Annotated in this window: 105 protein-coding genes (2 of these 105 cut by a window edge); 67 read left to right on the top strand and 38 right to left on the bottom strand. The window is 63.6% G+C overall.

Annotated features, from left to right (window positions below; all coding sequences use genetic code 11):
• The 5 genes from def to V0R62_RS07875 form a co-directional block, all read left to right on the top strand.
• Positions 1 to 316, top strand: partial view of a peptide deformylase gene (gene def / locus V0R62_RS07895; protein WP_028690050.1) — the 3' portion only. Its footprint begins 191 nt before the window's first position; the window shows 316 of its 507 coding nt (coding positions 192-507); the start codon falls outside the window, past its left edge; its stop codon occupies positions 314 to 316.
• A gap of 62 nt (positions 317 to 378) precedes the next feature.
• A complete protein-coding gene (gene fmt / locus V0R62_RS07890) occupies positions 379 to 1,311 on the top strand; it encodes a methionyl-tRNA formyltransferase (RefSeq protein WP_330103335.1) in 933 nt (310 codons plus the stop codon).
• The gene (gene rsmB, locus V0R62_RS07885) at positions 1,308 to 2,618 is read left to right on the top strand and encodes a 16S rRNA (cytosine(967)-C(5))-methyltransferase RsmB (protein ID WP_186712231.1); all 1,311 of its coding nucleotides are present in this window, start codon (positions 1,308 to 1,310) and stop codon (positions 2,616 to 2,618) included. Before fmt ends, rsmB begins: the two co-directional genes overlap by 4 nt.
• A 26-nt stretch (positions 2,619 to 2,644) precedes the next feature.
• Positions 2,645 to 4,018 carry a Trk system potassium transporter TrkA gene (gene trkA, locus V0R62_RS07880; protein WP_050707620.1) on the top strand — a complete coding sequence of 458 codons (1,374 nt, stop codon included), beginning with the start codon at positions 2,645 to 2,647 and terminating at the stop codon, positions 4,016 to 4,018.
• A gap of 11 nt (positions 4,019 to 4,029) precedes the next feature.
• Positions 4,030 to 4,338: a tetratricopeptide repeat protein gene (locus V0R62_RS07875; RefSeq protein WP_330103334.1), complete on the top strand. Its 309-nt coding sequence runs from the start codon at positions 4,030 to 4,032 to the stop codon at positions 4,336 to 4,338.
• A 120-nt stretch (positions 4,339 to 4,458) separates the two neighbouring features.
• On the opposite strand, the gene V0R62_RS07870 is transcribed toward V0R62_RS07875, so the two are convergent.
• Together V0R62_RS07870 and V0R62_RS07865 are read right to left on the bottom strand one after the other, a co-directional pair.
• The gene (locus V0R62_RS07870) at positions 4,459 to 5,346 is read right to left on the bottom strand and encodes a lysophospholipid acyltransferase (RefSeq protein ID WP_330103333.1); all 888 of its coding nucleotides are present in this window, start codon (positions 5,344 to 5,346) and stop codon (positions 4,459 to 4,461) included.
• Positions 5,347 to 5,387: 41 nt separating this feature from the next.
• On the bottom strand, positions 5,388 to 5,939 hold the full coding sequence (locus V0R62_RS07865; protein WP_330103332.1) for a DNA-3-methyladenine glycosylase I: 552 nt from the start codon (positions 5,937 to 5,939) through the stop codon (positions 5,388 to 5,390).
• Positions 5,940 to 6,022: 83 nt separating this feature from the next.
• On the opposite strand from V0R62_RS07865, the gene glyQ reads away from it, so the two are divergent.
• From glyQ to V0R62_RS07845, 4 genes are all read left to right on the top strand, one after another.
• On the top strand, positions 6,023 to 6,970 hold the full coding sequence (glyQ, locus tag V0R62_RS07860) for a glycine--tRNA ligase subunit alpha (RefSeq protein ID WP_011531473.1): 948 nt from the start codon (positions 6,023 to 6,025) through the stop codon (positions 6,968 to 6,970).
• Positions 6,967 to 9,021, top strand: coding sequence for a glycine--tRNA ligase subunit beta (gene glyS / locus V0R62_RS07855; RefSeq protein ID WP_186712236.1), 2,055 nt, complete (start codon positions 6,967 to 6,969; stop codon positions 9,019 to 9,021). The genes glyQ and glyS overlap by 4 nt, the downstream gene beginning before the upstream one ends.
• Positions 9,022 to 9,025: 4 nt before the next feature.
• Positions 9,026 to 9,553 (top strand): D-glycero-beta-D-manno-heptose 1,7-bisphosphate 7-phosphatase, encoded by a 528-nt coding sequence (gene gmhB / locus V0R62_RS07850; RefSeq protein WP_062572332.1) that lies wholly within the window; start codon positions 9,026 to 9,028, stop codon positions 9,551 to 9,553.
• 65 nt (positions 9,554 to 9,618) lie between these two features.
• Complete coding sequence (locus tag V0R62_RS07845; RefSeq protein WP_028690041.1) at positions 9,619 to 10,389, top strand: lysophospholipid acyltransferase family protein; 771 nt, start codon at positions 9,619 to 9,621, stop codon at positions 10,387 to 10,389.
• Positions 10,390 to 10,618: 229 nt separating this feature from the next.
• On the opposite strand, the gene V0R62_RS07840 is transcribed toward V0R62_RS07845, so the two are convergent.
• Both V0R62_RS07840 and V0R62_RS07835 read right to left on the bottom strand, forming a co-directional pair.
• Positions 10,619 to 12,238, bottom strand: coding sequence for an MFS transporter (locus tag V0R62_RS07840; protein ID WP_330103331.1), 1,620 nt, complete (start codon positions 12,236 to 12,238; stop codon positions 10,619 to 10,621).
• A 97-nt stretch (positions 12,239 to 12,335) separates the two neighbouring features.
• Positions 12,336 to 13,985, bottom strand: a complete 1,650-nt coding sequence (locus V0R62_RS07835; RefSeq protein WP_330103330.1) for a GMC family oxidoreductase — start codon at positions 13,983 to 13,985, stop codon at positions 12,336 to 12,338.
• A gap of 297 nt (positions 13,986 to 14,282) precedes the next feature.
• Here V0R62_RS07835 and V0R62_RS07830 point away from each other — a divergent pair, with 297 nt between their 5' ends.
• Positions 14,283 to 15,170: a LysR family transcriptional regulator gene (locus V0R62_RS07830; RefSeq protein WP_050707612.1), complete on the top strand. Its 888-nt coding sequence runs from the start codon at positions 14,283 to 14,285 to the stop codon at positions 15,168 to 15,170.
• Here the strand turns inward: V0R62_RS07830 and V0R62_RS07825 are convergent.
• From V0R62_RS07825 to V0R62_RS07815, 3 genes are read right to left on the bottom strand one after another with little or no spacing between them, the layout of a single operon-like run.
• The gene (locus V0R62_RS07825) at positions 15,159 to 15,977 is read right to left on the bottom strand and encodes a sulfite exporter TauE/SafE family protein (RefSeq protein WP_330103329.1); all 819 of its coding nucleotides are present in this window, start codon (positions 15,975 to 15,977) and stop codon (positions 15,159 to 15,161) included. The two genes, V0R62_RS07830 and V0R62_RS07825, sit on opposite strands and share 12 nt — an antisense overlap.
• Positions 15,974 to 17,254, bottom strand: coding sequence for an NAD(P)/FAD-dependent oxidoreductase (locus V0R62_RS07820; protein ID WP_330103328.1), 1,281 nt, complete (start codon positions 17,252 to 17,254; stop codon positions 15,974 to 15,976). The genes V0R62_RS07825 and V0R62_RS07820 overlap by 4 nt, the downstream gene beginning before the upstream one ends.
• Before the next feature lie 41 nt (positions 17,255 to 17,295).
• A complete protein-coding gene (locus V0R62_RS07815) occupies positions 17,296 to 18,180 on the bottom strand; it encodes an MBL fold metallo-hydrolase (protein WP_330103327.1) in 885 nt (294 codons plus the stop codon).
• Positions 18,181 to 18,427: 247 nt separating this feature from the next.
• Between V0R62_RS07815 and V0R62_RS07810 the strand changes: the two genes are divergently transcribed.
• Positions 18,428 to 19,729, top strand: a complete 1,302-nt coding sequence (locus tag V0R62_RS07810) for a sigma-54 interaction domain-containing protein (protein ID WP_330103326.1) — start codon at positions 18,428 to 18,430, stop codon at positions 19,727 to 19,729.
• A 73-nt stretch (positions 19,730 to 19,802) separates the two neighbouring features.
• Here the strand turns inward: V0R62_RS07810 and gyrB are convergent, their stop codons facing one another.
• From gyrB to dnaA, 4 genes are read right to left on the bottom strand one after another with little or no spacing between them, the layout of a single operon-like run.
• A complete protein-coding gene (gyrB, locus tag V0R62_RS07805; RefSeq protein WP_110736126.1) occupies positions 19,803 to 22,223 on the bottom strand; it encodes a DNA topoisomerase (ATP-hydrolyzing) subunit B in 2,421 nt (806 codons plus the stop codon).
• 4 nt (positions 22,224 to 22,227) lie between these two features.
• The gene (gene recF, locus V0R62_RS07800; protein WP_028690032.1) at positions 22,228 to 23,331 is read right to left on the bottom strand and encodes a DNA replication/repair protein RecF; all 1,104 of its coding nucleotides are present in this window, start codon (positions 23,329 to 23,331) and stop codon (positions 22,228 to 22,230) included.
• Between the two features lie 15 nt (positions 23,332 to 23,346).
• Entirely contained in the window at positions 23,347 to 24,450 is a 1,104-nt protein-coding gene (gene dnaN / locus V0R62_RS07795; RefSeq protein ID WP_050707605.1) for a DNA polymerase III subunit beta, read from the bottom strand.
• A gap of 40 nt (positions 24,451 to 24,490) precedes the next feature.
• Positions 24,491 to 26,017 (bottom strand): chromosomal replication initiator protein DnaA, encoded by a 1,527-nt coding sequence (gene dnaA / locus V0R62_RS07790; RefSeq protein WP_198742543.1) that lies wholly within the window; start codon positions 26,015 to 26,017, stop codon positions 24,491 to 24,493.
• Between the two features lie 581 nt (positions 26,018 to 26,598).
• On the opposite strand from dnaA, the gene rpmH reads away from it, so the two are divergent.
• The 25 genes from rpmH to hcnC all read left to right on the top strand — a co-directional run bounded on the left by rpmH (position 26,599) and on the right by hcnC (position 50,613).
• Complete coding sequence (rpmH, locus tag V0R62_RS07785; protein WP_003253163.1) at positions 26,599 to 26,733, top strand: 50S ribosomal protein L34; 135 nt, start codon at positions 26,599 to 26,601, stop codon at positions 26,731 to 26,733.
• Between the two features lie 13 nt (positions 26,734 to 26,746).
• Positions 26,747 to 27,148, top strand: a complete 402-nt coding sequence (gene rnpA / locus V0R62_RS07780; RefSeq protein ID WP_011536515.1) for a ribonuclease P protein component — start codon at positions 26,747 to 26,749, stop codon at positions 27,146 to 27,148.
• Complete coding sequence (gene yidD, locus V0R62_RS07775) at positions 27,141 to 27,386, top strand: membrane protein insertion efficiency factor YidD (protein WP_084855254.1); 246 nt, start codon at positions 27,141 to 27,143, stop codon at positions 27,384 to 27,386. Before rnpA ends, yidD begins: the two co-directional genes overlap by 8 nt.
• Positions 27,387 to 27,388: 2 nt before the next feature.
• Positions 27,389 to 29,071 (top strand): membrane protein insertase YidC, encoded by a 1,683-nt coding sequence (gene yidC, locus V0R62_RS07770; protein ID WP_050707603.1) that lies wholly within the window; start codon positions 27,389 to 27,391, stop codon positions 29,069 to 29,071.
• Between the two features lie 87 nt (positions 29,072 to 29,158).
• Positions 29,159 to 30,529: a tRNA uridine-5-carboxymethylaminomethyl(34) synthesis GTPase MnmE gene (gene mnmE / locus V0R62_RS07765; protein WP_330103325.1), complete on the top strand. Its 1,371-nt coding sequence runs from the start codon at positions 29,159 to 29,161 to the stop codon at positions 30,527 to 30,529.
• 527 nt (positions 30,530 to 31,056) lie between these two features.
• Positions 31,057 to 32,949: a tRNA uridine-5-carboxymethylaminomethyl(34) synthesis enzyme MnmG gene (gene mnmG / locus V0R62_RS07760; protein WP_330103324.1), complete on the top strand. Its 1,893-nt coding sequence runs from the start codon at positions 31,057 to 31,059 to the stop codon at positions 32,947 to 32,949.
• Positions 32,946 to 33,596, top strand: a complete 651-nt coding sequence (gene rsmG / locus V0R62_RS07755) for a 16S rRNA (guanine(527)-N(7))-methyltransferase RsmG (RefSeq protein WP_050707600.1) — start codon at positions 32,946 to 32,948, stop codon at positions 33,594 to 33,596. Before mnmG ends, rsmG begins: the two co-directional genes overlap by 4 nt.
• 18 nt (positions 33,597 to 33,614) lie before the next feature.
• Entirely contained in the window at positions 33,615 to 34,406 is a 792-nt protein-coding gene (locus V0R62_RS07750; protein WP_028690024.1) for a ParA family protein, read from the top strand.
• A 9-nt stretch (positions 34,407 to 34,415) separates the two neighbouring features.
• Positions 34,416 to 35,288 (top strand): ParB/RepB/Spo0J family partition protein, encoded by an 873-nt coding sequence (locus tag V0R62_RS07745; protein ID WP_011536508.1) that lies wholly within the window; start codon positions 34,416 to 34,418, stop codon positions 35,286 to 35,288.
• Between the two features lie 149 nt (positions 35,289 to 35,437).
• Positions 35,438 to 35,845, top strand: coding sequence for a F0F1 ATP synthase subunit I (locus tag V0R62_RS07740; protein WP_011536507.1), 408 nt, complete (start codon positions 35,438 to 35,440; stop codon positions 35,843 to 35,845).
• A 16-nt stretch (positions 35,846 to 35,861) separates the two neighbouring features.
• A complete protein-coding gene (atpB, locus tag V0R62_RS07735) occupies positions 35,862 to 36,731 on the top strand; it encodes a F0F1 ATP synthase subunit A (RefSeq protein WP_046857652.1) in 870 nt (289 codons plus the stop codon).
• Positions 36,732 to 36,875: 144 nt separating this feature from the next.
• The gene (atpE, locus tag V0R62_RS07730; protein WP_003097235.1) at positions 36,876 to 37,133 is read left to right on the top strand and encodes a F0F1 ATP synthase subunit C; all 258 of its coding nucleotides are present in this window, start codon (positions 36,876 to 36,878) and stop codon (positions 37,131 to 37,133) included.
• 57 nt (positions 37,134 to 37,190) lie between these two features.
• Entirely contained in the window at positions 37,191 to 37,661 is a 471-nt protein-coding gene (locus V0R62_RS07725; protein WP_023383136.1) for a F0F1 ATP synthase subunit B, read from the top strand.
• Between the two features lie 12 nt (positions 37,662 to 37,673).
• Positions 37,674 to 38,210, top strand: a complete 537-nt coding sequence (locus V0R62_RS07720; protein WP_023628561.1) for a F0F1 ATP synthase subunit delta — start codon at positions 37,674 to 37,676, stop codon at positions 38,208 to 38,210.
• A gap of 21 nt (positions 38,211 to 38,231) precedes the next feature.
• A complete protein-coding gene (atpA, locus tag V0R62_RS07715; RefSeq protein WP_050707597.1) occupies positions 38,232 to 39,776 on the top strand; it encodes a F0F1 ATP synthase subunit alpha in 1,545 nt (514 codons plus the stop codon).
• A 48-nt stretch (positions 39,777 to 39,824) separates the two neighbouring features.
• Entirely contained in the window at positions 39,825 to 40,685 is an 861-nt protein-coding gene (gene atpG, locus V0R62_RS07710; RefSeq protein WP_028690020.1) for a F0F1 ATP synthase subunit gamma, read from the top strand.
• A 27-nt stretch (positions 40,686 to 40,712) separates the two neighbouring features.
• Positions 40,713 to 42,089, top strand: coding sequence for a F0F1 ATP synthase subunit beta (gene atpD / locus V0R62_RS07705; RefSeq protein ID WP_028690019.1), 1,377 nt, complete (start codon positions 40,713 to 40,715; stop codon positions 42,087 to 42,089).
• A gap of 44 nt (positions 42,090 to 42,133) precedes the next feature.
• A complete protein-coding gene (locus V0R62_RS07700; protein WP_028690018.1) occupies positions 42,134 to 42,553 on the top strand; it encodes a F0F1 ATP synthase subunit epsilon in 420 nt (139 codons plus the stop codon).
• A 121-nt stretch (positions 42,554 to 42,674) separates the two neighbouring features.
• Positions 42,675 to 44,042, top strand: coding sequence for a bifunctional UDP-N-acetylglucosamine diphosphorylase/glucosamine-1-phosphate N-acetyltransferase GlmU (gene glmU / locus V0R62_RS07695; RefSeq protein ID WP_330103323.1), 1,368 nt, complete (start codon positions 42,675 to 42,677; stop codon positions 44,040 to 44,042).
• A gap of 308 nt (positions 44,043 to 44,350) precedes the next feature.
• Positions 44,351 to 45,118 (top strand): DeoR/GlpR family DNA-binding transcription regulator, encoded by a 768-nt coding sequence (locus tag V0R62_RS07690; RefSeq protein WP_050707595.1) that lies wholly within the window; start codon positions 44,351 to 44,353, stop codon positions 45,116 to 45,118.
• 12 nt (positions 45,119 to 45,130) lie between these two features.
• On the top strand, positions 45,131 to 46,966 hold the full coding sequence (glmS, locus tag V0R62_RS07685) for a glutamine--fructose-6-phosphate transaminase (isomerizing) (RefSeq protein ID WP_330103322.1): 1,836 nt from the start codon (positions 45,131 to 45,133) through the stop codon (positions 46,964 to 46,966).
• Positions 46,967 to 47,045: 79 nt separating this feature from the next.
• Complete coding sequence (locus V0R62_RS07680) at positions 47,046 to 47,516, top strand: hypothetical protein (RefSeq protein ID WP_330103321.1); 471 nt, start codon at positions 47,046 to 47,048, stop codon at positions 47,514 to 47,516.
• 138 nt (positions 47,517 to 47,654) lie between these two features.
• Complete coding sequence (gene hcnA / locus V0R62_RS07675; protein ID WP_050707591.1) at positions 47,655 to 47,969, top strand: cyanide-forming glycine dehydrogenase subunit HcnA; 315 nt, start codon at positions 47,655 to 47,657, stop codon at positions 47,967 to 47,969.
• Positions 47,966 to 49,360 (top strand): cyanide-forming glycine dehydrogenase subunit HcnB, encoded by a 1,395-nt coding sequence (gene hcnB, locus V0R62_RS07670; RefSeq protein ID WP_330103320.1) that lies wholly within the window; start codon positions 47,966 to 47,968, stop codon positions 49,358 to 49,360. The genes hcnA and hcnB overlap by 4 nt, the downstream gene beginning before the upstream one ends.
• A 2-nt stretch (positions 49,361 to 49,362) precedes the next feature.
• Positions 49,363 to 50,613 (top strand): cyanide-forming glycine dehydrogenase subunit HcnC, encoded by a 1,251-nt coding sequence (gene hcnC, locus V0R62_RS07665; protein WP_096049068.1) that lies wholly within the window; start codon positions 49,363 to 49,365, stop codon positions 50,611 to 50,613.
• A 62-nt stretch (positions 50,614 to 50,675) separates the two neighbouring features.
• Here the strand turns inward: hcnC and lpdA are convergent, their stop codons facing one another.
• Positions 50,676 to 52,076 (bottom strand): dihydrolipoyl dehydrogenase, encoded by a 1,401-nt coding sequence (lpdA, locus tag V0R62_RS07660; protein ID WP_330103319.1) that lies wholly within the window; start codon positions 52,074 to 52,076, stop codon positions 50,676 to 50,678.
• Between the two features lie 216 nt (positions 52,077 to 52,292).
• Between lpdA and cfaB the strand changes: the two genes are divergently transcribed.
• Positions 52,293 to 53,477, top strand: a complete 1,185-nt coding sequence (gene cfaB / locus V0R62_RS07655; RefSeq protein WP_330103318.1) for a C17 cyclopropane fatty acid synthase CfaB — start codon at positions 52,293 to 52,295, stop codon at positions 53,475 to 53,477.
• Positions 53,478 to 53,512: 35 nt separating this feature from the next.
• On the opposite strand, the gene cls is transcribed toward cfaB, so the two are convergent.
• Positions 53,513 to 54,952: a cardiolipin synthase gene (gene cls / locus V0R62_RS07650; protein ID WP_186712256.1), complete on the bottom strand. Its 1,440-nt coding sequence runs from the start codon at positions 54,950 to 54,952 to the stop codon at positions 53,513 to 53,515.
• 129 nt (positions 54,953 to 55,081) lie between these two features.
• Here cls and V0R62_RS07645 point away from each other — a divergent pair, with 129 nt between their 5' ends.
• The gene (locus V0R62_RS07645) at positions 55,082 to 55,609 is read left to right on the top strand and encodes a DUF3617 domain-containing protein (protein WP_186732157.1); all 528 of its coding nucleotides are present in this window, start codon (positions 55,082 to 55,084) and stop codon (positions 55,607 to 55,609) included.
• Between the two features lie 4 nt (positions 55,610 to 55,613).
• Here V0R62_RS07645 and folE2 read toward each other — a convergent pair whose 3' ends face one another.
• Together folE2 and V0R62_RS07635 are read right to left on the bottom strand one after the other, a co-directional pair.
• A complete protein-coding gene (folE2, locus tag V0R62_RS07640; RefSeq protein ID WP_330103317.1) occupies positions 55,614 to 56,495 on the bottom strand; it encodes a GTP cyclohydrolase FolE2 in 882 nt (293 codons plus the stop codon).
• Between the two features lie 24 nt (positions 56,496 to 56,519).
• Entirely contained in the window at positions 56,520 to 56,897 is a 378-nt protein-coding gene (locus V0R62_RS07635) for a glutamine synthetase (RefSeq protein WP_186732159.1), read from the bottom strand.
• Positions 56,898 to 57,007: 110 nt separating this feature from the next.
• Between V0R62_RS07635 and zigA the strand changes: the two genes are divergently transcribed.
• From zigA to V0R62_RS07620, 3 genes are read left to right on the top strand one after another with little or no spacing between them, the layout of a single operon-like run.
• Positions 57,008 to 58,216, top strand: coding sequence for a zinc metallochaperone GTPase ZigA (zigA, locus tag V0R62_RS07630; protein ID WP_330103316.1), 1,209 nt, complete (start codon positions 57,008 to 57,010; stop codon positions 58,214 to 58,216).
• Complete coding sequence (locus V0R62_RS07625) at positions 58,213 to 58,830, top strand: DUF1826 domain-containing protein (protein ID WP_330103315.1); 618 nt, start codon at positions 58,213 to 58,215, stop codon at positions 58,828 to 58,830. Before zigA ends, V0R62_RS07625 begins: the two co-directional genes overlap by 4 nt.
• Positions 58,831 to 58,882: 52 nt before the next feature.
• Positions 58,883 to 59,857: a CobW family GTP-binding protein gene (locus V0R62_RS07620; RefSeq protein WP_330103314.1), complete on the top strand. Its 975-nt coding sequence runs from the start codon at positions 58,883 to 58,885 to the stop codon at positions 59,855 to 59,857.
• Here V0R62_RS07620 and V0R62_RS07615 read toward each other — a convergent pair whose 3' ends face one another.
• Positions 59,858 to 60,250, bottom strand: a complete 393-nt coding sequence (locus V0R62_RS07615) for a DUF3301 domain-containing protein (protein ID WP_050707579.1) — start codon at positions 60,248 to 60,250, stop codon at positions 59,858 to 59,860. It lies immediately after the preceding gene.
• Positions 60,251 to 60,370: 120 nt separating this feature from the next.
• Between V0R62_RS07615 and pdxY the strand changes: the two genes are divergently transcribed.
• Positions 60,371 to 61,243, top strand: coding sequence for a pyridoxal kinase PdxY (gene pdxY / locus V0R62_RS07610; protein ID WP_330103313.1), 873 nt, complete (start codon positions 60,371 to 60,373; stop codon positions 61,241 to 61,243).
• Here the strand turns inward: pdxY and V0R62_RS07605 are convergent.
• Entirely contained in the window at positions 61,240 to 61,725 is a 486-nt protein-coding gene (locus V0R62_RS07605) for an acyl-CoA thioesterase (RefSeq protein ID WP_023629682.1), read from the bottom strand. The genes pdxY and V0R62_RS07605 overlap by 4 nt on opposite strands.
• A 326-nt stretch (positions 61,726 to 62,051) precedes the next feature.
• On the opposite strand from V0R62_RS07605, the gene V0R62_RS07600 reads away from it, so the two are divergent.
• On the top strand, positions 62,052 to 63,812 hold the full coding sequence (locus V0R62_RS07600) for a cation:proton antiporter (protein ID WP_186712263.1): 1,761 nt from the start codon (positions 62,052 to 62,054) through the stop codon (positions 63,810 to 63,812).
• 143 nt (positions 63,813 to 63,955) lie between these two features.
• On the opposite strand, the gene V0R62_RS07595 is transcribed toward V0R62_RS07600, so the two are convergent.
• From V0R62_RS07595 to uvrD, 3 genes are all read right to left on the bottom strand, one after another.
• Entirely contained in the window at positions 63,956 to 64,363 is a 408-nt protein-coding gene (locus tag V0R62_RS07595; RefSeq protein ID WP_028689999.1) for an SMI1/KNR4 family protein, read from the bottom strand.
• A gap of 113 nt (positions 64,364 to 64,476) precedes the next feature.
• Positions 64,477 to 65,325 carry a Tim44 domain-containing protein gene (locus V0R62_RS07590; RefSeq protein ID WP_062360080.1) on the bottom strand — a complete coding sequence of 283 codons (849 nt, stop codon included), beginning with the start codon at positions 65,323 to 65,325 and terminating at the stop codon, positions 64,477 to 64,479.
• 325 nt (positions 65,326 to 65,650) lie between these two features.
• Positions 65,651 to 67,834 carry a DNA helicase II gene (uvrD, locus tag V0R62_RS07585; RefSeq protein ID WP_050707575.1) on the bottom strand — a complete coding sequence of 728 codons (2,184 nt, stop codon included), beginning with the start codon at positions 67,832 to 67,834 and terminating at the stop codon, positions 65,651 to 65,653.
• A gap of 239 nt (positions 67,835 to 68,073) precedes the next feature.
• Between uvrD and V0R62_RS07580 the strand changes: the two genes are divergently transcribed.
• Complete coding sequence (locus V0R62_RS07580) at positions 68,074 to 70,950, top strand: putative bifunctional diguanylate cyclase/phosphodiesterase (protein WP_330103312.1); 2,877 nt, start codon at positions 68,074 to 68,076, stop codon at positions 70,948 to 70,950.
• 71 nt (positions 70,951 to 71,021) lie between these two features.
• Here the strand turns inward: V0R62_RS07580 and zwf are convergent, their stop codons facing one another.
• Positions 71,022 to 72,464: a glucose-6-phosphate dehydrogenase gene (gene zwf, locus V0R62_RS07575; protein ID WP_330103311.1), complete on the bottom strand. Its 1,443-nt coding sequence runs from the start codon at positions 72,462 to 72,464 to the stop codon at positions 71,022 to 71,024.
• Positions 72,465 to 72,567: 103 nt separating this feature from the next.
• Between zwf and hexR the strand changes: the two genes are divergently transcribed.
• Both hexR and V0R62_RS07565 read left to right on the top strand, forming a co-directional pair.
• Positions 72,568 to 73,434, top strand: coding sequence for a transcriptional regulator HexR (gene hexR / locus V0R62_RS07570; RefSeq protein ID WP_023630201.1), 867 nt, complete (start codon positions 72,568 to 72,570; stop codon positions 73,432 to 73,434).
• A 99-nt stretch (positions 73,435 to 73,533) separates the two neighbouring features.
• Positions 73,534 to 73,752 carry a PA3496 family putative envelope integrity protein gene (locus tag V0R62_RS07565; protein ID WP_330103310.1) on the top strand — a complete coding sequence of 73 codons (219 nt, stop codon included), beginning with the start codon at positions 73,534 to 73,536 and terminating at the stop codon, positions 73,750 to 73,752.
• On the opposite strand, the gene V0R62_RS07560 is transcribed toward V0R62_RS07565, so the two are convergent.
• Complete coding sequence (locus tag V0R62_RS07560) at positions 73,694 to 74,641, bottom strand: LysR family transcriptional regulator (RefSeq protein ID WP_330103361.1); 948 nt, start codon at positions 74,639 to 74,641, stop codon at positions 73,694 to 73,696. The two genes, V0R62_RS07565 and V0R62_RS07560, sit on opposite strands and share 59 nt — an antisense overlap.
• Positions 74,642 to 74,845: 204 nt before the next feature.
• On the opposite strand from V0R62_RS07560, the gene V0R62_RS07555 reads away from it, so the two are divergent.
• Together V0R62_RS07555 and oadA are read left to right on the top strand one after the other, a co-directional pair.
• Positions 74,846 to 76,261 (top strand): acetyl-CoA carboxylase biotin carboxylase subunit, encoded by a 1,416-nt coding sequence (locus V0R62_RS07555; protein WP_050707570.1) that lies wholly within the window; start codon positions 74,846 to 74,848, stop codon positions 76,259 to 76,261.
• Between the two features lie 11 nt (positions 76,262 to 76,272).
• Entirely contained in the window at positions 76,273 to 78,081 is a 1,809-nt protein-coding gene (oadA, locus tag V0R62_RS07550; protein ID WP_186712269.1) for a sodium-extruding oxaloacetate decarboxylase subunit alpha, read from the top strand.
• Positions 78,082 to 78,247: 166 nt separating this feature from the next.
• On the opposite strand, the gene V0R62_RS07545 is transcribed toward oadA, so the two are convergent.
• The 3 genes from V0R62_RS07545 to V0R62_RS07535 are packed head-to-tail and all read right to left on the bottom strand — an operon-like array spanning position 78,248 to position 80,014.
• Positions 78,248 to 78,919: a GNAT family N-acetyltransferase gene (locus V0R62_RS07545; protein ID WP_330103309.1), complete on the bottom strand. Its 672-nt coding sequence runs from the start codon at positions 78,917 to 78,919 to the stop codon at positions 78,248 to 78,250.
• A gap of 7 nt (positions 78,920 to 78,926) precedes the next feature.
• Complete coding sequence (locus V0R62_RS07540; protein ID WP_330103308.1) at positions 78,927 to 79,373, bottom strand: GNAT family N-acetyltransferase; 447 nt, start codon at positions 79,371 to 79,373, stop codon at positions 78,927 to 78,929.
• 11 nt (positions 79,374 to 79,384) lie between these two features.
• Complete coding sequence (locus tag V0R62_RS07535) at positions 79,385 to 80,014, bottom strand: FMN-binding negative transcriptional regulator (protein ID WP_330103307.1); 630 nt, start codon at positions 80,012 to 80,014, stop codon at positions 79,385 to 79,387.
• Between the two features lie 90 nt (positions 80,015 to 80,104).
• Between V0R62_RS07535 and pdxR the strand changes: the two genes are divergently transcribed.
• Positions 80,105 to 81,631: a MocR-like pyridoxine biosynthesis transcription factor PdxR gene (pdxR, locus tag V0R62_RS07530; RefSeq protein ID WP_330103306.1), complete on the top strand. Its 1,527-nt coding sequence runs from the start codon at positions 80,105 to 80,107 to the stop codon at positions 81,629 to 81,631.
• Between the two features lie 87 nt (positions 81,632 to 81,718).
• Here the strand turns inward: pdxR and V0R62_RS07525 are convergent, their stop codons facing one another.
• From V0R62_RS07525 to aspA, 4 genes are all read right to left on the bottom strand, one after another.
• Complete coding sequence (locus V0R62_RS07525) at positions 81,719 to 82,822, bottom strand: extracellular solute-binding protein (protein WP_330103305.1); 1,104 nt, start codon at positions 82,820 to 82,822, stop codon at positions 81,719 to 81,721.
• A 2-nt stretch (positions 82,823 to 82,824) separates the two neighbouring features.
• Positions 82,825 to 83,865: a histone deacetylase family protein gene (locus tag V0R62_RS07520; protein ID WP_050707563.1), complete on the bottom strand. Its 1,041-nt coding sequence runs from the start codon at positions 83,863 to 83,865 to the stop codon at positions 82,825 to 82,827.
• A 128-nt stretch (positions 83,866 to 83,993) separates the two neighbouring features.
• Positions 83,994 to 84,986: an AraC family transcriptional regulator gene (locus tag V0R62_RS07515; protein WP_330103304.1), complete on the bottom strand. Its 993-nt coding sequence runs from the start codon at positions 84,984 to 84,986 to the stop codon at positions 83,994 to 83,996.
• 296 nt (positions 84,987 to 85,282) lie between these two features.
• Positions 85,283 to 86,707, bottom strand: a complete 1,425-nt coding sequence (gene aspA / locus V0R62_RS07510; RefSeq protein WP_050707561.1) for an aspartate ammonia-lyase — start codon at positions 86,705 to 86,707, stop codon at positions 85,283 to 85,285.
• Between the two features lie 181 nt (positions 86,708 to 86,888).
• On the opposite strand from aspA, the gene V0R62_RS07505 reads away from it, so the two are divergent.
• The 5 genes from V0R62_RS07505 (at position 86,889) to V0R62_RS07485 (ending at position 90,500) form a co-directional block, all read left to right on the top strand.
• Positions 86,889 to 87,818 carry a LysR substrate-binding domain-containing protein gene (locus V0R62_RS07505; RefSeq protein ID WP_050707560.1) on the top strand — a complete coding sequence of 310 codons (930 nt, stop codon included), beginning with the start codon at positions 86,889 to 86,891 and terminating at the stop codon, positions 87,816 to 87,818.
• Between the two features lie 171 nt (positions 87,819 to 87,989).
• A complete protein-coding gene (gene purE / locus V0R62_RS07500; protein ID WP_050707559.1) occupies positions 87,990 to 88,481 on the top strand; it encodes a 5-(carboxyamino)imidazole ribonucleotide mutase in 492 nt (163 codons plus the stop codon).
• A 10-nt stretch (positions 88,482 to 88,491) separates the two neighbouring features.
• The gene (locus V0R62_RS07495) at positions 88,492 to 89,574 is read left to right on the top strand and encodes a 5-(carboxyamino)imidazole ribonucleotide synthase (RefSeq protein ID WP_186712279.1); all 1,083 of its coding nucleotides are present in this window, start codon (positions 88,492 to 88,494) and stop codon (positions 89,572 to 89,574) included.
• Positions 89,575 to 89,670: 96 nt separating this feature from the next.
• Positions 89,671 to 89,916, top strand: coding sequence for a GlsB/YeaQ/YmgE family stress response membrane protein (locus tag V0R62_RS07490; RefSeq protein ID WP_050707557.1), 246 nt, complete (start codon positions 89,671 to 89,673; stop codon positions 89,914 to 89,916).
• 50 nt (positions 89,917 to 89,966) lie between these two features.
• Positions 89,967 to 90,500 (top strand): DUF3299 domain-containing protein, encoded by a 534-nt coding sequence (locus tag V0R62_RS07485; RefSeq protein ID WP_186732178.1) that lies wholly within the window; start codon positions 89,967 to 89,969, stop codon positions 90,498 to 90,500.
• A gap of 100 nt (positions 90,501 to 90,600) precedes the next feature.
• On the opposite strand, the gene V0R62_RS07480 is transcribed toward V0R62_RS07485, so the two are convergent.
• Positions 90,601 to 91,500 carry a D-hexose-6-phosphate mutarotase gene (locus V0R62_RS07480; RefSeq protein ID WP_330103303.1) on the bottom strand — a complete coding sequence of 300 codons (900 nt, stop codon included), beginning with the start codon at positions 91,498 to 91,500 and terminating at the stop codon, positions 90,601 to 90,603.
• Between the two features lie 73 nt (positions 91,501 to 91,573).
• Complete coding sequence (locus V0R62_RS07475) at positions 91,574 to 91,972, bottom strand: acyl-CoA thioesterase (RefSeq protein WP_003253317.1); 399 nt, start codon at positions 91,970 to 91,972, stop codon at positions 91,574 to 91,576.
• Between the two features lie 362 nt (positions 91,973 to 92,334).
• Between V0R62_RS07475 and V0R62_RS07470 the strand changes: the two genes are divergently transcribed.
• From V0R62_RS07470 to V0R62_RS07435, 8 genes are all read left to right on the top strand, one after another.
• Positions 92,335 to 93,624 carry an MFS transporter gene (locus V0R62_RS07470; RefSeq protein ID WP_267813517.1) on the top strand — a complete coding sequence of 430 codons (1,290 nt, stop codon included), beginning with the start codon at positions 92,335 to 92,337 and terminating at the stop codon, positions 93,622 to 93,624.
• A gap of 304 nt (positions 93,625 to 93,928) precedes the next feature.
• Positions 93,929 to 94,927: a phosphate ABC transporter substrate-binding protein PstS gene (locus V0R62_RS07465; RefSeq protein WP_062575623.1), complete on the top strand. Its 999-nt coding sequence runs from the start codon at positions 93,929 to 93,931 to the stop codon at positions 94,925 to 94,927.
• A gap of 142 nt (positions 94,928 to 95,069) precedes the next feature.
• Positions 95,070 to 97,358, top strand: a complete 2,289-nt coding sequence (locus V0R62_RS07460) for an ABC transporter permease subunit (protein ID WP_330103302.1) — start codon at positions 95,070 to 95,072, stop codon at positions 97,356 to 97,358.
• 17 nt (positions 97,359 to 97,375) lie between these two features.
• A complete protein-coding gene (gene pstA / locus V0R62_RS07455; protein WP_050707551.1) occupies positions 97,376 to 99,046 on the top strand; it encodes a phosphate ABC transporter permease PstA in 1,671 nt (556 codons plus the stop codon).
• Between the two features lie 72 nt (positions 99,047 to 99,118).
• Positions 99,119 to 99,952, top strand: a complete 834-nt coding sequence (gene pstB, locus V0R62_RS07450) for a phosphate ABC transporter ATP-binding protein PstB (RefSeq protein WP_110736314.1) — start codon at positions 99,119 to 99,121, stop codon at positions 99,950 to 99,952.
• 161 nt (positions 99,953 to 100,113) lie between these two features.
• A complete protein-coding gene (gene phoU, locus V0R62_RS07445; RefSeq protein ID WP_023630537.1) occupies positions 100,114 to 100,884 on the top strand; it encodes a phosphate signaling complex protein PhoU in 771 nt (256 codons plus the stop codon).
• A 163-nt stretch (positions 100,885 to 101,047) separates the two neighbouring features.
• Complete coding sequence (locus V0R62_RS07440) at positions 101,048 to 101,959, top strand: response regulator (protein WP_330103301.1); 912 nt, start codon at positions 101,048 to 101,050, stop codon at positions 101,957 to 101,959.
• A gap of 167 nt (positions 101,960 to 102,126) precedes the next feature.
• Positions 102,127 to 103,026: a M23 family metallopeptidase gene (locus V0R62_RS07435; RefSeq protein WP_330103300.1), complete on the top strand. Its 900-nt coding sequence runs from the start codon at positions 102,127 to 102,129 to the stop codon at positions 103,024 to 103,026.
• Positions 103,027 to 103,122: 96 nt separating this feature from the next.
• Here the strand turns inward: V0R62_RS07435 and V0R62_RS07430 are convergent, their stop codons facing one another.
• From V0R62_RS07430 to phoB, 3 genes are all read right to left on the bottom strand, one after another.
• Complete coding sequence (locus V0R62_RS07430) at positions 103,123 to 104,463, bottom strand: hemolysin family protein (RefSeq protein WP_028689967.1); 1,341 nt, start codon at positions 104,461 to 104,463, stop codon at positions 103,123 to 103,125.
• Between the two features lie 184 nt (positions 104,464 to 104,647).
• The gene (phoR, locus tag V0R62_RS07425; protein ID WP_330103360.1) at positions 104,648 to 105,919 is read right to left on the bottom strand and encodes a phosphate regulon sensor histidine kinase PhoR; all 1,272 of its coding nucleotides are present in this window, start codon (positions 105,917 to 105,919) and stop codon (positions 104,648 to 104,650) included.
• A 72-nt stretch (positions 105,920 to 105,991) separates the two neighbouring features.
• Positions 105,992 to 106,681: a phosphate regulon transcriptional regulator PhoB gene (phoB, locus tag V0R62_RS07420; RefSeq protein WP_003253341.1), complete on the bottom strand. Its 690-nt coding sequence runs from the start codon at positions 106,679 to 106,681 to the stop codon at positions 105,992 to 105,994.
• A gap of 174 nt (positions 106,682 to 106,855) precedes the next feature.
• Here phoB and V0R62_RS07415 point away from each other — a divergent pair, with 174 nt between their 5' ends.
• Positions 106,856 to 107,224 (top strand): COG4315 family predicted lipoprotein, encoded by a 369-nt coding sequence (locus V0R62_RS07415; protein WP_330103299.1) that lies wholly within the window; start codon positions 106,856 to 106,858, stop codon positions 107,222 to 107,224.
• Between the two features lie 108 nt (positions 107,225 to 107,332).
• On the opposite strand, the gene ubiA is transcribed toward V0R62_RS07415, so the two are convergent.
• Positions 107,333 to 108,223 carry a 4-hydroxybenzoate octaprenyltransferase gene (ubiA, locus tag V0R62_RS07410; RefSeq protein ID WP_330103298.1) on the bottom strand — a complete coding sequence of 297 codons (891 nt, stop codon included), beginning with the start codon at positions 108,221 to 108,223 and terminating at the stop codon, positions 107,333 to 107,335.
• Positions 108,223 to 108,780, bottom strand: coding sequence for a chorismate--pyruvate lyase family protein (locus V0R62_RS07405; RefSeq protein ID WP_186712288.1), 558 nt, complete (start codon positions 108,778 to 108,780; stop codon positions 108,223 to 108,225). The genes ubiA and V0R62_RS07405 overlap by 1 nt, the downstream gene beginning before the upstream one ends.
• Before the next feature lie 248 nt (positions 108,781 to 109,028).
• Here V0R62_RS07405 and V0R62_RS07400 point away from each other — a divergent pair, with 248 nt between their 5' ends.
• The 4 genes from V0R62_RS07400 (at position 109,029) to V0R62_RS07385 (ending at position 111,372) form a co-directional block, all read left to right on the top strand.
• On the top strand, positions 109,029 to 109,196 hold the full coding sequence (locus V0R62_RS07400) for a rubredoxin (protein WP_028689962.1): 168 nt from the start codon (positions 109,029 to 109,031) through the stop codon (positions 109,194 to 109,196).
• A 33-nt stretch (positions 109,197 to 109,229) separates the two neighbouring features.
• Positions 109,230 to 110,378: an NAD(P)/FAD-dependent oxidoreductase gene (locus tag V0R62_RS07395; RefSeq protein ID WP_330103297.1), complete on the top strand. Its 1,149-nt coding sequence runs from the start codon at positions 109,230 to 109,232 to the stop codon at positions 110,376 to 110,378.
• 188 nt (positions 110,379 to 110,566) lie between these two features.
• Positions 110,567 to 110,863, top strand: coding sequence for an HU family DNA-binding protein (locus V0R62_RS07390; RefSeq protein WP_050707543.1), 297 nt, complete (start codon positions 110,567 to 110,569; stop codon positions 110,861 to 110,863).
• A 134-nt stretch (positions 110,864 to 110,997) separates the two neighbouring features.
• Complete coding sequence (locus V0R62_RS07385) at positions 110,998 to 111,372, top strand: hypothetical protein (RefSeq protein ID WP_050707542.1); 375 nt, start codon at positions 110,998 to 111,000, stop codon at positions 111,370 to 111,372.
• A 149-nt stretch (positions 111,373 to 111,521) separates the two neighbouring features.
• Here the strand turns inward: V0R62_RS07385 and V0R62_RS07380 are convergent, their stop codons facing one another.
• Positions 111,522 to 112,931: an aminoacyl-tRNA deacylase and HDOD domain-containing protein gene (locus V0R62_RS07380; protein ID WP_330103296.1), complete on the bottom strand. Its 1,410-nt coding sequence runs from the start codon at positions 112,929 to 112,931 to the stop codon at positions 111,522 to 111,524.
• 77 nt (positions 112,932 to 113,008) lie between these two features.
• Positions 113,009 to 113,280, bottom strand: the end of a protein-coding gene (gene recG / locus V0R62_RS07375; RefSeq protein WP_330103295.1) for an ATP-dependent DNA helicase RecG. It continues 1,807 nt past the right edge of the window; 272 of the gene's 2,079 nt are visible here — the last part of the coding sequence; its start codon lies off the right edge, out of view; the stop codon is at positions 113,009 to 113,011.

Genomic DNA, 113,280 nt, shown 5'->3' with positions numbered 1-113,280 from the left:
CGAAGACCGCAGCGAACCGCGCGTCTTCATCAACCCCACGGTCGAGGAGCTGACCCACGACATGGGCCAGTACCAGGAAGGCTGCCTGTCGGTGCCCGGCTTCTACGAGAACGTCGATCGCCCGCTGCGCGTGCGGGTCAAGGCCCAGGACCGCGACGGCAAGCCCTACGAACTGGAATGCGAAGGCCTGCTGGCCGTGTGCGTGCAGCACGAGTTCGATCACCTCAACGGCAAGCTGTTCGTCGACTACCTGTCCCAGCTCAAACGCGACCGGATCAAGAAGAAGCTGGAAAAGCAGCACCGCCAGCAAGCCTGATCCCCACCTTCCAGAAGGCTTGCTCCGGCAAGCCTTTTTCTTTTTGAAGAAGCGAGAACTCCATGCGCATCGTCTTCGCAGGCACTCCAGAGTTTGCCGCCGAACACCTCAAGGCCCTGCTCGACAGCCCGTACGAGATCGTGGCCGTCTACACCCAGCCCGACCGCCCTGCTGGCCGTGGCCAGAAGCTCATGCCGAGCGCAGTAAAGGCACTGGCAGTGGCCCATGACATCCCGGTGTACCAGCCGCAGACCCTGCGCAACGCCGAGGCGCAAGCCGAACTCGCCGCACTCAAGCCGGACCTGATGGTGGTGGTCGCCTACGGCCTTATCCTGCCGCAGGTAGTGCTGGATATCCCGCGCCTGGGCTGCATCAACAGCCACGCCTCCCTGCTACCACGCTGGCGCGGAGCGGCACCGATCCAGCGCGCAGTGGAAGCCGGCGACGCCGAGAGCGGTGTGACCGTGATGCGCATGGAAGCCGGCCTGGATACCGGCCCAATGCTGCTCAAGGTGGTCACCCCGATCAGCGCCGAGGACACCGGTGGCACCCTGCATGACCGCCTCGCGGAAATGGGCCCGCCAGCTGTAGTCCAGGCAATCGCCGGCTTGGCAGAAGGTTCGCTGCAAGGTGAAGTGCAGGACGATGCCCTGGCCACCTACGCCCACAAGCTGAACAAGGACGAAGCCCGCATCGACTGGAGCCGCCCGGCCGTCGAGCTGGAGCGCCTGATCCGTGCCTTCAACCCCTGGCCGGTGTGCCACAGCACCCTCGACGGCGAAAGCGTGAAGGTGCTGGCCGCCAACTTGTCCACAGGCAAGGGCGCCCCCGGTGAAATCCTCTCCGCCAGCAAGGACGGCCTGGTCGTCGCCTGCGGTGATGGCGCCCTGAGCCTGACCCGCCTGCAACTGCCCGGCGGCAAGGCCCTGGCCTTCAGCGACCTGTTCAACAGCCGCCGCGAGAAGTTCGCCAGTGGCAAGGTGCTCGGCCAATGAACCCACGCCTGGCCGCCGCCCGTGCCCTTGCCGCCGTGCTTAGTGGCAAGGCCTCGCTGAACAGCTCGCTGCCGGCGCAACTGGACAAGGTCGAGGAGCGCGACCGCGGCCTGACCCAGGACCTGGCCTTCGGCACCGCCCGCTGGCAACCGCGCCTGGACCTGCTGGCCGCGCAACTGCTGCAGAAGCCGTTCAAGGCCGCCGACGCCGATGTGCAGGCGCTGCTGCTGGTCGGCCTGTACCAGTTGTTCTACACGCGCATCCCGGCCCACGCCGCCATCGGCGAGACCGTGGGTTGCGCCGACAAGCTCAAGAAGCCGTGGGCCAAGGGCCTGCTCAATGCCGTGTTGCGCCGCGCCCAGCGTGAAGGCGAGGAGCTGCTCGCCGGCATGGAGCGCGACCCGGTGGTGCGTACCGCCCACCCGCGCTGGCTGCAGAAGTCGCTGAAAGCCTTCTGGCCGGAACAATGGGAAGCCATCTGCGCCGCCAACAACGCCCACCCGCCGATGATCCTGCGGATCAACCGCCGCCATCACAGCCGCGATGCCTACCTGGCGCTGCTGGCCGAGGCCGGCATCCAGGCCAGCGCCTGCCAGTACAGCCGTGACGGCATCGTCCTGGCCGAGGCCTGCGACGTGCGTGGCCTGCCGGGCTTCGCCGACGGCTGGGTGAGCGTGCAGGACGAAGCCGCGCAGCTGTCCGCCGACCTGCTCGAACTGGCCCCCGGCCAGCGCGTGCTCGACGCCTGCTGCGCCCCGGGCGGCAAGACCTGCCACCTGCTGGAAGCCGAGCCAGGCCTGGCCCACATGGTCGCCATCGACCTGGAAGCCAAGCGCCTGGCCCGCGTGCGCGAGAACCTCGACCGCCTCAAGCTCGATGCCGAGCTGATCGCCTGCGACGCCCGCGACACCGCCAGCTGGTGGGACGGCAAGCCGTTCCAGCGCATCCTGCTCGATGCGCCCTGCTCGGCCACCGGCGTGATCCGCCGCCACCCCGACATCAAGCTGACCCGCCAGGCCGAGGACATCCCGGCCCTGGCCGCGCTGCAAGGCGAGCTGCTAGACGCCCTGTGGCCGACCCTGGAAGTGGGCGGCATGCTGCTCTACGCCACCTGCTCGAGCCTGCCGACCGAGAACACCGAAGTGATCGACGCCTTCCTCGCCCGCACCCCCGGCGCCCGCGAGCTGGACCTGGCCACCGAGGCCGGCCTGCGCCAGCCCCATGGCCGCCAGTTGCTGGCCCAGGAAGGCGGCCACGACGGTTTCTACTATGCCAAGCTGATCAAGATTGCCGCCTCGCGCGGGTAAAGAACAAAAAGGGTAGGGAGTAGCGGATGAAGATCATCATCCTCGGCGCAGGCCAGGTAGGCGGTACGCTGGCAGAGCACCTGGCCAGCGAAGCCAACGACATCACCGTGGTCGACACCGACAGCGAGCGCCTGCGCGATCTGGGCGATCGCCTGGACATCCGCACCGTGCAGGGCCGCGCCTCGCTGCCGACGGTGCTACGCCAGGCCGGCGCTGACGACGCCGACATGCTGGTGGCGGTGACCAACAGCGACGAAACCAACATGGTCGCCTGCCAGGTAGCCTATTCGCTGTTCCACACCCCGACCAAGATCGCCCGGGTGCGCGAGTCGGCCTACCTGACCCGCGAAGAGCTGTTCGACAACGACCACATCCCGGTGGACGTGCTGATCAGCCCCGAACAGGTGGTGACCAACTACATCAAGCGCCTGATCGAGCACCCGGGCTCGCTGCAGGTGATCGACTTCGCCGAGGGCAAGGCCCAGCTGGTGGCGGTCAGGGCTTACTACGGCGGCCCGCTGGTGGGCCAGCAACTGCGCCAGATCCGCGCCCACATGCCCAACGTCGACACCCGCGTGGCGGCGATCTTCCGCCGCGACCGGCCGATCACGCCCCAGGGCGACACGGTGATCGAGGCCGACGACGAGGTGTTCTTCATCGCCGCGAAGAAGGACATCCGCGCGGTGATGGGCGAGCTGCGGCGCATCGACGAGACCAACAAGCGCGTGGTCATCGCCGGCGGCGGGCAGATCGGCGAACGCCTGGCCGAGGCCATCGAGAGCCGCTACCAGGTAAAGATCATCGAGATGAACCCGGCGCGCTGCCGCTACCTCTCCGACACCCTCGAGAGCACCGTGGTGCTGCAGGGCAGCGCCTCCGACCGCGACCTGATGCTCGAAGAGAACATCGCCGACGCCGACATCTTCCTGGCCCTGACCAACGACGACGAAGCCAACATCATGTCGTCGCTGCTGGCCAAGCGCCTGGGCTCGCGCAAGGTGATGACCATCATCAACAACCCGGCCTACGTCGACCTGGTCCAGGGCGGCGAGATCGACATCGCCATCAGCCCGCAGCTGGCCACCATCGGCACCTTGCTGGCCCACGTGCGCCGCGGCGATATCGTCAGCGTGCACTCGCTGCGCCGAGGCGCGGCCGAGGCCATCGAGGCGGTGGCCCATGGCGATTCAAAGTCGAGCAAGGTAGTGGGCAAGGCCATCGAGGACATCTCGCTGCCGCCGGGCACCACCATCGGCGCGATCATCCGCGACGAGGAGGTACTGATCGCCCACGACGACACGGTGATCGAATCGGGCGACCATGTGATCCTGTTCGTTGTGGATAAAAAGCATATTCGGGACGTGGAGAAGCTGTTCCACGTGGGCCTGAGTTTCTTCTAGGAGGGAAGGGCATGCGCGAATCGCTGGAGAAGATGCTGGCCAAGGGTGTGGATAACCCGTTGCTGCGGTTCGGGCTGGGCAAGGCCTGGCTGGACGAGGGCAATGGGGTTGAAGCGGCGGTGCACCTGGCGGCTTGTGTGAAGCAGGATCCGAAGTACTCGGCGGCGTGGAAGCTGCTGGGGAAGGCGTATCAGTTGAGCGGGGATCTGGACGGCGCGCGCACGGCCTGGGAAGAGGGGATCGTTGCGGCGCAGGCCCATGGTGACAAGCAGGCCGAAAAAGAGATGACGGTTTTTCTCAAAAAACTGAATAAGGTCTGAAATAGCTGGGGCTGCTTTGCAGCCCTTTCGCGGCACAAGGCCGCTCCTACAGAGGATCGCGGTCGCCTGTGTAGGAGCGGCCTTGTGCCGCGAAAGGGGCGCAAAGCGCCCCCAACAATCTCAATACCAGCGCGCCTCACCCGCCGGGCGCTTCTTGAAGCGCTTCATGCTCCACATGTACTGGCTCGGATACTCGCGCACATAACGCTCGACCACCTTGCTCATGGCCGCCGCCGCTACCGTCACATCCTCGCTGTACATCTCTTCCGGCGCCGCCTCCAGGAACACCTTGAAGCCCGAGCCATCCGGCAGCCGCAGGGCATGCAGGAACACCCCGACCGCCTTGCCGCCGGCCAGCATGTTCGGCACGAACTTGCTGGTCAGCGCCTGGGTCCCGAGGAACGGCACGAACACACCCGCCGACTCGGCCGGCTCCGGATCGGCCGGAATCCCCACCTGCCCACCCCGACGCACTTCCTTGATCACGCTGAGAATGCCTTCCTTGGTCGAAGGCGCCACGCGGTTGCCCATCTGCACACGCTGCTCACGCAACAAGTCATCCACCGCCTTCAGCTTCGGCGGGCGGTAGAAGATGATCGGTTTGCACTGGTTGCAGTAGAAGTGGTTGAGCACTTCCCAGTTGCCCAGGTGGCTGGTGATACCCACCACGCCCTTGCCCGAGGCCAGGGCCTGCTCCAGCACTTCCAGGCCGTGCACTTCCTTGACCAGCTCCAGCGAGCGCTGCGGCGGCCAGATCCAGGCGCAGGCGCTCTCGACGAACGACTTGCCGATGTCCTTCAACGCACGGCCAACCAGCTGCTCGCGCTCGACCGGGTCCATCTCCGGGAAACACTTGGCCAGGTTGATGCGCACCACATTGCGCGAGCCATTGGGGATTTTCCACATCAGCCAGCCGATACCGGCGCCGACGCGCTGCACAGCGCCCCAGGGCAGCTTGGCAAACAGGCGCAACACCCCGACCATCAGGGCGCCCTTGAACTTTTCCACAGGCGAATTCCTTATTTCAGCAAGGCGCGCATTGTACCCCGTCAGCGCACCAGCGCGGCGTAGCGATCGCAGTCGGTGGTGTGGTCCATGACCATGCCGGTGGCCTGCATGAAGGCGTAGCAGATGGTCGGTCCGACAAAGGTGAAACCGGCCTTCTGCAGGGCCTTGCTCATGGCCTTGGCCTCGTCGGTGACCGCCGGCACATCGCCGCGCCCCTGGAAATGGTTGATCTTCGGCTCACCGCCGACGAACGACCACAGCCACTGCGCCGGGTTATCCACAGCCAGCCAGGCCAGGGCGTTGCGGCGCACGGCCTTGAGCTTGAGGCGGTTGCGGATGATGCCAGCATCCAGCATCAGCTCCTCGATGCGCTCGTCGCTCAGGCGCGCCAGTTTCACCGGGTCGAAGCCCTCCAGCACCTGGCGATAGCGCTCGCGTTTCTTCAATACCGTGATCCACGACAACCCCGCCTGGAACCCTTCGAGCAAAAGCATCTCGAAGAGCAACGCCGGATCGCGCTGCGGCGTTCCCCACTCGTGGTCGTGATAGGCCTGATACAACGGATCGTCGGAACACCAAAAGCAGCGTGGCATAAGGCTCCAATAACGTAGAGGGCGAGGCGAATCGGGTATACTCCCGCTCTTTACATCCGCATCCCCAGATACAGGTGAATTTCGTGAGCCAGCCTACGCCAGCCGTGCGTACCTTCCAAGACCTGATCCTCGCCCTGCAGAACTACTGGGCCGAGCAAGGTTGTGTGGTGCTTCAGCCCTACGATATGGAAGTAGGCGCCGGCACTTTCCACACCGCTACCTTCCTGCGCGCCGTCGGCCCGGAGACCTGGAACGCCGCCTACGTGCAGCCCAGCCGTCGCCCTGCCGACGGGCGGTATGGCGAAAACCCCAACCGCCTGCAGCACTACTACCAGTTCCAGGTGGTACTCAAGCCGAACCCGGCCAACTTCCAGGAGCTGTACCTCGGCTCGCTGAAAGCCATCGGCCTGGATCCGCTGGTTCACGACATCCGCTTCGTCGAAGACAACTGGGAATCGCCGACCCTCGGCGCCTGGGGCCTGGGTTGGGAAATCTGGCTGAACGGCATGGAGGTGACCCAGTTCACCTACTTCCAGCAGGTCGGCGGCATCGAGTGCTACCCGGTCACCGGTGAGATCACCTACGGCCTGGAGCGCCTGGCCATGTACCTGCAGGGCGTGGACTCGGTCTACGACCTGGTATGGGCCGACGGCCCGTTCGGCAAGGTCACCTACGGCGACGTGTTCCACCAGAACGAAGTGGAACAGTCGACCTACAACTTCGAGCACGCCAACGTCGAGAAGCTGTTCGAACTGTTCGACTTCTACGAAAGCGAAGCGAACCGCCTGATCAAGCTGGACCTGCCGTTGCCGACCTACGAAATGGTCCTGAAGGCCTCGCACACCTTCAACCTGCTGGACGCCCGCCGCGCCATCTCGGTGACCGAGCGCCAGCGCTACATCCTGCGCGTACGTACCCTGGCCCGGGACGTGGCGCAAAGCTATCTGCAAGCCCGCGCACGCCTGGGCTTCCCGATGGCCTCTCCTGAACTGCGTGACGAAGTGTTGGCTAAGCTGGAGGCTGCACAATGAGTGCTCAAGATTTCCTGGTTGAACTGGGCACCGAAGAGCTGCCACCGAAGGCCCTCGCCAGCTTGGGCGACGCGTTCCTCGCCGGCATCGAGAAAGGCCTGCAGGCCGCCGGCCTGAACTACACCGGCAAGCAGGTCTACGCCGCGCCACGCCGCCTGGCCGTGCTGATCCGCCAGCTGGACGTGCAGCAGCCGGACCGCAGCATCAACATCGACGGCCCGCCCGTGCAGGCCGCGTTCAATGCCGAAGGCCAGCCGACCCAGGCCGCCCTGGGCTTCGCCAAGAAGTGCGGCGTGGAGCTGTCGGACATCGACCAGAGCGGCCCCAAGCTGCGCTTCTCCCAGCACATTCCGGGCAAGGCCACCGCCAGCCTGCTGCCGACCATCGTCGAGGATTCGCTCAACGACCTGCCGATCCCCAAGCGCATGCACTGGGGCGCCAGCCGTGAAGAGTTCGTGCGCCCGACCCAGTGGCTGGTGATGCTGCTGGGCGATCAGGTGGTCGACTGCACCATCCTGGCCCAGAAGGCCGGCCGTGAATCCCGTGGCCACCGCTTCCACCACCCGGAAAACGTACTCATCACCACCCCGGCCAACTACGTCGAGGACCTGCGCAAGGCCCACGTGCTGGCCGACTTCGCCGAGCGTCGCGAGCTGATCAGCAAGCGTACCGCCGAGCTTGCCATGCAGCAGGAAGGCACTGCCATCGTGCCGCCGGCGCTGCTGGACGAAGTGACCGCCCTGGTCGAGTGGCCGGTGCCGCTGGTGTGCTCGTTCGAGGAGCGTTTCCTCGAGGTGCCACAGGAAGCCCTGATCACCACCATGCAGGACAACCAGAAGTACTTCTGCCTGCTGGACAGCGAAGGCAAGCTGCTGCCGCGCTTCATCACCGTGGCCAACGTCGAGAGCCGCGATCCGAAGCAGATCGTCGAAGGTAACGAGAAGGTCGTGCGCCCGCGCCTGACCGACGCCGAGTTCTTCTTCAAGCAGGACAAGAAGCAGCCGCTGGAAAGCTTCAACGAGCGCCTGAAGAACGTGGTGTTCCAGGCTCAGCTGGGCACCGTGTTCGACAAGGCCGAGCGCGTTTCCAAGCTGGCCGCCTTCATTGCCCCGTACATCGGTGGCAGCGCCGCCAACGCTGGCCGTGCCGGCCTGCTGTCCAAGTGCGACCTGGCTTCGGAAATGGTCGGCGAATTCCCTGAAATGCAGGGCATCGCCGGCTACTACTACGCCCTCAACGATGGCGAGCCGCAAGACGTCGCCCTGGCGCTGAACGAGCAGTACATGCCGCGCGGCGCCGGCGCCGAGCTGCCGCAGACCCTCACCGGTGCCGCCGTGGCTATCGCCGACAAGCTCGACACTCTGGTCGGCATCTTCGGCATCGGCATGCTGCCCACCGGCAGCAAGGACCCGTACGCCCTGCGTCGTGCCGCCCTGGGCGTGCTGCGCATCCTGATCGAGAAGCAGCTGGACCTGGACCTGGCCGTCGCGGTCGAGTTCGCGGTCAAGCAGTTCGGTGCCAAGGTCAAGGCCGCCGGCCTGTCCGAGCAGGTGCTGGAGTTCGTTTTCGACCGCCTGCGCGCGCGCTACGAGGACGAAGGCATCGACGTCTCCACCTACCTGTCGGTGCGTGCCCTGAAGCCGGGCTCGGCGCTGGACTTCGACCAACGCGTACAGGCCGTGCAGGCCTTCCGCAAGCTACCGGAAGCCGAAGCCCTGGCCGCGGCGAACAAGCGCGTGTCGAACCTGCTGGGCAAGGCCGAAGGCGCCATCGCCGACCAGGTCGAACCGAAGTACTTCGACAACGCCAACGAGTTCTCCCTGTACTCGGCCATCCAGCAGGCCGACCAGGCCGTGCAGCCGATGGCGGCCGCGCGTCAGTACAGCGAGGCCCTGGCCCGCCTGGCCGCCCTGCGTGACCCGGTCGACGCCTTCTTCGAGGCGGTGATGGTCAACGCCGAGGACGCCAAGGTACGCGCCAACCGTTATGCCCTGCTCAGCCGCCTGCGCGGTCTGTTCCTGGGCGTGGCCGATATCTCGCTGCTGGGGTGAGTCGTTGAAACTGCTGATTCTTGATCGAGACGGAGTGATCAACCACGACTCCGACGCCTACATCAAGTCGCTGGAGGAGTGGATCCCCATTCCCGGCTCGATCGAGGCCATCGCGCAGTTGAGCAAGGCGGGCTGGACGGTGGCGGTTGCCACCAACCAGTCCGGCATTGCCCGCGGCTACTACCCGCTGGAAACCCTCGAGGCCATGCATGCACGCCTGCGCGCGCTGGTGGCCGAGCAGGGCGGCGAGGTCGGCCTGATCGTGCATTGTCCGCACGGCCCGGACGAGGGCTGCGACTGCCGCAAGCCCAAGCCCGGCATGCTGCGGACCATTGCCGAGCACTACCAGGTGCCGCTGGCCGGCGTATGGTTCGTCGGTGACAGCAAAGGTGACCTGGAGGCGGCCCTGGCCGTCGATGCACAACCCGTGTTGGTAAAAACCGGCAAGGGCGAAAGGACCCTGGAAAAAGGCGTCCCGCAAACTACACTGATTTTCGACGATCTGGCAGCCATCGCCAGAGAACTTATTTAAATGAGTGCGCCAGGAACGGCGCACTTTTCATTAGGCGGGCACGCCCCGCAACGGTACATGCCACTATGTCGATCCTGCAGGCGATCAGAATCTTTCTTTTTTACCTGCTGTTGGGCACCAGTTCGCTGCTGTGGTGCTCGCTGAGCTTCTTCGTCGCGCCTTTCCTGCCGTTCCCCAAGCGCTACAAGTTCATCAACGTGTATTGGTGCCGCTGTGCGTTGTTCCTGGTGAGGACGATCCTGCGGATCGACTACAAGGTCACCGGCGCCGAGAACGTGCCTGACGTACCTTGCGTGATCCTGTCAAACCACCAGAGCACCTGGGAGACGTTCTTCCTGTCGGCGTACTTCTCGCCGCTGAGCCAGGTGCTCAAGCGCGAACTGCTGTACGTGCCGTTCTTCGGCTGGGCCATGGCCATGCTGCGACCGATTGCCATCGACCGGAAGAACCCCAAGGAGGCCCTGCGCCAGGTTGCCAGCCAGGGCGACGAGCTGCTCAAGCAGGGCACCTGGGTGTTGATCTTCCCTGAAGGCACCCGCGTGCCGCATGGGCAGATGGGCAAGTTTTCCCGCGGCGGCACCGCGCTGGCGGTGAATGCCGGCCTGCCGGTACTGCCGATCGCCCACAACGCCGGCAAGTTCTGGCCGCGTGAAGGCTGGGGCAAGCGCCCGGGCACCATCGAGGTGGTGATTGGCGAGCCGATGTACCCGGAGGGGACAGGCCCGCGTGCTATCGCCGAGCTCAACGACCGTGCCCAGGCATGGAACGAGGCGGCCCAACGCGCCATGGGTTCACTGCCGCCAGCGGCGGAAAAACCCGAGCAGCAGCCTGCCTGACGATCTGTGGATAACTTGTTAGCAATTTTTGGATTAAGCGTCTTTAAACATAGCTAAGTGATTGAATTAGCTATTTATTTCCATGTATGACGTTTTTTCGAAAATCGTGCATAAGTTTTTTCCCGCGATAAAAAAACCGGCTTTTACGCCGGTTTTTTTGTGCATGGGTTTCCCTTCTAGCTAGTTGACGCGATACCTGTAGAAAGGGCCGCAGAGCGGCCCCAGTGCCTCACACCTTGTCGATATCCACATCCCGAGTCTCTTTCAGGCAGAAGATCCCCACCACCAGGCTCACCCCGGTGATCAGCACCGGGTACCAAAGCCCATAGAAGATATCCCCGGTATACACCACCAACGCGAACGACACCGTCGGCAGGAAGCCGCCGAACCAACCGTTGCCGATGTGGTAGGGCAGGGACATCGAGGTGTAGCGGATGCGCGTCGGGAACAGCTCGACCATCACCGCCGCCAGCGGCCCGTAGGTCATGGTGGCGATCAGGATCATGGCAACGATCAGCACCACCACCATCACCTGGTTCACATGCGCGGGATCCGCCTTGGCCGGGTAGCCGGCGCTATCGATGGCACTGCGCATGGCCGTCTCGTCGAAGCCATTGATGGTCTTGTCGCCGATGCTGACGATCACCTCGCTGCCAGCGACATTCACCGAACTGTAAGGCAGGCCCTGCTTGACCAGGAACGTCTTGACCTTGTCGCACGGGCTGTCGAAGCGTGCCTTGCCCACCGGATCGAACTGGAAGGTGCAGCCCTTGGGATCGGCGGTGACGACGATCGGTGCCTGGCGACTGGCAGCGTCGATCTGCGGATTGGCGTAATGGCTCAGGGCCTTGAACAGCGGGAAGTACAACACAGTCGCCAGCAACAGCCCGAGCATCAGGATCGGCTTGCGCCCGACCCGGTCCGACAGCCAGCCGAAGAACACGAAGAACGGCGCACCGATCACCACGCTGATGATCAGCAGGGTGTTGGCCTGGGCCGGATCCATCTTGAGCATCTGGGTCATGAAGAACAGCACGTAGAACTGCGCGGTGTAGAAGGTCACCGCCTGCCCGGCATTGATGCTGAACAACGCGGTGAGCACCACCTTGAGGTTGTGCCACGAGGTGAACGACTCGCGGATCGGCGACTTGCTGACCTTGCCCTGGGCCTTCATTTTCACGAAGGCCGGCGACTCGTGCATGCTCATGCGGATCCAGGTGGAAATCGCCAGCAGCACGATCGACAGCAGGAACGGCAGGCGCCAGCCCCAGGTTTCGAACTGGTCGCCACTGATGTAGCGGCTGGCCAGGACCACGAGCAACGACAGCAGCAGGCCGAGGGTGGCAGTGGACTGGATGAAGCCGGTATGGAAACCGCGCTTGCCGGGTGGCGCGTGTTCGGCGACATAGGTGGCCGCGCCGCCGTATTCACCGCCCAGCGCCAAGCCCTGGAGCATGCGCAGCACCACCAGGATGATCGGCGCGGCGATGCCGATGCTGGCGTAGGTGGGCAACAGGCCCACGGCGAAGGTCGACAGGCCCATCAGCACGATGGTCACCAGGAAGGTGTACTTGCGCCCGATCATGTCGCCCAGCCGGCCGAACACCAGCGCGCCGAACGGGCGCACCAGGAAGCCAGCGGCAAAGGCCATCAGGGCGAAGATAAAGGCGGTGGTGTCGTTGACGCCAGCGAAGAACTGCTTGCTGATGACCGCGGCCAGCGCGCCATAGAGAAAAAAGTCATACCACTCGAATACCGTCCCGAGGGATGACGCGAAAATGATCTTGCGCTCTTCACGACGGCTTGGGCTGCTCGCCGCCGCCCCCTGTTCCTGGATGTAATCCGACATCGTTGCTGTCCTCGGCCCGCGGGCCACAGTGATTATTCTTGTTGTTCCACTGCCGGCGACTTGCGATCACAAGCCACCGCTGTTGCAAACACCCGGGTCAGGGCGTCGGTATCGCGCTGGCGTCGCTGAGGTTGGTCTGGGTATTGGCTCCCTTGAGGATCAGTTGTGCCGCTTTTTCGGCAATCATCAACGTGGGTGAACAGGTATTGCCGGAGACGATCTGCGGCATGATCGAGGCGTCGGCCACGCGCAGGCCTGGGATGCCATGAACGCGCAGCTGGCTATCCACGACGTCCAGCGCGCCGCTTCCCATACGGCAGGTGCCCACCGGGTGGAAGATGGTGGTGCCGATCTGGCCGGCGGCCTGGTGCAGGTCGTCCTCGCTCTGCAAGGCGGGGCCTGGCAAATACTCGCGAGGATCGAAGGCCGCCAGGGCAGGGGCCTGGACGATGCGCCGGGTGAGGCGGATGGCCTCGGCGGCGACGCGCAGGTCCTCGGGGTCGCTCAGGTAGTTGGGGTCGATCACCGGCGCGGCATTCATGTCCGCCGAGCGGATGTCGATCCGTCCACGGCTCGCCGGGCGCAGGTTGCACACCGAGGCAGTGAAGGCCGGGAAGCGATGCAGCGGTTCGCCGAAACGGTCCAGCGACAACGGCTGCACGTGGTACTGCAGGTTGGCGCTTGCCTGCTCGGGGCCTGAACGGGCGAAGGCGCCCAGCTGGCTCGGCGCCATGGCCAACGGGCCACTGCGGTCGTAGGCGTAGCGCAGGCCCATGCCCAGCTTGCCCCACAGGCTGTTGGCCATCTGGTTGAGGGTGCGGGTGTTGCGGACTTGGTAGATCAGGCGCAGTTGCAGGTGATCCTGCAGGTTGCCGCCGACCCCGGGCATCTCATGGCGAACCCCGATACCCAAGCCTTCGAGCAGCTTGCGTGGGCCGATGCCGGAGCGTTGCAGAATGCCGGGCGAGCCCACGGAGCCCGCGCACAGGATGATCTCGCGGCGAGCGGCGAACGCGTGCCAGGCGCCTTGCCACAAGGCCTTCACCGCCCGGGCGCGGGTGTTGTCGAGCAGCACCTGGTCGACCTGTACGCCCGTCAACACTGTCAGGTTGGCGCGCTTGAGGATGGGCCTGAGAAACGCCTTGGCCGAGTTCCAGCGCACGCCGCTGCGCTGATTGACCTGAAAGTATCCACAGCCGGCGTTGTCGCCCGTGTTGAAGTCGTCGACCTTGGCGATGCCACTCTGCTCGGCGGCATCGCGGAAGGCATCGAGGATCGGCCAGCTGTAGCGCTGCTGCTCGACCCGCCACTCCCCCCCGGCGCCGTGGCTGTCACTGGCACCGGCGAAGTGGTTCTCGCTGGCCTTGAACAAGGGCAGCACATCCTTCCACGCCCAGCCGTCGTTGCCTTGCTCGGCCCAGCGGTCATAGTCGGCGGCCTGGCCACGCATGTAGATCATGCCGTTGATCGACGAGCAGCCGCCCAGCACCTTGCCCCGTGGATAACCCAGGCTGCGACCGTTCAGGCCGGGCTGGGCCTCGGTCTTCAGGCACCAGTCGGTGCGTGGATTGCCGATGCAGTAGAGGTAACCGACGGGGATGTGAATCCAGGGATAGTTGTCGCGGCCACCCGCCTCGAGCAGCAATACGCGGCACGAAGGGTCGGCGGACAAGCGGTTGGCCAGCAGGCAACCGGCGGGACCGGCACCCACGACCACATAGTCGTAGACAGGATCGGCTGATGGCATGTGCAACCTCGCGCCTGATTATTATTCTTGTCCCGATCCATCTTATTGATTAATTTCGCTGAGGAAACACGAGATTTCGCGCAGCCGTTGTGCGTTTTAGCACAGCGCCAATGCCCAGCACGAATCCCTGTGTAGGAGCGGCCTTGTGCCGCGATGGGCCGCATAGCGGCCCTGATAATGCAAACGCGGTGTACCTGAAATACCGCATGCATGAGTTGGGGCCGCTATGCGGCCCATCGCGGCACAAGGCCGCTCCTACACAGGGATCTGCGGCATCCGAAAGGCAAAAGGATCAGCATGTTCGACTGGAACGATCTGCGGTTTTTCCTCGAGTTGCAGCGCAGCGGCCGCCTGCTTACCGCCGCCAAGCGCCTCAACACCACCCACAGCACCGTGGCCCGGCATATCGAGAGCATCGAAAAGCACCTGGGTACCGCGCTGTTCGTCCAGCACGCTCAGGGCTACGAACTCACGCCTTCCGGCCAGGCCCTGCTCAAGCACGCCGAAGCCATGGAGAACGTCGCCCTGCTGGCGCAGGAAGAAATCACCCAGGCCATCACGCCACTGGGCAAGATCCGCCTTGGGGTGACCGAAGGCATCGGCATCATGTTCTTCACCCCGCGCATGAAGGCCTTGTTCCAGCGCTACCCGGGGCTCGAAGTGGAGCTGGTGGCGGTGCCGCGGTTCGTCAGCATCCTCAACCGCGAAGCCGAGATCAGCATCCACCTGGAACGTCCCAACGCCGACCTGCTGATCACCCGCAAGCTCACCGACTACCGCCTTGCCCTGTATGCCAGCCAGGACTACCTGGACCGCGCGCCACCGCTGCACAGCCGCGAAGACCTGGCCCGGCACAGCTGGATCGGCTATGTCGACGACCTGCTGTTCAGCCAGGAGCTGCTGTTCCTCAACAGTTTCTGCCGGGCACCCAACGTGGTTTTCCGCAGCACCAGCGTGATCGCCCAGCAGCATGCCGCCCAGGCCGGTCTGGGCATCGCCGTGCTGCCCAACTACATGGCCCGCCACGATCCGAAGCTGGTGCGTGTGCTGCCCAGCGAGACCATCCAGCGCAGCTACTGGATCTGCACCCGCCGCGAGCTGCACAAGTCGGTACGCCTGCGAGTGGTGTGGGACTACCTACTGGCACTGTGCGCCGCCGAGCAGGACGAGTTGCTAGCCGAGTAGCGCCTTGCCAGCCAACAGTACCGCAGCGCCACAGCCCACCACGGCGAACAGCTGCTGCAGGCGCGGGCCAGCCAGCTTGCTCGCCAACGGCCGCGCCAGCAGCAGGCCCAGCACCGCCCCCACGGCAAACGGCGCCCCGACCCACCAGTGCATCACCCCCGCCACGCTGGCGCTGACCACGCTGCCGGTGGACACCAGGGCGATCACCGCCAGCGAGGTGGCGACGATGCTTTTCATGTTCAGGTTGGTATAGCGGTTCAGCGCCGGGATGATCACGAATCCACCACCGACCCCCAACAGGCCGGATAGCAACCCCGACAGCATCCCGGTGAACGCCAGTGCCCGGGCGCAGGGCAGGGTCCAGCGCAAGCGCCCCTGCAGCGGGTTGAGCACGCAGGGCATGATCTCCCGCTCCCCACAGGGCGACTCGCCACGCAGTTCACGCGCCGCCTTGCGCCAGATCCGCAGGCAGGCGTACACCAGCACCCCGGCGAACACCAAGGCCAACGGCGTGTTGGGCAAACGATGGGCGAGCATCAGGCCGAACGGCGCGCAGGCAATCCCGATCACCGCGATGAACGCGGCCGCCCGGTAGCGCACCAATCCCTGGCGCAGGCCGAGCACCGCACCGACCGACGCCGCCAGCCCTACGGCCAGCAGGCCGATCGGCGCCGCCTCGACCATGCTCAGTCCCAGGCCGAACACCAGCAGCGGCACCGCCAGGATGCCACCGCCGGCGCCGGTCAGGGCCAGCACCGCGCCAATGACCGCGCCGAGCCCGGCGCCCAGCAGTTGGTGTTCGATCACTGCTGCGCCTCGACCACCAGAGGTTGCGGCCGGGCCAGCCACTCGCGACCCTTGAGCATGGCCTTCCAGTACAGCGGCGGCAGGATCTGCGCCTTGAGCAACCAGGCCAGGCGGGTTGGCTTTCGGCCATCGAGCAGCCAGCGCGGGAAGCTCGGCGCCACCTTGCCGCCATAGGTGAACTCGGCCAGGACGATCTTGCCGCGCTCGACCGTCAACGGGCAGGAGCCGTAGCCATCGTACTGGGCCAGGGTCGACAGGCGACCGAGTGCCACCAGCACATTGTTGGCCACCACCGGTGCCTGCTTGCGGGCGGCGGCAGCGGTCTTGGCGTTGCTGGTATTGACCACGTCACCCAGCGCATGGACATTGCCGAACTGGCGATGACGCAAGGTATGCGGGTCGACATCCACCCAGCCCGCCGCATCGGCCAGCGGGCTCTGACGGATGAAGTCAGGCGCCACCTGGGGCGGCACCACATGCAGCATGTCGAAGGCCTCGACCCGGGTCTCGGTGCTGCCGTCGGGGAGGGTACGAATGAACGTGGCGAGCTTGTTCGGACCATCCACCGCCGTCAGACGATGCTGGTAGTTCAGGTCCACGCCGTACTTGTCGATGTAGCTCATCAGTGCTGGCACATAGTCCGGTACGCCGAACAGCACCGCCCCGGCATTGAAGAAGCTGGCCCTGACATTGCCCAGGTGCCCGTTGCGCAACCAGTGATCGCAGGACAGGTACAACGCCTTCTGCGGCGCCCCGGCGCATTTGATCGGCATCGGCGGCTGGGTGAAGAGGGCGCGCCCCTGCTTGAGGTTCTGTACCAGTTGCCAGGTGTAGGGCGCCAGGTCGTAGCGGTAGTTGGAGGTGACACCGTTGCGTCCGAGGGTCTCGCTCAAACCCTCGATGGCGTTCCAATCGAGTTTCAATCCCGGGCAGACCACCAGTTGCTCATAGCTGACCGCACGCCCGTCCTCGAGCACCACCAGTTGCCCCTGAGGGTCGAAGCCCTCCACCCGTGCCTTGATCCAGCGCACGCCACGGGGCAGGGTGGCCGCCATGGTCTGGGCGGTGCTCGGCGCCTTGAAAACACCGGCACCGACCATGGTCCAGCCAGGCTGGTAGTAGTGCACGTCGGCGGGGTCGATCAGGGCAATGTCCAGCGACGGGTCACGGGCGATCAAGCTGGAGGCGGTGGCGATACCGGCGGCACCGGCGCCGACGATCACCACCTTGTGGTGGTCGGCACGGGAGGAATCGACAGGGGACAGCAAGGCAGGCATGGCGGTGTTCCTTGGAAATCTCATTATGGGTACGGCGTGGCTTACAGCTTGTTCAGCGGGATCTTCAGGTAGCTCACACCGTTGGCTTCAGGTTCGGGGAATTGCCCGCTGCGCATGTTGATCTGCACCGACGGCAGGATCAGCACGGGCATGTCGAGGGTCTTGTCACGGGCTTCGCGCATCTGCACGAAGCTGTCTTCGCTGACCCCTTCATGGATATGGATGTTGTCGGCGCGTTGCTCGGCCACGGTGGTGACGAAGCGCAGCTCACGGCCACCGGGCAGGTAGTCGTGGCACATGAACAGCCGGGTCTTGTCGGGGAAGGCGAGCAGGCGACGGATCGACTGGTACAGGGTTCGCGCGCTGGCGCCCGGAAAGTCGCAACGGGCGGTGCCATAGTCGGGGGTGAACAAGGTGTCGCCGACGAACACGGCGGTCTCGCCCGCATCCTCGACCATGTAGCTCATGCACGCCGGGGTATGTCCTGGGGTGTGTAGGGCACGGGCATGCAGGTTGCCGATGCGAAATCCCTCTTCATCTTCGAACAGGACGTCGAACTGGCTGCCGTCGCGGGCAAAACCCGGCTCGGCGTTGAACAAGGTGCCGAAGACTTTCTGTACCTGGGTGATCTGCGCACCGATCGCGATGCTGCCGCCAAGCCGCTCCTTGAGGTAGGCCGCCGCCGACAGATGGTCGGCGTGCACATGGGTGTCCAGAATCCATTGCACCTTGGCGCCCAGCGCCTCGACGCAGGCGATCAGCTTGTCCGCCGAATCGGTGCAGGTGCGCCCGGACTTGGGGTCGTAGTCCAGCACGCTGTCGATCAGCGCGCATTGGCGGGTCTCGCCATCCATGACCAGGTAGCTGATGGTCCAGGTCGCCTTGTCGAAGAATTCTTCAACGTGAAGGTTGTTGCCGATGATCATTGCACTCTCCAGTTATCCACCGGGCCTCCTTGAAGGCATAGGCAGTGAAGGGTGCTTTATCAAGATACATGCCAGCCTTTCAGATAGGACGCCTTCCCCTGTAGGAGCGGCCTCGTGCCGCGATGGGCTGCGCAGCAGCCCCTATACGAGCAATCCGAAGGTGACAGTTCCTGGCAGTCGACTGTCAGCCGATGGCAGTGTTTGGCAGTCCTTGCTACCCTCGCCAGGTCCTTCATCTGGTGCTGTCATGCTAGCCGCTTCCCATCCCGCGATCCTCGCGCTGGTGTCCTATCTCGAACACGATGTGCTGCCCAGTATCGTGCTGGATACTGACTACAACATCCTGGCTGCCAACGCGGCGTACCGTCGCCAGTTCGGCAACGAGGAGCACGCGCCGATCGGTGAAAAATGCCACCGGGTCTCGCACCACTATGCCGTGCCTTGCGACCAGGCCGGGGAACATTGCCCGCTGCGCAAGTCGCTGGACAGCAAGGTGCCCGAGCGCGTGCTGCACATCCATCACACCCCGCGGGGGCCGGAACATGTGGATGTGGAGCTGCGCCCAATCCTCGATGACGAGGGCAGGGTGGTGGCCTTCGTCGAACGCCTGACCAGCGTCACCCTGGCATCGGCACAACCTCAACAACAAGGACTGGTTGGCCGGGCACCAGCCTTCAAGTCCGCCGTGGCCAGTTTGCAGCGCGCAGCCCCCGCGCAGATTCCAGTGTTGCTCCAGGGCGAATCGGGCACAGGCAAGGAGCTGTTCGCCCGCGCCTTGCACCTGGGCAGCCCACGAGCCAATGGCCCCCTGGTGGTGGTGGACTGCACCGGGCTGACCGAGTCGTTGTTCGAGAGTGAACTGTTCGGCTATGAGAAGGGCGCCTTCACTGGAGCGACTCAACGCAAGATCGGCCTGGCCGAAGCCGCTCACGGTGGCACCCTGTTCCTCGATGAGATCGGTGAGGTACCGCTGGCCATGCAGGTGAAACTGCTGCGCCTGATCGAGTCCGGCAGCTTCCGCCCGGTCGGCAGCACGCGCACGGTCCATTCGGACTTTCGCCTGGTCTCGGCCACGCACAAGCCATTGAAAGAGATGGCTGCCGAGGGGACGTTCCGCGAAGACCTGTATTACCGCATCAGCGGATTCCCGATTCGCCTGCCGTCACTACGCGAGCGAGTCGAGGATTTACCGTTGCTCTGTGAGAGCCTGCTGCAACGCATGGCCGGCAAACAGTCGCCAAAGCTTACGCCTGAGGCGCTCGAGCAGCTGAACCTGCACACCTTCCCCGGCAACATCCGTGAACTCAGGAACATTCTGGAACGCGCCCGGCTGTTCACGGATGACGGTCTGATCCGCCCTGAGCATTTTCCAGAAGATATGTACCCGGCCGCAAAGCCGGCAGGTTCACGGGGACGGGGCAGGAACGAGATGGCCGACCTGGCCCATGCCTTGGAAACCTTTAATGGCTCCCGTAGCGAGTTGGCCGATCATCTTGGGATGAGCGAACGCACGTTGTACCGCCGGCTGAAGGCTCTGGGAATTTCATAGTTCCACGTGGAACATTTGCGTAGGCAAAAAAAAGCCAATCCCTAAGGATTGGCTTTTTTGTACTGTCCGCTAATCAGAAGTCCAGGTTGGACACCGACAACGCGTTGCTTTCGATGAAGTCGCGACGCGGCTCGACTGCATCCCCCATCAGGGTGTTGAACAGCTGGTCGGCGGCAATCGCGTCCTCGATAGTAACCTTGAGCATGCGGCGCACGGTCGGGTCCATGGTGGTTTCCCACAGCTGGTCCGGGTTCATCTCACCCAGCCCTTTGTATCGCTGGATGGTGTGGCGCTTGGTGCTCTCGTTCATCAGCCAGTCGAGGGCTTCCTTGAACTCGGTGACCGCCTTGCGACGTTCGCCACGCTGAACATAGGCGCCGTCGCCCAGCAAGGTACCCAGCTTTTCACCCAGGGCAACGACTGTCTTGTAGTCATTGCTACCGAAGAAATCACGGTTGAAGGTGACATAGCTGGCCAAACCATGGGAGGTCGTTTCAACGACAGGCAGCCAGAGGTTGCGCTCCTTGTCCTCGTGCAAGTCAGCCTTGTAAGCCAGACCAGAACGCTGGCTATTATCCAGACGCTGCTGGAACGCCTTCAGCCAAACATCCATCTGCGCCTTATCGGCCAGTTGCTCCAGGGAAACCTTTGGTAGGTAGATGAAGTGCTCGGTCAGCTCTTCCGGGTACAGGCGCGACAGACGCTTGAGGGTCTTCATCACGGCGCGGAATTCGTTGACCAGCGCCTCAAGCTGTACGCCGGAAACGGCTGGCGCGGACTCGTCCAGGTGCAGGCTGGCATCTTCCAGGGCCGACTGGGTCATGTACTCTTCCATGGCCTCGTCGTCCTTGATGTACTGCTCCTGCTTGCCTTTCTTCACCTTGTACAGCGGCGGCTGGGCGATATAGATGTAGCCACGCTCGACCAGCTCCGGCAGCTGACGGAAGAAGAAGGTCAGCAGCAGGGTACGGATGTGCGAACCGTCGACGTCAGCATCGGTCATGATGATGATGTTGTGATAACGCAGCTTGTCGATGTTGTACTCTTCGCGGCCGATGCCACAACCCAGTGCGGTGATCAGCGTGCCGACCTCCTGGGAAGAGATCATCTTGTCGAAGCGCGCTTTCTCGACGTTGAGGATCTTGCCCTTGAGCGGCAGGATCGCCTGGGTACGACGGTTACGGCCTTGCTTGGCCGAACCACCTGCGGAGTCACCCTCCACCAGGTACAGTTCGGAAAGGGCAGGGTCCTTCTCCTGGCAGTCGGCCAGTTTGCCCGGCAGGCCGGCGATGTCCAGCGCGCCTTTGCGGCGAGTCATCTCACGGGCTTTACGCGCCGCTTCACGGGCACGGGCAGCGTCGATCATCTTGCCGACCACCGCCTTGGCTTCGTTGGGGTTCTCCAACAGGAAGTCGGCGAAGTACTTGTTCATCTCCTGTTCCACGGCGGTCTTCACCTCCGAGGACACCAGCTTGTCCTTGGTCTGCGAGCTGAACTTCGGATCCGGCACCTTGACCGAGATGATCGCGGTCAGGCCTTCACGGGCGTCGTCACCGGTGGTGGCGACCTTGTTCTTCTTCGCCAGGCCTTCCTGCTCGATGTAGCTGTTCAGGCTACGGGTCAGCGAGGAACGGAAGCCGACCAGGTGGGTACCACCGTCGCGCTGGGGAATGTTGTTGGTGAAGCACAGCAGGTTTTCGTTGAAGCTGTCGTTCCACTGCAGGGCGACTTCGACACCCACGCCATCGTCACGCTGGACGTTGAAGTGGAAGACCTGGGAGTTGACCGGGGTCTTGTTGGTGTTCAGGTATTCAACGAATGCACGCAGGCCGCCTTCGTACTTGAAGAACTCTTCCTTGCCGCTGCGCTCATCCTTCAGCAGGATGCCAACGCCCGAGTTCAGGAACGAAAGCTCGCGGATACGCTTGGCGAGAATGTCCCAGCTGAAGTGGATGTTCTTGAAGGTTTCAGCCGAAGGCTTGAAGTGAATGTGGGTACCGGTGGTTTCGCTTTCACCGACGACCGCCATCGGCGCCTGGGGCACACCATGGACATAGGTCTGTTCCCAGATCTTGCCGCTACGACGAACGGTGAGCACCAGTTGCTCGGACAGGGCGTTCACCACCGACACACCTACGCCGTGCAGACCGCCGGATACCTTGTAGGAGTTGTCGTCGAACTTACCGCCGGCGTGCAACACGGTCATGATGACCTCGGCCGCGGAAACGCCTTCTTCTTTATGCACGTCGACCGGAATACCGCGGCCGTTGTCACGGACGCTGATGGATTCGTCCGGGTGAATGATGACGGTGATGTCATCGCAGTGCCCGGCCAGGGCTTCGTCGATCGAGTTGTCGACCACCTCGAATACCATGTGGTGCAGGCCGCTGCCGTCATCGGTGTCGCCAATGTACATGCCGGGACGCTTGCGTACGGCATCCAGCCCTTTCAGCACCTTGATGCTGGAGGAGTCGTACGTTTGATTTTCGCTCATGCCTTCACTCCCGATGGTCGTGGGTCTGGGTGATACGGCCTTGTTCCACGTGGAACAAGGCGACTGGCGTTTCCGTCTGCCAGCCTTCCCTCAGAAATTCGTGGTCTACACAGGTGATGAACACCTGGCAGTTCAATTCTTCAAGCAAGCGGCACAGGGCGCGGCGGTGCTGCTCGTCCAACTCGGACGGCAGGTCATCCACCAGATAAATACACTGACCGCGACGAACCTGGCTGACCAGGTGTCCCTGGGCGATGCGCAAGGCACAGACCACCAGCTTCTGTTGCCCTCGCGAGAGGATGTCGGCCGCGTTGTTCGCGCCCAATCGCAGGCGCAGATCGGCACGTTGTGGCCCGGCCTGGGTATGGCCCATCTGCTGATCGCGAAGGAGAGAGGTTGCGAGGACTTCGTTGAGTTCCCGGTCCTTGTCCCAGCCTCGGTAGTAGCTCAGGGTCAGCCCGTCCAGTTCGACCAGCTCGCTCAGGGTACGCTCGAAGACAGGCTTCAAGGCCTTGATGTAGTTGCGACGGTATTCATCTATTTCCGCACTGGCGAGACATAACTCCCGATCCCAGGCGGCTTGCGAAACGGCATCAAGTGTACCATGCCGCAGCCATGAGTTCCGCTGCCGCAGGGCCTTCTGCAGGCGCTGCCAGGTCGCCATGAAGCGGGGTTCCACGTGGAACACGCCCCAATCGAGGAACTGCCGGCGTACCTTGGGCGCACCTTCGAGCAGGCGAAAACTGTCCGGGTTGATCAGTTGCAGGGGCAGCATCTCGGCCAGTTGCGCGGCGCTGCGCGCATTCTGTCCGTCGATACGGATGGTGAAATCACCCTGACGCTCCCGAGAAACACCCAGGTTGCTAGTACCGCCTTCAGCCAGTTCGACCTGACCGAACACGGTGCAGGTCGGCTGCTCGTACTGAATCACCGGGTTCAACCGGGTGCTTCGGAACGAGCGGGCGAGCCCCAGCAGGTGCACGGCTTCGAGCACGCTGGTCTTGCCGCTGCCGTTGGCGCCGTAAAGGATGTTGATGCGGGGGGAGGGTGAGAGGGTCACCGGGTGCAGGTTGCGCACCGCGGTGACCGAGAGACGTCGAAGAGACATGTCGCCTGCTATGGATTACAGACGCATCGGCATGACAACGTAGGACGAGTCGTCATTGCCGGCTTCCTGCAGCAGGGCGCTGCTGTTGGAGTCGGACAGAATCAGGCGAACCTGTTCGGTGGTCATGACGCCCAGCACATCCAGCAGGTAGCTGACGTTGAAACCGATCTCCAGCGAGCTGCCGTTGTAGTCGACGCTGATTTCTTCTTCCGCTTCTTCCTGCTCCGGGTTGTTGGCCTGGATCTTCAGCTGGCCGGCGGCCAGTTGCAGACGGATGCCGCGGTACTTCTCGTTGGACAGGATCGCGGTACGGCTGAATGCCTCGCGCAGCGCCTGGCGATCACCGATCACCAGCTTGTCGCCGCCCTTGGGCAGGACGCGCTCGTAGTCCGGGAACTTGCCGTCGACCAGCTTCGAGGTGAAGGTGAACTCACCAGTGGTGGCGCGAATGTGATGCTGGCCCAGGACGATGCTGACCATGCCTTCCGGATCGGTGAGCAGACGCGCCAGCTCGAGGATACCCTTGCGCGGCACGATGACCTGGTGACGCTCAGCCTGGCCGATCGGTGCCTGCATGGCGCACAGCGCCAGACGGTGGCCATCGGTGGCGACGGCGCGCAGGGTGTCGGTGGACACTTCCAGCAGCATGCCGTTGAGGTAGTAGCGCACATCCTGCTGGGCCATGGCGAAGCTGGTGCGCTCGATCAGGCGGCGCAGCTTGCTCTGTTCCAGGTTGCAGGTCAGCGAGCCCGGGCCTTCTTCCACAGTCGGGAAGTCATTGGCCGGCAGGGTGGACAGGGTGAAACGGCTGCGGCCGGCCTTGACCAGCAGCTTCTGCTCGTCGACCTTGATGTCGATCAGCACATCGCTGGGCAGGCTCTTGCAGATGTCCATCAGCTTGCGCGCCGGAACGGTGATCTCGCCCGGCTCCGCAGGCTCTTCCAGCTGGACGCGGCCAACCAGTTCGACTTCCAGGTCGGTACCGGTCAACGACAGCTGCTGGCCTTGCACGACCAGCAGGACGTTGGACAGGACCGGCAAGGTCTGGCGGCGCTCGACGACGCCTGCGACCAGTTGCAGGGGTTTCAACAGGGCTTCGCGTTGAATGGTGAAATGCATGGTCTAGTCCCTTGCCTTCAATTAGCTGCGCAGACGGCCATCAGGTCGTCAGCGTGCGCAGCAGGTTCTTGTAGTCCTCGCGGATGTCCGCGTCGGATTCCTTCAATTCGTTGATCTTGCGGCAGGCGTGCAGCACGGTGGTGTGGTCGCGGCCGCCGAACATGTCGCCGATCTCCGGCAGACTGTGGTTGGTCAGCTCTTTCGACAACGCCATGGCTACCTGGCGAGGACGCGCCACGGAGCGCGAACGTCGCTTGGACAGCAGATCGGAGATCTTGATCTTGTAGTACTCGGCCACGGTGCGCTGGATGTTATCCACACTGACCAGCTTGTCCTGCAGCGCCAGCAGATCCTTGAGCGACTCACGGATCAGCTCGATGGTGATGTCGCGGCCCATGAAGTGCGAGTGGGCAATCACCCGCTTCAGGGCGCCTTCGAGCTCACGCACGTTGGAGCGGATACGCTGGGCGATGAAGAACGCGGCATCGTGCGGCAGCTCGACCTTGGCCTGGTCGGCCTTCTTCATCAGGATCGCCACGCGGGTTTCCAGCTCCGGCGGCTCGACGGCCACCGTCAGGCCCCAGCCGAAGCGGGACTTCAGGCGCTCTTCCAGGCCTTCGATTTCCTTCGGGTAGCGGTCGCTGGTGAGGATCACCTGCTGGCCACCCTCGAGCAGGGCGTTGAAGGTGTGGAAAAACTCTTCCTGGGAACGCTCCTTGCGGGCGAAGAACTGGATGTCGTCGATCAGCAACGCATCGACCGAACGGTAGAAGCGTTTGAATTCGTTGATCGCGTTCAGCTGCAGCGCCTTGACCATGTCGGCGACGAAACGCTCCGAATGCAGGTAGACCACCTTGGCGTTCGGGTTCTTCTTCAGCAGGTGGTTACCCACAGCGTGCATCAAGTGCGTCTTACCCAGGCCGACGCCACCATAAAGGAACAGTGGGTTGTAGCCGTGCTTGGGGTTGTCGGCAACCTGCCAGGCCGCAGCGCGAGCCAGTTGGTTCGACTTGCCTTCGACGAAGGTTTCGAAGGTGAAGGTGCGGTTTAGGTAGCTGGTGTGCTTCAGGGCACCCTCGACCTGCACCGTGCGCTGCTCGGTGCGACCGCTGGCAACCGGAGCGGTCGCGATCTCGGCCATGCTGTCGAAGCTGTCACGCGAAGAGGGTTCCTCGACTTCGGCAACCTGTGCCGGCTCCACCACGGGTGCGCTGACAGGCTCGAGTACGGGCGCTGGCTGCTGCACCTGCGCCTGTTGCGCAAGGGTTGCCGCGACGGCGGCACTGACAGGGGCGTTGGGTGCAGCACGGGCTGCGGAACTGCGACGGCTGCCTATTAATAAGGAAAGGGCAGGTGCGATACCGCTGCCCTGTTCACCCAGCAGTTCGAGCAGGCGGCCAAGGTACTTTTCATTGACCCAGTCGAGCACGAAGCGGTTGGGCGCATAGACGCGCAACTCGTCGCCTTCGGCTTCGACCTGTAGCGGACGGATCCAGGTGTTGAATTGCTGGGCAGGCAGCTCATCGCGCAGAAGCTCCACGCACTGCTGCCAAAGTTCCACTGACACGGATATCCCCTGAGTTGAAAGCCGGATGAGGCAAAAACAAACCGCCATTGTACCGGGCGGGCGGTCAGTTATCCACACGTGACGCCACCCACTATCAGGGTAAATCCGCCAAAAAACGACTTGAACACCCTCCACGTACTGTTGATAAGCCCTGTGGATAACGGCACTTGTGGGCTATGCACAACCCTGGGTTCAGATCTGTGGATAAATCATCTGTGGATAAACCACCTGTTCCCGCACAGGTTTTCCTCATGTGGGACACAGACAGAACACCCCTTACCGACAAGGTTGTGATTTTCTGTACATACCGTGAATCGTGGCCTGTAGTAGGTTATCCACAGAAGGTTATCCACCTAAGCTCTATAAGTTCTTCAGAAAAGCTTTTTATATGCCTCTTCTGTTTTTTTGATTTGCCCGCTTTCAGGTTAGCCAGGTCGACATGACGCCCATCGACCTGGCTCGACCTTCCATAAGGAAAGGCTGGTTGGAAATTGACCTATCGGCTTGCTTTCTCTAGAATCGCCGATCTCTTAAAAAGGGGGCCCTTCCGGCCCGTTGTCGACCAACCCAGGTAACACGCCATGAAACGTACTTTCCAACCAAGCACCATCAAGCGCGCCCGCACCCACGGTTTCCGTGCCCGTATGGCTACCAAGAACGGCCGTGCTGTTCTGTCGCGTCGCCGTGCCAAAGGCCGTAAGCGTCTGGCCATTTGATTTTTCGGCACAGGTGGTGAGTCAGGACTTCAGTCGGGACAAGCGACTGCTTACACCCCGGCATTTCAAAGCGGTCTTCGACTCCCCAACCGGCAAGGTTCCAGGGAAAAACCTGCTTATCCTTGCCCGCGAGAACGGCCTCGATCATCCACGCCTCGGCCTGGTGATCGGCAAGAAGAGCGTCAAGCTCGCCGTTCAACGCAATCGCCTGAAACGCCTGATGCGCGATTCGTTCCGGTTGAACCAGCAGATGTTGGCTGGACTGGATATCGTGATCGTTGCACGCAAGGGGTTGGGCGAAGTGGAAAACCCAGAATTGCACCAACACTTTGGCAAGCTCTGGAAGCGACTGGTCCGCAGTCGGCCCTCTCCAGCGGTCGCCGATTCCGCAGGGGTAGACAGTCACAATGCGTAAACTGGCCCTCGTTCCGATCCAGTTCTACCGTTACGCCATCAGTCCACTGATGGCCAGTCACTGTCGTTTCTATCCCAGCTGTTCCTGTTACGCCTATGAAGCCATCGAAAATCATGGCCTCATGCGTGGTGGGTGGCTGGCCGTTCGTCGCCTGGGGCGTTGTCATCCGTGGAACGACGGCGGTTTCGATCCCGTTCCACCTGCTCCTTCCTCCCGAACTTCTTCGATAGCCGAGTAATCATGGATATTAAACGCACGATCCTGATCGTCGCCCTGGCAATCGTGTCCTATGTCATGGTCCTCAAATGGAACCAGGACTATGGCCAGGCTGCCCTGCCGACTCAGAATGCTGCTGCCAGCAATGCTGCCCCGGCCCTGCCGGACACCGTGCCGGCCGGCAACTCCGGTGCAAGCGCCGATGTGCCGAGCGCCAATGCTGAATCCAGCCCTGCTGAACTGGCGCCGGTCGCGGTCAGCAAGGACCTGATCCGGATCAAGACCGATGTCCTGGACCTGGCTATCGACCCGGTCGGTGGTGACATCGTCCAGCTGAACCTGCCGAAGTACCCACGTCGCCAGGACCATCCGGACATTCCGTTCCAGCTGTTCGACAACGGCAGCGAGCGTGTGTACCTGGCCCAGAGCGGCCTGACCGGCACCAACGGCCCGGACGCCCGCTCCACTGGTCGCCCGCTGTACGCCGCCGAACAGAAGAGCTTCCAGCTTGCCGACGGTCAGGACCAACTGTCCGTCGACCTGAAGTTCAGCGAGAACGGCGTCAACTACATCAAGCGCTTCAGCTTCAAGCGCGGTGAGTACGACCTGACCGTCAGCTACCTGATCGACAACCAGAGCGGCCAGGCCTGGAGCGGCAACATGTTTGCCCAGCTCAAGCGCGACGCCAGCTCCGATCCGTCGTCGAGCACTGCCACCGGTACGGCCACCTACCTGGGCGCCGCCCTGTGGACAGCTTCCGAGCCGTACAAGAAAGTGTCGATGAAAGACATCGACAAGGGCAATTTGAAAGAAAATGTAACCGGCGGCTGGGTCGCCTGGCTGCAGCACTACTTCGTGACCGCCTGGATCCCGAGCAAGTCGGACAACAACGCCGTCCAGACCCGCAAGGACAGCCAGGGCAACTACATCATCGGCTTCACCGGCCCTGCGCTTGACGTCCCTGCCGGCGGCAAAGTCGAAACCAGCGCCATGCTGTATGCCGGTCCGAAGATCCAGTCCAAGCTCAAGGAACTGTCCCCAGGCCTGGAACTGACCGTTGACTACGGCTTCCTGTGGTTCATCGCCCAGCCGATCTTCTGGCTGCTGCAACATATCCACAGCCTGCTCGGCAACTGGGGCTGGTCGATTATCGTCCTGACCATGCTGATCAAAGGCCTGTTCTTCCCGCTGTCGGCCGCCAGCTACCGCTCGATGGCGCGCATGCGTGCCGTGGCGCCGAAACTGGCGCAGCTCAAGGAACGCTTCGGTGACGATCGCCAGAAGATGTCCCAGGCGATGATGGAGCTGTACAAGAAAGAGAAGATCAACCCGCTGGGCGGCTGCCTGCCGATCCTGGTGCAGATGCCGGTGTTCCTGGCCCTGTACTGGGTACTGCTGGAAAGCGTAGAGATGCGCCAGGCCCCGTGGATGCTGTGGATCACCGACCTGTCGATCAAGGATCCGTTCTTCATCCTGCCGATCATCATGGGCGCCACCATGTTCATCCAGCAGCGTCTGAACCCGACCCCGCCGGATCCGATGCAGGCCAAGGTGATGAAAATGATGCCGATCATCTTCACCTTCTTCTTCCTGTGGTTCCCGGCCGGTCTGGTGCTGTACTGGGTTGTGAACAACTGCCTGTCGATCGCACAGCAGTGGTACATCACCCGCAGTATCGAGGCAGCGACCAAGAAAGCTGCCGCTTGACGGGCAAGCCTGTTTGCCTGTGAATAAAAACGCCCCCTAGTGGGGCGTTTTTGCTATCTGACGAATTCGTTGTAGAGGCTTTCGAGCATGAACACTGTGCGTGAAACCATCGCCGCTATCGCTACCGCCCAGGGCCGCGGCGGGGTCGGCATCGTCCGCTTGTCCGGGCCACTGGCCAGCCAGGCCGGGCAGGCCTTTACCGGCCGCACGCTGACCCCGCGCCATGCCCACTATGGCCCGTTCCGTGATGCCGATGGCCTGGTCCTGGACGAAGGTATCGCGCTGTTCTTCCCCGGGCCGAACTCCTTCACCGGCGAAGACGTGCTGGAGCTGCAGGGCCACGGGGGGCCGGTGGTCATGGACATGCTGCTGCAGCGTTGCCTGCAACTGGGCTGCCGGTTGGCACGTCCGGGCGAGTTCAGCGAGCGTGCGTTCCTCAACGACAAGCTCGACCTGGCCCAGGCCGAAGCCATCGCTGACCTGATCGAAGCCAGCTCCACGCAAGCTGCCCGTAATGCCCTGCGTTCTCTGCAGGGAGCGTTCTCCAAGCGCGTGCATGGGCTGACCGAGGCGCTGATTGCCTTGCGCATCTACGTCGAGGCCGCAATCGACTTCCCCGAAGAAGAAATCGACTTCCTCGCCGACGGCCATGTGTTGCGCATGCTCGATGATGTGCGCAGCGAGTTGTCCACAGTGCAGCGTGAAGCCGGGCAGGGCGCCTTGTTGCGTGACGGCATGACCGTGGTCATCGCTGGCCGGCCGAACGCCGGCAAATCGAGCCTGCTCAACCAGCTGGCCGGACGCGAGGCTGCGATCGTCACCGATATCGCCGGCACTACCCGGGACATCCTGCGCGAACATATCCACATCGATGGCATGCCGTTGCATGTGGTCGATACCGCCGGTCTGCGCGATACCGATGACCATGTGGAAAAGATCGGGGTGCAAAGGGCGCTCAAGGCTATCGGCGAGGCCGATCGAGTGCTGCTGGTCGTCGACTCGACCGCACCGGAAGCCAGTGACCCCTTTGCGCTGTGGCCGGAGTTCCTGGACCAACGGCCAGATGTGGCAAAAGTCACACTCATCCGTAACAAGGCCGACTTGAGCGGTGAGCATGTCGGCATGGAGCAGAGTGACGATGGGCACGTAACCATTACCCTGAGTGCCCGCGAAGACGATATGGGGCTGGATCTGCTGCGTGACCACCTCAAGGCCTGCATGGGGTATGAACAGACTGCGGAGAGCAGCTTCAGCGCCCGTCGCCGGCACCTGGAAGCGCTGCGCCATGCCAGCGAGCACCTGGAGCATGGTCGGGCACAGCTGACCCTGGCGGGCGCCGGAGAGCTGCTGGCAGAGGATCTGCGCCAGGCACAGCAAGCGTTGGGTGAAATCACCGGGGCGTTCAGTTCGGACGACCTGCTTGGCAGGATTTTCTCGAGCTTCTGCATCGGTAAATAGTCCACTGCCCTTCGATACCAAGGCCGCTCCTGTCTGGAGCGGCTTTTTTTTGCCTGTGATTCGGGTAGGGCGAGCGCCGGCTTGGCCTGCGGTATCTGTAGGCCCGCTGCCAAGACGTCATCCACAGATGAGATCTCAGGCTCAGGAGCTCTGTGGAAAACTCGGCATCAGCTCCGTTGATAACTGGCCTTTTTTTCTGAGGACAAACCCTCCTGTGGGTAAGCGACACTTTAATCCACAGGTTACACGCCGTTATCCAGAACCCCCAGGCCTACTACGCCACAGGGTTATGATTCCGTAAAAGCTACGCAGTTAAAGGGCTTAGGTCACTTATCCACATGTGGATAGCTGCCTAAACATAAACATAAAAACAAAGCTTTTTTAAATTTTTCCTCTTTGTTTTCTTTTGCCTGCCACTCATCCACAGCCTGCTCATTTTTTGCTCAGAAGGTTTCTTTGAAGGGCGGTAAGTCCCTATACTTGTCCGCTTACCTTCTCTATTCGCAAAAACAGGCACGAGGTGCGTGGTGGATTTCCCTTCCCGTTTTGAAGTGATCGTCATCGGCGGCGGCCATGCCGGTACCGAGGCTGCGCTTGCGTCCGCACGCATGGGTGTGAAAACCCTGCTGCTGACCCACAACGTGGAAACCCTCGGTCATATGAGTTGCAACCCGGCTATCGGCGGCATCGGCAAGAGCCACCTGGTCAAGGAAATCGATGCGCTCGGCGGCGCCATGGCGTTGGCCACCGACAAGAGCGGCATCCAGTTCCGCATCCTGAACAACCGCAAGGGGCCGGCCGTACGCGCCACCCGTGCGCAGGCCGACCGCGCCATCTACAAGGCGGTGGTGCGCGAAATCCTGGAAAACCAGCCGAACCTGTGGATATTCCAGCAGTCGTGCGATGACCTGATCGTCGAGCAGGACCAGGTCAAGGGCGTTGTCACGCAAATGGGTCTGCGCTTCTTCGCCGATTCCGTGGTCCTGACCAGCGGCACCTTCCTCGGCGGACTTATCCACATCGGTCTGCAGAACTACTCCGGTGGTCGCGCCGGCGATCCGCCCGCCAACGCCCTGGCCCAGCGCATGCGTGAACTGCCGTTGCGCGTCGGCCGGCTGAAGACCGGCACGCCACCGCGCATCGATGGCCGTTCCGTGGACTTCTCGGTGATGACCGAGCAGCCGGGCGACACGCCGATCCCGGTGATGTCGTTCATGGGCAATGCCCAGATGCATCCGCGCCAGGTCAGCTGCTGGATCACCCACACCAACGCCCGCACCCACGAGATCATCGCCTCGAACCTCGACCGTTCGCCGATGTACTCGGGCGTGATCGAAGGCATCGGCCCGCGCTACTGCCCGTCGATCGAGGACAAGATCCATCGCTTCGCCGACAAGGAAAGCCACCAGGTGTTCATCGAGCCGGAAGGCCTGACCACCCACGAGCTGTATCCCAACGGTATTTCCACCTCGCTGCCGTTCGACGTGCAGTTGGAGATCGTCCGCTCGATCCGCGGCATGGAAAACGCCCACATCGTCCGCCCGGGCTACGCCATCGAGTACGACTACTTCGACCCGCGCGACCTGAAGTACAGCCTCGAGACCAAGGTCATCGGCGGCCTGTTCTTCGCCGGCCAGATCAACGGCACCACCGGTTACGAAGAGGCCGGCGCCCAGGGCCTGCTGGCCGGGACCAACGCTGCTCTGCGTGCCCAGGGCCGTGAAAGCTGGTGTCCGCGCCGCGACGAGGCCTACATCGGCGTGCTGGTTGACGACCTGATCACCTTGGGGACCCAGGAGCCGTATCGCATGTTCACCTCGCGCGCCGAATACCGGCTGATCCTGCGCGAAGACAACGCCGACCTGCGCCTGACCGAGAAAGGCCGCGAATTGGGCCTGGTCGACGACCAGCGCTGGGCTGCGTTCTGCGCCAAGCGCGAAGGTATCGAGCGTGAGGAACAACGCCTGAAGAGCACCTGGGTCCGCCCGGGCACGCCGCAGGGCCAGGCCATTGTGGATAAGTTCGGCACGCCGCTGGCCCACGAATACAGCCTGCTCAACCTGCTTGCCCGTCCGGAAGTCGACTACGCTGGCTTGATCGAGGCGACCGGCGGTGAAGTGATCGATCCACAGGTCGCCGAACAGGTCGAGATCAAGACCAAGTACGCCGGCTACATCGACCGCCAACAGGAAGAGATCGCCCGTCTGCGCGCCAGCGAGGACACGCGCCTGCCTGTGGATATCGACTACACCACGATTTCCGGCCTGTCCAAGGAGATCCAGGGCAAGCTCGGGCAGACCCGCCCGGAGACCCTGGGCCAGGCTTCGCGCATTCCGGGTGTTACCCCGGCGGCGATTTCCCTGTTGCTGATTCACTTGAAAAAACGCGGCGCAGGCCGCGAATTGGAGCAAAGCGCTTGAGTTCCCCGGTCACCCCGCAACACGCCGAAGAGTTGTCCACAGGTGCGCGCCAGCTCGGTGTCGAGCTGAGCGCGCAGCAGCACGAATCGCTGCTGGGCTACCTGGCCCTGTTGATCAAATGGAACAAGGCCTACAACCTGACCGCGGTGCGCGACCCGGACGAGATGGTCTCGCGCCACCTGCTCGACAGCCTGAGTGTCATGCCGTTTATCCACAATGACACCCAGCGCTGGCTGGATGTCGGCAGCGGCGGCGGCATGCCGGGCATTCCGCTGGCCATCCTGCATCCGCACAAGCAGGTGACGGTGCTGGACAGCAACGGCAAGAAGACCCGCTTCCTGACCCAGGTGAAGATGGAACTGAAACTGGACAACCTCACGGTTATCCACAGCCGGGTGGAAGAGGTCCAGCCCGAGCAGCCGTTCTGCGGGATCATTTCCCGGGCCTTCAGCAGCATGGAGAATTTCACCAACTGGACCCGCCACCTGGGTGACGCCCGCACGCAATGGCTTGCAATGAAGGGGCTGCATCCTGCCGACGAACTGGTAGCATTGCCCGCAGACTTCACAGTGGAAAGCGAGCAGGCCCTGACCGTTCCAGGTTGCCAGGGCCAGCGCCATCTGCTGATACTGCGCCGCAAGGCATGACTGGGAACACACGCAACAATGGCTAAGGTATTCGCAATCGCGAACCAGAAGGGTGGTGTGGGCAAGACCACCACCTGCATCAATCTCGCCGCATCGCTGGCCGCGACCAAGCGTCGCGTGCTGCTGATCGACCTCGATCCACAGGGCAACGCCACCATGGGCAGCGGTGTGGATAAACACGAGCTCGAGCACTCGGTGTACGACCTGCTGATCGGGGAATGCGACCTGGCCCAGGCCATGCACTATTCCGAGCACGGCAACTTCCAGTTGCTGCCGGCCAACCGCGACCTCACCGCCGCGGAAGTCGTGCTGCTCGAGATGCAGATGAAGGAGAGCCGCCTGCGCAACGCGCTGGCGCCGATCCGCGAGAACTACGACTACATCCTCATCGACTGCCCGCCGTCGCTGTCGATGCTGACGCTCAACGCCCTGGTCGCCTCCGATGGCGTGATCATCCCCATGCAGTGCGAGTACTACGCGCTGGAAGGTCTCAGCGACCTTGTGGATAACATCAAGCGCATCGCCGCCCGGCTGAACCCGGAGCTGAAGATCGAAGGCCTGCTGCGGACCATGTACGACCCGCGCCTGAGCCTGAACAACGATGTTTCGGCGCAGCTCAAGGAACACTTCGGCGATCAGCTGTACGACACGGTGATCCCGCGCAACATCCGCCTGGCCGAGGCGCCGAGCTTCGGCATGCCGGCGCTGGCCTACGACAAGCAATCCCGCGGCGCGCTCGCCTATCTGGCGCTGGCCGGGGAACTGGTTCGCCGTCAGCGCCGTCCATCACGCACTGCACAAACAACTTAAGGAATCCGCATGGCCATCAAGAAACGCGGTCTCGGACGTGGGTTGGATGCACTGCTCAGTGGTCCTTCCGTCAGCGCGCTCGAGGCGCAGGCAGTGAAGATCGACCAGAAGGAACTGCAACAGCTGCCGGTCGAGCTGATCCAGCGCGGCAAGTACCAGCCGCGCCGTGACATGGATCCCGAGGCGCTGGAGGAACTGGCGCACTCGATCCGCACCCACGGCGTCATGCAACCGATCGTGGTGCGCCCGATCGGCGACAACCGCTACGAGATCATCGCCGGTGAGCGCCGCTGGCGCGCCACCCAGCAGGCCGGCCTGGACACCGTTCCGGCCATGGTCCGCGAAGTGCCCGACGAAGCCGCCATTGCCATGGCGCTGATCGAGAACATCCAGCGCGAGGACCTCAACCCGCTGGAAGAGGCCCTGGCCCTGCAGCGCCTGCAGCAGGAGTTCGAGCTGACCCAGCAGCAGGTGGCGGACGCCGTCGGCAAGTCGCGGGTGACCGTGGCCAACCTGTTGCGCCTGATCTCGCTGCCCGAGGCGATCAAGACCATGCTTGCCCACGGCGACCTGGAGATGGGCCATGCCCGCGCCTTGCTCGGCCTCGAGGAAGATCGCCAGGAAGAAGGGGCGCGTCATGTTGTCGCACGCGGGCTCACCGTGCGCCAGACCGAGGCACTGGTGCGCCAGTGGCTCAATGGCAAACCTGAGCCGGTCGAGGCGAGCAAACCTGATCCGGACATTGCCCGTCTCGAACAGCGTCTGGCAGAGCGCCTGGGCTCGGCGGTACAAATTCGCCATGGCAACAAGGGCAAAGGCCAGTTGGTTATTCGCTACAACTCCCTTGACGAGTTGCAGGGCGTGCTTGCTCACATCCGCTGAAACAATTCCTGTTGTAGCGCGCAGTCGGAAATCACTACCGAAGAGTTGAATAGGGGTTAATCCACCCCTATACTCTGCGCGCATTTTGTCGGCACAAATTATGCCAAGTCATTGCTGACTAGGCGGTCGACTTTCGAGGAGCAGTTGTGATGGAAATACGCACGCCAAACCGCCTGCCTTTCCATCGCTGGGCGGTTTTTCCGGTACTGCTGGCTCAATTTGTCGTCCTGCTGCTGGCAACCTTGGTGTTGTGGCAGTGGAAAGGGGTGGTCAGTGGATATTCAGGCCTCTGCGGAGGATTGATTGCCTGGCTGCCCAATGTGTATTTCGCCTGGAAGGCTTTTCGCTTCAGCGGAGCCCGGGCGGCGCAGGCCATCGTCAAGTCGTTCTACGCGGGCGAGGCAGGCAAGATGATTTTGACGGCAGTGCTGTTTGCACTGACCTTCGCAGGAGTGAAGCCATTGGCGCCGTTGGCAGTATTCGGCGTCTTCGTGCTGACCCTTTTGGTCAGCTGGTTCGCGCCCCTGCTGATGAATAAAAGACTTTCGAGACCTTAGGGCGTTTGAGGCAACCATGGCAGAAGAAACCGCTTCGGGTTATATCCAGCACCACTTGCAGAACCTGACCTACGGTCAACTACCAGACGGCAGCTGGGGCTTCGCCCATTCGGCTGCAGAAGCCAAGGCAATGGGCTTCTGGGCGTTCCACGTGGACACCCTGGGCTGGTCCGTCGCGCTGGGTCTGATCTTCCTGTTCATCTTCCGCATGGCGGCCAAGAAGGCGACTTCCGGCCAACCTGGCGGTCTGCAGAACTTCGTTGAAGTGCTGGTCGACTTCGTCAACGGCAGCGTGAAGGACTCCTTCCACGGCCGTAGCCCGGTGATCGCCCCGCTGGCACTGACCATTTTCGTCTGGGTGTTCATGATGAACGCCATCGACCTGGTACCGGTCGACTGGATTCCGAAAGCGGCGGCCTGGATCTCCGGTGATCCGCACCTTGTCTTCCGTGCGGTGCCAACCACCGACCCGAACGCGACCCTGGCCATGGCCTTCTGCGTGTTCGCCCTGATCATCTTCTACAGCATCAAGGTCAAGGGCCTGGGCGGCTTCATCGGTGAGCTGACCCTGCACCCGTTCGGCAGCAAGAACATCTTCGTGCAGATCCTGCTGATCCCGGTCAACTTCCTGCTCGAGTTCGTCACCCTGATCGCCAAGCCGATCTCGCTGGCACTGCGTCTGTTCGGCAACATGTACGCCGGCGAGTTGGTGTTCATCCTGATCGCCGTGATGTTCGGCTCCGGCCTGCTGTGGCTCAGCGGCCTGGGTGTGGTGCTGCAGTGGGCGTGGGCTGTGTTCCACATCCTGATCATCACCCTGCAAGCTTTCATCTTCATGATGCTGACCATCGTCTACCTGTCGATGGCTCACGAAGATAACCATTAAGACCGCCTGGCGTGTCTGATAGCCTTCCCCGCCCGCTTGGGGGGAGGGCTTAAAAAGTCCGCAAGGGCATGCTGTACCAAACGATTTGTTTTACCGCTTCAAACTAAAAACCTAACCAATACGACGTAAAAGTCGGGAGGAAAGATGGAAACTGTAGTTGGTCTGACCGCTATCGCTGTTGCTCTGCTGATCGGCCTGGGTGCTCTGGGTACCGCCATTGGTTTCGGCCTGCTGGGCGGCAAGTTCCTGGAAGGCGCTGCTCGCCAGCCAGAAATGGTTCCGATGCTGCAGGTCAAAATGTTCATCGTTGCCGGTCTGCTCGACGCCGTAACCATGATCGGTGTTGGTATCGCTCTGTTCTTCACCTTCGCGAACCCCTTCGTTGGTCAGATCGCCGGCTAATCACTCGTTCCTACGAGTTGATTGGTGTGATGGACAAAGACCGAGCGAGGTGTTGGCGTGAACATTAATGCAACCCTGATTGGCCAATCCGTTGCTTTTCTGATTTTTGTACTCTTCTGCATGAAGTACGTATGGCCTCCGGTCATCACTGCCCTGCAAGAGCGCCAAAAGAAGATTGCCGACGGCTTGGACGCTGCCAACCGCGCAGCTCGCGACCTGGAGCTGGCCCAAGAGAAAGCGGGTCAGCAACTGCGTGAAGCGAAGGCACAGGCAGCCGAAATCATTGAGCAAAGCAAGAAACGCGCTGCTCAGCTTGTCGAGGAAGCCCGTGAACAGGCTCGCGTCGAAGCTGACCGTGTGAAGGCTCAGGCTCAAGCCGAGATCGAACAGGAACTGAACAGCGTCAAAGACGCCCTGCGTGCCCAAGTGGGTGCCCTGGCCGTTGGCGGTGCTGAAAAGATCCTTGGCGCCACAATCGATCAAAACGCGCATGCGGAGCTGGTTAACAAACTGGCCGCTGAAATTTAAGCGAGGGCGATCATGGCAGAACTGACCACGTTGGCCCGACCTTACGCTAAGGCTGCCTTCGAGCATGCCCAGGCCCATCAGCAACTGGCCAATTGGTCAGCCATGCTCGGCCTGGCTGCTGCGGTGTCGCAAGACGACACCATGCAGCGCCTGCTCAAGGCCCCGCAACTGACTAGCGCAGAAAAGGCCGCCGCATTCATTGAAGTGTGCGGTGACAAGTTTGACGCCAAGGCACAGAATTTCATTCATGTTGCCGCGGAAAACGAACGTCTCCTGCTTCTGCCGGAGATTTCGACTCTGTTCGACCTGTACAAGGCCGAGCAAGAGAAATCCGTGGACGTGGAAGTCACCAGTGCTTTTGCGTTGAACCAAGAACAGCAAGACAAACTCGCCAAGGTTCTCAGTGCACGGTTAGGCCAGGAAGTGCGCCTGCACGCGTCGGAGGATGCCAGCCTGATTGGCGGCGTCGTCATCCGCGCTGGCGACCTGGTAATCGACGGTTCGGTTCGCGGCAAGATCGCGAAACTGGCCGAAGCCTTGAAATCTTGAGTTTGAAGGGGCAGCAGAGCAATGCAGCAACTCAATCCTTCCGAAATTAGTGAAATCATCAAGGGCCGCATCGACAACCTCGATGTTGGCTCCCAAGCCCGTAACGAAGGTACCGTCGTTTCGGTTTCCGACGGCATCGTGCGGATCCACGGTCTGGCCGACGTCATGTACGGCGAAATGATCGAGTTCCCTGGCAGCGTATTCGGCATGGCCCTGAACCTGGAGCAAGACTCCGTAGGTGCAGTGATCCTGGGTGCCTATGACACCCTCGCCGAAGGCATGAGCGCCAAGTGCACCGGCCGCATCCTGGAAGTTCCGGTTGGTAAGGAACTGCTGGGTCGCGTCGTCGACGCACTGGGTAACCCGATCGACGGCAAAGGTCCACTGGGCAACACCCAGACCGACGCGGTCGAGAAAGTAGCTCCAGGCGTGATCTGGCGTAAGTCGGTAGACCAGCCTGTACAGACTGGCTACAAGTCCGTCGACGCCATGATCCCTGTCGGCCGTGGCCAGCGCGAGCTGATCATCGGTGACCGTCAGATCGGCAAGACCGCCATGGCCATCGACGCCATCATCAACCAGAAAGACTCCGGTATTTTCTGTGTTTATGTTGCAGTCGGCCAGAAGCGTTCCACCGTTGCCAACATCGTTCGCAAGCTGGAAGAAGCTGGCGCCCTGGCCAACACCATCGTGGTCGTTGCCAGCGCCTCGGAATCCGCCGCACTGCAGTTCCTGGCCCCGTACGCCGGCTGCACCATGGGCGAGTTCTTCCGTGACCGCGGTGAAGACGCCCTGATCGTTTACGATGACCTGTCCAAGCAGGCCGTTGCCTACCGTCAGATCTCCCTGCTGCTGCGCCGTCCACCAGGACGTGAAGCGTACCCAGGCGACGTGTTCTATCTCCACTCCCGTCTGCTGGAGCGTGCATCGCGCGTTTCCGAAGAGTACGTCGAGAAGTTCACCAACGGTGCCGTAACCGGCAAGACTGGCTCGCTGACCGCTCTGCCGATCATCGAAACCCAGGCTGGCGACGTTTCCGCGTTCGTTCCGACCAACGTGATCTCGATCACCGACGGTCAGATCTTCCTGGAATCGGCCATGTTCAACGCAGGCATCCGTCCTGCCGTTAACGCCGGTGTGTCGGTATCCCGTGTTGGTGGTGCCGCCCAGACCAAGATCATCAAGAAGCTGTCCGGTGGTATCCGTACCGCCCTGGCCCAGTACCGTGAACTGGCGGCCTTCGCCCAGTTCGCTTCGGACCTGGACGAGGCTACCCGCAAGCAGCTGGAGCATGGTCAGCGCGTTACCGAGCTGATGAAGCAGAAGCAGTACGCGCCAATGTCGATCGCCGACATGGCCCTGTCGCTGTACGCCGCTGAGCGTGGTTTCCTGACCGACGTAGAAGTCGCCAAGGTCGGTAGCTTCGAGCAAGCTCTGATCGCCTACTTCAACCGTGATCACGCCGAACTGATGGCGAAGATCAACGTGAAGGGTGACTTCAACGACGAAATCGACGCTGGCATGAAAGCCGGTATCGAGAAGTTCAAGGCCACCCAGACCTGGTAAGCCGCAGCGGGGGCTCCGGCCCCCGCTTGCTAACCTGATAGGTGATACATGGCAGGCGCAAAAGAGATTCGCAGTAAGATTGCGAGCATCAAAAGCACGCAAAAAATTACCAGCGCCATGGAGAAAGTGGCGGTCAGCAAAATGCGCAAGGCACAAATGCGCATGGCTGCTAGCCGTCCTTACGCGGAGCGTATCCGCCAGGTGATCGGTCATCTGGCCAACGCCAACCCGGAATACCGCCACCCGTTCATGATCGAGCGCCCTGTAAAGCGCGCCGGTTATATCGTGGTGAGCAGTGACCGTGGTCTGTGCGGTGGCTTGAACACCAACCTGTTCAAGGCCCTGGTCAAGGACATGAACGAAAACCGCGAACAGGGCGTTGAAATCGACCTGTGCGTGATCGGCAGCAAGGGTGCGACTTTCTTCCGCATCTTTGGCGGCAACGTCGTAGCCGCGATCAGCCACCTGGGCGAAGAGCCATCGATCAATGATCTGATCGGCTCCGTCAAGGTGATGCTGGACGCCTACCTGGACGGCCGCATCGATCGCCTCTCGGTGGTTTCGAACAAGTTCATCAACACCATGACCCAAAAACCGACGGTCGAGCAATTGGTACCGTTGGTGGCAACCCCGGATCAGGAACTCAAGCACCACTGGGACTACCTGTACGAACCCGACGCAAAAGAGCTGCTGGACGGCTTGATGGTGCGTTACGTGGAGTCGCAGGTCTACCAGGCGGTGGTCGAGAACAACGCTGCTGAACAAGCGGCCCGGATGATCGCCATGAAGAACGCCACAGACAACGCCGGTGATTTGATCAAAGAGCTTCAGTTGATCTACAACAAGGCGCGTCAGGCTGCGATCACCCAGGAGATCTCGGAAATCGTCGGCGGCGCTGCCGCGGTTTAACGGTTCAAAAATTCAGAGGATCCAGCTATGAGTAGCGGACGTATCGTTCAAATCATCGGCGCCGTCATCGACGTGGAATTCCCACGTGATGCCGTGCCGAGTGTTTACAACGCGCTGAAAGTACAAGGCGCGGAAACCACCCTGGAAGTTCAGCAGCAGCTGGGCGACGGCGTGGTTCGTACCATTGCGATGGGCTCGACCGAAGGTCTGAAGCGCGGTCTGGATGTCGTCGACACCAAGGCTGCCATCTCGGTACCTGTCGGCAAGGCAACCCTGGGCCGTATCATGGACGTCCTGGGCAACCCGATCGACGAAGCTGGTCCAATCGGCGAAGAAGAGCGTCGCGGTATCCACCAGCCAGCGCCTTCGTTCTCTGACCAGGCTGGCGGCAACGACCTGCTGGAAACCGGTATCAAGGTTATCGACCTGGTCTGCCCGTTCGCCAAGGGTGGTAAGGTTGGTCTGTTCGGTGGTGCCGGCGTCGGCAAGACCGTTAACATGATGGAACTGATCCGTAACATCGCCATGGAACACAGCGGTTACTCCGTGTTCGCTGGTGTGGGTGAGCGTACTCGTGAGGGTAACGACTTCTACCACGAGATGAAGGACTCCAACGTTCTCGACAAGGTAGCGCTGGTCTACGGTCAGATGAACGAGCCACCAGGAAACCGTCTGCGCGTAGCGCTGACCGGCCTGACCATGGCTGAGAAGTTCCGTGACGAAGGTAACGACGTTCTGCTGTTCGTCGACAACATCTATCGTTACACCCTGGCCGGTACCGAAGTATCCGCACTGCTGGGCCGTATGCCTTCGGCAGTAGGTTACCAGCCGACCCTGGCCGAAGAGATGGGCGTTCTGCAAGAGCGTATCACTTCGACCAAAGAAGGTTCGATCACCTCCGTACAGGCCGTATACGTACCTGCGGACGACCTGACCGACCCGTCGCCAGCGACCACCTTCGCCCACTTGGACGCCACCGTCGTTCTGTCCCGTGACATCGCTTCCCTGGGTATCTACCCAGCGGTTGACCCACTGGACTCGACTTCGCGCCAGCTGGACCCGAACGTGATCGGCACCGAGCACTACGAGACCGCTCGTGGCGTTCAGTATGTTCTGCAGCGCTACAAAGAGCTGAAGGACATCATCGCGATCCTGGGTATGGACGAACTGTCCGAAGCCGACAAGCAACTGGTTGCCCGCGCTCGTAAGATCCAGCGCTTCCTGTCGCAGCCGTTCTTCGTGGCCGAAGTCTTCACCGGCTCGCCAGGCAAGTACGTTTCGCTCAAGGACACCATCGCTGGCTTCAGCGGTATCCTCAAAGGTGACTACGACCACCTGCCAGAACAAGCGTTCTACATGGTCGGCAGCATCGACGAAGCGATCGAGAAAGCCAAGAAACTGTAATCCCGGCGCCCCGCAAGGGGCGCTAATCAGGTTGAGGCAAGCAGATGGCTATGACAGTCCATTGCGACATCGTCAGCGCGGAAGGAGAGATCTTCTCCGGCCTGGTCGAGATGGTAGTAGCGCACGGCAACCTGGGCGATCTGGGTATCGCTCCAGGCCACGCGCCGCTGATCACCAATCTCAAGCCTGGTCCGATCACGCTGACCAAGCAGGGTGGCACTCAAGAGGTGTACTACATCTCCGGTGGCTTCCTCGAAGTGCAGCCGAACATGGTCAAGGTTCTTGCCGACACCGTGCAGCGCGCTGCCGACCTGGACGAAGCTCAGGCTCAGGAAGCCCTCAAGGCTGCCGAGAACGCGCTGAACACTAAAGGCTCGGACTTCGACTACGGCGCTGCTGCCGCACGTCTGGCCGAGGCTGCAGCTCAGCTGCGTACTGTCCAGCAATTGCGCAAAGGCAAGTAATCCGGCCTTGGCCGCTTACCGCCGTTGCGATTGAGTTAAAGGGTAGCCTCGGCTACCCTTTTTCTTTTTCTGAATTCCCCTTCGGTCACGTCCCTGACCGCCCAGGATTGGTAGCCAGTCAATGTCCCTCGATATCGTCATTCTCGCCGCAGGCCAAGGCACCCGCATGCGCTCCGCGCTGCCGAAGGTCCTGCACCCGGTCGCCGGCAACTCCATGCTCGGCCACGTTATCCACAGCGCACGCCAGTTGCAGCCCAAAGGTATTCACGTGGTTATTGGCCATGGCGCGGAGCTGGTTCGTGAGCGCCTGGCAGCCGACGATCTGAACTTCGTCATGCAGGACAAGCAACTGGGCACCGGCCATGCCGTGGCCCAGGCGTTGCCGGCGATCACCGCCGATACCGTGCTGGTGCTCTACGGCGACGTGCCGCTGATCGAGGTGGAAACCCTGCAGCGCCTGCTGGCCAAGGTCAGCGAGCAGCAGCTGGGGCTGCTCACCGTGACCTTGCAGGACCCGACCGGTTACGGGCGCATCGTGCGAGACGCAGCGGGTAACGTGACCGCGATCGTCGAGCACAAGGACGCCAGCGAAGCACAGAAGGCAATCAAGGAAGGCAACACCGGCATCCTCGCCATGCCTGCCGCACGCCTGGCCGACTGGATGGGCCGGTTGTCCAACAACAATGCCCAGGGCGAGTACTACCTCACCGACGTGATCGCCATGGCCGTGACCGATGGTCTGGTGGTCGCCACCGAGCAGCCCCATGACCCGATGGAAGTGCAGGGCGCCAACGACCGCCGCCAGCTGGCGGAGCTCGAGCGTCACTATCAACTGCGTGAAGGCCGCCGCCTGATGGCCCAGGGCGTCACGCTGCGTGATCCGGCGCGCTTCGATGTGCGTGGCGAGGTGACGGTCGGCCGCGACGTGCTGATCGACATCAACGTCATTCTCGAAGGCAAGGTGGTGATCGAGGACGACGTGCAGATCGGCCCCAACTGCGTGATCAAGGACAGCACCCTGCGCAAGGGCGTGGTGGTCAAGGCCAACAGCCACCTTGAAGGCGCGGTGCTGGGCGAGGGCAGCGATGCTGGTCCGTTCGCCCGTCTGCGTCCGGGCAGTGTCCTGGAAGCCCGCGCCCATGTGGGTAACTTCGTCGAGCTGAAGAACGCGCACCTGGGCGAGGGCGCCAAGGCCGGTCACCTGACCTACCTGGGCGATGCCGAGATCGGTGCCCGTACCAATATCGGTGCCGGCACCATCACCTGCAACTACGACGGCGCCAACAAGTTCCGCACCGTGATGGGCGAGGACGTGTTCATCGGCTCCAACAACTCGCTGGTGGCACCTGTGGAAATCCAGGCGGGGGCGACTACCGCGGCGGGCTCGACCATCACTCAGACGGTTGAAGCCGGGCAGTTGGGCGTGGCCCGTGCGCGCCAGCGCAACATCGAAGGCTGGAAGCGGCCGGAGAAGATCAAGAAGAGCTGAGTTATCCACAGCACTTTCGATCGAAAGCCGGCTTATGTGAATAAGCCGGCTTTTTATTGGGTGCCGTATCGCGGTCCCTGTAGGAGCGGCCTTGTGTCGCGAAAGGGCCGCAAAGCGGCCCCGGCTATTTCTGCCTTGGCGCTGAGATCCTGGGGCTGCTTTGCAGCCCTTTCGCGACACAAGGCCGCTCCTACAGGGACCGCGTCAGGGCAGGGAAAAACTATCCACAGCTCAGCGGCAACTTGACGAATCGTTCATCTTAGGTTTTGATTGCACCACTTATCTTTCGAATCGAAACTTAAACCGACATGTCGAAACGAAACACTCCCCAGCGCCGCCACAACATCCTGGCCTTGCTCAACGAGCAGGGCGAGGTGAGCGTCGACGCCCTGGCCAAGCGTTTCGAAACTTCCGAAGTGACCATCCGCAAGGACCTCGCCGCCTTGGAGGCCAACGGCCTGCTGCTGCGCCGCTACGGTGGCGCGGTGACCATGCCCCAGGAATTGCTGGGCGATGCAGTCCAGCCGGTGTCCCTGTACAAGCAGGCCATCGCCCGGGCGGCGGTCGGACGCATCCGCGAGCATGCGCGGATCATCATCGACAGCGGCAGCACCACGGCGGCGATGATTCCGCAGCTCGGGCGCCAGCCAGGCCTGGTGGTGATGACCAATTCGCTCAACGTGGCCCGCGCCATCAGCGAGCAGGAGCATGAGCCTGTGCTGCTGATGACCGGGGGCACCTGGGATCCGCATTCGGAGTCGTTTCAGGGCCAGGTGGCCGAGCAGGTACTACGCTCATACGACTTCGACCAGCTCTTCATCGGTGCCGACGGCATCGACCTGGAGCGTGGCACCACCACCTTCAACGAGCTGCTGGGCTTGAGCCGGGTCATGGCCGAGGTGGCGCGCGAGGTGATCGTCATGGTCGAGTCGGACAAGGTCGGTCGCAAGATCCCCAACCTCGAGCTGCCCTGGGGCAGCGTCAACACCCTGATTACTGATGATCGCCTGCCCGCCGAGGCACGCGACCGGATTCAAGCCCGCGGCATCACCCTAATCTGCGCCGCTATCAGCTAGGAGCAACATCTTATGTGTGGAATCGTTGGTGCCGTTGCCGAGCGCAATATCACAGCCATCCTCATCGAAGGCCTCAAGCGCCTGGAATACCGTGGTTATGACAGCGCCGGCCTGGCCGTCCTGACCCAGCAAGGTACGCTCGAGCGTCGCCGCCGCATCGGCAAGGTCAGCGAACTGGAAGGCGCCGTGACCGCCGACCCGCTGGCTGGCCAGCTGGGCATTGCCCATACTCGCTGGGCGACCCATGGCGCGCCGACCGAGACCAATGCCCACCCGCATTTCTCCGGACACGACGTGGCGGTGGTGCACAACGGCATCATCGAGAACCACGAAGAGCTGCGTGAAGAGCTCAAGGGCCTGGGCTATGCCTTTGTCTCGCAGACCGACACCGAAGTCATCGTCCACCTGATCCACCACCTGCTCAAGGACATTCCCGACCTGGCCGACGCGCTCAAGGCCGCGGTCAAGCGCCTGCACGGCGCCTATGGCCTGGCGGTGATCAGCGCCAGCCAGCCGGATCGCCTGGTCGCCGCCCGCAGCGGCAGCCCGCTGGTGATCGGCCTTGGCCTCGGCGAAAACTTCCTGGCCTCCGACCAACTGGCCCTGCGTCAGGTCACCGACCGCTTCATGTACCTGGAAGAAGGCGACATCGCCGAGATCCGCCGTGACCAGGTGCAGATCTGGGATCAGGCCGGTCATCCGGTCCTGCGTGAGACGGTGCAGTACCACGAAGGTGCCGAAGCCGCCGAGAAGGGCAACTACCGCCACTTCATGCTCAAGGAAATCCACGAGCAGCCCACCGTGGTGCAACGTACCCTGGAAGGGCGCCTGGGCAAGGACCACGTGATGGTCCAGGCCTTCGGCCCACAGGCCGCCGAGCTGTTCGCCAAGGTGCGCAACGTGCAGATCGTTGCCTGCGGCACCAGCTACCACGCCGGCATGGTCGCCCGCTATTGGCTGGAAAGCCTGGCCGGCATTCCTTGCCAGGTGGAAGTGGCCAGCGAGTTCCGGTATCGCAAGGTAGTGGTGCAGCCGGACACCCTGTTCGTCTCCATCTCGCAGTCCGGCGAAACCGCCGACACCCTGGCGGCCCTGCGCAATGCCAAGGAGCTGGGTTTCCTCGGCAGCCTGGCGATCTGCAACAAGGGCATCAGCTCGCTGGTGCGCGAATCCGACCTGACCCTGCTGACATTGGCCGGGCCGGAGATCGGCGTCGCCTCTACCAAGGCCTTCACTACCCAGCTGGTGTCGCTGATGCTGCTGACCCTGGCCCTCGGCCAGGTGCGCGGCAGCCTCGAGGCCGGTGTCGAAGCCGAGCTGGTGGACGAGCTGCGCCGCCTGCCGGCCCGCCTGAGCGAAGCGCTGGCGATGGATGGCGTGGTCGAGAAGATCGCCGAGCTGTTCGCCGACAAGCACCACACCCTGTTCCTTGGCCGCGGTGCCCAGTACCCGGTGGCGATGGAAGGCGCGCTCAAGCTCAAGGAGATCTCCTACATCCACGCCGAGGCCTATCCGGCCGGTGAACTCAAGCATGGCCCGCTGGCGCTGGTGGACAGCGACATGCCGGTGGTGACCGTGGCACCGAACAACGAACTGCTGGAGAAGCTCAAGTCGAACCTGCAGGAAGTGCGCGCCCGTGGCGGCGAGCTGGTGGTGTTCGCCGACGAGCAGGCCGGCATGAGCAACGGCGAGGGCACCCATGTGATCAACGTGCCGCACATCAACGATGCGCTGGCGCCGATCCTCTACACCATTCCGCTGCAACTGCTGTCGTACTACGTCGCCGTGCTCAAGGGCACCGACGTCGACCAGCCGCGTAACCTGGCCAAGTCGGTGACGGTGGAATAACGCCACTGCTGTCGAAGCAAGGCTTCCGATCGCCCCTGGTCCGCCAGGGGCGTTATCGTTTTCAGGAAGAGAAAACCTGATGTTGATGAAACTGGCACCAAAAAAGCCGCGCAGCCTGCGCAACTTCTACCTGTCCATTGGCGCAACCCTCGTGCTCATGCTGGCTGGGCGTTTTTACGCGCTCAAAGCCGAGGAGCAGCGGGTTGCGCAGCGAGCCCAGTGGGTCGAGAACGTGCTTCATCTGAACAGCACCCTACCCAGGCAGGTCGACGCACTGACCCGGCTGGAAAGGATCGATATCATCTCCGGCGACACGATCGCCTACCGCTATCAGGTCGACATGGCCTCCAGCAGCCTGCCGTGGGAGCGCAAATCGAAGATGGAGGCGCGCGTGCGCGCGGGGTTGGAGCGCCTGGCCTGCAAGGAGCCGGAGTTTCTCGAGGCGATGCGCAGGTTCAAGTTCCGCCAGGAACATTTCTATACGGGCTATGACAACGCGTTCTTGTTCAGTGTCGATATCAATCCCGACAAGCTCAACTGTCCGACCTGAGTCTTCCCGGTTGTGATCACTGTTGCACGTTCGTCGTTGTAGGACGTTTCCTAATCCTGCCTCTGGCATGGATCAATGTTTTCCCTCGTTGTTTGCCCTAACGTCGCCCGACCCATCAGTCATCAAGGACGACAGGAAATGCAGACGCTGCAACGAAAGCACGATATCCAGCCATTGGAAGGCGCTGAAATGACCCTGCTGGTCAATGGCCTGCCCGCGGTCGCCAGTGCCGGCGAAACCGTACTCAGCGTGCTCAACGCCGTTGGCCTGCGCCAGCTGGCGCGTAACGATCATGGCCAGCTCAGCGGTGCCTACTGCGGCATGGGCGTCTGCCATTGCTGCCTGGTGCAGATCGACGGGCGTCCCAAGCGTCGCGCCTGCCAGACCATCGTCAAACCGGGCATGAGCATCGAGACCGAGGTCAATCGCGTGCAAGAGGAGGCCCACCCATGAGCCTTCGTCCCGTAATCGTCGGTGGCGGTTCGGCCGGCATGGGCGCCGCCATCGAACTGGCTGAACATGGCGTGGATTGCCTGCTGTTCGACGAGGCCTCGCGCCCCGGTGGCGTGGTCTATCGTGGCCCGCTACGCGCGGGTGTCGACCTTGGCTACCTGGGGCCGCGCTACACCAAGGCCCTGACCAAGCTGCATGAAGACTTCGCCGCCTGCGCCGAGCGCATCGACCTGCGCCTGAACCATCGCGTGGTGGGTGGGGACGATCAACGGCTGATGGTCCTCGACGGGGACGAACAGCTGCACGAGATCGACTACTCGCACCTGCTGCTGGCCGCCGGTTGTCACGAGCGCAACGTGCCGTTCCCCGGCTGGACCTTGCCCGGTGTGATCCTGCTCGGCGGCTTGCAGCTGCAGATCAAGAGCGGCGTGGTCAAGCCACTGGGCAGCACGCTGATTGCCGGTACCGGGCCGTTGCTGCCGCTGGTCGCTTGCCAGCTGCACGCCGCCGGCGCCAAGGTGGCCGGCGTGTACGAAGCCTGCTCGTTCAACCGTATCGCCAAGGAAAGCCTGGCGTTGATGAACAAGCCGCAGCTGTTCCTCGACGGCCTGAGCATGCTGGCCTACATGAAGCTCAACGGCATCCCCATGCATTACGGCTGGGGCGTGGTGGGCGCCACGGGTGACGGTGAGTTGCAGGAGGTCCAAGTCGCCCCCTACACCCAGGATTGGCAGCCGGACATGACCCGTATCCAGCGCGAGCAGGTGCGCACCCTGGCGGTGGGCTACGGCTTCATTCCACGGACCCAGCTCAGCCAGCAACTGGGCCTGGCCCATGGCTTCAGCGAGGACGGCTACCTGCGCGCCGAGTGCAACGTGTGGCAGCAGAGCAGCCAGCCGAACATTCACCTGGCCGGCGACATGGCCGGTATTCGCGGTGGCGAGGCGGCGATGCTCACCGGGCGTATCGCCGCGGTGTCGATGCTGCAGCAGATGGGCAAGCTCGATGCCGAGCAGGCGATCGAGCGCCGTGAGCGTTTCCTCGGCAAGCTGGCGGCGATCAAGCGCTTCCGCTCCGGGGTGGAACGCTACACCGCACGCGGCGCGGCACAGATCCAGCTGCCCCAGGCCGACACGGTGATCTGCCGTTGCGAAAACATCACCCGCGACCAGATCGACCTGGCCCTGGAGCAGGGTGTGGAGGACATGGCCAGCCTGAAGATGCGTACCCGGGTAAGCATGGGCGACTGCCAGGGGCGCATGTGCGTCGGCTACTGCAGCGACCGCCTGCGCAGCGCCACCGGACGCCCGGACGTGGGCTGGCTGCGTCCGCGCTTCCCGGTGGACCCGATCCCGTTTTCCGCATTCGAACAACTCGGCACGGAGGCCTGAGCATGAACAAGCATTACGACATCATCATTGCCGGTGGCGGTGTGATCGGCGCGTCCTGTGCCTACCAGCTGTCCAAGCGGCACAACCTGAAGATCGCCCTGATCGACTGCAAGCGCCCGGGCAACGCCACCCGCGCCTCGGCCGGCGGCCTGTGGGCCATCGGCGAGTCGGTGGGGCTGGGCTGCGGGGTGATCTTCTTTCGCATGATGTCCTCGCGCAACAAGCGTGAGGCCAATGGCGCGGCGGTGGTGGTCGACTCGAGCACGCCACACATCCTGCCGGAGTGTTTCTTCGACTTCGCCCTGCAGTCCAACGCGCTTTATCCACAGCTGCACCAGGAGCTGATCGAGCGCCACGGCATGGACTTCAAGTTCGAACGCACAGGGCTCAAGTACATCATCCAGGATGAAGAAGACCAGCTGTACGCCGAGCACATCGTCAAGCAGATCCCGCACCTGGCCGATCAGGTACGCTGGCTCGATCGCGACGCGCTGCGGGCCTCGGAGCCGGCGGTGACGCTCAAGGCCAATGGCGCGCTGGAGTTTCTCTGCGACCATCAGGTCAGCCCGTTCCGCCTGGGCGATGCCTACATGGAGGCGGCGCGGCAGAACGGTGTCGACCTGTACCCGAACGTGAACATCACCGGCGTGCTGCATGAAGGCTCGCGGATCAAGGGCGTACGCACCGCCGAGGCCGGTGAGTTCCATTGCGCCACCTTGATCAATGCCGCTGGCGCCTGGGCCGCGGAGCTGAGCGAGTGGGCGACCGGGGAGAGCATTCCGGTCAAGCCGGTGAAGGGCCAGATCGTACTGACCGAGCGCCTGCCCAAGCTGCTCGATGGCTGCATCACCACCAGCGATTGCTACATGGCGCAGAAGGACAATGGCGAGATCCTGATCGGCAGCACCACCGAAGAGAAGGGCTTCGATGTCAGCAACACCTTCCCGGAAATCAGCGGCCTGGTGCAGGGCGCGATCCGCTGCGTGCCGCAGCTGGCGCAGGTGAACCTCAAGCGCACCTGGGCCGGACTGCGCCCGGGGTCACCGGACGAGCTGCCGATTCTCGGGCCTGTGGATAATGTGCAGGGCTACTTCAATGCCTGTGGACATTTCCGTACCGGGATCCTCACGTCGGCAATTACCGGTGTGCTGTTGGACAAGGTTGTCCACAATGAGGCGTTGCCGCTGGATATCACGCCATTCCTGGCGTCGCGGTTCCGTGAGGGTGTGGATAAACAACTGGCCCACGGCTAGGCCTGGCACTTGTGGGAGCGGGCCAAGCCCGCTCCCACAGCGTTTTGCTACAAGGTGCTCACTCAGATCTGCATCGCTTTCCCATCCACATTCATTGCCGCCTGGCGCAGGGCCTCGGAGCGGGTCGGGTGCGGGTGGCAGGTGAGGGCGATGTCCTCGGCCGAGGCCGAGAATTCCATGGCCACGCAGAACTCGCCGATCATCTCGCTCACGCTCGGGCCCACCAGGTGCACGCCCAGCACCTCGTCGGTGACGGCGTCGGCGATGACCTTGGCGAAGCCTTCGGTCTCATGGTTGATCTTGGCCCGGCTGTTGGCGGTGAAGGGGAATTTGCCGACCTTGTAGGCACGGCCTTCGGCCTTGAGCTGCTCCTCGGTCTTGCCGACACTGGCCAGTTCCGGGCGGGTATAGATGACGCCCGGGATCAGGTTGTAGTTGACCTCGTGAGGCTTGCCGGCGATGCGCTCGATGCATGCCACCGCTTCGTCCTCGGCCTTGTGCGCCAGCATCGGGCCGGAGGTGACGTCGCCGATCACCCAGATGCCCGGGACCGCGCTACGGTGATGGTCGTTGGCGAGCATGCCGCGCTTGTCGGTTTCCAGCCCCACGCTTTCCAGGTTCAGGCCCTTGGTATAGGGACGGCGACCGATGGCCACCAGCACGTAGTCGGCCTGCAGGGTTTCGGCATTGCCACCGGCGGCGGGCTCCAGGGTCAGGCTGACGCCGTCGGCGCTGGATGTGGCCTGGGTCACCTTGCTGCCGAGCTTGAAGGTCATGCCTTGCTTGGCCAGGGCCTTCTGCAGGGTCTTGGCGGTTTCCTCATCAGTGCCTGGGCAGATGCGATCAAGGTATTCGATCACCGTCACTTCGGCACCCAGGCGACGCCACACCGAACCCAGCTCCAGGCCGATCACTCCGGCGCCGATCACAATCAGGTGCTTGGGCACCTGGGGCAGCGACAGGGCGCCGGTGGAATCGATGATGCGCTGGTTGTCGATGGTCACGCCGGGCAGCGGCGTGGGTTCGGAACCGGTGGCGATGACAATGTCCTTGGCCTGAAGGGTGGTTTCGCTGCCGTCCTCGGCTTTGACCAGCACCTTGCCGGCGCCGTCCAGGCGGCCCCAGCCCTTGACCCAGTCGACCTTGTTCTTGCGGAACAGGTACTCGATGCCCTTGGTCAGGCCAGTCACGCTTTCGTCTTTCTGCTTCATCATCTGGCCCAGGTTGAGGGTCGGCTTGACCTCGATCCCCAGGAGGGCGAACTCCTCGCCGCTGGCCGCCTCGTACAGCTCGGACGCATGCAGCAGCGCCTTGGAAGGCATGCAGCCGACGTTCAGGCAGGTGCCGCCCAGGGTCGAGCGACCCTCGACACAGGCCACGCTCAGGCCTAGCTGGCCGGCACGGATCGCTGCGTTGTAGCCGCCGGGGCCGCCGCCGATGATCACCACGTCATAGGATTTCATGGGTTTCGTTACTCCGAGAGTGTGAGGAAGCGAAGAGGGGCACAAGGTTAGTCTGAGTGATGCAGATTGTATACAATCCGTTAATTGGCCCGAACCAGATAGTTCTAGACTATGGTCGCGATTAACGGAAACTTCGCACGAATGAACTACCCTGATCCGGTGACGTCCGACACCTTGAGGCCTGACGTCCCGTATCAATGAAAGGGAGGGTCATGAATGCTTGCGCAACTTCCACCCGCATTGCAGAGCCTGCACTTACCTTTGCGCGTCAAGCTGTGGGACGGCAACCAGTTCGACCTGGGGCCGAGCCCGCAGGTCACTATCCTGGTCAAGGAACCCCAGCTGATCGCTCAGCTCACTCACCCGAACCTGGAGGCGCTTGGCTCCGCCTTCGTCGAGGGCAAGCTGGAGCTGGAGGGCGATATCGGCGAAGTTATCCGGGTCTGCGACGAGCTCAGCGAAGCCTTGCTCAAGGATGAAGACGAGTTCTTGCCGGAGCGCACTTCCCATGACAAGCGCACCGACGCCGAAGCCATTTCCTACCACTACGACCTGTCCAACGATTTTTACCAACTGTGGCTCGACCCGGACATGGTCTATTCCTGCGCCTACTTCAAGGAGCCGGACAACACCCTGGCCCAGGCCCAGCAGGACAAGTTCGACCACCTGTGCCGCAAGCTGCGCCTGCAGGCCGGCGATTATCTGCTGGATGTCGGTTGCGGCTGGGGCGGGCTGGCGCGATTCGCCGCCCGTGAGTACGGCGCCAAGGTGTTCGGCATCACCCTGAGCAAGGAGCAGCTGAAGCTCGGTCGGCAACGGGTCAAGGAGGAGGGGCTGGCCGACAAGGTCGACCTGCAGATCCTCGACTACCGCGACCTGCCCCAGGATGGCCGCTTCGACAAGGCGGTCAGCGTCGGCATGTTCGAACACGTCGGGCATGCCAACCTCGAGCTGTATTGCCAGCGGCTGTTCGGCGCGGTGCGGGAAGGTGGCCTGGTGATGAACCATGGCATCACCGCCAAGCACGTCGATGGTCGCCCGGTCGGTCGCGGCGCGGGGGACTTCATCGACCGTTACGTGTTCCCCCACGGCGAGCTGCCGCATATCTCGATGATCACGGCGCGGATCTGCGAGGCGGGCCTGGAGGTGGTCGATATCGAGAGCCTGCGCCTGCACTACGGCAAGACCCTCAATCACTGGAGCGAGAACCTGGAGAACCAGCTGCACCGTGCCGCCGCGCTGGTGCCGGAGAAGACCCTGCGCATCTGGCGCCTGTACCTGGCCGGTTGCGCCTACGCCTTCACCAAGGGCTGGATCAACCTGCACCAGATCCTTGCGGTGAAGCCCTACGCCGACGGCCACCACGACCTGCCGTGGACGCGTGAGGACCTCTATCGCTGACCGGTTAGCCCGGCGTGTCGACAAGGCTCGCCGGGCTAAAGGATCGGTGAAATCAGCCGCGCGATGCGCATCCCCAGCTGTTGCAGGCGATGGGTGTCGCGGCTGTCCTCCGCGGTGATCTCCCGGGCCTGCTCGAAGTCATTCTCCAGCATCTGTTCGACCTGGTCGGCGAATGCGCGGTCCACGGTGAGCAGGGTGATCTCGAAGTTCAGCCGGAACGAGCGGTTGTCGAGGTTGGCGCTGCCGATGGCGCTGACCTCATCGTCCACCAGCACCACCTTCTGGTGCAGGAAGCCCGGCAGGTAGCGGAACATGCGCACCCCGGCGCGCACCGCCTCGAAGGCGAACAGGCTGGAGGCGGCGTAGACGATGCGGTGGTCGGGGCGCGAGGGAATCAGGATGCGCACGTCGACCCCCCGCAGCACTGCCAGGCGCAGGGCGGCGAAGATGGCTTCGTCGGGGATGAAATAGGGGCTGGTGATCCATACCCGTCGGGTGGCCGAGTGAATTGCCTCGAGGAAGAACAGCGCACAGGTTTCCTGTGGATCGGCCGGGCCGCTGGCCAAGGCCTGGCACAGCACGCCGTTCTCCGGGTAGACGTCGGGCAGGATCAGTGGCGGCAGCTGGCGCGTGGCCCAGTACCAGTCCTCGGCGAAGGACTCTTGCAGGCAGGCCAGCACCGGGCCGCCGATCTGCACATGGGTGTCGCGCCACGGTGACAGCTTGGGGTGTGCCCCGAGGTACTCGTCTCCTACGTTATGGCCGCCAAGAAACCCGAGCAGGCCATCGACCACGACGATCTTGCGGTGGTTGCGGAAGTTGACCTGGAAGCGGTTGAACCAGCCGCGCCGGGTGGCGAACGCCTCGATCTGCACGCCGCCGTCGCGCAGCACCTGGCTGTAGCTGGCCGGCAGGGCATGGCTGCCGACGCGGTCGTACAGCACGAACACCCTTACGCCTTCGGCGGCCTTGCGCAGCAGCAGTTGTTGCAACTCCCGGCCGAGGGCGTCGTCATGGATGATGAAGAATTGCACCAGCACGGTGTCCCGCGCCATGCGGATGGCCGAGAAGATCGCCTCGAAGGTGGCGGCGCCATCGATCAGCAGCTTCACCTCGTTGTTGGCCAGGCACGGCATGCGCCCCAGCTTGGGCATGGCGCGCAGGGCGGCGTAGCTGTCGGACTCGCGGGCGGTCAGCGCTTCCTCCACCCAGGGCCGCCAGTTCAGGTTGGCCATGGCTACGTGCATTTCCTGGTTGGCCTGACGCCGCGCCTGGATATAGGCATAGAAGGAACGGGCGCCGAACACCAGGTAGGGGATGAGGGTGAGGTAAGGGATGAACAACAGCGACATGGCCCAGGCGATCGCACCCTGGGCGGTGCGCACGGTGAACACCGCATGCAGCGCGGCGATGAGACCGAGCAGATGAATCAGGCCGAGCAAGTAACCGAAGAAGTAGGGGCTGTGGAAATCCATACGCATCCTGCTTGCCGAGAGCACTGCTGCTAACAGACCACGTTCGAGGGTATGCCTGCAACCCAAAGGCGATTTTGACGTCTAACGGCTCAGTCCGGCCGGAGCCGGTATTTCGAGGAGCTTTCATCCATGAAGATTCGTCTGCCACTGCTCGCCCTGGTGCTGGGGCTGGGTAGCCCACTGGTTCATGCGCAGATGCTGCAACCCGGTCTGTGGGAACTGACCACCAGCAACATGCAGGTCGATGGCAAGCCGTTGCCGGACATGGAGTTCATGCTCGGTCAGTTGAAGAACCTGCCGCCCGAGCAACGGGCGATGATGGAGGGTGCCCTGGCCAAGCAGGGCATCACGGTGGGGGGCAAGGGGGTGCGCTCGTGCCTGACCGCGGAGCAGGTCAAGACCAATGACATTCCGCTGCAGGATCCGCAGTCGGGCTGCACGCAGAAGATCACCGAGCGTAACGGCAATGTCTGGAAGTTCCAGTTCAGTTGCCCCAAGGCCCAGGGTAACGGCCAGGCCACCTTCCTCAGCGATCGGGAGTTCCTGACCAAGGTCAACGGCACCTTCAATGCCTCCGGGGTCCAGCAGCAGGGCAGCATGAACACCCGGGCGGTCTGGCTTGGGAATGATTGTGGAACCGTCAAACCGCGTACTTGATCTGTCACCAGCGATAACGACTGACCGCCACCGCGTCATGGGCATGCAGGCTCTCTGCATGTTCCACGCGCACGCTGAAGCCGCTCACGCCCGTTAGCGTTCGCAAGGCCGCATGCAGGCGGCGGGCGGCATCCTCGCAGAACATCAGGTTCTGTCCGTTGGCCAAGGCAAAGGCCTGCTCGTCGGCGCGCTTCACTGCCGTCTGTACGGCCGTGCCCAAGGCGGCCTCCGCTGTCTCGATCAACTCAGTCAGTCTGAACGCGTCGCCGTCCAGGCGGACCTGCAGCTTGGCCAGGCTCCTCTGGCTGTGGGGTGTCGCAACGATGCCGTCGCTGCTGCCAAGCCATTGGCGAACACGTTCCCGCTCCAGCGACTGGCCAGCGAAGTCCCGGTCGAACTGCGCCTGGATCAGCTGCCTGGCCAGCGCCGCCGAGCAGGGGCAGGTCGAGGAGTAGGCAATGTGCACCGATAGTTCCACGTGGAACATTTCATCTTTCAGTTGGGCTTCGATGCTTACCGGGTAGTGTTTCCAGCCTGACAGCGGGCTGATCAGCGCCGGGCGCTTGAGCAGGTGATCGAATGCCAAGCGCAGGTAGGCGGCGTTCGAAAGGCCCTCGTGGCTGGCGAGAAAATGCTCGAGCGTCCGGCGAATCAGCCGTGGGCTCAAGGCTTGCTGTTCCAGCGCTTCCAGCGCCAGGTACAACCGTGACATGTGGATGCCCCGGGCTGCGCCGTCATCAAGGCTCACGCCGGCATCGGCGTGCGCGCCGAGGCTGCGTCCGTCGACCAGCAGCGGCAGGGCGATACCGCACATGCCGACCCAGTCCAGCGGCAGTGCCTGCTGGCTGCTCTGTGCGGCGATGTCGGGAAGGGCAAGGCTAGACATGGAAGAATCCTGAAGTGATGGCAGTCAGCGGCAACCGCCGACAAGGCTGCAGTGCAGGTTGAAGCGTTGACCGCTGGAGCTGGAGACACGGTTGAGGGTGGTCCAGCCGATACGGCGGCTGTAGCCCACCCAGGCTTCACCGTCGCTGGCCAGCCCGGTGAAGAAGGTCAGCGTGCCGTAGCGGCTGTTGGTCTGAGCCCACAGGCGCTTGCCTGCCACTTCGTAGCCACGCAGGTAGAAGGTGCTGCCTTCGGTACGCACGCTGTAGTAGTTGCCCTGGCCATCCTGGCAGGCGAGCAAGGTCGCGCTGCGGGTGCACAGGGCGAGGTCGGTGTGGGGCATGGCGAGAAGCTGCGTGGGGGCTGCGAGCAGCAGTAGGGCAGCGAGGCCGGATGATTTCATGACGCTCTCCAGACAACCGTTCGGTCGACACGGCTTGGCGAAATTGTATTGTTATAATATAACATTATGCAATGCATCGATTCGAATGCGCCTGCCCGATGAGGTTAGTCATGCCCAACCGTCTCCCTGTCACCGTGCTGTCCGGCTTTCTCGGCGCCGGCAAGAGCACGCTGCTCAACCATGTCCTGCGCAACCGCGACAACCTGCGCGTCGCGGTGATCGTCAACGACATGAGTGAAATCAACATCGATGCCAGCGAGGTCCAGCGCAACGTCAGCCTGAACCGGGCGGAAGAAAAACTGGTGGAGATGAGCAACGGCTGCATCTGCTGCACCTTGCGCGAGGACCTGCTGGAAGAGGTGGCGAGGCTGGCGAGTGAGGGCCGCTTCGATTACCTGCTGATCGAATCGACCGGCATCTCCGAGCCGCTGCCGGTCGCCGAGACCTTCACCTTTCGCGACGAACAAGGCCGCAGCCTCTCCGACATGGCGCGCCTGGACACCATGGTCACCGTCGTTGACGGGCTGAACTTCCTGCGTGACTACCAGGCCGCCGAGAGTCTCGCCAGCCGTGGCGAGACCTTGGGTGAACAGGATGAGCGCTCGATCAGCGACCTGCTGATCGAGCAGGTCGAGTTCGCCGACGTGCTGCTGCTGAGCAAGATCGACCTGATCAGCCAGTCTGACCGCGAGGAGCTGGTGGCCATCCTGCGCAGCCTCAATGCCCGGGCGCAGATCGTGCCGATGGTGATGGGCCAGGTGGCGCTGTCGCGCATCCTCGATACCGGCCTGTTCGATTTCGACCAGGCGGCCCAGGCCCCGGGCTGGCTGCGCGAACTGCGGGGCGAGCATGTGCCGGAAACCGAGGAATACGGCATCGCCGCCAGCACCTGGCAGGCACGTCGACCGTTCCACCCGCAGCGCTTCTACGACTTTATCCACACGCCTTGGAGCAACGGGCGGTTGCTGCGTTCCAAGGGGTTCTTCTGGCTGGCCAGTAAATACCAGGAGGCCGGGAGCTGGTCCCAGGCCGGTGGCATGATGCGTCACGGCCTGGCGGGGCGCTGGTGGCGCTTCGTGCCACGCGAGCAATGGCCGCAGGACGAAGAGAACACCGCAGCGATCCTCAAGCAGTGGTCGGTGGAAAGCGGCGATTGCCGCCAGGAACTGGTGTTCATCGGGCAGAACATCGACTTCCAGCGGTTATCCACAGAGCTGGAGGCCTGCCTGCTCACGGACGACGAGATGGAATCGGGGCCAATGGCCTGGCTGCGCTTGCCCGATCCCTTCGGGGCCTGGCATGAGGACGCGGTGGCATGACTGTGGATATCCGCCAGGTGTTCGGTGAATCGCCCCAGGTGATGACCGACATTCTTCAGGATGGCGTCAACCTGGCGGTCTGGCAGCGCCGCCTGCCGGCCCAGGTGGAGGACTTCGCCAACCTGGTGCTCAGCCTTGGCCAATCCCTGGCCGATGAGCGGGTGATCGAGGTGGATGAACGCCACCCGCCAGCCTTGCCCGGTTTGCTCAGGGAAGCCGCCGACCTGCACGGCTATGACGGTTTCGTCGCGGATGTGGCTTGGCTGGTGGCCGCGTACACCTGCCTGCTGGGCGCCCGTCGTCTCGGTGTGCGCGTGCGGGTACTGGACGGGGCGATGTGCCCGCGCATGCATGTGGACCATGTGCCGGTGCGCCTGCTCAGCACCTATGCCGGTGCGGGCAGCGAATGGCTGGCGGAGGGTGCGATCGATCGCGCTCGCTTGCAGCAGTTGTCGACGCCTGTGGATAAGGTTCGGCGCCTGGCGGCGGGAGAGGTGGCTTTGCTAAAGGGCGAGAAGTGGCTGGGCAACGAGGGCGCGGGATTGGTCCACCGGTCACCGCTGACGCCTGTCGGGGAGCGCCGATTGTTGTTGAGCCTGGATTGGTTGGCATGAATCGCGGGGCCCGGCGGTATAGACTGCCATCAATTCACCCCGATACCGAGCCATGCTGCAGAACATCCCCACCCATGTGATCGCCGGCCCGCTCGGCGCCGGCAAGACCAGCCTGATCCGCCACCTGCTGGACCAGCGTCCGGCTGGCGAGCGCTGGGCCGTGCTGGTCAACGAGTTCGGTCAGATTGGCCTTGATGCCGCCTTGCTCAGCCGCGACGAGGCGGGCATCGCCATCGGAGAAGTGGCGGGAGGCTGCCTGTGCTGCGTCAATGGCGCGCCATTCCAGGTGGGGCTTGGCCGACTGTTGCGCAAGGCTCGCCCGGACCGCCTGTTCATCGAACCGTCCGGCCTCGGTCACCCGGTCGAGTTGCTGGAGCAACTGGGGCGCGCGCCCTGGACTGGCGTGCTGTCGGTCCAGCCACTGCTGATGGTGCTGGATGCCGCAGCCCTGTCCCGGGGCGACGTCCTGCCCGAGGCTCAGCGCCAGGCACTGGCGAAGGCGGGGTTGCTGGTGTTCAACAAGGCGAGCGGTGTGGATGAAGCCGAACGCTTGTTGATAACTGCGTCACTACCCGCAATACCGGCGCGCTGGACGGAATACGGGATACTGCCGCTTGCTGCATTGCCTGTTTCAACCCCCGTGGCGGCAGGTACGGTCGACCATGACAGCCTGCCTGTGGATAACAGTGCAGCGCCGTTGCCCACCCTGTGGACCGATCCGCAGAAGCCAATCTGCCAGTATCAGCAGGGGGAGGGAGGTTGGAGCATCGGCTGGCGCTGGCATCCCGACCAATGCTTCGACGAGGCCGTGCTGCGCGGTGTGCTCGAGCAATGGCCGTGGCGCCGGGCGAAGGGTGTTATCCACAGCACCGAAGGCTGGCTGTCGTTCAACGGCCTTGAAGGCGGGACACTGGAGTGGCGGCTCAGCGAATGGCGCAAGGACTCGCGCATCGAGCTGATCTTCGATCAGCCGCAACCCTTGCAGGCCCTGCAAGCGGCCATCGGCGGCTGCCAGCTGATCCGTTGATCAATTGCGCCAGCGGTTGTGCTCCTGGCGCCACTGCTGCATCTCGATGACGTTGTCGGCACGTGGCGGGGTCTTGATCTCGAACGGATAGGGCGCGAGTTCAATCTGCATGGTGTGGGCACCGAACTGGGTGACGGTGCCGGGGTGGCGCTGTTCACCGGTGACGGTGAATTCGAAGTTGTAGATGCGCGCCAGGCGCTTCCTGCCATTGGCGTCACGCACGAAGGCGATGCGCTTGAGCGCCACGGCGTCGTCGAGCAACTCCAGGTCGAGCTTGGCGCAATGCTGCTTGACCCGTGCCAGGGCCTTTTCGCGCAGCCCGTGGTTGTGCCACAGCCAGGCGCCTGCGGTCGCCACCAGCATCAGGACGAAGAGGTTTTCCAGGGTCAGCATTTGCGTAAGCTCCAGACAGGTCGATCCAGCTTAACTGCGTCTCTGGCCTGTCGTACAGATGGCAATCGGGTTCATACTGCGGGCCGCACACTTATTCACACAGTTTCGGAATCGTCCCGCATGAAACGTACGCCGCACCTGCTCGCCATTCAGTCCCACGTGGTCTTTGGACACGCCGGCAACAGCGCCGCGGTGTTTCCCATGCAGCGGGTCGGGGTCAACGTCTGGCCGCTCAACACCGTACAGTTCTCCAACCATACTCAGTATGGACAGTGGGCCGGGGAAGTGCTTGCCCCAGCGCAAATTCCCGCGTTGGTGGAAGGCATTTCCAATATCGGCGAACTGGGCCACTGCGATGCGGTGTTGTCGGGCTACCTGGGCAGTGCCGAGCAAGGGCGGGCGATCCTGGCCGGCGTCGAGCGGATCAAGGCGGTCAATCCCAAGGCCCTGTACCTGTGCGACCCGGTGATGGGGCATGCCGAGAAGGGCTGCATCGTACCGGCGCAGGTCAGCGAGTTCCTGCTCGAGGAGGCGGTCGCCAAGGCCGATATCCTGTGTCCGAACCAGCTCGAGCTGGACAGTTTCTGTGGCCGTCGCGCGCAGTCGCTGGAAGATTGCGTGGGCATGGCGCGCGGGTTGCTGGAGCGCGGGCCGCAGGTGGTGCTGGTCAAGCATCTGAATTATCCACAGCGGGCGGATGATGCCTTCGAGATGCTGCTGGTGACCCGCGATGCCAGCTGGCACCTGCGCCGGCCCTTGCTGGCCTTCCCACGCCAGCCGGTAGGCGTGGGCGACCTGACCTCCGGGCTGTTCCTCGCCCGCGTGCTGCTGGGCGACGACTGGCTACAGGCTTTCGAATTCACCGCCGCCGCCGTGCATGAAGTGCTGCTGGAAACCCAGGCCTGCACCAGCTATGAACTGCAGCTGGTGCGGGCCCAGGATCGCATCGCCCACCCGCGGGTGCGCTTCGAGGCCCAGCGTTTGCTCTACTAGATCGAATCAGTCTTGAGGTTCTGGTAGCGCTGCTCCAGCTCCTGGCGGATCTGGCGGCGCTGCTGGCCCTGCAGGAAGCGGCGTTTCTCCTCGCTGCTCTGCGGCTGGCGCGGTGGCACCTTCACCGGGCGACGGTCGTCGTCCACCGCGACCATGGTGAAGAAGCAGCTGTTGGAGTGGCGCACTGAGCGCTCGCGGATGTTCTCGGTGACCACCTTGATGCCCACCTCCATCGAGGTGTTGCCGGTGTAGTTGACTGAGGCCAGGAAGGTCACCAGCTCGCCGACATGCACCGGTTCGCGGAAGATCACCTGGTCCACCGACAGGGTCACCACATAGGTGCCGGCATAGCGGCTGGCGCAGGCATAGGCGACTTCGTCGAGGTACTTGAGCAGGGTGCCGCCGTGTACGTTGCCAGAGAAGTTGGCCATGTCCGGTGTCATCAGGACGGTCATGGTCAGCTGGGCGTTTCCAGGTTCCATAGAGAGCTCACGGTGAATTTGCACGGATTCGGGGCGGGTATCTGCAGACACTTCTGTTTCCCCTCGTTGAGGTTTCCCATCCTGGTACGGGACGTCGGATGACGCTCCATCGTCACGCCAATCTTGCCATCGCCGGTGTCGAATCGGCCGATCTGTTTCTGCATATTGCATCGGCAACTTGTGGCAAGGCGCGATGTTAACCTGACGGCGCCCATGCAACGTGGGCTTTTGCGTCTATCACAAGAGTATGTGCCAGCTCCGCGCCGAAGGATCGTCCGGCAGAGGAGCGGTTCGCCCTGAGCACCGAAAACAAGGAGTATCACGCCATGCATGCCATCAGCTTCATCCAGGACCTGGCGGTGATCATGCTGGTTGCCGGGGTGGTCACCATCCTCTTTCATCGCCTCAAGCAGCCGGTGGTGCTGGGCTACATCGTCGCCGGCTTCATCATCGGCCCACACACGCCGCCGTTCGGCCTGATCCACGACGAAGACACCATCAAGACCCTGGCCGAACTTGGGGTGATCTTCCTGATGTTCTGCCTGGGCCTGGAATTCAGCCTGCGCAAGCTGTTCAAGGTCGGCGCCACGGCCTTCATTGCGGCGTTCCTGGAAATCGTCCTGATGATCTGGATCGGGTTCGAGATCGGTCGCTGGTTCGGCTGGAACACCATGGATTCGCTGTTCCTCGGAGCGATCCTGGCGATCTCCTCGACCACCATCATCGTCAAGGCGCTCAACGACCTGAAGATGAAAAACGAGCGTTTCGCCCAGCTGATCTTCGGTGTGCTGATCGTCGAGGACATCCTCGGCATCGGCATCATCGCGCTGCTGTCGGGGATCGCCGTCAGCGGCTCGGTGAGTTCCGGCGAGGTGTTTTCCACCGTGGGCAAGCTGTCGCTGTTCATGATCGTCGCGCTGGTCATCGGCATCCTGCTGGTGCCGCGGCTGCTGGCCTACGTGGCGAAATTCGAAAGCAACGAGATGCTGCTGATCACCGTGCTGGGCCTGTGTTTCGGCTTCTGCCTGCTGGTGGTCAAGCTCGAATACAGCATGGTGCTCGGCGCCTTCCTGATCGGCGCGATCATGGCCGAGTCGCGCCAGTTGCTGAAGATCGAACGGCTGATCGAGCCGGTTCGCGACCTGTTCAGCGCCATCTTCTTCGTCGCCATCGGCCTGATGATCGACCCGTCGATCCTGGTCGAGTACGCCTGGCCGATCGTGGTCATCACCCTGGCGGTGGTGCTGGGCAAGATGCTCTCCTGCGGCATGGGCGCGTTTATCGCCGGCAACGACGGGCGCACCTCGTTGCGCGTGGGGATGGGGCTTTCGCAGATCGGCGAGTTCTCCTTCATCATCGCCGCCCTGGGGGTGACCTTGCAGGTCACCAGCGACTTTCTCTATCCGGTCGCAGTGGCGGTGTCGGCCATCACCACCTTGCTGACGCCGTACCTGATCCGGGCTGCTGACCCACTGTCGATCAGGCTGGGCAAGGTGGTGCCGAGCCGCGTGGCACGGGTGCTGTCGCTGTACGGCGAGTGGTTGCGCAGTATCCAGCCGCAGGGCGAGGGGGCCATGCTGGCGGCGATGATCCGGCGCATTCTGCTGCAGGTCGGGGTCAACCTGGCGCTGGTGATCGCGATCTTCTTCAGTGGCGGTTATTTCGCCGGGCGCATCGGTAACTGGTTGAGCGAGTGGGTGGCGGATGCCGGCCAGCAGAAGGCGCTGATCTGGGGCGCGGCATTGCTGCTGTCGCTGCCGTTCCTGATCGCGGCGTATCGCAAGCTCAAGGCGCTGTCGATGTTGCTGGCGGAGATGGGCGTCAAACCCGAGATGGCCGGGCGGCATACCCAGCGGGTACGGCGGGTGATCGCCGAGGTGATTCCGCTGTTGTCACTGCTGGTGATCTTCCTGCTGCTGTCGGCCTTGTCGGCAAGCATTCTGCCGACCAGCGAACTGCTGCTGGTCATCGTCGTGGTGGCGGCGGTGGTGGTGGCGCTGCTATGGCGCTGGCTGATCCGGGTGCATACACGGATGCAGGTGGCGTTGTTGGAGACGCTTGAGAACAACCGCGATCATTCGCACTGAGCGGGCGGTTAACGCTTTCTGCGCAAGATTTCACCGTCGTCCGAGGGGATGGAGCGGTAGCAGTGTCGCCAGGCGCAGAAAGCCTGGCGATTCTACGAGTGATTGGTAGCTATAAGCCATCACTTTATGCGGGTATTTCTCATTCAGCTTTCCAGCCAGACATCCCGCGCCCAGTGCCAGACTGATTCCCAGCTTTCCTCTGTGACGATTTCTTCCTCGCCGGACCACAGCACCACGGTGCCGTCCTCTTCGACGCAGTAGTAGTCGTCACCGTCCTGGCAGATGGGAATGAGATCGCGGGGCACACCGGCGTCCCAGGCGTTGGCCGCCACTTCCGGCAGGTAGGTGTGGGATTGCGGATCGGTCACGGTCACCGGCTCGAGGCTGCCGTACACCACGTCACTGACGGTCAGCAGGTATTCCTTGAACACGAACGGGATATTGATGAACAGCTCTTCCTCGATCTCGACCAGCTGATCCTCGTCCGGCAGTTCCAGCGGCACCGGTACCGGCTCGTTGGCTTCACGGAGTTGTTCGATCACTTCTTCCACGGTTCACATCCTCTGACCTTATGACAACGCTGCGCGTTATACCCTAGTAGGCCGCTCTGGCAAAAGCAAAAACCCCGGGACAGGCCCGGGGTTTTTTCTGCAACGTGCGACGGTTAACCGTTTTGGCGGATACCGGCCAGCAGCCAAGGCTGGTTTTCGCCATGGGCGCGAACCATGTGCCAGCTTTCGCTGAAGGCTTCGCCCTGGTCGAAGCGCGAGGTCTTCGACACGCCACGGAAGGTCAGGGTGGCGTCGGTCTGGTCGGCACGCTCGTCGACGCCGTCCAGTTGCACATCGAGGTCGTCGATGTAGGTGGACTGGAAGCCTTCACCCTGCTCGGCGCGCTCGCGCTTGAGGAACTCGAGCATCTGCGGGGTGACGAACTCGGCGATCTTGTCCATCTCGTTGGCGTCCCAGTGCTGCTGCAGCGACTGGAAGTGCGAACGGGCGGCGGACAGGAAGCTGGCTTCGTTGAACCAGGCCGGGGCGTTGATCACAGGCGAGGCGACCGGCGCGGCGGAGCCGCCGAAGATCGACTGCGGGGCGGCCTGCGGCTGGGCTTCGCGCTGGTACGGGGCGTGGCCGGCGGCAGCGTGTTGCGGCTGCTGCTGGCGACGGCGCGCGGCGATGAAGCGGAAGACCAGGAAGGCGATCAGGCCCATGATCAGGAAATCGAGGATCTGCATGCCATCGAAGCCGTCGCCCATGAACATGGAGGCCAGCAGGCCACCGGCGGCGAGGCCGGCGAGTGGGCCCAGCCAGCGCGAGGCACCGCTGGCGGCGGCGGGTGCGCGGCCAGGAGCGGTCGGGGCGGCGGCAGGCGTGGTCGGGGTGGCCTGGCGGGTCTGGTGGATAGGCGCGGAGCCCGAGCTCTTGCCACCACCGAAGCGCTTGGCGTTGGCGTCGAGGCTCAGCGTCAGGCCGACGCAGAGCGCCAGAGCGATGCTAAGAAAACGTTGCATAAGATGGGGATTCCCGTTTGTGTGGATTGCACGCGCGTCATGGTGCACATGAACTGGCAGACATAGCCAGCGACAAGATGTTTCGAGCTTTTGCTTGATCGTACGGATGGTAGGGGTCGTGTGGGAGCAACTGTCTTGTTGAGATTTCTTAACTGGCGTGATCTCTGTAGGAGCGGCCTTGCGTCGCGAAAGGGCCGCAAAGCGGCCCCGGCGATCTTTGCAACAACGCTGAAATCCCGGGGCTGCTGCGCAGCCCTTTCCGACCGGTCCGACGCCTCGGCAAGGCCGCTCCTACAGGTTGGCGTGGTACCTGTGGGGGCGGCAGTCAGATAGCTTCCAGCTTGGCGTAGCCCAGCATCAGCCACTTGCTGCCCTCGGAGAAGTTCACCTGCACCCGTGCCTGGGCGCCGGAGCCCTCGAAGTTGAGGATCACGCCTTCGCCGAACACCGCATGCTGCACCCGCTGGCCGAGGCTGAAGGCGGTCTGCGGGATGCTGGCGTTGGCGAACAGGCTACTGGCCGGCGTCTTCGCGCCGCCGAACGGACGGCTGACGGTGTTCGACAGGCGCACTTCCTGCACCAGCCCGGCGGGGATCTCCCGGACGAAGCGCGACACCTTGTTATAGGTCTCGCTGCCATACAGCCGGCGGGTCTCGGCGTAGGTCATGACCAGCTGGCGCATGGCCCGGGTGATGCCCACGTAGGCCAGGCGGCGCTCCTCTTCGAGGCGGCCGGGCTCTTCCAGGCTCATCTTGTGCGGGAACAGGCCTTCCTCCATGCCCACCAGGAACACGTACGGGAACTCCAGGCCCTTGGCGCTGTGCAGGGTCATCAGCTGGATGCTGTCCTCGTGCTCGTCGGCCTGGGTGTCGCCGGCCTCCAGCGAGGCGTGGCCGAGGAACGCCGACAGCGGCGAGAGGTCGGCGTCTTCGTCACTGGTCTCGAAGTTGCGCGCCGCGCTGACCAGTTCCTCAAGGTTTTCCACCCGGGCCTGGCCTTTCTCGCCTTTTTCTTCCTGGTGGTAGACGATCAGCCCGGACTGCTCGATGACCGTCTGGGTCATCAGGTGCAGCGGCATGTCCAGCACCTTGGCGGCGAGGTTCTCGAGCAGCTCGATGAACGCGCCCAGGGCGCTGGCGGCGCGGCCCTTGAGGGCCTTGGCGGCGAGCAGCTGGCACATGGCTTCCCACATCGACAGCTGGCTGTGGCGGGCGTGGTCGCGGATGGCCTCGACGGTCTTTTCGCCGATGCCCCGTGGCGGCACGTTGATCACCCGCTCCAGCGCCGCGTCATTGCCGCGGCCTTCGAGCAGGCGCAGGTAGGCCATGGCGTTCTTGATCTCGGCGCGCTCGAAGAAGCGCTGGCCGCCATAGATGCGGTAGGGGATGCGTTCGCGCAGCAGGGCCTCTTCCAGCACCCGCGACTGGGCGTTGGAGCGATAGAGGATGGCGATCTCGCTGCGTGCGTTGCCCTGCTTGACCAGGCTTTCGATGGTCTCGACTACATAGCGCGCTTCGTCGTGCTCGTTGTACGCGGCATAGAGCGTGAGCGGTTCGCCCTCGCCCATGTCGGTCCACAGCTCCTTGCCCAGGCGCCCGCTGTTGTTGGCGATCAGGGCGTTGGCAGCCTTGAGGATGCCGCCGGTGGAGCGGTAGTTCTGCTCCAGGCGGATCAGCTCGGCGTCCGGGAAGTCGGCGGTGTACTGGTGGATGTTCTCGATCTTGGCGCCGCGCCAGCCGTAGATCGACTGGTCGTCGTCGCCCACCGCCATCAGGCTGTCGCCCCCGGAGGCCAGCAGGCGCAACCAGGCGTACTGCACGGCGTTGGTGTCCTGGAACTCGTCCACCAGCAGGTGGCGGAAGCGGCGCTGGTAGTGCCTGAGCAGGTCCGGGTGGTCGCGCCACAGGTCGAGGGCGCGCAGCAGCAGCTCGGAGAAGTCGATGACCCCGGCGCGGTCGCAGGCCTGCTCGTAGGCCACATAGATGTCGCGCATGGTGGCCAGGAACAGGTCGCCGCTGGCTTGGATATGCCGTGGGCGCAGGCCTTCGTCCTTCTGCCCGTTGATGAACCACTGGACCTGGCGCGCCGGCCACTTCTGCTCGTCCAGGCCCATCTCGCGGATCACCCGCTTGATCAGGCGCTGCTGGTCGTCGCTGTCGAGGATCTGGAAGTTCTGCGCCAGCCCCGCCTCCTGCCAGTGCGCCCGCAGCAGGCGGTGGGCCAGGCCGTGGAAGGTGCCGACCCACATGCCGGCCGGGTTGATGCCCAGCAGTTGCTCGATCCGCTGGCGCATTTCCGCCGCGGCCTTGTTGGTGAAGGTCACCGACAGGATCGAGTGCGGCGAGGCCTGTTCGACCTGGATCAACCAGGCGATGCGGTGCACCAGCACGCGGGTCTTGCCCGAGCCGGCGCCGGCCAGCACCAGTTGGCGCCCCACCGAGGCCGCCACGGCCTGGCGTTGAGCGTCGTTGAGGGAGTTCAGCAGGAGGGAGAGGTCGTCATTATGCATCCGGGCATTCTATGGCCGCGCGAAGGCAGGGGCAAACGCCCCGGGCGCAAATCGCCGGGCGGGCGCTCGACCGTTCATCGGTGGCCTCGCCTGGCACCCGTGGTTGAGCGGTCAGACCTGGACGCAGCAGACATTTTCGAAATCATGACGCAGAGCAGTTTGGTCCGACGCGGTGCTTGTGTATGCTCCCTGCACATTTGCGGTCAGCCATAACAAGAACACAAAAGAAACCAGCCAATATGACCCAGGATTGCGGGGCGATCGGAGCATCGCCGGAGACGACAAGGAGCGTTCGCAGGCAATTCGCCACCCAGCTGTCGATCGAGCGTACTCGCCTGCTGTACCAGGGCTCGTTGTTGCCCACCTTGTTCATGCTGCTCAACGGCCTGCTCTGCGCCTGGCTGCTGTGGAGCCCTGCGCGCTATCTGCTGGTCGGGGTGTGGATGGCCTGGTTGCTGGCGCTGGTAGCGCTGCGGGTGATCCAGGTGGCGGCCTTCGACGCGGCGACGCCGGCGCGCCAGGCCAAGCCGACCTGGCGGCGCATGTTCCTGTTCGGCTCGGCCTTCAGCGGCCTGACCTTGGCCAGCGCGGTGATTGCCCTGGCGCCGGCGGACAACTTCGTGCAGCAGGCCTGGGTCTTCGGCCTGCTCGGCGCGGCGGCGTTGTCGGCCAGTGTCGCCTACGCGGTCAGCCTGCCGGCGTTTCTCAGCTTCGCCCTGCCGTGCCTGCTGCCGCCGATCGCGTTTCTCTTCGTCTATGATGCCGGGCACCAGCGCGGCTGGGGTTGGCTGGGGCTGATCCTGCTGGTGGCGCTGATGGTGGTGGCCTGGCAGGTCAATCGCCTGATCGAGCGCGGCCTGCTGCGCCGCTTCCAGAACCAGGCGCTGATCGAGCACCTGCAGAACGCCCAGCGCCATGGCGAAGGCCTCAACCGCCAGCTCAGCGCAGAGATCGCCCAGCGGCGACGGGCCGAGGACGATCTGCGCAAGGCCCATGCCGGTCTCGAGCAGCGGGTGGCCCAACGCAGTCATGAGCTGGACCTGGCCAACCAGGCCTTGAGCAAGAGCGAGCAGCGCCTGGCCCTGGCCTTGCAGGCCAGCGAACTCGGGCTGTGGGACTGGAACCTGGAAACCGACGAGGTCCATCACACCCAGCTGCATACGTTGTTTGGCCTGGATCCGGAGCAGGTGCGCTCGGTGCGCGCCGACCTCAAGCCGAGGCTGCATCCCGATGACCTGCCCGTGCTGCGGCGCACGCTGGTCGAGCACCTCAAGGGGCGCACCGAGGACTACCGGGTCGAGTACCGGGTACGCCACGCCCAGGGGCACTGGTGCTGGATCGAGGACCGTGGGCGGGCGGTGGAGTCCGATGGCCAGGGCAAGGTCCTGCGCATGCTCGGCACCCGCCGCGACATCACCGCGCAGAAAGAACAGGAAGAGCAGCAGCGCCTGGCCGCGACGGTATTCGAGGCGGCCAGCGAAGGGATCGCCATTCTCGATGCGGACTTCCAGTTGCTGGCGGTGAACCAGGCCTTCTGCGATGTCACCGGCTACGGCCGGGCCGAGCTGATCGCCCGCAACGCCCTGGAGCTGCCCTGCAGCCGCGATGCCCGGCGCCACAGCCAGGCCATCGACCAGGCGTTGGAGCAGCAGGGCCGCTGGCAGGGCGAGCTGGTCGAGGCGCGCAAGAACGGCGAGCTCTACCCGCAGTGGCTGCAACTGAACAGCGTGAATGACCCACGGGGACGGATCGTCAATATCGTCGGCTTCTTCACCGACCTGTCCGCGCGCCGCGAATCCGAGGAGCGCCTGCGCTACCTGGCGCATTACGACGACCTCACCGGGCTGGCCAACCGCGCGCTGTTCCGCCTGCGCCTGCACGAGGCGGCGCAGCGCATGCGCCTGAACGGTCGCAGCCTGGCGCTGCTGCATGTGGACCTGGACCGCTTCAAGTTGCTCAACGAGAGCCTGGGCCATGAACTGGCGGACCAGTTGCTCAAGAAGATGGCCCAGCGCCTGGCCAACGCGGTGCCGGAGGCCGACACCGTGGCGCGCCTGTCCGGCGACGAGTTCGCCGTGCTGTTCGACGGCTACACCAACCTGTCGAGCCTGGTGCGCGTCACCACCCGGCTGCTCGACAAGCTGCGCGTGCCCCAGCGCGTGGGTGGGCACGAGGTGGTGATCAGCGCGTCGGTGGGCATCAGCCTGTTGTCCGACGCCACTCAGGACCTCAATGCCCTGGTCAGTCAGGCCGACATGGCCAAGCAGCACGCCAAGCACTTGGGCGGTGACAGTTTCCAGTTCTACACCGAGAGCCTGCGCGCCAGCACCCTGGAACGCCTGCAGCTGGAGAACCAGCTGCGCAAGGCCATCGACGAGCGCCAGCTGCTGGTCTACTACCAGCCCAAGCTGTGCCTGCGCACCGGCCAGTTGCACGCGGCCGAGGCGCTGGTGCGCTGGCAGCACCCCGAGTGGGGCATGGTGCCGCCCAGTGAGTTCATCGGCCTGGCCGAAGAGACCGGGCTGATCGCGCCCATGGGTGAGTTCGTGCTGCGCCAGGCCTGCTGGCAGGCGTGCGAATGGTTGCGCCAGGGCCTGGAGGTACGCGTTTCGGTCAACCTGTCTGTGTACCAGCTGCGCCAGGGCAAGCTGGTCAGCCTGGTGCGCCAGGTCCTGCAGGAGTCCGGCCTGGCGCCGCACTTGCTGGAACTAGAACTGACCGAAAGCCAGTTGCTGGACAGCGTCGAGCACATCATCACCACCTTCGAGCAGTTGCATGCGCTGGGGGTGAAGCTGGCCATCGACGACTTCGGCACCGGCTATTCGTCGCTGAGCTACCTCAAGCGCTTCCCGGTGGACTACGTGAAGATCGACCAGGCGTTCATCCGTGGTCTGCTAGAAGGGACTCAGGACGCGGCGATCACCCGGGCGATCATTGCCATGGCCAAGAGTTTGCGCTTGAAGGTGGTGGCCGAAGGGGTGGAAACCCGCGAGCAGCTTCAGTTCCTGCGCGAGCATGGCTGTGATGAGGTGCAGGGCTACCTGATCAGCCGGCCGGTGGACGCGACCTCGTTCCGCGCGCTGCTTGATCGCTCGACGGCTGACCTGTTGCGCTGAAGGTCGGCCTAGGCGCCCGGCTTGGAGTTGTCGGGGCTGCTTTGCAGCCCGTTCGCGACACAAGGCCGCTCCTACAGGTGCCAGGCCTGGCCCTGGCGTGCCAGTAGGCTGTTGGCCTGTTCCGGGCCATTGCTGCCGGCGGGGTAGGGGCGTGGCGCCTGGAAGTGTTCCTCCCAGCCTTGCAGGATCGGGTCGATCCAGGCCCAGGCGGCCTCGACCTCGTCGCGGCGCATGAACAGCGTCGAGTCGCCTTCCAGCACATCCAGCAACAGCCGCTCGTAGGCGTCCCAGCGGCGGGTCTGGGCGAAGGCCTGGGCGAGGTTCAGGTCCAGTTCGACCGGTGCCAGGCGCATGCCCTTGCCCGGGCTCTTGGTCATCATGCGCAGGCTGATGTGCTCGTCCGGCTGTAGCTGGATCAGCAACAGGTTGACCTGGCCACCGCTGAACAGCTCGTGGGGCACCGGCTTGAACTGGATGACGATCTGCGACGAGCGCCGCGCCATGCGCTTGCCGGTGCGCAGGTAGAAGGGCACGCCGGCCCAGCGCCAGTTGTCGATGTGCGCCTGCACCGCGACGAAGGTCTCGGTGTCGCTGTCGTTGTCCACGTCTTTCTCGAAGTAATAGGCCGGCACTTCCTGGCCGCCGATCTTGCCGGCGCCGTACTGGCCGCGCACGGTCTTGTCCTGCACGTCCTGGCCGGTGATGGGCTTGAGCGCGCGAAGGATCTTCACCTTTTCGTCGCGCACCGCCTCGGCCTCGAATTGCGCCGGCGGCTCCATGGCCACCAGGCAGAGCAACTGCAGCAGGTGGTTCTGCAGCATGTCGCGGGTGGCGCCGGCACGGTCGTAGTAGGCGCCGCGGTTCTCCACGCCGAGGGTCTCGCAGACGCTGATCTGCACATGGTCGACCTGGCCGTTGCGCCACACCGGTTCCAGCAGGGCATTGGCGAAGCGCAGGGCCATGAGGTTCTGCACGGTTTCCTTGCCCAGGTAGTGGTCGATGCGAAATACCTGCGGTTCGCTGAACACCGCGCCGATGGCCTCGTTGATCGCGGTGGCCGACTCCAGCGAGTGACCGATGGGCTTCTCCAGCACGATGCGCGCCTCGCTGTCGGCCAGGCCGGCGATGCGCAGGTGGTTGGCGATGGGCACGAACAACTTGGGCGCGGTGGCCAGGTAGAAGATGCGCGTGAGCCCGCCGGGCTCGCCCAGGTAACGGGCCAGGCGACCGAAGTCGGCGCTCTGCGCGGCGTCCATGGGGAAGTAGTCCAGGCGGGCGCAGAAGCGCTGCCAGACGTCCTCGTCGAAGTCCTGGCGGGCGATCTGCGCCCGGCAATGGCGTTCGGCGAGCTTGAGGTAGTCGTTGCGCGAAAGGTGGCGCCGGGCCAGGGCGATGATCCGCACGGCATTGTGCAGGCGGGCCTCGCGATACAGGTGGTAGAGCGCCGGGAGCAGTTTGTGCAGGGCTAGGTCGCCCGTGCCGCCGAAGACCAGGATGTCGCAAGGAATCGTCAAACCACCACTCTCCACGTTCGTTTAGCTGGGCGGGTTGGCAAGCATGTAGTATAACTACAAGAAAGCTACATCCCGGCACGCCGATCATAACCGAGTCCAGCCCGTGAATCTGTTGCAACATATCGACCAATCGCGGCACCTGCTGCGCAAATCGGAACTCAAAGTGGCCGACCATGTGCTGCTCGATCCGGCTGCCGTCATGCACAGCTCGATGGCCGACCTGGCGCACAGTGTGGGGATCAGCGAGCCGACCATCGTGCGCTTCTGCCGGGCGATCGGTTGCTCGGGCTTCCAGGACCTCAAGCTCAAGCTGGCGCAGAGCCTGGCCGCCGGCGCCAGTTTCGGCCAGTTCGCCATCCATGAAGACGACTCGGTCGCCGACTACAGCCTGAAGATCTTCGATACCACCCTGCATACGCTGATGGAGGTGCGCGAGCACCTTGATCCGCAGGCGCTGCAGCAGGCGGTGACCGCCATGGCCCAGGCCCAGCGCGTGGAGTTCTACGGCTTTGGCGCTTCCGGCGCGGTCGCGGCCGATGCCCAGCACAAGTTCTTCCGCCTGCTGCTCAGCGCCGCGGCGTATTCCGACCCGCATATGCAGGCGATGTCAGCGGTTACCCTGAAGCCGGGCGATGTGGCGGTGTGCATTTCGCAGTCGGGGCGCTCCAAGGACCTGCTGATCACCGCCAACCTGGTGCGTGAAAGTGGCGCCAACCTGATCACCCTGTGCCCGAGCCAGACGCCACTGGCCGAATTGTCGACGGTCAACCTGGCCATCGACGTGCATGAAGACACTGAAATCTATACCCCGCTGACCTCGCGTATCGCCCACCTGGTGGTGATCGACGTGCTGGCCATGGGCGTGGCCATGGCCCGCGGGCCGAGCCTGGTCAATCACCTCAAGAGCGTGAAGCGCAGCTTGCGCAGCCTGCGTTTATCGCCCAAGTCGATCAAGGCCACCGACGACTGAGCGATACGCAGATTTCATCATTTCGTCACTATTTCACCGCAAAACGGTAAATCCCTGAGGCCAGTCTGAAACTCCCGCATCCTATTTGGGAGACAGGCAATGGCACATGATCACGCAGGTGTGTACCAACCCAACGCCAAGGCTCGCAAGCAGCAGGAAAAGGACCAGCGCCGCATGGAGTTCCGCCGCGCGATCGAAAGCTACTGCGACCAGCGCCAGCTGCTGCGCGAGCTGGCCGACTACCCCGACCTGCAGGACATCACGGTGTGGCAGGTATCGGCGGCAACTTCCCCGAGAAACGCTGCACAATCCCGCTGATCTGCGCACGTTCGCTGCGGATGAACGCCTGGAACGCCAAGGCAACCGGCGACTGGCGCTTGCTTTTGGACTGCACCAGGCACCAGCTGCGGTATAGCGGCAGCTCTTCCACCGGCAGTTCCCTGAGCACGCCGGTGGCCAGCTCCAGGTTGACCGCGTGGCGGGTCAGCAGGGCGATGCCCAGGCCGGCCACCACGCATTCTCGCTGTGCGTCCGTGGAGGCCACCTCGAGTGTCTGGGTGAAGTGCACGCGCTTGTCCTTGAAGAACTCCTCGCAGGCCCTGCGCGTGCCCGACCCTTGTTCGCGGACCAGCAGGGCATGAGGCTCGAGATCCTGCAGGCGCAGTTGTTCGAGCTTGCACAGCGGATGGTCCGGCGGCGCCACGGCGACGATCGGGTTGTTGAGGAAGGGCAGGAACTCCAGGCCCATATCCTGGGGCACCATGGACATGATGGTCAGGTCGTCGCGGTTGTCCGACAGACGCCGGATCGCCTGGGCCCGGTTGACCACCGTGAGGGTGAGGTTGACCTCCGGGTGGCGCTGCTTGAAGGCGGCGAACAGGTGCGGCACGAAGTACTTGGCGCTGGATTCGATCGCCAGTTTCAGCTGACCCTGCAATGAGCCCTGCAGGTCCGACAACTGCATGTCGAGGTTCTCCAGGCGCCCGAAGATATCGCGGCTGGCGCGTTGCAGCGCCTCGGCCGCCTCGGTCAGGTAGAGCTTCTTGCCGACGTACTCGAACAGCGGCTGGCCGACCAGCTCCTCGAGCTGGCGGATCTGTAGACTAACGGCGGGTTGCGTCAGTGCCATCTCCTCGGCCGCCCGGCTGTAGGAGCGCAGATCACACACCTCGTTGAACACCTGAAGCTGACGCAAAGTCATACGCATCAAGGACTTACGCATTTTTTCCGGGGCTCCGGCAAAACCTTGTTACCTCACTATAAGCTTTTGCTAATACTGCCCCTAACAAATATTGATTTTTGTTTATCGACCTTCAGCGCTAGGGTGAATATGCGACTGGCCAGCGACGTCTGGTCACGCGCCGACCGGTAAAACCGGATCGTCTGTTCCTACGGCTTTGGGAAGACTCCAGTGATAACAAAAATCCTGATCGCCAACCGGGGTGAGATCGCAGTTCGGATCGTGCGTGCCTGCGCCGAGATGGGCATTCGCTCCGTCGCGATCTATGCCGACGCCGACCGTCACGCCCTGCACGTCAAGCGCGCCGACGAGGCCTACAGCATCGGTGCCGAGCCCCTGGCCGGCTACCTGAACCCGCGCAAGCTGGTGAACCTTGCTGTCGAGACCGGCTGCGATGCCCTGCATCCAGGCTACGGTTTCCTGTCGGAAAACGCCGAGCTTGCGGAGATCTGCGCCGAACGCGGGATCAAGTTCATCGGCCCGGCCGCCGATGTCATCCGCCGCATGGGCGACAAGACCGAGGCACGCCGCACCATGATCGCGGCCGGTGTCCCGGTTACCCCCGGCACCGAAGGCAACGTCGCCGATATCCATGAAGCCCTGCGTGAAGGCGACCGCATCGGTTACCCGGTGATGCTCAAGGCCACCTCCGGTGGTGGCGGGCGTGGCATCCGCCGCTGCAACAGCCGTGAAGAGCTGGAGCAGAACTTCCCCCGTGTCATCTCCGAGGCCACCAAGGCCTTCGGCTCGGCGGAAGTGTTCCTGGAAAAATGCATCGTCAACCCCAAGCACATCGAGGCGCAGATCCTCGGTGACAGCTTCGGCAACGTGGTGCACCTGTTCGAGCGCGACTGCTCGATCCAGCGCCGCAACCAGAAGCTGATCGAGATTGCCCCGAGCCCGCAGCTGACTCCCGAGCAGCGCGCCTACATCGGCGACCTGGCGGTGCGCGCGGCCAAGGCGGTGGATTACGAGAACGCCGGTACCGTGGAGTTCCTGCTCGCCGATGGCGAGGTGTACTTCATGGAGATGAACACCCGGGTGCAGGTGGAGCACACCATCACCGAGGAAATCACCGGCATCGACATCGTCCGCGAGCAGATTCGCATCGCTTCCGGCCTGCCGCTGTCGATCAAGCAGGAAGACATCCAGCACCGTGGCTTCGCGTTGCAGTTCCGCATCAACGCCGAAGATCCGAAGAACAACTTCCTGCCCAGCTTCGGCAAGATCACCCGCTACTACGCCCCCGGCGGCCCCGGCGTGCGCACCGACACGGCGATCTACACCGGCTACACCATCCCGCCGTTCTACGACTCCATGTGCCTGAAACTGGTGGTCTGGGCGCTGACCTGGGAAGAAGCCATGGACCGTGGCCTGCGGGCCCTGGACGACATGCGTGTGCAGGGGGTGAAGACCACCGCCGCGTACTACCAGGAAATCCTGCGCAATCCGGAATTCCGCAGCGGCCAGTTCAACACCAGCTTCGTCGAAAGCCACCCTGAACTGACCAACTACTCGATCAAGCGCAAACCCGAAGAGCTGGCCCTGGCCATCGCCGCCGCCATCGCCGCGCACGCAGGCCTGTGAGGAACCGAACAATGTCCAAGAAAATCTTTGTCACCGACACGATCCTGCGCGACGCCCACCAGTCCCTGCTGGCCACCCGCATGCGCACCGAAGACATGCTGCCGATCTGCGACAAGCTCGACAAGGTCGGCTACTGGTCGCTGGAAGTCTGGGGCGGGGCCACCTTCGACGCCTGCGTGCGCTTCCTCAAGGAAGACCCGTGGGAGCGCCTGCGCAAGCTGCGCGCCGCATTGCCCAACACCCGCCTGCAGATGCTCCTGCGCGGGCAGAACCTGCTGGGCTACCGCCACTACAGCGACGACGTGGTCAAGGCCTTCGTCGCCAAGGCGGCGGTCAACGGCATTGATGTGTTCCGCATCTTCGACGCCATGAACGACGTGCGTAACCTGCGTGTGGCCATCGAGGCAGTGAAGGCCGCCGGCAAGCATGCCCAGGGCACCATCGCCTACACCACCAGCCCCGTGCACACCATCGACGCCTTTGTACAGCAGGCCAAGCAGATGGAAGCCATGGGCTGCGACTCGGTGGCGATCAAGGACATGGCCGGCCTGCTGACCCCGTTCGCCACCGGCGAACTGGTCAAGGCGCTGAAGGCCGAGCAGTCGCTGCCAGTGTTCATCCACTCTCACGATACCGCAGGCCTGGCTGCGATGTGCCAGCTCAAGGCGGTGGAAAACGGCGCCGACCATATCGATACCGCGATCTCCAGTTTCGCCTGGGGCACCAGCCACCCGGGTACCGAGTCGATGGTCGCCGCGCTCAAGGGCAGCGAGTTCGACACCGGCCTGGACCTGGAGCTGCTGCAGGAAATCGGCCTGTACTTCTACGCCGTGCGCAAGAAGTACCACCAGTTCGAGAGCGAGTTCACCGCCGTGGACACCCGCGTGCAGGTCAACCAGGTACCGGGCGGGATGATTTCCAACCTGGCCAACCAGCTCAAGGAGCAGGGTGCGCTCAACCGCATGAACGAAGTGCTGGCAGAGATCCCGCGCGTTCGTGAAGACCTCGGCTTCCCGCCGCTGGTGACCCCGACCTCGCAGATCGTCGGTACCCAGGCGTTCTTCAACGTGCTGGCCGGCGAGCGCTACAAGACCATCACCAACGAGGTGAAGCTGTACCTGCAGGGCGGTTACGGCAAGGCCCCGGGCGTGGTCAACGAGCAGCTGCGCCGCCAGGCGATCGGTAGCGAGGAAGTGATCGACGTGCGCCCGGCCGACCTGCTCAAGCCGGAGATGGCCAAGCTGCGTGCCGATATCGGCAGCCTGGCGCAATCCGAGGAAGACGTGCTGACCTTCGCCATGTTCCCCGACATCGGCCGCAAGTTCCTCGAGGAACGCGAAGCCGGCACCCTCAAGCCCGAAGCCCTGCTGCCGATTCCGGAAGCCGGCGCGGTGGGCTCGGTGGGCGGTGAGGGCGTGCCGACCGAGTTCGTCATCGACGTGCACGGCGAGACCTACCGCGTCGACATCACCGGCGTGGGCGTCAAGGCCGAAGGCAAGCGCCACTTCTACCTGTCCATCGACGGCATGCCGGAGGAAGTGGTGTTCGAGCCGCTCAACGAGTTCGTCGGCGGTGGTGGCAGCAAGCGCAAGCAGGCCAGCGAGCCGGGCCATGTCAGCACCAGCATGCCGGGCAACATCGTCGATGTGCTGGTCAAGGAAGGCGATGTGGTCAAGGCCGGCCAGGCGGTGCTGATCACCGAGGCGATGAAGATGGAGACCGAAGTCCAGGCGGCCATCGCCGGCAAGGTCGTGGCCATCCACGTGGCCAAGGGCGACCGGGTGACACCGGGCGAGATCCTGATCGAGATCGAAGGCTGACAGAAGCCTTCATCTGCAAGCGGTTAACCTCTGGGGAGCGAATGCTCCCCTTTTTTTGTGCTGGGTTTCCCGGCCCCTTCGCGGGTAAACCCGCTCCCACAGAGTCGGCGCCCAACCTGTGGGAGCGGGTTTACCCGTGAAGAGGCCGGTGAGGTTTGAGCAAGACTCAGCCCTGACGGCATGTCTCCAAGGTTCGCACCTGACCTTCAGGTTGCTGGTTATCCACACTCAACCAGCGCTCGAACCCCGCCGCCACCGCCGGCCATTCGCCGTCGGTAATCGAATACCACGCCGTATCCCGGTTGCGGTCCTTGACCACCATGTGCTGACGGAACACCCCTTCGAAGACGAAGCCGAAGCGTTCCGCCGCGCGCTTGGAGCGGGCATTGGCGTCGTTGCATTTCCATTCCAGCCGGCGGTTGCCCAGCTCGAACCCCAGCTTGCCCAGCAGGTACACCGCCTCGGTGCCTTTCGGCGTGCGCTGCATGGCGGCGCCGAAGGCGATGTGGCCGATCTCGAAGCGGCCCTGTTCCGGGACGATCGACATGTAGCTGAGGATGCCTTGAACCTGGCCGCTGGTGCGGTCGATCACGCTGTAGAACAGCGGGTCGCGGCTGGCGGCGTTGCCTTGCAGCCAGTGGTCGAAGCCGGCGCGCTCGGCAAACGGGCCGTAGGGCAGGTAGTCCCACAGCACCGGATCCGAGCCCGGGCCTTGCAGTACTTCCCAGAGGTCGTCGCCATGGCGGGCCGGGTCGAGTTTTTCCAGGCGGATGAAACGGCCTTCGAGGGGCTCGGCCTTGGGTGTGCCGGCGGGCTTCCAGTTCAATGCGTCGTTCATGTTCGTCCTACAATGCTTTGCGGAAGTGGATGAAGCCCGGCCGATCGGCGATCTGTTCGTACAGGCTGATGGCGGTGGCATTGGTTTCGTGGGTCAGCCAGTGCACCCTCGAGCAGTCGGCGGCCTTGGCCGTCGCGTAGACATGCTCGATCAGCTGGCGGCCGATACCCAGGCCGCGTTGCTCGCTGTCCACGTAGAGGTCCTGCAGGTAGCAGGAATTCTGGATGCTCCAGTTGGTGCGATGGTAGATGAAGTTGACCAGGCCCACCGCCTTGCCGTCGACCCAGGCCAGGGTCGAATGGGTGGGTTCGCTGGGGTCGAGCAGGCGCTGCCAGGAGCTGAGGTAGATCTCGTCGGCCAGTTCGGTCTGGTAGAAGCGCAGGTAGGCCTGCCACAGGGAGCGCCAGGCGGCGTGATCGTGGGCGCCGACCGGGCGCAGGGTAACGGGGGTCATGGGCTTTTCCTTCAGAGATCGCGCATGTGCGCGGCGAGTTGGTTGTCCAGGTGGTCATTGCTGGCGCCAAGGCCTTCGCGCACGCCGGCAATGTCCTGCGCCGACCGGTTCTGGCTCAGCTTGCGCGCGCCTTGCAGGCGGCTGATGGGCAGGCGGATGCCGACGATGGCGCGGAGCATGCCGTCGAGGTAGTCGGCTGGGGCGTCGGACACTGTCCAGGGCTCGCTGCGGCCCTGTTCATGGCGGTCGGTTAGGCGGGTGACGATGTCCAGCAACGACTGGGCGTTGTGGATAACTTCCACCGGGCCATAGGCGTGCACGGCCAGGTAGTTCCAGGTCGGCACCACCTTGGGGTTGTCCGCCTTGCTCGGGTAGTAGCTGGGGCTGACGTAGGCATCGGCACCGGGAAACACCAGCAGCGCCTCGCCCCCTTGCTCCAGGTCCTGCCACTGACGGTTGGCCCGGGCCAGGTGGGCGTAGACCGTGCCGAACTCGCCTTCGCCGGTCTCGACCAGTACCGGCAGGTGGGTAGCCAGCAGGCCCTGTTCACCCTGGCTGACCAGCAGCGCCAGGCGGGTTTGCAGCATGTGCCGGTGCAGACGGTCGAGGTCGTGTTCCTGGTGGGGCTTGTTGTTGTACATGCTGGATGTCCTTGTTGAATGGCTCCATGCTAGGCAGGCTATTGGCTCTGGGTAAGAGCCATTCACGGCTGTTTTCATAGGTCCAATGCCATGATCGAACGTTGCCATCCTCTGCCTTTCGACCCTACGGGTATCGTCCTGGATCGCCGCCGCGGGCTGAGCCAGCAGCTCTACCATGCCTTGCGCGCAAGGGTGCTGGATGGGCGCCTGGGCAGCGGTACACGGTTGCCGGCCACCCGCGACCTGGCGGCGATGCTGACGCTGTCGCGCAACAGCGTGGTGAGGGCCTACGACCAGCTGTATGCCGAAGGCTTCATCGAGAGCCGGGTCGGCGATGGCACCTATGTGAGCCAGCTACCGAAACTATCCACACAATTATCAACAGGGTTATCCCTGGGGTTATCAACAGACTTATCCACATTCCGTGCTGAGAATACTGAGGATTTATCCAGCCAGCCGGTCATCAGCGAGCCCCTGCAACGTCTGAAAAATCATCATCTGCCGCTGCCAAGAGGTGGGGCGCCCAAGGCTTTTCGCGTGGGCGTGCCGGCGTTCGACCTGTTCCCGTTCGAGGTGTGGGCCAAGCTGCAAGCGGGTTTCTGGCGAAATCCCGACCCGGCGATGCTGGGCTATGGCGACCCGGCGGGTGAGTGGCAGCTGCGCGAGCTGATTGCCACCTACCTGCGACGCTCACGGGGGCTTTCCTGCGCGGCTGAACAAATTGTGATCACCAGTGGCGCGCAGGAGGCCATCAGCCTTTGTGCACAGCTGCTGTTGCAGCCCGGCGATGGCGTGGCTGTGGAAAACCCAGGGTACCGGGCTGCCGGGCATGCCTTCGCGATGGCCGGGGCGACGCTCAGGGGCGTGCCGGTGGATGCCGAGGGCATGGACTGCGCGAGATTGGCCGAGATGCCCGAGTGCCGGCTGGCCTACGTGACGCCTGCCCACCAGTATCCCACGGGCGTCACCATGAGCCTGGCCCGTCGCCTTTCGCTGCTGGCCTGGGCCGAGCGCCAGGATGGCTGGATCCTCGAGGACGACTACGACGGCGAGTACCGTTACAGCGGTGCGCCGCTGGCACCACTGGCCGCGCTGGATCGCCAAGGGCGCGTGCTGTACGTGGGGACCTTCGGCAAGATCGCCCTTCCGGCCCTGCGCCTGGGATACCTGGTGCTTCCCGGGCGCCTGGTGCAGGCGTTCAGTCGGTGCCGCGCGCTGGCGGTGCGTCATTCGGAGGTCGGCACCCAGTGCGTGATGGCGCAGTTCATGGCCCAAGGGCATTTCCAGCGGCATATCCGCCGCATGCGCCGGGCTGCGCTGGCGCGGCGCAACGTGCTCCAGGCTGGCTGGCCACGGGACGTGCCGGGGCTGGGGGTCATGCCGGTGGTGGCGGCGGGGCTGCATGTGAAGGTGGATGTGGATAACTTGGCGCGAGAACAAGAGCTGGTGGCTCGGGCGGAAGCGGTGGGGGTGGAGGTCAATCCGCTGAGCAGCTACTGGCTGGAGGACAGCGAGGAGCCTGTGGATAAAAGGGCAGGGCTGGTGCTGGGGTTTGCGGCGGTGCCGGAGGCGCAGATCGCGGATGCGCTGATGCGCCTGCGCAAGGCCTGGAGGTAGGCATCGCGGGGCAAGTCGCAGCGGCGAACCGCCGCTCCCACACAGACTTGGATGGTCCTTGTGGGAGCGGGCTGCCCCGCGATGAGGTCAGGTTCCCGACTTGATCTTGGTCCAGGCCCGGGTGCGTGCCCGCTCGGCATCCCGTGGCAACGGCTTCAAGGTATACAGCTTGGCCATCGCCTCCGCCGTCGGGTACAGGTTCGGGTTGTTGCGGATCGTTGGGCTGACCTTGTCGTTCGCATCCTTGTTCGGGTTCGGGTAGCCGACGAAATCGCTGATCGGCGCGATCACCTCAGGCCGCAGCAGGTAGTTGATGAAGGCATGGGCATCCTCCGGGTTGGCCGCATTCTTCGGGATCGCCAGCATGTCGAACCAGATCGGCGCCCCTTCCTTGGGCAGACGCATGTCCACCACCACGCCGTTCTTCGCCTCGCGGGCGCGGTTGGCGGCCTGGGAGAAGCTGCCCGAATAACCCACCGCCACGCAGATGTCGCCATTGGCGATGTCGGCCATGTACTTGGAGGAGTGGAAGTAGGTGACATGCGGGCGGATCTTCAGCAGCAGGTCCTGGGCCTTCTGGTAATCGGCCGGCTTGCCGCTGTTGGGGTCCAGGCCCAGGTACGACAGGGCCAGCGGCAGGATCTCCGACGGCGAATCGAGCAGCGCCACGCCGCACTGCTTGAGCTTGGCGATGTTCTCTGGCTTGAAGATCAGGTCCCAGCTGTCCACCGGGGCGTTGTCGCCGAGCACGGCCTTGACCTTGTCCGGGTTGAAGCCGATCAGCACGGTGCCGTACATGTAGGGCACGGCGAACTTGTTGCCGGGATCGTTGGCCTCGATCAGCTTCATCAGCGCCGGGTCCAGATGTTGCCAGTTGGGCAGCTTGGTGCGATCGAGCGGCTGGAACACGCTGGCCTCGATCTGCTTGGCGAGGAACACGTTGGATGGCACCACCACGTCGTAGCCGGAGTTGCCGGTCAGCAGCTTGGCCTCCAGCGCCTCGTTGGTGTCGAAGATGTCGTAGACCAGCTTCACCCCGCTGTCCTTCTGGAAGTCGGTGAGGGTCTGCGGGGTGATGTAGTCGAACCAGTTGTAGACCCGCAGGGTGCGCTGGTCGGCGTGGGCCTGGAGCGCGCCAGCGAGCAGGCCGGCGGTGATGAGTGGGGCGAGCAGACGCTTGAGTCGGACCATGTTCAGGCTCCTGGCTGGGCGCGCTGGAAGCCTTCCAGCACATTGACCGCGTTGATGCCGATTTCCTCCACGGCGTAGCCGCCCTCCATCACGAACAAGGTCGGCTTGCCCAGCTGGGCGATGCGCTTGCCCATCTCCAGGTAGTCCGGGCTGTCGAGCTTGAACTGGGAGATCGGGTCGTCCTTGAAGGTGTCCACGCCGAGGGAGATCACCAGCACCTCGGCGTCGTAGGCGGCGATGCGCTGGCAGGCGTCTTCCAGGGCCGCGCTCCAGGCCGCCCAGTCACTGCCGGCGGGTAGTGGGTAGTTGATGTTGCAGCCTTCGCCCGCGCCTTCACCGACCTCGTCGGCATAGCCCAGGAAGAACGGGAACTCGTCCTGCGGGTCGCCGTGGATCGAGGCGAAGAACACATCGTTGCGGGTGTAGAAGATGTCCTGGGTGCCGTTGCCGTGGTGGTAGTCGACATCGAGGATGGCCACCTTGCGCCGGCCCTGGTCGAGGAAGGCCTGGGCGGCGATGGCGGCGTTGTTCAGGTAGCAGTAGCCACCCATCACCTCGGCGGCGGCGTGGTGCCCCGGCGGGCGGCACAGGGCGAAGGCCGCGTGGGCGCCTTGCTGGATCGCGGCCTGGGCGGTCAGGGCCACTTGCGCTGCGCTGTAGGCGGCCTGCCAGGTGCCGGCGGTGATCGGCGCGCCGGCATCGAAGCTGTAGTAGCCGAGTTCGCCGTGCAGGCCGGTGGGCTTGACCTGGCGAAGGGTGCGCGCCGGCCAGGTGAAGGGTAGCAGGTCGCCGTCGTGGCCGAGTGCGGCCCAGCGAGCCCAGGCGCCTTCGAAGAAGTTCAGGTAGTCGGTGCTGTGGATGCGTTGCAGCGGGGCGCGGCCGAAATCGGTGGGGCCTTGCACGGGGCCGAGGTTGCGCTGCTTCACCTGATCGAGGACGTGATCGGCGCGGGAGGGCATTTCGAAGCAGGGCATCAGCTGGCCATCGATCAGCTCGCAGCGGCCATGGTGCAGGCGGTGGTCATCGGAATAGATCGTCAGCATTTGTTGTTCTCCGGATCATTACTGGCGTGGGCCGATTGTGCTGGCTGGCCTGATGAAGGGAGAACGGCATGAATGGCCAAAAGGGGATAGATATGGCCATCACCTGTGCCGACTCTATCGCGGGGCGGTCAGCCGCGGAAATGACTGGGCGCCACGCCGCTCCAGCGCTGGAAGGCGTGCCTGAAACTCGCGGTCTCGCTGAACCCCAGCGATTCGGCAATGCGATAGATCGGCATCTGGTCTTCGGCCAGCAGTTGCTTGGCCCGCTCGAAGCGCAACTCGTCGAGCAGCTGTTGATAACTGCTGCCCAACGCCTGCAGGTGCCGGCGCAAGGTGCGCGACGAGCAGTTCATCTGCCGTGCCAGGCCTTCCAACCCAGGGGCGGCATCCAGTTGCTGGATCAGCAACTGGCGAATGCGCCCGAGCCAGGCCTGGCGTCCGGTGAACTCCAGGTTCAGCCGTCGGCAGCGTTCGCCCATGGCCTTGTGGGTGATCGGGTCGGCCAGCGGCAGCGGCATGTCCAGCCAGCGGCGCTCGAATGCGAAGGCGTTATCGCCGGCCTCGAAGCCGAGCGGGCACTGGAATGCACCGTCGTAGAGCGCGTGGTAGCCGGGGCGAGAGTGTTCGAAGCGCGCCGCCAGCAGCGGCAGCGGGCGGCCGAGCAGGTCATCGCAGATCACTTTCAGCGACACCAGGCAGAACTCGGCGTTGAAGGCGGCAAGGCCGGGGGCGTCGTAATGATCGCTGGCGCAGAGCCAGACCCGCTGGCCGTCGTCCACCAGGCGCAGCTGGAAGACTGTTCCCAGCAGTGCCGGGTAACTCAGCGCCAGGCGCAGGGCGTCACCCAAAGTGGCACTGGAGAGCAGGGCGTAACCGAGCATCCCGTAGCACGACACATGCATCCGTCGGCCCAGTTCCAGGCCGATGTCCTCACGCCGGGACACGGCGTTGGCGCACACCTGCAGTTCCTGCTGGGTGGTGATACGCGCATCAGCGTGGCCCAGGTCCGCCGGGCCTATGCCGCTGCCGGCGAGCAACTGCCGCGGGTCGACGCCGGCCTCCTGGAACACCTGGAGGATCAGCGAAACCGCGTTGAGGGTGGTGAGGTGGCTGTGCAGCATGCTCGGCGTCCCATTGGGCTGAGAAGCTTTAGCGAGCAAGTTATATGCCGCTCGAGACGCACAACCCCCTGTAGGAGCGGCCTTGTGCCGCGAAAGGGCTGCATGGCAGCCCCGGGATTTCAGCATTGACGCAAAGATCGGCGGGGCCGCTTTGCGGCCCTTTCGCGACACAAGGCCGCTCCTACAGGGATCGCGTGCAGGCATAAAAAAAGGGCCCGGAGCGTGCGCTCGGGCCCTTGAAAGGTTGAGAGGTGTCTAGTCCCTCGACCTGGTGAGACTGTTTGCAGCGGTCTGGGTTACGCCTTCAGCGGAACCAGACGGGGAGCGATCATGTTTTCCGGACGCAGGATGTCGTTGAGCATCTCTTCGTCCAGCAGCTTCTCCTCGCGCACCAGTTCCAGCACGCCGCGGCCGGTTTCCAGGGCGACGCGGGCGATACGGGTGGCGTTTTCGTAGCCGATGTACGGGTTCAGGGCGGTGACCAGGCCGATCGAGTGCTCGACCAGTTCACGGCAGCGCTGTTCGTTGGCGGTGATGCCGACGATGCAGTGCTCGCGCAGCATGTCCATGGCGCGTTGCAGCAGGCGGATCGAGTCGAAGATCTTGTAGGCGATCAGCGGTTCCATCACGTTCAGCTGCAGTTGGCCACCTTCGGCGGCGACGGTCAGGGCCAGGTCGTTGCCCATGATGGCGAAGGCCACCTGGTTGACGGCTTCCGGGATTACCGGGTTGACCTTGCCTGGCATGATCGAGCTGCCTGGCTGGCGCGCCGGCAGGTTGATCTCGTTGATGCCGGTGCGCGGGCCGCTGGACAGCAGACGCAGGTCGTTGCAGATCTTCGACAGCTTGACCGCGGTACGCTTGAGCATGCCGGAGAACAGCACGAAGGCGCCCATGTCGGAGGTGGCTTCGATCAGGTCGGCAGCTGGTACCAGCGGCTGGCCGCTGATGGTCGCCAGGCGCTGCACGGCCAGGGCCTGGTAGCCAGGGTCGGCGTTGATGCCGGTACCGATGGCGGTACCGCCCAGGTTGATTTCGGTCAGCAGCTCCGGAGCCAGCGAGCGCAGGCGCTGCAGGTCTTCGGTCATGGTGGTGGCGAAGGCGCGGAACTCCTGGCCCAGGGTCATCGGCACGGCGTCCTGCAGCTGGGTACGGCCCATCTTCAGTACGTGGTCGAACTCTTTACCTTTGGCGGCGAAGGCCTGGATCAGGCTGTCGAGGCTGGCCAGCAGGGCGTCGTGGCCCAGCAGCAGACCCAGACGGATCGCGGTCGGGTAGGCGTCGTTGGTCGACTGCGCCATGTTCACGTCGTTGTTCGGGTGCAGGTACTGGTACTCACCTTTCTGGTGGCCCATGTGCTCCAGCGCGACGTTGGCGATAACTTCGTTGGCGTTCATGTTGGTGGAGGTGCCAGCACCGCCCTGAATCATGTCCACGACGAACTGATCGTGGAAGTCACCCTTGATCAGTCGGGCGCAGGCTGCAGTGATGGCAGCGTGCTTGGCATCGCTCAGGTGCCCCAGCTCACGGTTGGCGTCAGCAGCGGCCTGCTTGACCATCGCCAGGCCGACTACCAGTTTCGGGTAGTGCGACAGCGGAACGCCGGAGAGGTGGAAGTTGTTGGCAGCGCGCAGAGTCTGGATGCCGTAGTAGGCATCGGCAGGGACTTCAAGGGTACCAAGCAGATCTTTTTCGACGCGGAACGATGCAGCGGAGGACATGATGGATATCATCTCGATTTTGACCCGGCACCTGCCGGAATGGCGCCAATGCTAGGGCTGCCCGGATTTTGCGGCCAATGCTGTTGCACGCTAACCTATGCACAAACGGCATACGGTTTGATGTGACGCCGATTGACAATCGAGCGTGTTCCATTTTGGTGCACGCGTTGCGGAGTAGTCGATGAACCTCGAAAGCAAATGGCTGGAGGACTTCAGTGCCTTGGCCTCCACCCGCAGTTTTTCCCAGGCGGCCGAGCGCCGTTTCGTCACCCAGCCGGCCTTCAGTCGACGCATACGCAGCCTGGAGGCGGCGCTCGGGCTGACCTTGGTGAATCGTTCCCGCACGCCCATCGAACTGACCGAGGCCGGACAGCTGTTTCTCGTCACTGCACGTACCGTTGTCGACCAGTTGAGCGAAGTTCTCCGCCATTTGCATCACCTCGAGGGTGGGCAGGGCGAGGTGATCCAGGTGTCGGCCGCACACTCCCTGGCATCGGGCTTTTTCCCGCGCTGGGTGGCGCAGTTGCGCAACGATGGTTTGAACATCGCCACGCGCCTGGTGGCCACCAACGTCGGTGATGCCGTTCATGCATTGCGCGAGGGTGGCTGCGACCTGATGCTGGCCTTCTATGACCCGGACGCCGCCCTGCAGATGGACGCCGAGATCTTCCCCTCGCTGCACATGGGCACCACCGAAATGCTTCCGGTGTGCGCCGTGGGTCCGGACGGCAAGCCGCTGTTCGACCTGGAGGGCGAGGGCAGCGTGCCGCTGCTGGCCTACAGCGCTGGCGCCTTCCTCGGCCGTTCGGTCAACCTGCTGCTGCGCCAGCGCAACCTGCGCTATACCACTGTCTATGAAACCGCGATGGCCGACAGTCTCAAGAGCATGGCGCTCGAAGGCATGGGTATCGCCTGGGTGCCGAGGCTGTCGATGCGTGGCGAGCTGGAACGTGGCGAACTGGTGATCTGTGGCGGCAGCCAGTGGCATGTGCCGCTGGAAATCCGCCTGTATCGCTGTGCCCTGGTGCGCAAGGCCAACGTGCGGTTGCTGTGGCGCAAGCTGGAGGGCGGTTCAGTTGACCCGAAAGTCAGCCAAACCCCCGAAAAATAAGGGCGACAGTTGGTCGCCGGGGGTGCCGTGATCGCCTCGCGTTACGCTATACTGCGCGGCCCCTCGACCGGATAGATCCGGTCATGATCAGCAAACAAGCCACGCCGGTCGTCCCGCGTGGCTTGTTGTTTTTTGACGCGCCTGCGGGCGCACAAGCGAAGAGGCTCGACGATGAGTGCACTGGTTGGCGTGATCATGGGCTCCAAGTCCGATTGGTCCACCCTTAGCCACACCGCCGATATGCTGGAAAAACTCGGCATTCCCTACGAGGTGAAGGTGGTTTCCGCCCACCGTACCCCGGACCTGCTGTTCCAGTACGCCGAGGAGGCCGAAGGCCGCGGCATCGAGGTGATCATCGCCGGTGCCGGTGGCGCCGCCCACCTGCCGGGCATGTGCGCCGCCAAGACCCACCTGCCGGTGCTGGGTGTGCCGGTGCAGTCGTCGATGCTGTCGGGTGTCGATTCGCTGCTGTCGATCGTGCAGATGCCGGCCGGCGTGCCGGTAGCCACCCTGGCCATCGGCAAGGCCGGCGCGATCAATGCCGCGCTGCTGTCGGCGAGCATCCTGGGCGCCAAGTACCCGCAGTTCCACGCGGCGCTCAAGCAGTTCCGCACCGAGCAGACCGACACCGTTCTGGACAATCCAGACCCGCGCCAGGCTTGAGGTTGACGCTATGAAGATCGGTGTAATCGGTGGCGGCCAGCTGGGCCGCATGCTGGCCCTGGCGGGCACCCCGCTGGGCATGAACTTCGCCTTCCTCGACCCGGCTCCGGACGCCTGCGCCGCCCCGCTGGGCGAGCACCTGCGTGCCGACTACGGCGACCAGGACCACCTGCGCCAGCTGGCCGACGAAGTCGACCTGGTGACCTTCGAGTTCGAGAGTGTGCCGGCGGAAACCGTCGCCTTCCTTTCGCAGTTCGTGCCGGTCTACCCGAGTGCCGAGGCCTTGCGCATCGCCCGTGATCGTCTGTTCGAGAAGAGCATGTTCCGCGACCTGGGGATTCCGACCCCGGCTTTCGCCGACATCCTCTCGCAAGCGGACCTGGATGCCGCCGTCGCCAGCATCGGCCTGCCGGCCGTGCTCAAGACCCGCACCCTGGGGTATGACGGCAAGGGCCAGAAGGTCCTGCGCAAGCCTGAGGACGTGGTCGATACCTTCGCCGAGCTGGGTAGCGTGCCTTGCCTGCTGGAGGGCTTCGTGCCATTCACCGGCGAAGTGTCACTGGTGGCCGTGCGTGCCCGCGATGGCGAAACCCGCTTCTACCCCCTGGTGCACAACACCCACGACAGCGGCATCCTGAAACTGTCGGTGGCCAGCGACGCGCACCCGCTGCAGGCCCTGGCCGAAGACTACGTCGGTCGCGTGCTGCAGAAGCTGGACTATGTCGGCGTCATGGCCTTCGAGTTCTTCGAAGTCGACGGCGGCCTGAAGGCCAACGAGATTGCCCCGCGCGTGCACAACTCCGGGCACTGGACCATCGAAGGCAGCGAGTGCAGCCAGTTCGAGAACCACCTGCGTGCCGTCGCCGGCCTGCCGCTGGGTTCGACCGCCAAGGTCGGCGAGAGCGCCATGCTCAACTTCATCGGCGAAGTACCGCCGGTGGACAAGGTCGTGGCCATTGATGATTGTCACCTGCACCACTACGGCAAGGCGTTCAAGGTCGGACGTAAGGTCGGCCATGCCACCCTGCGCTGCGCCGACATGGCCACGCTCAAGGCCAAGATTGCCGAAGTAGAGGCGTTGATCGCCGGCTGATCGAACTTCTGCCCGGCAATGCCGCTCTGAGATGGCAACATGCCAAAGCGCTGACTAGGCTTTGGCATGTTTCATGTTCATCACAGAGGGATTGCCATGGGCATCATTGGAACCATCTTCATTGGCCTGATCGTCGGCCTGCTGGCGCGTTTCCTGAAACCGGGTGACGACAGCATGGGCTGGATCATGACCATCCTCCTCGGCATCGCCGGCTCCCTGGCCGCCACCTATGGCGGGCAAGCCCTGGGCATCTACCAGGCCGGACAGGCCGCAGGCTTCTTCGGGGCCCTGGTCGGCGCGATCATCCTTCTGGTGATCTACGGCTTCATCAAGAAGAACTGAACACAGGCTAGAATGCCCGGCAATTCAATTCCGAGTTGCCGAGCATTCCCATGCGTGCGTTATTCCTCGTTCCCCTGCTGCTGGCCAGCGCCCTGGCCCATGCCGAACTGCCCGAGACCGACTGGCTTGAGCTGATGCCCAAGTCGGACCAGAAAGCCCTCGAGCAGATGCCCGAGATCGACCACAACTCCCCGGAAGCTCAAGGGACCTTCACTGCCAAGGGTGGCCTGAAGCAGAGCAAGGGCTTGCCTGCGGTGATGTACTCGACCAAGACCGTGGCAGCGATGAACGGCAAGCAGATCCGCCTGGGCGGGTATCCGGTGCCGTTGGAGAGCGATGCGAAAGGCAACAGCACGTTGTTCTTCCTGGTGCCGTACCCGGGCGCCTGCATCCATGTTCCGCCGCCGCCGCCGAACCAGCTGGTGCTGGTGCGTTATCCGAAAGGTTTGAAGATCGACGACATCTACACGCCGTTGTGGGTGACCGGCACGCTGAAGGTGGAGACAGTCAGCAATGACCTGGCGGATGCGGCGTATGCGCTGGAGGCGGGGCAGGTGAGGGTGGTGGAGGATGCCGACCTCTGAATCTGGCAGATCGCATCGCGGGGCAAGCTCGCTCCCACGCCGGACTCTGATCACAGCGTGGGAGCGGCGATGCGGCGACCCGACTTGCCCCGCGATGGCATTAACAGAGCACTTCGCTACCGATCGCCACGCTCATCGCATGACTCGCCCCCGGCTTGAGCACCACCACGTCATCCATCACATTCGCCGTCTCGATGCACAGCATGCGCTGCCAGCCATCGTCGGCCATGTCCGGCAGGTCGCGAGCGCGCTCGGTCCAGGGGTTCCAGATCACCGCGGTGCGTGAGCCGCCGGCCTGCAAGGTGATGCGTCGGTTCCAGTGCGGGTCGACGATGGCCAGGCGTTCGGGGGCGTTCAGGTAGATGCGGTCGGTCTCGCCCGTGAAGCCCAGGTTGCCCTGCTGCTGGCGCTGCTCCCAGTTGGCCAGGGTTTCGATATAGGCCAACCCGTCCACGCCTTCCACCTGGACCTGGCGCACGTCGCTTACCGCAAAGTAACTGTGCAGGGCCTGGCTCAGGGTGACGTTGGTATTGCCGAGGTTGTAGCTGGTGAGGGTCAGCTTCAGCTGGTCGCCCAGTTCCACCAGCAACTTGAGCTGGACCTCGTGGGCCCACCCCGGCAGGTCGCCCTGGGCTTCGGGCAGTTCGAATTCGATCCGCAGGTTGTTGCCTTGCTCCTCGGCCCCCAGCAACTGCCAGTCGCGTCCGCGCACCAAGCCGTGGGCCGGTGGTTGCTCGCCCTTGAACATGGCTTTGACCGAATCCGGGTTGCGTTCGAAGATGCCGAACCATGGCCAGCACACCGGTGCGCCGGCGCGCACCGACTTGCCCTTGCGCAAGATGGCCTGGTCGCTCAGCCACAGCAGCGGCGGTTCGCCGATCCGCTGGTAGCTAAGGACTTGCGCGCCCTGCTGGGCGATCAATAGTTCGGCATGGTCGCTGGTGATGCGCCAGCAATTGAGTTCGCCGTGAAGCTCGGTCTCGACCGTGAAGTTAGCCATTGCGCTCGTCTCATTGATTGTCTGTCAGGCCGTTGGACCCGGTGACGTGCAATGAGTTTACCGCTCGCTCGGCTCAGCGACGAGGCACCGAGCGGGTGCGACCGCTGCCGTCGATGGCAACGAACACGAACACGGCTTCGGTGACCTTGCGCCATTCGCTGGACAGCGGGTCGTCGCTCCACACTTCGACCATCATCTGGATCGAGCTGCGACCGATCTCCAGGGTCTGGGTATAGAAGGACAACTGCGCGCCCACCGCCACCGGCACCAGGAAGGCCATGCGGTCGATGGCCACCGTGGCCACCCGGCCACCGGCGACGCGGCTGGCCATGGCGGTGCCGGCCAGGTCCATCTGGGCGACCAGCCAGCCGCCGAAGATATCGCCGAAACCATTGGTCTCGCGCGGCAGCGCGGTGATCTGCAAGGCCAGGTCGCCCTGCGGGATAGGATCTTCTTGTTCGAGCTCAATCATGCCGTGGGGCCTCTGACCCGTGAAGCTTCGTTGGTGGCGCAATGAAGGACGCCGTAAAAACGATTCAGCAACACGCATACTACGCTGATTTCGCTTCGCGAGGCGGCCAAAGGGAAACTCTGCGAAACAGTCTGACAACAATGACCGACGTTTTCGCACAACTTCCCACAATGGAAGCAACCTTTTCCTACGAGCGGGCAGTATATATACCTGCACAGCCAGCGACGACCGCACATTCATGAATATCTGTATGGATTTTGTACCGCTATGAGCGCGGCTCGGCAATTTGCTATCTTCGCTGCCTAGCCAATCCAGAAGCCGCATGCCAAGCGGTCCGCAGACCTACAAGAGAAAGAACAGCGATGACCTCCGTGCAGAGCAGTATCGAGCAGCCGTCCCGGCCGTTGTCCCGCAGTGACTACAAGACCCTCTCGCTGTCCGCCCTCGGCGGAGCCCTGGAGTTCTACGACTTCATCATCTTCGTATTCTTCGCCACGGTGGTCGGCAAGCTGTTCTTCCCCGCCGACATGCCCGAGTGGCTGCGCCTGATGCAGACCTTCGGCATCTTTGCCGCCGGCTACTTGGCGCGGCCCCTGGGCGGCATCGTCATGGCCCACTTCGGCGACCTGCTCGGGCGCAAGAAGATGTTCACCCTGAGCATCTTCCTGATGGCGGTGCCGACCCTGGTGATGGGCCTGCTGCCCACCTATGCGCAGATCGGCCTGTGGGCGCCGATCCTGCTGCTGTTGATGCGGGTGATCCAGGGCGCGGCCATTGGCGGCGAGGTGCCGGGGGCCTGGGTGTTCGTCTCCGAGCACGTGCCGGCGCGCAACACCGGCTATGCCTGCGGCACCCTGACCGCGGGCCTGACCTCGGGCATCCTGCTTGGCTCGCTGGTGGCGACCCTGATCAACACGCTCTACACCCCCGAGGAAGTGGCTGACTACGCCTGGCGTATCCCGTTCCTGCTCGGTGGGGTGTTCGGCTTCTTCGCGGTCTACCTGCGCCGCTGGCTGCATGAGACCCCGGTGTTCGCCGAGATGCAGGCGCGCAAGGCCCTGGCCGAAGAACTGCCGCTGCGCGCGGTGCTGCGCGACCATCGCGGTGCGATCATCCTGTCGATGCTGCTCACCTGGCTGCTGTCGGCCGGCATCGTGGTGATCATCCTGATGACCCCGGCCTTGCTGCAGAGCCTCTATCACGTCAGCCCCACCGACTCGCTCAAGGCCAACAGCCTGGCCATCGTGCTGCTCAGCCTGGGCTGCATCGGGGCTGGCAGCCTGGCCGACCGCTTCGGCGCCGGGCGGGTGTTCATCGTCGGCAGCCTGGCGTTGCTGGCGTCGTCCTGGGCCTTCTACCACAGCCTGCCGACCCGTCCGGACCTGCTGTTCCCGCTGTACGCCCTGACCGGCCTGTGCGTGGGTATCGTCGGTGCCGTGCCGTACGTGATGGTCAAGGCGTTCCCACCGGTGGTGCGCTTCAGTGGCCTGTCGTTCTCCTACAACCTGGCCTACGCGATCTTTGGCGGGCTGACGCCTATGGTGGTCACCGCGTTGCTCAAGTTCAGCCCGATGGCGCCAGCCTATTACGTGGCGTGCCTGTGTGCCGTTGGTCTGCTGGTCGGTACCTATCTGCTCGTCAACAAGCGCTGAGCCGAGCGAATCACGCCGACCTGTAGGAGCGGCCTCGTGCCGCGAAAGGGACGCGCAGCGGCCCCAGGATCTCGGCCTCCTGCAAGACTTCCGGGGCTGCTTTGCAGCCCTTTCGCGGCGCAAGGCCGCTCCTACAGGGGCGTGCTCCGCCCCCCTCCAGAAACATCTCGAAAGGCCATCCCGGATACCCGGTGATGGCCTTTCATCCAATTGTCACATTCGAGTCATAGAGTGTTCATGCGGCCTGCAGATACTTGGGCCCGTTCCATCTCACAACCCACGATATTCCTGCTAGGAGCAAGGCATGAAACTGAAGCGTTTGATGGCGGCCCTGACCTTTGCCGCCGCTGGCGTCGCTGCCGCCAATGCGGTCGCCGCTGTCGATCCTGCAATCCCGACCTACACCAAGACCACCGGTGTATCGGGCAACCTCTCCAGCGTCGGTTCCGACACCCTCGCGAACCTGATGACCCTGTGGGCCGAGGCCTACAAGAAGGAATATCCGAACGTAAACATCCAGATCCAGGCCGCCGGCTCCTCCACCGCGCCACCCGCGCTGACCGAAGGCACCGCCAACCTGGGCCCGATGAGCCGCAAGATGAAGGACGTCGAGCTGCAGGCCTTCGAGCAGAAGTACGGCTACAAGCCGACCGCCATCCCGGTCGCCGTCGACGCCCTGGCCGTGTTCGTGCACAAGGACAACCCGATCAAGGGCCTGACCATGGCCCAGGTCGACGCCATCTTCTCCTCCACCCGTCTTTGCGGTGGCAAGAGCGAGATCAAGACCTGGGGTGACGTCGGCGTGACCGGCGACCTGGCCAACAAGCCGATCCAGCTGTTCGGCCGCAACTCGGTATCGGGCACCTACGGCTACTTCAAGGAAGAAGCCCTGTGCAAAGGCGACTTCAAGCCTAACGTCAACGAACAACCTGGCTCGGCCTCGGTCGTGCAGTCGATCAGCTCCTCGCTGAACGGTATTGGCTACTCGGGCATCGGCTACAAGACCGCCAGCGTCAAGACCGTGCCTCTGGCCAAGAAAGACGGCGGCACCTTCGTCGAAGACAACGAAGCCAACGCCCTGAACGGCACCTATCCGCTGTCGCGCTTCCTGTACGTCTACGTCAACAAGGCGCCGAACAAGCCTCTGGCCCCGCTGGAAGCCGAGTTCGTCAAGCTGGTGCTGTCGCAAGCCGGCCAACAGGTTGTCGTGAAGGACGGCTACATCCCGCTGCCAGCCAAGGTGGTCGACAAGACCCTGGCCGACCTGGGCCTGTCCCACGCGGGTAACGTTGCAAAGAAGTAAGTAACTGAGGACGAGGCCGGTGACCACAATGCCGGCCTCCTCCACGAATTCCTTAGTCCGAAGCCAGGGCTCCTGAGCGGCGGGCTTTTTTGCGTCACTGCACTGTCATGTTTTTGTCATACGGGACCGCTAGGGTGTGCGCATGAATGATCTGGCCAACTCCACAATGACCCAAAATTCTCCTCCCGTGCGCATTGATTTCAATACGCCCGAGTTGCAACGCAAGCGCCGCATGCGCGCCCTCAAGGACCGTCTGACCCGCTGGTACGTCCTGGTGGGCGGCCTTGCCGTGCTGGCAGCGATCACGCTGATCTTCTTCTACCTGGCCTACGTGGTGCTGCCGCTGTTCCAGGGTGCCGAGTTGACCAGCAAGAAGGCCCTGGAGCCGACCTGGCTGCAGCAGGACGCCGGCAAACCCCTGATGATCGCCCTCGAGGAGCAGAACCTCGTGGGCATGCGTGTGTCCGACAAGGGCCAGGCACTGTTCTTCGACACCAAGAACGGCAACGAACTGAAGCGCGTCGACCTGCCGCTGCCCGCCGGCGCCCAGGTCAGCTCGATCAGCACCGACCAGCCCGGCAGCCCGCTGGTGGTGCTGGGCCTGTCCAATGGCCAGGCGCTGGTATTCCACCACACCTACAAGATCACCTATCCGGACAACAAGAAGACCATCGAGCCGGGTATCGACTACCCCTATGGTCAGGACCTGTTCACCCTGGATGACCAGGGCCGCGCGCTGGAACACGTGAGCGTCAACGTCAATGGCGACACCCTGTTGCTGGCCGGTTCCACCGGCGCGCACCTGCAGGTGGTCGAACTGTCGCGTACCGAGAACATGATGACCGACGAGGTCACCATCGAGCAGAACCGCATCGAGCTGCCGCAGATGACCGAGGCGGTGAAGAACATCTTCATCGACCCGCGCCAGCAGTGGTTGTACGTGGTCAACGGTCGCGCCACCGCCGACGTGTTCAGCCTGCGCGACAAGAGCCTCAATGGTCGCTACAAGCTGCTGGAAGACGGCAACGCCGAAATCACCGCGACCGCCCAACTGGTCGGCGGCATCTCGCTGATCTTCGGTGACTCCAAGGGCGGCCTGAGCCAGTGGTTCATGGCCCGCGATCCGGATGGCGAGTCGCGCTTCAAGCTGATCCGCAGCTTCCAGCTGGGCAAGGCCCCGGTGGTGCAGATCGACGCCGAAGAGCGCCGCAAGGGCTTCATCGCCCTGGACAGCGAAGGCAAGCTCGGTGTGTTCCACAGCACCGCGCACCGCACCCTGCTGGTCGAGCCGGTCGCCGAAGGCGCGGGCGTGCTGGCCCTTTCGCCGCGCGCCAACCGCATCATCATCGAGGAAGGCGGCAAGCTGCTGCCGCTGAGCCTGCGCAACCCGCACCCGGAGATCTCCTTCAGCGCGCTGTGGGGCAAGGTCTGGTACGAGAACTACGACGAGCCTAAGTACGTCTGGCAGTCGACCGCCTCGAACACCGACTTCGAGCCCAAGCTGAGCCTGTCGCCGCTGACCTTCGGTACGCTCAAGGCCGCGTTCTACGCGATGATCCTGGCTGCTCCGCTGGCCATCGCCGCCGCCATCTACACCGCCTACTTCATGGCCCCGGGCATGCGCCGCAAGGTCAAGCCGGTGATCGAGCTGATGGAAGCGATGCCGACGGTGATCCTCGGCTTCTTCGCCGGCCTGTTCCTCGCGCCGTACCTGGAAGGCCACCTGCCGGGCGTGTTCAGCCTGTTCGTGATCATGCCGATCGGCATCCTGCTCGCCGGCTTCAGCTGGAGCCGCCTGCCGGAGTCGATCCGCCTGCGCATCCCGGATGGCTGGGAGGCGGCGATCCTGATCCCGGTGATCCTGGTGATCGGTTGGTTCGCCCTGTACATGAGCCCGCTCCTCGAGAGCTGGTTCTTCAAGGGCGACATGCGCCTGTGGATCAGCAACGACCTCGGCATCACCTACGACCAGCGCAACGCCCTGGTGGTTGGTATCGCCATGGGCTTCGCGGTCATCCCGAACATCTATTCCATCGCCGAAGACGCCGTGTTCAGCGTGCCGCGCAGCCTGACCCTGGGTTCGCTGGCGCTGGGCGCCACGCCGTGGCAGACCCTGACCCGCGTGGTCATCCTCACCGCCAGCCCGGGTATCTTCTCGGCGCTGATGATCGGCATGGGCCGCGCGGTGGGCGAGACCATGATCGTGCTGATGGCCACCGGCAACACCCCGGTGATGGAGATGAACCTGTTCGAGGGCATGCGCACCCTGGCCGCCAACGTGGCCGTGGAAATGCCCGAATCGGAAGTCGGCGGCAGCCACTATCGTGTGCTGTTCCTCGCCGCCCTCGTGCTGCTGATGTTCACCTTCGTGATGAACACCCTGGCCGAGCTGATTCGCCAGCGCCTGCGCAAGAAATACTCGTCGCTTTGATAGAAAGGTAGAGATCCGTGAAAAAGGATTCCCTCAAAGGCTGGTTCAAGAGCGGCGCCCCCGGCGTCTGGATCAGTGGTGGCGCGGTCGCCATGGCGGTCATCATGACCGTCGGCCTGCTGGCCGTGATCGCCGTGCGCGGCCTGGGCCACTTCTGGCCGGCCGACCTGGTCCAGGCCACCTACAAGGTGCCGGGCCAGGCCGACCACGTGGTCATCGGTGAAGTGGTGCAGAAGGAAGAAGTACCGCGCGAACGCCTCAAGGGTGCCGGCCTGCCGGTGCCCGAGCAGGGCCCGGAGTTCATGACCCGCGAGCTGATCAAGGTCGGTAACCGTGACCTCAACGGCACTGACTTCACCTGGGTCGTGGGCGAGTGGCTGGTCGACCAGCAAAAGCCTGTCGATCTGATCGCCCTGGAGCGCCGCGAGTGGGGCAACTTCTATGGCTACCTGGTCAGCGTCAAGGAAGAAGGCCGCGTGGTCGCCCAGGGCCCCGAGGCCTGGACTGAGCTGCAGACGCGCCTCAAGCGCGCCAGCGAACTCAACGACCAGCTGGTGAAGCTGGAGAAGAAGGACATCGGCGCCATCAACCATGGCCTCGAGCGCCTGCGCCTGCACGGCCGCAAGCTGGAACTGGATGGCAAGCTGGATGCCGCCGCCCAGGCCGACATGGACGCCGAGCGCGCCGAGCTGAACAATCGCTACAAGGCCATCGAGGAGCGTCTGACCGGCCTGCACCAGGCCTTCGCCCGCGACAGCCTGGTGGCCCGCGACGGCAACGGCCGCGAGGTGGAGATCAACCTGAGCAAGGTGGTCCACGCCATCCAGCCGAACGCCATGTCCGGCCTGACCAAGATGGGCGCCTACTTCGCCAAGGTGTGGGAGTTCCTCAGCGACGACCCGCGTGAGGCCAATACCGAGGGTGGTATCTTCCCGGCCATCTTCGGCACCGTGATGATGACCCTGATCATGGCCGTGATCGTCACCCCGTTCGGCGTGCTGGCGGCGGTGTACCTGCGCGAGTACGCCAAGCAGGGCCCGGTGACCCGGTTGATCCGCATCGCGGTGAACAACCTGGCCGGCGTTCCGGCGATCGTCTACGGCGTGTTCGGTCTGGGCTTCTTCGTCTATGTGCTGGGCGGCTCGATCGACCGGCTGTTCTTCCCCGAGTCGCTGCCGGCGCCGACCCTCGGCACCCCAGGCCTGCTGTGGGCCTCGCTGACCCTGGCGCTGCTGGCGGTGCCGGTGGTGATCGTGGCCACCGAGGAAGGCCTGGCGCGAATTCCGCGCACCGTGCGCGAGGGCTCGCTGGCCCTGGGCGCGACCAAGGCCGAGACCCTGTGGAAGATCGTCCTGCCGATGGCCAGCCCGGCCATGATGACTGGCATGATCCTCGCCGTGGCCCGCGCCGCCGGCGAAGTGGCCCCTCTGATGCTGGTGGGTGTGGTGAAGCTGGCGCCGTCGTTGCCGGTGGATGGCAACTACCCGTACCTGCACCTGGACCAGAAGATCATGCACCTGGGCTTCCACATCTACGACGTCGGCTTCCAGAGCCCCAACGTCGAGGCCGCGCGGCCGCTGGTGTACGCCACCGCGCTGCTGCTGGTGCTGGTGATTGCCACCCTCAACCTCTCGGCGGTGTGGATCCGTAACCACCTGCGCGAGAAGTACAAGGCCCTCGACCACTGATCCTGATTGCAAGCGTGCCGCCCGAACATCGGGCGGCCCTTTGAAACGAATTGATAGCGTATGGAGTTGACCATGCAGCATGAATCCCACGCCCACGGCATCGACATGTCGGCCCTGGGCCGCGACAAGCAGAGCCTGCGCCTGGCCGAAGAGACCGTGGCCATCGAAGTACCTGGGCTGTCCCTGTTCTACGGCGACAAGCAAGCGCTGTTCGACGTCAGCCTGAACATCCCCAAGCAGCGCGTGACGGCCTTCATCGGCCCGTCCGGCTGCGGCAAGTCCACGCTGCTGCGGACCTTCAACCGCATGAACGACCTGGTCGATGGCTGCCGCGTGGAAGGCGCCATCAACCTGTACGGCAACAACATCTACCGCAAGGGCGAGGATGTGGCCGAGCTGCGCCGCCGCGTGGGCATGGTGTTCCAGAAGCCCAACCCGTTCCCCAAGACCATCTACGAGAACGTGGTCTACGGCCTGCGCATCCAGGGCATCAACAAGAAGCGCGTGCTCGACGAAGCCGTCGAGTGGGCGCTGAAGGGCGCGGCGCTGTGGGACGAGGTCAAGGACCGCCTGCACGACTCGGCCCTGGGCCTGTCCGGTGGCCAGCAGCAGCGTCTGGTGATCGCCCGCACCATCGCCGTGGAGCCGGAAGTGCTGCTGCTCGACGAACCGTGCTCGGCGCTGGACCCGATCTCGACCCTGAAGGTCGAAGAGCTGATCTACGAACTGAAATCCAAGTACACCATCGTCATCGTCACCCACAACATGCAGCAGGCGGCCCGCGTATCGGACTACACCGCGTTCATGTACATGGGCAAACTGGTCGAATTCGGTGACACCGACACCCTGTTCACCAACCCGGCGAAGAAGCAGACCGAAGACTACATTACTGGCCGTTACGGCTAGGTAGGCTCAGTGGGAGCGGGCTTGCCCCGCGATTGCGTCGGTGCTGCCGCCGGAAATCGCGGGTCAAGTCGCAGCGGCGCACCGCCGCTCCCACACCAGATTTTCATTGCCAGGACGACACGAACGACTTGAAGCCTGCAGCTGCTTCGCGGAGCGAAACGATGATCAACAAAGAAAGCCTTACCCACCACATCTCCCAGCAGTTCAACGCCGAGCTTGAGGAGGTGCGCAGCCACCTGCTGGCCATGGGCGGGCTGGTCGAGAAACAGGTGAACGATGCCGTCACCGCGCTGATCGAGGCCGATTCGGGCCTGGCCCAGCAGGTGCGCGAGGTCGATGAACAGATCAACCAGATGGAGCGCAACATTGACGAGGAGTGCGTGCGCATCCTCGCCCGTCGCCAGCCGGCGGCCTCCGACCTGCGCCTGATCATCAGCATCTCCAAGTCGGTGATCGACCTGGAGCGCATCGGCGACGAGTCCACCAAGATCGCCCGCCGCGCCATCCAGCTGTGCGAGGAAGGCGAGTCGCCGCGCGGCTACGTCGAGGTGCGCCACATCGGCGACCAGGTGCGCAACATGGTCCGCGACGCGCTGGACGCCTTCGCCCGTTTCGACGCCGACCTGGCGCTGTCGGTGGCGCAGTACGACAAGACCATCGACCGCGAATACAAGACTGCGCTGCGCGAGCTGGTCACCTACATGATGGAAGACCCGCGCTCGATCTCCCGCGTGCTCAGCGTGATCTGGGCCCTGCGTTCGCTGGAGCGCATCGGCGATCACGCGCGCAACATTTCGGAGCTGGTGATCTACCTGGTGCGCGGCACCGACGTGCGCCACATGGGCCTCAAGCGCATGAAGGCCGAGGTGCAGGGCGAAGCGTTCGATGAGGGCGAAATCGCTAATGTTCCGGCTGAACCGGACGATAAATAGGATTGCTCCCGAGCATGAACGCCCGGCAACCGCCGGGCGTTTTCGTTTGCGGTCGAGCACCAGCAGGCACCCGCGAACCGTGTGAGAAGTCCCGGCGTGACCAGTGGTTTGGCAAATGGCCATCAGTCGGCGGTATGCTAGCCGGGATTCAAGAGGAATATCGATGAGTAAAGTGAATGTACTGGTCGTGGACGATGCCCCGTTCATCCGCGACCTGGTAAGGAAGTGCCTGCGCAATGCCTTCCCCGGCATGGTGATCGAGGACGCGGTCAACGGCCGCAAGGCCATGGCCATGCTGAGCAAGGAACGTTTCGACCTGGTCCTGTGCGACTGGGAGATGCCGGAGATGTCCGGCCTCGAGCTGCTGACCTGGTGCCGCCAGCAGGAAGAGATGAAGACCATGCAGTTCATCATGGTGACCAGCCGTGGTGACAAGGAAAACGTGATCCAGGCCATCCAGGCCGGTGTTTCCGATTTCGTCGGCAAGCCGTTCACCAACGAGCAGCTGCTGACCAAGGTGAAAAAGTCGCTGACCAAGATCGGCAAGCTCGACGCCCTGATGTCCAGTGCGCCGGCGCGAGTCAACTCGGCGTTCGCCAACGACTCGCTCAGCGCCCTGACCGGTGGTCGTCCGGAAGCGGCCAAGGTGACCGCGCCCGCCGCCGCGCCTGTGGCAGCCGCGGCCAAGCCGCTGCTCAACGCACCCACGCCGAAGACTGCCGCCGCCGCGGCCCAGACTGGCCGTGGCCAGGGCCAACTGCGCCTGTCCAGCGGCACCCAGCCGTGCATGATCAAGGCCCTGAGCCTCAAGGAAGCCCTGCTGGTGGTGCGCCGCGGCACCAACCTGCCGCAGGTGCTCGAAGGCGCGGTGCTGGACCTGGAGCAAGGCGAGAATGCCGAAACGGCGCGGCTGAATGGCTACTTGCACGCCATTGCGGCGCTGGAGCCCAAGCCTGAGAGCGACTGGCTGCAATTGACCTTCAAGTTCGTCGACCAGGACGCGCAGAAGCTCGACTACCTGTCGCGGCTGATCGCCCGCGGCACGGCGCAGAAGCACTTCACCCCAGGCGCCTGACGCCACCCTGGGCCCTGTAGGAGCGGGCTTGTCCCGCGATCACCCGCGAAGCGGGTGCCATACGCTGCGCAAGCCGCTCCTGCAGTCACCACCCGACCAACTGTCATATCCCTCTCAAATCCGGCTGCTAGGCTTCGACAGAACACAACTGTCAAAAAGCCACCATCATGCCGCCCGCCCGCCTGCTGCTGTTCTGTGCCTTGCTCACGGCCTCGGCGTCGAGCCTGGGCATGACCGTCTACAAGACCACCGACACCTTCGGCGTGGTCTCCTACTCCGACCGCCCGAGCCCGGGGGCCAAGGTCTTCGTGTTCCGTGAGCCCATGGTCGAGCGCCTGGATGGCCAGGTCCGCCTGAAGACCGAGCCCTTTGCCGGTGGCGTGCGCTTTGTCGCCCGCAACGAACTGTTCGTGCCGATGGAGGTGGAACTGCGTGTGGAGCGTCTGGCCAATGCCCAGGGAGGCAACGCTCCGCGTATCGTCCGGCGCCTGGTGCCGCCGCGCTCGACCCTGGTGCTCAGCGTGGTCCAGGCCCGCCAGGGGAGCAGCCTCAGGTACGACACCAAGTTTCGCTATGCCATGGGCGACCCAGGCCAGCGCCCGCAGGGCTATCGCTATCCCTTCCCCTGGAAGGGCGGGCCGTTTCGCCTGAGCCAGGGCCCCAATGGCCGCTTCAGCCACTTCGGGCCCAAGGGCCGCTATGCCATGGACATCGCCATGCCTGAAGGTACACCGATCATCGCGGCGCGGGGTGGGGTGGTGGTGAAGATCGAGAACAACCAGAGCGGGCGGGGTAACAACCCGGCGGGCAACTTCGTCAGGATCCTGCACCCGGACGGCACCATGGGCGTGTACCTGCACCTGATGCGTGGCTCGGTGGTGGTGGGCGAGGGGCAGCGGGTGGCCCAGGGGCAGGCGCTGGCCAAGTCAGGCAACACCGGCAACAGCAGCGGGCCGCACCTGCATTTCGTGGTGCAGCGCAATGTGGGGTTGGCGCTGGAGTCGATACCGTACCAGTTCGACCGGCCGATTGGTGGGTTGCCGGATTTTACTGCCGGCAACCCTTGAGGCTTTCGCGGCACAAGGCCGCTCCTACAGGGGAATGCGATCTACTGTAGGAGCGGCCTTGTGCCGCGATAGGGCTGCAAAGCAGCCCCAGGGACATCAATCCAGCTTGAGCACCTTGGCCAGCACGATCTTCGGCCCTTTCATCTTCTTGATGATGATGCGCAGGCCTTCGACCTCCAGCACTTCCTCTTCCTCGGGCACGCGCTTGAGGGTCTCGTAGACCAGCCCGGCCAGGGTTTCCGCCTCGATATGGTCGAGGTCGACGCCCAGCAGGCGCTCGACCTTGAACAGCGGCGTATCACCGCGTACCAACAGCTTGCCCGGTTGGTAGGCGAGGATGCCGCGCTCGGTCTTGCGGTGTTCGTCCTGGATATCGCCGACCAGCACTTCCAGCACGTCTTCCATGGTCAGGTAACCGATCACCTTGCCATCGGCTTCCTCCACCAGCACGAAGTGCGCGCCGCCCTTGCGGAACTGCTCCAGCAGCTGGGACAACGGCATGTGCCGGGAGACGCGCTCCAGCGGGCGGGCGAGGTCCTCGAGGTCGATGGTCTCGGGCAGATGGTCAAGCTCGGCCAGCTCCAGCAGCAGATCCTTGATGTGCAGCAGGCCGGTGAATTCCTCGCGCTCGGCGTCATACAGCGGGTAGCGGCTGAACTTGTGGCGGCGCAGCAGGGCGAGGATTTCCTTCAGCGGGGCATGGGCGTCGATGCTGACCATGTCCTCGCGGGAGTTGGCCCAGTCGACCACCTCCAGCTCGCCCATCTCCACGGCCGAGGCCAGCACGCGCATGCCCTGGTCGCTAGGATCCTGGCCGCGGCTGGAGTGCAGGATCAGCTTGAGCTCCTCGCGGCTGTAGTGGTGCTCGTGGTGCGGCCCGGGCTCGCCTTGGCCGGCGATGCGCAGGATGGTATTGGCGCTGGCGTTGAGCAGGTAGATGGCCGGGTACATCGCCCAGTAGAACAGGTACAGCGGCACGGCGGTCCACAGCGACAGCAGCTCGGGCTTGCGGATTGCCCAGGATTTCGGTGCCAGCTCGCCGACGACGATGTGCAGGTAGGAGATCACGAAGAAGGCGACGAAGAACGAGATCGCCTTGATCAGCTCGGGGCTGTCCACGCCCACGGCGGCCAGCAGCGGCTCCAGCAGGTGGGCGAACGCCGGCTCGCCGACCCAGCCCAGGCCCAGGGAGGCGAGGGTGATGCCCAGTTGGCAGGCCGACAGGTAGGCGTCGAGCTGGTTGTGCACCTTGCGCAGGATGCTGCCACGCCAGCCATGCAGCTCGGCGATGGCTTCGACCCGGGTGGAACGCAGCTTGACCATGGCAAACTCGGCGGCAACGAAGAAGCCGTTGAGCAGCACCAGGAACAAGGCGAAGAGAATCATGCCGAAATCGGCGAACAACGAGGTGAGGCTGATACCAGGGGAAGGGTCCATGATGGAGTTTTTACGGGGTCCGTCTTTGAATTCAAGAGAAAAAAAGTGCCAGCGATGGCTGGCACGGGGGATCCAATGTAGCGGTTGGAGCCGCAAAAGCAAAGGGGATGCGTCCCATCGCGGGGCAAGCCCGCTCCCACGATCACTTAGGCAATGCGTGGGAGCGGGCTTGCCCCGCGATGATTCAGGCTTTGCTTGACACCAATTGCGCCGGCGTAAAGTGGCAGGTAAAGGTGCTGCCATGCCCCGGCACGCTGCTGATTTCCAGCCGTCCGCGATGGCGCATCAGCACATGCTTGACGATCGCCAGCCCCAGCCCGGTGCCGCCGGTATTCGATGCACGGCTGGAGTCGACCCGGTAGAAGCGTTCGGTCAGGCGCGGCAGGTGCTTGGCCTCGATCCCCACCCCCGAGTCCTGCACGCTCAGGTGCGCGCCCTGTTCGTCGGCCCACCAGCGGATGCGGATATTGCCTTCGTCCTGGGTGTACTTGACCGCGTTGAACACCAGGTTGGAGAACGCGCTGCGCAGCTCCGACTCACTGCCCTTGAGACGAATGCCGGGCGCCGCTTCCAGGCTGATACGCTGGTTGCGCGGGCCGGACAGGGCCTGGGCGTCGTTCTTGATGGCACTGAGCAGGGTGTCGACCAGCACCGGCTGGTTGTCGGAGGGGTAGTCGGTGGCCTCGAGCTTGGCCAGCAGTAGCAGGTCGTTGAGCAGGGTCTGCATGCGCGAGCCTTGCGCGCTCATCTGCTGCAGGGCGCGGCTCCAGCGCGGGTTCACGTCCTCGACGTTGTCCAGCAGCGTCTCCAGGTAACCGGTGATCACCGTCAGCGGCGTGCGCAGCTCGTGGGAGACGTTGGCGACGAAGTCCTTGCGCATCTGCTCGAGCTGGTGGATGCGGGTCACGTCGCGCACCAGCATCAGGTGTTCGTTGTTGCCGTAGCGGGTCAGGTGCAGCTGCACGCGCAGGCGGTCGTTGATCGGCGACGGAATCTCCAGCGGCTCGGCGTAGTTGTCCGACTCGAAGTACTCCTTGAAGCGCGGGTGGCGCACCAGGTTGGTCACCGGCTGGCCGCCGTCCTGCGGCGTCTTGAAGCCCAGCAGGGTCTCGGCGGCGCGGTTCCACCATTCCAGGTTGCCTTCGCTGTCGAGCATGATCACCGCGTCGCGCAGTGCCGCAGTGGACTCCTGGACCCGGTCGATCACCGCCTGCAGGCGACCGCGTACGCGCTGGTCGCGACGCTGCAGGTGGTAGATGCTGTCGAACACCTCGCCCCACAGGCCGTAGCCGTCGGGTGGCGCCTCGTCGGGCTGGTGGTTGCGCAGCCAGTCGTGCAGGCGCAGCAGTTGCTTCAACGTCCAGCCCAGATACAGGGCCAGGCCGATGGCCAGGCTCCAGCCGTAGTAGCCGCTGACCAGCCCGCCGATCAGGCAGACGGTGATCAGCAGGAGCATGTGGCGAATCAGGGTCGCGTGCCAGTTCTGGTTCAATTGACAGTCCTTGTACAGCGGGCGCCGGGGCTTCGATCAGCTCTTGGTCGAGAAGCGATAGCCGGTGCCGCGGACGGTTTGTACCAGATTTTCATAGGCTTCACCCAGCGCCTTGCGCAGGCGACGGATGTGCACGTCGACGGTGCGTTCCTCAACGTAGACGTTGCCGCCCCAGACCTGGTCGAGCAACTGGCCACGGGTGTAGGCGCGCTCCTGGTGGGTCATGAAGAACTGCAGCAGGCGGTATTCGGTAGGACCCATCTCGGCCGGCTTGCCGTCGATGGTCACGCGGTGACTGATTGGGTCGAGCAGCAGGCCGCCGACTTCGATCGGCGCCTCGCTGTCGCTCGGGCCGGTGCGGCGCAGCACGGCCTTCAGGCGCGCCACCAGCTCGCGGGGCGAGAACGGCTTGGTGATGTAGTCGTCGGCACCGACTTCCAGGCCCTGGATCTTGTTGTCTTCTTCACCCTTGGCGGTGAGCATGATGATCGGGATGTCGCCGGTCAGTTCGTCGCGCTTGAGGCGGCGGGCCAGCTCGATGCCCGAAGTGCCCGGGAGCATCCAGTCGAGCAGGATCAGGTCCGGCTTGCGGTCGACGATGATGGCGTGGGCTTGTTGCGAGTTCTCGGCCTCGAGGCAGTCATAGCCGGCCATTTCCAATGCAACGGCGATCATCTCGCGGATAGGCGCTTCGTCGTCGACGATCAGAATGTTTCTGCCAACCATGCTCAATTACCTCTCCCAGGAACGGTGTCTTGGCCCGCATTAGATAACGGAATTATTGCAGCTGTGTGACAGGGTGTTGGCCATTCTGGCGACATTGCGTGACTGGACTAGGCTTCAGGGGGCCGCGAAGGCGGCGCGCAAGCTCAATCCATTCCCGAAACAATGGTGATTCCAATGACACGACATACGCTGAGCTGGATGGCCCTTTGCGCTGCGCTGGCAGTGCCGGGGGTGGCGTCGGCTCATCACGCCATGGAAAAGGACGGCATGTGGGTCGATCATGACGGCATGACGCTGTACACCTTCGACAAGGATGCCGGTGGCAAGTCCATGTGCAATGGCGAGTGCGCCAAGAACTGGCCGCCGTTGATGGTCAGCGATGGTGAGAAGGCCGAAGGCAAGTGGACGCAGATCAAGCGTGACGACGGCAAGATGCAGTGGGCCTACGACGGCAAGCCGCTGTACACCTTCATCAAGGACAAGGAGGCCGGGGAGACCACCGGTGATGGCATGAAGGACGTCTGGCATATCGCCAAGCCTTGAGATTGCCGGAGATCGCTTTGCGATCTATTCGCGGCACAAGGCCGCTCCTACAGGAGAGTGGGAACCCCTGTAGGAGCGGCCTTGTGCCGCGAAGGGCTGCAAAGGTTTTCAGCGCAACGCGTAATCCAGCACCACCCCGGCAAAGATCAGCATCCCCGCCCAATGGTTGTGCAGAAATGCCTTGAAGCACGACTCCCGATCCAGCTTGCGCGTCGACCAGAACTCCCAGGCGAAGCACACCGCCGCCGCCAGCAGCCCCAGGTGGAACCAGCCGCCCAGCTCGAAGCGGTTGCCCGCCAGCAGCAGGCAGCCCAGCGACAGCAACTGCAAGGTCAGGATGATCACCCGGTCGGCCTCGCCGAAGAGGATGGCGGTGGATTTCACGCCGATCTTCAGGTCGTCGTCGCGGTCGACCATGGCGTAGTAGGTGTCGTAGCCCACCGTCCACAGCAGGTTGGCGATGTACAGCAGCCAGGCGCTGGCCGGCAGCTCGCCGCCCGCGGCAGTGAAGGCCATCGGGATACCCCAGGAGTAGGCGGCGCCCAGCACCACCTGCGGGTAGTAGGTGTAGCGCTTCATGAACGGGTAGCAGAACGCCAGGGCGACCGCGCCGAACGACAGCCACACCGTGGTGGCGTTGGTGCACAGCACCAGCAGAAAGCTCGCCCCCACCAGCAGGGCGAACAGCACCAGCGCTTCGCGGGGTTTGACCCGGCCGCTGGCCAGTGGCCGGTCGGCGGTGCGCTTGACGTGGCCGTCCACCTTGCGGTCGGCGAAGTCGTTGATGCAGCAGCCGGCGGCGCGCATCAGCACCACCCCGAGGCCGAAGATCAGCACGTTGGCCAGGGTCGGCGAGCCGTTGCCGGCGATCCACACCGCCGACAGGGTCGGCCACAGCAGCAGGTAGATGCCGATCGGGCGGTCCATGCGGCTCAGCTGGATGAAGTCCCAGGCCCGTGGGTGCAGGCGGTTGAGCGACTTGAGCAGTTGCAGGTACATCAGCGGTTCTCCTCCTTGGCCGCGTGCCACAGGGCGGGCAGGAACACCTCGGCCACCAGCAGGTCGAGGCCGTCGCGCTCGAAGCGCGAGCGCCGCCCCCACAGCCCTGCGCCGGCGACCTCGGCGGGCAGCCAGCCCTGTGGATAACTGCACACTTCGATCGGGTGGCGGACGAACGCCTGGTCACAGAACAGCAGCTCGCCCAGTGAGCGGCTACCAAGGGTCTCCAGGTCAAGCCCACCGCGCTCCAGCGCCGTGCGGCTGGCCACGCTGCGAGCGAACACCCACGGATGGCCATGGCCACGCAGGTAGACCTCGCGCACCCAGCCCTGCGCGCCGGGGGCAAGGCTCAAGGCGGCGCATTCGTCGTCGCGCAGGGGCTGCCAGCCCTCGAACAGGGGGGTGACGCTGAAGTGGTCGTGGGAGAGACGGGTCAGGCGACGGGTCAGGGAGCCTTCGTCGAACAGCCAGCCCAGAGTCGGCTGGTCGAGGGTGGTCGCCAGCTGCGGATACGCCAGCCACGCGACAGCGGCTGCTTGCGGGGTTTCGTACGGCACGTCGGTATGCTTGATACAGGCCAGAGAGGCGGCGAGCTTAGCATGTTTGCCCGGACTGCTTGCATACTGCTGGCAGGGCCAGTACAAAGCCCCCACGAATTGCGCGGTGGCCCCTTCGCGGGCAAGCCCGCTCTCACAGGTACAGCGCAGCCCTCGGGAACTGCGCGTCCCTTGTAGGAGTGGGCTTGCCCCGCGATGAGGCCGTCAGCTGCAACGCACCCTTAAGCCTGACCGAGGAACAGCAGTAAATGAAGAAGTGGCAATGTATTGTCTGCGGCCTGATCTACGACGAGGCCCAAGGCTGGCCGGACGACGGCATCGCCCCCGGCACCCGTTGGGAGGACGTACCGGAAGACTGGCTGTGCCCCGACTGCGGCGTGGGCAAGAGTGATTTCGAAATGATCGCCATCGGCTGATCGCAACCCTGGCTTGAAGAAGGAACGCACGACATGACGTCCCCCGTGGTGATCATCGGTACCGGCCTTGCCGGCTACAACCTGGCGCGAGAGTTTCGCAAGCTCGACGGCGACACGCCGCTGTTGCTGATCACCGCCGACGACGGTCGCTCCTACTCCAAGCCCATGCTGTCCACCGGCTTCGCCAAGCAGAAGGACGCCGACGGCCTGTGCATGGCCGAGCCGGGCGCCATGGCCGAGCAGCTCAAGGCCGAGATTCGCACCCATACCCGCATCAGCGGCATCGACCCGGGTCACAAGCGCCTGTGGATCGGCGAGGAAGCGGTGGAGTACCGCGACCTGGTGCTGGCCTGGGGCGCGCAGACCGTGCAGGTGCCGGTCGAAGGCGATGCGGGCGAGCTGATCTTCCCGATCAACGACCTGGAGGACTACGCACGCTTTCGCGCTGCGGCCGCGGGCAAGCAGCGTGTGCTGATCCTCGGTGCTGGCCTGATCGGTTGCGAGTTCGCCAACGACCTCAGCCTGGGCGGCTTGCAGTGCGAGGTCGTCGCCCCCTGTGAGCAGGTGATGCCGACCCTGCTGCACCCAGCTGCCGCCGCGGCCGTACAGGCGGGCCTGGAAGGGCTGGGCGTGCGCTTTCACCTCGGCCCGGTGCTGACCCGCCTGCAGCGTGCAGGGGATGCGCTCGAGGCGCACCTGTCCGATGGCAGCGTTATTTCCTGCGATCTGGTGGTGTCGGCCATCGGCTTGCGTCCGCGCACCGACCTGGCGGCGGCGGCGGGTCTGCAGGTCAACCGTGGCGTGGTGGTGGACCGCCAGCTGCGCACCTCCCACGCCAACATCTTCGCCCTGGGCGACTGCGCCGAGGTCGATGGCATCAACCTGCTGTATGTCATGCCGTTGATGACCTGCGCCCGTGCCCTGGCCCAAACCCTGGCCGGCAACCCGACCGCGGTGGCCTACGGCCCGATGCCGGTCACCGTGAAGACCCCGGCCTGTCCGCTGGTGGTATCCCCGGTGCCGCCCGGCCATGAGGGCACCTGGGTGGTCGAAGGCGGCGGCGCCGACCTGAAAGTGCTCTGCCACGGCGCTGATGGCCAGCTGCTGGGCTACGCCCTGACCGGCGGCGCGGTCATGGAGAAACTGGCGCTGAATCGCCAGTTGCCGCCCTTGATGGCGTAAATAGCCGGCGTTCTGTCGGAATTATCCTGTTCTTGCCGCGACAATGGCCGCCCAGATACTGGCGCGGCCCCGGTCGGCGTGCCATCCTCACTGGCGTCTGCCGCAGCCTAGAGCCTGCGGTGCCTTGAACGCTGCTCTCTTCGGCAGCACGGCATAACAACAAGAAATTCCGTCAAAGAGGCTTCACTATGCGTAAACCAGAACTCGCCGCCGTCATCGCCGAAAAGGCCGATCTGACCAAGGAAAAGGCCAACCAGGTCCTCAACGCGATTCTCGACAGCATCACCGGCGCGCTCGACAAGGACACCGTCACCCTGGTCGGTTTCGGCACCTTCGAAAAGCGCCACCGTGGCGCCCGCACCGGCAAGAACCCGCAGACCGGCCAGCCGGTCAAGATCAAGGCCAGCAACACCGTTGCCTTCAAGCCGGGTAAGAACCTGCGCGACAGCGTCAACGCACCGGCCAAGCCTGCCAAGAAAAAGTGACCGAACAGGTTCACCAGACGGGCGCCTGGAGGCGCCCGTTGCGTTTCTGGTAAGCAACTGCGGCGAACTTGCATAAACAGGGCGAGAAACGGATAAACTGCGCGACTCAGTCACTTTTCATTCGAGGCGTGTTGATGAAGTTTCGCTTTCTTCTCTGGGCCATGGGGCTGCTGATGGCCAAGGCCAGCCGCAACAACCCGGCGTTCCAGCAGCAGCTGCAGGACAAGGACCTGGTCTTCCAGATGCAGACGCTCGACGGCAAGGTCGCCCGGCACTTCATCGTCAAGGACCTGCGCATCAGCAGCAAGGGCGGCCTGCACCCGCAGCCGGCCTTCGCCATCGCCTTCAAGGACGCCGCCTACGGCTTCGCCACGCTGCAGGCCGGTAACAAGCAGCTGGCGTTCATGCAGGGGATTCAGGAGAAGAACATCCAGATCAAGGGCAATCCGGCGCTGGTGATCTGGTTCCAGGGCTTGATGAAGTACCTGAAGCCGAAGAAGAAGGCCTGAAATTTCAGGCACAGAGCTTTTCATGTAGGAGCGGCCTTGTGCCGCGAAAGGGCCGCAAAGCGGCCCCAGCTACTCCAGCAACCGTGCAGACAACCCTAGGGCCGCTCTGCGACCCTTTCGCGGCGCAAGGCCGCTCCTACAGGGTGATCTTAATGCGAGTGCGGCGCGTGGAACTGCGACGCCAGTTCGCGCAGCAGGGCCTCGGCCTCCAGCACCTTGTTCACCACCTCTTCGGCCTTCTCTCGAGTCAGCCCCAGGCGCTCGAGCAGGGCATCCGGGATCTCATCCTTCGGCCCCGAGCCGATCCCCCGGGCGCGCAGCAGGCGCGTCGCCAGGCACACCAGGTTGGGGAACGCCGCATAATCACCGTCGTACGCCGGGTCGTGCTGGAAACGCAGGGCCGTGGACAGTTCATCGGGCATATCCCACAGCTTCATCAGCCAGGCCCCGATCTGTTCACGGCTAATCCCCAGCAGGTGCTGTTCCACATAGCTGTGGCATAGGTGCGGGTTGACCTCCAGGTGGCGGCAGATCAGCGAGAAATGCGGCGGAAAGACGTGGGCCAGCAGCAGGTAACCGAAGTTGTGCAGCAGGCCGGCCAGGTAGGTCAGGCCCGCTTCCGGGCGCTCGGCGCGCGGCATGGCGCGGGTCAGGCCCTCGATCACCGCAGCGGTGTAGATCGACTGCTGCCAGTACGGCGTGGCCTGTTGCGGGTGGTCCTTGGGCAGGCTCAGGGTCTTGCCCAGGGCCAGGCCCAGGGCCAGGTTGATCACCAGGTCGAAGCCCAGCACACGGACGATGGCGTCTTCCACCGAGCGAATCTTGCCGGGCGAGGCGTAGTACGGGGAGGCAGCCCAGCTGACCACCTGCGCGGCCAGGGCCGGGTCGGTCTCCACCACGCCGGTGATGTCGTCGATGCTGGCATTGGGGTCGACGCGCAGCTTGATGATCTTCTGCGCGGTGTCGGCCAGTGGCGGAATCTCGATGGTCTGTTCCAGGCGTTGCTGAATGCGACGGGCGGTGAAGGCCTGGACGGCGCGGATGACCTCCTTGGGAGGGCCGTCCAACTGATCGAAACTCAGGCGAATATCGCTGATCTGCTGGCCGAAGGTGCTGGCGCTGGCCTTGAACAGCATCTTCTTGAAGGCCGTCCTGCCGATTTCCAGGAGCAGGCCGGCTTCGCCGGACTGGATCAGCAGCGTCTCGTTGTCGAGCAGGCTCTTTTCGTACTGGCAGGGCGAGCTGGTCAGGGCGGGAATCGCCGGCAGGGCCTTGAGGTGATGCTTGTCGAGCATCTGCCTCAGGCGCTCCAGCGGCACGGCCTTGAGCTTGCGGCCGGTCAGTTCCTCGAGGCGCTTGAGGTCCAGCAACTGGCTTTGCGGGAACAGCACCATCAAGGCACCGATCTCGTCATCGAGCAGCACGGCCTGTACCCGCGAGGCGGCCGGCAGTCCCGGGTGCTCGGGCACCTCGCGGAAGCTGACGCCGAGCTTGTCGAGCAACAGCCGGATGACAGACGGTGCGTGTAGGGTTGCGGTATCCAGGGCAACTTCAGTCATGGCCTGTATCCAATCATTCTGTAAACGCGAAGTATAACCAGCCTGGCCGCCAAGCTGGATCCATTATGGGACGGGCGTCACACCTGGCCATATTGTTGACCGTGGCGCAGCCAGCGGTCGAGCAACGGGCTGACATGGTCGGGCCAACGTGCCAGCAGGGCCTGGGCGGCGTCGCGCACGGCCGGTAGCAGGTCGGCGTCGCGCATCAGGTCGGCGACCTTGAACTGCAGCAGGCCGGTCTGGCGGGTCCCGAGCATCTCGCCGGGCCCACGCAACTCCAGGTCCTTCTCTGCTATGACGAATCCGTCGTTGGTTTCCCGCATGATGCCCAGGCGTTCACGGCCGATCT

It is taken from the genome of Pseudomonas carassii (assembly GCF_036324045.1).
GTDB classification, from domain to species: Bacteria; Pseudomonadota; Gammaproteobacteria; order Pseudomonadales; family Pseudomonadaceae; genus Aquipseudomonas; species Aquipseudomonas peradeniyensis.
This window is presented reverse-complemented; position numbering and strand designations above follow the sequence as displayed.

Excerpts from the sequence above, each read along its gene's own strand:
- fmt (WP_330103335.1), top strand. The coding sequence starts at position 379 with ATGCGCATCGTCTTCGCAGGCACTCCAGAGTTTGCCGCCGAACACCTC.
- rsmB (WP_186712231.1), top strand. The coding sequence starts at position 1,308 with ATGAACCCACGCCTGGCCGCCGCCCGTGCCCTTGCCGCCGTGCTTAGT.
- trkA (WP_050707620.1), top strand. The coding sequence starts at position 2,645 with ATGAAGATCATCATCCTCGGCGCAGGCCAGGTAGGCGGTACGCTGGCA.
- V0R62_RS07875 (WP_330103334.1), top strand. The coding sequence starts at position 4,030 with ATGCGCGAATCGCTGGAGAAGATGCTGGCCAAGGGTGTGGATAACCCG.
- V0R62_RS07865 (WP_330103332.1), bottom strand. The coding sequence starts at position 5,939 with ATGCCACGCTGCTTTTGGTGTTCCGACGATCCGTTGTATCAGGCCTAT.
- glyS (WP_186712236.1), top strand. The coding sequence starts at position 6,967 with ATGAGTGCTCAAGATTTCCTGGTTGAACTGGGCACCGAAGAGCTGCCA.
- V0R62_RS07845 (WP_028690041.1), top strand. The coding sequence starts at position 9,619 with ATGTCGATCCTGCAGGCGATCAGAATCTTTCTTTTTTACCTGCTGTTG.
- V0R62_RS07840 (WP_330103331.1), bottom strand. The coding sequence starts at position 12,238 with ATGTCGGATTACATCCAGGAACAGGGGGCGGCGGCGAGCAGCCCAAGC.
- V0R62_RS07835 (WP_330103330.1), bottom strand. The coding sequence starts at position 13,985 with ATGCCATCAGCCGATCCTGTCTACGACTATGTGGTCGTGGGTGCCGGT.
- V0R62_RS07830 (WP_050707612.1), top strand. The coding sequence starts at position 14,283 with ATGTTCGACTGGAACGATCTGCGGTTTTTCCTCGAGTTGCAGCGCAGC.
- V0R62_RS07820 (WP_330103328.1), bottom strand. The coding sequence starts at position 17,254 with ATGCCTGCCTTGCTGTCCCCTGTCGATTCCTCCCGTGCCGACCACCAC.
- V0R62_RS07815 (WP_330103327.1), bottom strand. The coding sequence starts at position 18,180 with ATGATCATCGGCAACAACCTTCACGTTGAAGAATTCTTCGACAAGGCG.
- V0R62_RS07810 (WP_330103326.1), top strand. The coding sequence starts at position 18,428 with ATGCTAGCCGCTTCCCATCCCGCGATCCTCGCGCTGGTGTCCTATCTC.
- gyrB (WP_110736126.1), bottom strand. The coding sequence starts at position 22,223 with ATGAGCGAAAATCAAACGTACGACTCCTCCAGCATCAAGGTGCTGAAA.
- recF (WP_028690032.1), bottom strand. The coding sequence starts at position 23,331 with ATGTCTCTTCGACGTCTCTCGGTCACCGCGGTGCGCAACCTGCACCCG.
- dnaN (WP_050707605.1), bottom strand. The coding sequence starts at position 24,450 with ATGCATTTCACCATTCAACGCGAAGCCCTGTTGAAACCCCTGCAACTG.
- rpmH (WP_003253163.1), top strand. The coding sequence starts at position 26,599 with ATGAAACGTACTTTCCAACCAAGCACCATCAAGCGCGCCCGCACCCAC.
- yidD (WP_084855254.1), top strand. The coding sequence starts at position 27,141 with ATGCGTAAACTGGCCCTCGTTCCGATCCAGTTCTACCGTTACGCCATC.
- yidC (WP_050707603.1), top strand. The coding sequence starts at position 27,389 with ATGGATATTAAACGCACGATCCTGATCGTCGCCCTGGCAATCGTGTCC.
- mnmE (WP_330103325.1), top strand. The coding sequence starts at position 29,159 with ATGAACACTGTGCGTGAAACCATCGCCGCTATCGCTACCGCCCAGGGC.
- V0R62_RS07750 (WP_028690024.1), top strand. The coding sequence starts at position 33,615 with ATGGCTAAGGTATTCGCAATCGCGAACCAGAAGGGTGGTGTGGGCAAG.
- V0R62_RS07745 (WP_011536508.1), top strand. The coding sequence starts at position 34,416 with ATGGCCATCAAGAAACGCGGTCTCGGACGTGGGTTGGATGCACTGCTC.
- V0R62_RS07740 (WP_011536507.1), top strand. The coding sequence starts at position 35,438 with ATGGAAATACGCACGCCAAACCGCCTGCCTTTCCATCGCTGGGCGGTT.
- atpB (WP_046857652.1), top strand. The coding sequence starts at position 35,862 with ATGGCAGAAGAAACCGCTTCGGGTTATATCCAGCACCACTTGCAGAAC.
- atpE (WP_003097235.1), top strand. The coding sequence starts at position 36,876 with ATGGAAACTGTAGTTGGTCTGACCGCTATCGCTGTTGCTCTGCTGATC.
- V0R62_RS07720 (WP_023628561.1), top strand. The coding sequence starts at position 37,674 with ATGGCAGAACTGACCACGTTGGCCCGACCTTACGCTAAGGCTGCCTTC.
- atpA (WP_050707597.1), top strand. The coding sequence starts at position 38,232 with ATGCAGCAACTCAATCCTTCCGAAATTAGTGAAATCATCAAGGGCCGC.
- atpG (WP_028690020.1), top strand. The coding sequence starts at position 39,825 with ATGGCAGGCGCAAAAGAGATTCGCAGTAAGATTGCGAGCATCAAAAGC.
- atpD (WP_028690019.1), top strand. The coding sequence starts at position 40,713 with ATGAGTAGCGGACGTATCGTTCAAATCATCGGCGCCGTCATCGACGTG.
- V0R62_RS07700 (WP_028690018.1), top strand. The coding sequence starts at position 42,134 with ATGGCTATGACAGTCCATTGCGACATCGTCAGCGCGGAAGGAGAGATC.
- glmU (WP_330103323.1), top strand. The coding sequence starts at position 42,675 with ATGTCCCTCGATATCGTCATTCTCGCCGCAGGCCAAGGCACCCGCATG.
- V0R62_RS07690 (WP_050707595.1), top strand. The coding sequence starts at position 44,351 with ATGTCGAAACGAAACACTCCCCAGCGCCGCCACAACATCCTGGCCTTG.
- glmS (WP_330103322.1), top strand. The coding sequence starts at position 45,131 with ATGTGTGGAATCGTTGGTGCCGTTGCCGAGCGCAATATCACAGCCATC.
- V0R62_RS07680 (WP_330103321.1), top strand. The coding sequence starts at position 47,046 with ATGTTGATGAAACTGGCACCAAAAAAGCCGCGCAGCCTGCGCAACTTC.
- hcnA (WP_050707591.1), top strand. The coding sequence starts at position 47,655 with ATGCAGACGCTGCAACGAAAGCACGATATCCAGCCATTGGAAGGCGCT.
- hcnB (WP_330103320.1), top strand. The coding sequence starts at position 47,966 with ATGAGCCTTCGTCCCGTAATCGTCGGTGGCGGTTCGGCCGGCATGGGC.
- hcnC (WP_096049068.1), top strand. The coding sequence starts at position 49,363 with ATGAACAAGCATTACGACATCATCATTGCCGGTGGCGGTGTGATCGGC.
- lpdA (WP_330103319.1), bottom strand. The coding sequence starts at position 52,076 with ATGAAATCCTATGACGTGGTGATCATCGGCGGCGGCCCCGGCGGCTAC.
- cfaB (WP_330103318.1), top strand. The coding sequence starts at position 52,293 with ATGCTTGCGCAACTTCCACCCGCATTGCAGAGCCTGCACTTACCTTTG.
- cls (WP_186712256.1), bottom strand. The coding sequence starts at position 54,952 with ATGGATTTCCACAGCCCCTACTTCTTCGGTTACTTGCTCGGCCTGATT.
- V0R62_RS07645 (WP_186732157.1), top strand. The coding sequence starts at position 55,082 with ATGAAGATTCGTCTGCCACTGCTCGCCCTGGTGCTGGGGCTGGGTAGC.
- folE2 (WP_330103317.1), bottom strand. The coding sequence starts at position 56,495 with ATGTCTAGCCTTGCCCTTCCCGACATCGCCGCACAGAGCAGCCAGCAG.
- V0R62_RS07635 (WP_186732159.1), bottom strand. The coding sequence starts at position 56,897 with ATGAAATCATCCGGCCTCGCTGCCCTACTGCTGCTCGCAGCCCCCACG.
- zigA (WP_330103316.1), top strand. The coding sequence starts at position 57,008 with ATGCCCAACCGTCTCCCTGTCACCGTGCTGTCCGGCTTTCTCGGCGCC.
- V0R62_RS07625 (WP_330103315.1), top strand. The coding sequence starts at position 58,213 with ATGACTGTGGATATCCGCCAGGTGTTCGGTGAATCGCCCCAGGTGATG.
- V0R62_RS07620 (WP_330103314.1), top strand. The coding sequence starts at position 58,883 with ATGCTGCAGAACATCCCCACCCATGTGATCGCCGGCCCGCTCGGCGCC.
- V0R62_RS07615 (WP_050707579.1), bottom strand. The coding sequence starts at position 60,250 with ATGCTGACCCTGGAAAACCTCTTCGTCCTGATGCTGGTGGCGACCGCA.
- pdxY (WP_330103313.1), top strand. The coding sequence starts at position 60,371 with ATGAAACGTACGCCGCACCTGCTCGCCATTCAGTCCCACGTGGTCTTT.
- V0R62_RS07605 (WP_023629682.1), bottom strand. The coding sequence starts at position 61,725 with ATGGAACCTGGAAACGCCCAGCTGACCATGACCGTCCTGATGACACCG.
- V0R62_RS07600 (WP_186712263.1), top strand. The coding sequence starts at position 62,052 with ATGCATGCCATCAGCTTCATCCAGGACCTGGCGGTGATCATGCTGGTT.
- V0R62_RS07590 (WP_062360080.1), bottom strand. The coding sequence starts at position 65,325 with ATGCAACGTTTTCTTAGCATCGCTCTGGCGCTCTGCGTCGGCCTGACG.
- uvrD (WP_050707575.1), bottom strand. The coding sequence starts at position 67,834 with ATGCATAATGACGACCTCTCCCTCCTGCTGAACTCCCTCAACGACGCT.
- V0R62_RS07580 (WP_330103312.1), top strand. The coding sequence starts at position 68,074 with ATGACCCAGGATTGCGGGGCGATCGGAGCATCGCCGGAGACGACAAGG.
- V0R62_RS07565 (WP_330103310.1), top strand. The coding sequence starts at position 73,534 with ATGGCACATGATCACGCAGGTGTGTACCAACCCAACGCCAAGGCTCGC.
- V0R62_RS07560 (WP_330103361.1), bottom strand. The coding sequence starts at position 74,641 with ATGCGTATGACTTTGCGTCAGCTTCAGGTGTTCAACGAGGTGTGTGAT.
- oadA (WP_186712269.1), top strand. The coding sequence starts at position 76,273 with ATGTCCAAGAAAATCTTTGTCACCGACACGATCCTGCGCGACGCCCAC.
- V0R62_RS07545 (WP_330103309.1), bottom strand. The coding sequence starts at position 78,919 with ATGAACGACGCATTGAACTGGAAGCCCGCCGGCACACCCAAGGCCGAG.
- V0R62_RS07540 (WP_330103308.1), bottom strand. The coding sequence starts at position 79,373 with ATGACCCCCGTTACCCTGCGCCCGGTCGGCGCCCACGATCACGCCGCC.
- V0R62_RS07535 (WP_330103307.1), bottom strand. The coding sequence starts at position 80,014 with ATGTACAACAACAAGCCCCACCAGGAACACGACCTCGACCGTCTGCAC.
- pdxR (WP_330103306.1), top strand. The coding sequence starts at position 80,105 with ATGATCGAACGTTGCCATCCTCTGCCTTTCGACCCTACGGGTATCGTC.
- V0R62_RS07525 (WP_330103305.1), bottom strand. The coding sequence starts at position 82,822 with ATGGTCCGACTCAAGCGTCTGCTCGCCCCACTCATCACCGCCGGCCTG.
- V0R62_RS07520 (WP_050707563.1), bottom strand. The coding sequence starts at position 83,865 with ATGCTGACGATCTATTCCGATGACCACCGCCTGCACCATGGCCGCTGC.
- V0R62_RS07515 (WP_330103304.1), bottom strand. The coding sequence starts at position 84,986 with ATGCTGCACAGCCACCTCACCACCCTCAACGCGGTTTCGCTGATCCTC.
- aspA (WP_050707561.1), bottom strand. The coding sequence starts at position 86,707 with ATGTCCTCCGCTGCATCGTTCCGCGTCGAAAAAGATCTGCTTGGTACC.
- V0R62_RS07505 (WP_050707560.1), top strand. The coding sequence starts at position 86,889 with ATGAACCTCGAAAGCAAATGGCTGGAGGACTTCAGTGCCTTGGCCTCC.
- purE (WP_050707559.1), top strand. The coding sequence starts at position 87,990 with ATGAGTGCACTGGTTGGCGTGATCATGGGCTCCAAGTCCGATTGGTCC.
- V0R62_RS07495 (WP_186712279.1), top strand. The coding sequence starts at position 88,492 with ATGAAGATCGGTGTAATCGGTGGCGGCCAGCTGGGCCGCATGCTGGCC.
- V0R62_RS07490 (WP_050707557.1), top strand. The coding sequence starts at position 89,671 with ATGGGCATCATTGGAACCATCTTCATTGGCCTGATCGTCGGCCTGCTG.
- V0R62_RS07485 (WP_186732178.1), top strand. The coding sequence starts at position 89,967 with ATGCGTGCGTTATTCCTCGTTCCCCTGCTGCTGGCCAGCGCCCTGGCC.
- V0R62_RS07480 (WP_330103303.1), bottom strand. The coding sequence starts at position 91,500 with ATGGCTAACTTCACGGTCGAGACCGAGCTTCACGGCGAACTCAATTGC.
- V0R62_RS07475 (WP_003253317.1), bottom strand. The coding sequence starts at position 91,972 with ATGATTGAGCTCGAACAAGAAGATCCTATCCCGCAGGGCGACCTGGCC.
- V0R62_RS07470 (WP_267813517.1), top strand. The coding sequence starts at position 92,335 with ATGACCTCCGTGCAGAGCAGTATCGAGCAGCCGTCCCGGCCGTTGTCC.
- V0R62_RS07465 (WP_062575623.1), top strand. The coding sequence starts at position 93,929 with ATGAAACTGAAGCGTTTGATGGCGGCCCTGACCTTTGCCGCCGCTGGC.
- V0R62_RS07460 (WP_330103302.1), top strand. The coding sequence starts at position 95,070 with ATGAATGATCTGGCCAACTCCACAATGACCCAAAATTCTCCTCCCGTG.
- pstB (WP_110736314.1), top strand. The coding sequence starts at position 99,119 with ATGCAGCATGAATCCCACGCCCACGGCATCGACATGTCGGCCCTGGGC.
- phoU (WP_023630537.1), top strand. The coding sequence starts at position 100,114 with ATGATCAACAAAGAAAGCCTTACCCACCACATCTCCCAGCAGTTCAAC.
- V0R62_RS07440 (WP_330103301.1), top strand. The coding sequence starts at position 101,048 with ATGAGTAAAGTGAATGTACTGGTCGTGGACGATGCCCCGTTCATCCGC.
- V0R62_RS07435 (WP_330103300.1), top strand. The coding sequence starts at position 102,127 with ATGCCGCCCGCCCGCCTGCTGCTGTTCTGTGCCTTGCTCACGGCCTCG.
- V0R62_RS07430 (WP_028689967.1), bottom strand. The coding sequence starts at position 104,463 with ATGGACCCTTCCCCTGGTATCAGCCTCACCTCGTTGTTCGCCGATTTC.
- phoR (WP_330103360.1), bottom strand. The coding sequence starts at position 105,919 with ATGCTCCTGCTGATCACCGTCTGCCTGATCGGCGGGCTGGTCAGCGGC.
- phoB (WP_003253341.1), bottom strand. The coding sequence starts at position 106,681 with ATGGTTGGCAGAAACATTCTGATCGTCGACGACGAAGCGCCTATCCGC.
- V0R62_RS07415 (WP_330103299.1), top strand. The coding sequence starts at position 106,856 with ATGACACGACATACGCTGAGCTGGATGGCCCTTTGCGCTGCGCTGGCA.
- ubiA (WP_330103298.1), bottom strand. The coding sequence starts at position 108,223 with ATGTACCTGCAACTGCTCAAGTCGCTCAACCGCCTGCACCCACGGGCC.
- V0R62_RS07400 (WP_028689962.1), top strand. The coding sequence starts at position 109,029 with ATGAAGAAGTGGCAATGTATTGTCTGCGGCCTGATCTACGACGAGGCC.
- V0R62_RS07395 (WP_330103297.1), top strand. The coding sequence starts at position 109,230 with ATGACGTCCCCCGTGGTGATCATCGGTACCGGCCTTGCCGGCTACAAC.
- V0R62_RS07390 (WP_050707543.1), top strand. The coding sequence starts at position 110,567 with ATGCGTAAACCAGAACTCGCCGCCGTCATCGCCGAAAAGGCCGATCTG.
- V0R62_RS07385 (WP_050707542.1), top strand. The coding sequence starts at position 110,998 with ATGAAGTTTCGCTTTCTTCTCTGGGCCATGGGGCTGCTGATGGCCAAG.
- V0R62_RS07380 (WP_330103296.1), bottom strand. The coding sequence starts at position 112,931 with ATGACTGAAGTTGCCCTGGATACCGCAACCCTACACGCACCGTCTGTC.